The 114,413-nt window shown below is 72.4% G+C and carries 98 protein-coding genes, 3 tRNA genes and 1 riboswitch; of the genes, 62 read left to right on the top strand and 39 right to left on the bottom strand.

The features are described from left to right. The first annotated feature begins 304 nt into the window (after positions 1-304). Positions 305-1,120, top strand: a complete 816-nt coding sequence (locus ACIPAE_RS28455) for a hypothetical protein (RefSeq protein ID WP_402448955.1) — start codon at positions 305-307, stop codon at positions 1,118-1,120. A gap of 305 nt (positions 1,121-1,425) precedes the next feature. Here the strand turns inward: ACIPAE_RS28455 and ACIPAE_RS28450 are convergent, their stop codons facing one another. Continuing rightward, entirely contained in the window at positions 1,426-2,910 is a 1,485-nt protein-coding gene (locus tag ACIPAE_RS28450; protein WP_402448953.1) for an LCP family protein, read from the bottom strand. Positions 2,911-3,179: 269 nt separating this feature from the next. Then, positions 3,180-3,386, bottom strand: coding sequence for a hypothetical protein (locus ACIPAE_RS28445; RefSeq protein ID WP_329367808.1), 207 nt, complete (start codon positions 3,384-3,386; stop codon positions 3,180-3,182). A gap of 502 nt (positions 3,387-3,888) precedes the next feature. On the opposite strand from ACIPAE_RS28445, the gene ACIPAE_RS28440 reads away from it, so the two are divergent. The 13 genes from ACIPAE_RS28440 (at position 3,889) to ACIPAE_RS28380 (ending at position 19,066) form a co-directional block, all read left to right on the top strand. Continuing rightward, positions 3,889-5,691, top strand: a complete 1,803-nt coding sequence (locus ACIPAE_RS28440) for an LCP family protein (RefSeq protein ID WP_402448950.1) — start codon at positions 3,889-3,891, stop codon at positions 5,689-5,691. Between the two features lie 116 nt (positions 5,692-5,807). Next, positions 5,808-6,383, top strand: coding sequence for a TerD family protein (locus ACIPAE_RS28435; RefSeq protein ID WP_402448949.1), 576 nt, complete (start codon positions 5,808-5,810; stop codon positions 6,381-6,383). Between the two features lie 93 nt (positions 6,384-6,476). Then, positions 6,477-7,130 (top strand): transglycosylase SLT domain-containing protein, encoded by a 654-nt coding sequence (locus tag ACIPAE_RS28430; RefSeq protein WP_402448947.1) that lies wholly within the window; start codon positions 6,477-6,479, stop codon positions 7,128-7,130. A gap of 495 nt (positions 7,131-7,625) precedes the next feature. Continuing rightward, entirely contained in the window at positions 7,626-8,756 is a 1,131-nt protein-coding gene (locus tag ACIPAE_RS28425; protein WP_329367815.1) for an ATP-binding protein, read from the top strand. Beyond that, positions 8,753-9,154 carry a roadblock/LC7 domain-containing protein gene (locus ACIPAE_RS28420; RefSeq protein WP_329367817.1) on the top strand — a complete coding sequence of 134 codons (402 nt, stop codon included), beginning with the start codon at positions 8,753-8,755 and terminating at the stop codon, positions 9,152-9,154. Before ACIPAE_RS28425 ends, ACIPAE_RS28420 begins: the two co-directional genes overlap by 4 nt. Then, positions 9,151-9,522 (top strand): DUF742 domain-containing protein, encoded by a 372-nt coding sequence (locus tag ACIPAE_RS28415; RefSeq protein ID WP_328465623.1) that lies wholly within the window; start codon positions 9,151-9,153, stop codon positions 9,520-9,522. Before ACIPAE_RS28420 ends, ACIPAE_RS28415 begins: the two co-directional genes overlap by 4 nt. Further along, positions 9,497-10,099 carry an ATP/GTP-binding protein gene (locus ACIPAE_RS28410; RefSeq protein WP_328465621.1) on the top strand — a complete coding sequence of 201 codons (603 nt, stop codon included), beginning with the start codon at positions 9,497-9,499 and terminating at the stop codon, positions 10,097-10,099. Before ACIPAE_RS28415 ends, ACIPAE_RS28410 begins: the two co-directional genes overlap by 26 nt. Then, positions 10,096-11,439: a cytochrome P450 gene (locus ACIPAE_RS28405; RefSeq protein WP_329367820.1), complete on the top strand. Its 1,344-nt coding sequence runs from the start codon at positions 10,096-10,098 to the stop codon at positions 11,437-11,439. The genes ACIPAE_RS28410 and ACIPAE_RS28405 overlap by 4 nt, the downstream gene beginning before the upstream one ends. A gap of 358 nt (positions 11,440-11,797) precedes the next feature. After that, positions 11,798-12,940, top strand: a complete 1,143-nt coding sequence (locus ACIPAE_RS28400; RefSeq protein WP_402448943.1) for a tryptophan dimethylallyltransferase family protein — start codon at positions 11,798-11,800, stop codon at positions 12,938-12,940. Positions 12,941-13,055: 115 nt separating this feature from the next. Continuing rightward, positions 13,056-14,405, top strand: coding sequence for a tryptophanase (locus ACIPAE_RS28395; RefSeq protein ID WP_328465615.1), 1,350 nt, complete (start codon positions 13,056-13,058; stop codon positions 14,403-14,405). A 278-nt stretch (positions 14,406-14,683) separates the two neighbouring features. Beyond that, positions 14,684-17,056, top strand: a complete 2,373-nt coding sequence (locus ACIPAE_RS28390; RefSeq protein ID WP_402448939.1) for an MMPL family transporter — start codon at positions 14,684-14,686, stop codon at positions 17,054-17,056. Between the two features lie 130 nt (positions 17,057-17,186). After that, positions 17,187-18,386, top strand: coding sequence for a sensor histidine kinase (locus tag ACIPAE_RS28385; protein ID WP_402448936.1), 1,200 nt, complete (start codon positions 17,187-17,189; stop codon positions 18,384-18,386). Further along, positions 18,383-19,066 carry a response regulator transcription factor gene (locus ACIPAE_RS28380; RefSeq protein WP_329367830.1) on the top strand — a complete coding sequence of 228 codons (684 nt, stop codon included), beginning with the start codon at positions 18,383-18,385 and terminating at the stop codon, positions 19,064-19,066. Before ACIPAE_RS28385 ends, ACIPAE_RS28380 begins: the two co-directional genes overlap by 4 nt. A gap of 70 nt (positions 19,067-19,136) precedes the next feature. Here ACIPAE_RS28380 and ACIPAE_RS28375 read toward each other — a convergent pair whose 3' ends face one another. The 3 genes from ACIPAE_RS28375 to ACIPAE_RS28365 form a co-directional block, all read right to left on the bottom strand. After that, positions 19,137-19,979, bottom strand: coding sequence for an alpha/beta fold hydrolase (locus tag ACIPAE_RS28375; RefSeq protein ID WP_402448933.1), 843 nt, complete (start codon positions 19,977-19,979; stop codon positions 19,137-19,139). Between the two features lie 101 nt (positions 19,980-20,080). Next, complete coding sequence (locus ACIPAE_RS28370; RefSeq protein ID WP_402448930.1) at positions 20,081-20,779, bottom strand: alpha/beta fold hydrolase; 699 nt, start codon at positions 20,777-20,779, stop codon at positions 20,081-20,083. Positions 20,780-21,017: 238 nt separating this feature from the next. Further along, positions 21,018-23,303, bottom strand: a complete 2,286-nt coding sequence (locus ACIPAE_RS28365; RefSeq protein WP_402448928.1) for a helix-turn-helix domain-containing protein — start codon at positions 23,301-23,303, stop codon at positions 21,018-21,020. Positions 23,304-23,611: 308 nt separating this feature from the next. On the opposite strand from ACIPAE_RS28365, the gene ACIPAE_RS28360 reads away from it, so the two are divergent. Both ACIPAE_RS28360 and ACIPAE_RS28355 read left to right on the top strand, forming a co-directional pair. After that, positions 23,612-26,389, top strand: coding sequence for an AAA family ATPase (locus ACIPAE_RS28360; RefSeq protein ID WP_402448926.1), 2,778 nt, complete (start codon positions 23,612-23,614; stop codon positions 26,387-26,389). A 101-nt stretch (positions 26,390-26,490) separates the two neighbouring features. Further along, positions 26,491-27,114, top strand: a complete 624-nt coding sequence (locus ACIPAE_RS28355) for a histidine phosphatase family protein (protein WP_329367839.1) — start codon at positions 26,491-26,493, stop codon at positions 27,112-27,114. Between the two features lie 81 nt (positions 27,115-27,195). On the opposite strand, the gene ACIPAE_RS28350 is transcribed toward ACIPAE_RS28355, so the two are convergent. Beyond that, on the bottom strand, positions 27,196-27,864 hold the full coding sequence (locus ACIPAE_RS28350) for a GntR family transcriptional regulator (protein ID WP_402448924.1): 669 nt from the start codon (positions 27,862-27,864) through the stop codon (positions 27,196-27,198). Between the two features lie 166 nt (positions 27,865-28,030). After that, complete coding sequence (locus ACIPAE_RS28345) at positions 28,031-28,810, bottom strand: SDR family oxidoreductase (protein WP_329367842.1); 780 nt, start codon at positions 28,808-28,810, stop codon at positions 28,031-28,033. Between the two features lie 130 nt (positions 28,811-28,940). On the opposite strand from ACIPAE_RS28345, the gene ACIPAE_RS28340 reads away from it, so the two are divergent. The 6 genes from ACIPAE_RS28340 (at position 28,941) to ACIPAE_RS28315 (ending at position 36,878) form a co-directional block, all read left to right on the top strand. After that, the gene (locus tag ACIPAE_RS28340) at positions 28,941-29,603 is read left to right on the top strand and encodes a bifunctional 4-hydroxy-2-oxoglutarate aldolase/2-dehydro-3-deoxy-phosphogluconate aldolase (protein WP_402448922.1); all 663 of its coding nucleotides are present in this window, start codon (positions 28,941-28,943) and stop codon (positions 29,601-29,603) included. After that, positions 29,600-30,547 carry a sugar kinase gene (locus ACIPAE_RS28335; RefSeq protein WP_402448920.1) on the top strand — a complete coding sequence of 316 codons (948 nt, stop codon included), beginning with the start codon at positions 29,600-29,602 and terminating at the stop codon, positions 30,545-30,547. Before ACIPAE_RS28340 ends, ACIPAE_RS28335 begins: the two co-directional genes overlap by 4 nt. A gap of 149 nt (positions 30,548-30,696) precedes the next feature. Next, positions 30,697-32,028, top strand: coding sequence for an MFS transporter (locus tag ACIPAE_RS28330; protein ID WP_402448918.1), 1,332 nt, complete (start codon positions 30,697-30,699; stop codon positions 32,026-32,028). Positions 32,029-32,077: 49 nt separating this feature from the next. Further along, on the top strand, positions 32,078-33,253 hold the full coding sequence (locus ACIPAE_RS28325; RefSeq protein ID WP_366413627.1) for a mandelate racemase/muconate lactonizing enzyme family protein: 1,176 nt from the start codon (positions 32,078-32,080) through the stop codon (positions 33,251-33,253). Between the two features lie 227 nt (positions 33,254-33,480). After that, positions 33,481-34,947 (top strand): hypothetical protein, encoded by a 1,467-nt coding sequence (locus tag ACIPAE_RS28320; RefSeq protein ID WP_402448916.1) that lies wholly within the window; start codon positions 33,481-33,483, stop codon positions 34,945-34,947. A gap of 311 nt (positions 34,948-35,258) precedes the next feature. Further along, entirely contained in the window at positions 35,259-36,878 is a 1,620-nt protein-coding gene (locus ACIPAE_RS28315; protein ID WP_402448915.1) for a hypothetical protein, read from the top strand. A gap of 285 nt (positions 36,879-37,163) precedes the next feature. On the opposite strand, the gene ACIPAE_RS28310 is transcribed toward ACIPAE_RS28315, so the two are convergent. Next, positions 37,164-37,239 (bottom strand) — tRNA-Glu (locus ACIPAE_RS28310). 167 nt (positions 37,240-37,406) lie between these two features. On the opposite strand from ACIPAE_RS28310, the gene ACIPAE_RS28305 reads away from it, so the two are divergent. The 5 genes from ACIPAE_RS28305 (at position 37,407) to ACIPAE_RS28285 (ending at position 41,460) form a co-directional block, all read left to right on the top strand. Then, positions 37,407-37,757 carry a metallopeptidase family protein gene (locus ACIPAE_RS28305; RefSeq protein WP_328465595.1) on the top strand — a complete coding sequence of 117 codons (351 nt, stop codon included), beginning with the start codon at positions 37,407-37,409 and terminating at the stop codon, positions 37,755-37,757. A gap of 200 nt (positions 37,758-37,957) precedes the next feature. Beyond that, the gene (locus ACIPAE_RS28300; RefSeq protein ID WP_366412296.1) at positions 37,958-38,596 is read left to right on the top strand and encodes a hypothetical protein; all 639 of its coding nucleotides are present in this window, start codon (positions 37,958-37,960) and stop codon (positions 38,594-38,596) included. A gap of 181 nt (positions 38,597-38,777) precedes the next feature. Further along, positions 38,778-41,030 (top strand): DEAD/DEAH box helicase, encoded by a 2,253-nt coding sequence (locus ACIPAE_RS28295; RefSeq protein ID WP_402448911.1) that lies wholly within the window; start codon positions 38,778-38,780, stop codon positions 41,028-41,030. 127 nt (positions 41,031-41,157) lie between these two features. Beyond that, positions 41,158-41,322, top strand: a complete 165-nt coding sequence (locus tag ACIPAE_RS28290; protein ID WP_402448909.1) for a hypothetical protein — start codon at positions 41,158-41,160, stop codon at positions 41,320-41,322. 65 nt (positions 41,323-41,387) lie between these two features. Beyond that, positions 41,388-41,460 (top strand) — tRNA-Lys (locus ACIPAE_RS28285). A 453-nt stretch (positions 41,461-41,913) separates the two neighbouring features. Here ACIPAE_RS28285 and ACIPAE_RS28280 read toward each other — a convergent pair. Both ACIPAE_RS28280 and ACIPAE_RS28275 read right to left on the bottom strand, forming a co-directional pair. Next, positions 41,914-42,306 carry a hypothetical protein gene (locus ACIPAE_RS28280; protein ID WP_402448907.1) on the bottom strand — a complete coding sequence of 131 codons (393 nt, stop codon included), beginning with the start codon at positions 42,304-42,306 and terminating at the stop codon, positions 41,914-41,916. 100 nt (positions 42,307-42,406) lie between these two features. Next, the gene (locus ACIPAE_RS28275; RefSeq protein ID WP_402448905.1) at positions 42,407-42,703 is read right to left on the bottom strand and encodes a hypothetical protein; all 297 of its coding nucleotides are present in this window, start codon (positions 42,701-42,703) and stop codon (positions 42,407-42,409) included. 222 nt (positions 42,704-42,925) lie between these two features. On the opposite strand from ACIPAE_RS28275, the gene ACIPAE_RS28270 reads away from it, so the two are divergent. The 3 genes from ACIPAE_RS28270 to ACIPAE_RS28260 are packed head-to-tail and all read left to right on the top strand — an operon-like array spanning position 42,926 to position 44,560. Continuing rightward, positions 42,926-43,189: a hypothetical protein gene (locus tag ACIPAE_RS28270; RefSeq protein WP_329367865.1), complete on the top strand. Its 264-nt coding sequence runs from the start codon at positions 42,926-42,928 to the stop codon at positions 43,187-43,189. Beyond that, complete coding sequence (locus tag ACIPAE_RS28265; protein ID WP_402448902.1) at positions 43,158-43,688, top strand: DUF6879 family protein; 531 nt, start codon at positions 43,158-43,160, stop codon at positions 43,686-43,688. Before ACIPAE_RS28270 ends, ACIPAE_RS28265 begins: the two co-directional genes overlap by 32 nt. Positions 43,689-43,702: 14 nt before the next feature. Continuing rightward, complete coding sequence (locus tag ACIPAE_RS28260; protein WP_402448901.1) at positions 43,703-44,560, top strand: helix-turn-helix domain-containing protein; 858 nt, start codon at positions 43,703-43,705, stop codon at positions 44,558-44,560. A 488-nt stretch (positions 44,561-45,048) separates the two neighbouring features. On the opposite strand, the gene ACIPAE_RS28255 is transcribed toward ACIPAE_RS28260, so the two are convergent. Then, positions 45,049-45,543 (bottom strand): DUF6907 domain-containing protein, encoded by a 495-nt coding sequence (locus tag ACIPAE_RS28255; protein WP_402448898.1) that lies wholly within the window; start codon positions 45,541-45,543, stop codon positions 45,049-45,051. A gap of 42 nt (positions 45,544-45,585) precedes the next feature. Continuing rightward, positions 45,586-46,263, bottom strand: a complete 678-nt coding sequence (locus ACIPAE_RS28250; protein WP_402448895.1) for a hypothetical protein — start codon at positions 46,261-46,263, stop codon at positions 45,586-45,588. A gap of 174 nt (positions 46,264-46,437) precedes the next feature. Here ACIPAE_RS28250 and ACIPAE_RS28245 point away from each other — a divergent pair, with 174 nt between their 5' ends. The 3 genes from ACIPAE_RS28245 to ACIPAE_RS28235 all read left to right on the top strand — a co-directional run bounded on the left by ACIPAE_RS28245 (position 46,438) and on the right by ACIPAE_RS28235 (position 48,868). Continuing rightward, on the top strand, positions 46,438-47,733 hold the full coding sequence (locus ACIPAE_RS28245) for an XRE family transcriptional regulator (protein ID WP_402448894.1): 1,296 nt from the start codon (positions 46,438-46,440) through the stop codon (positions 47,731-47,733). Next, positions 47,730-48,233: an NUDIX domain-containing protein gene (locus ACIPAE_RS28240; protein WP_402448892.1), complete on the top strand. Its 504-nt coding sequence runs from the start codon at positions 47,730-47,732 to the stop codon at positions 48,231-48,233. The genes ACIPAE_RS28245 and ACIPAE_RS28240 overlap by 4 nt, the downstream gene beginning before the upstream one ends. Before the next feature lie 143 nt (positions 48,234-48,376). After that, positions 48,377-48,868 carry a hypothetical protein gene (locus ACIPAE_RS28235; protein WP_402448889.1) on the top strand — a complete coding sequence of 164 codons (492 nt, stop codon included), beginning with the start codon at positions 48,377-48,379 and terminating at the stop codon, positions 48,866-48,868. Between the two features lie 19 nt (positions 48,869-48,887). Here the strand turns inward: ACIPAE_RS28235 and cutA are convergent, their stop codons facing one another. The 3 genes from cutA to ACIPAE_RS28220 all read right to left on the bottom strand — a co-directional run bounded on the left by cutA (position 48,888) and on the right by ACIPAE_RS28220 (position 50,473). After that, entirely contained in the window at positions 48,888-49,220 is a 333-nt protein-coding gene (cutA, locus tag ACIPAE_RS28230) for a divalent-cation tolerance protein CutA (protein ID WP_402448887.1), read from the bottom strand. A gap of 272 nt (positions 49,221-49,492) precedes the next feature. After that, positions 49,493-50,077: a hypothetical protein gene (locus ACIPAE_RS28225; protein WP_402448886.1), complete on the bottom strand. Its 585-nt coding sequence runs from the start codon at positions 50,075-50,077 to the stop codon at positions 49,493-49,495. Between the two features lie 48 nt (positions 50,078-50,125). After that, positions 50,126-50,473: a hypothetical protein gene (locus ACIPAE_RS28220; protein WP_402448884.1), complete on the bottom strand. Its 348-nt coding sequence runs from the start codon at positions 50,471-50,473 to the stop codon at positions 50,126-50,128. 347 nt (positions 50,474-50,820) lie between these two features. On the opposite strand from ACIPAE_RS28220, the gene ACIPAE_RS28215 reads away from it, so the two are divergent. The 3 genes from ACIPAE_RS28215 to ACIPAE_RS28205 all read left to right on the top strand — a co-directional run bounded on the left by ACIPAE_RS28215 (position 50,821) and on the right by ACIPAE_RS28205 (position 53,409). Continuing rightward, the gene (locus ACIPAE_RS28215) at positions 50,821-51,375 is read left to right on the top strand and encodes a hypothetical protein (RefSeq protein WP_402448881.1); all 555 of its coding nucleotides are present in this window, start codon (positions 50,821-50,823) and stop codon (positions 51,373-51,375) included. 116 nt (positions 51,376-51,491) lie between these two features. Then, positions 51,492-52,826 carry a VWA domain-containing protein gene (locus ACIPAE_RS28210; protein ID WP_402448878.1) on the top strand — a complete coding sequence of 445 codons (1,335 nt, stop codon included), beginning with the start codon at positions 51,492-51,494 and terminating at the stop codon, positions 52,824-52,826. 25 nt (positions 52,827-52,851) lie between these two features. Beyond that, positions 52,852-53,409, top strand: coding sequence for an NUDIX hydrolase (locus tag ACIPAE_RS28205; RefSeq protein WP_402448876.1), 558 nt, complete (start codon positions 52,852-52,854; stop codon positions 53,407-53,409). 218 nt (positions 53,410-53,627) lie between these two features. Here ACIPAE_RS28205 and ACIPAE_RS28200 read toward each other — a convergent pair whose 3' ends face one another. Further along, entirely contained in the window at positions 53,628-53,825 is a 198-nt protein-coding gene (locus ACIPAE_RS28200; protein ID WP_329367883.1) for an antitoxin, read from the bottom strand. A 478-nt stretch (positions 53,826-54,303) separates the two neighbouring features. Here ACIPAE_RS28200 and ACIPAE_RS28195 point away from each other — a divergent pair, with 478 nt between their 5' ends. Continuing rightward, positions 54,304-55,974 (top strand): CehA/McbA family metallohydrolase, encoded by a 1,671-nt coding sequence (locus ACIPAE_RS28195; protein ID WP_402448872.1) that lies wholly within the window; start codon positions 54,304-54,306, stop codon positions 55,972-55,974. A 162-nt stretch (positions 55,975-56,136) separates the two neighbouring features. Here the strand turns inward: ACIPAE_RS28195 and ACIPAE_RS28190 are convergent, their stop codons facing one another. Continuing rightward, a complete protein-coding gene (locus ACIPAE_RS28190; RefSeq protein ID WP_402448869.1) occupies positions 56,137-56,952 on the bottom strand; it encodes a hypothetical protein in 816 nt (271 codons plus the stop codon). Positions 56,953-57,064: 112 nt separating this feature from the next. Next, positions 57,065-57,577: a SigE family RNA polymerase sigma factor gene (locus ACIPAE_RS28185; protein ID WP_329367889.1), complete on the bottom strand. Its 513-nt coding sequence runs from the start codon at positions 57,575-57,577 to the stop codon at positions 57,065-57,067. Between the two features lie 296 nt (positions 57,578-57,873). On the opposite strand from ACIPAE_RS28185, the gene ACIPAE_RS28180 reads away from it, so the two are divergent. The 3 genes from ACIPAE_RS28180 (at position 57,874) to ACIPAE_RS28170 (ending at position 61,846) form a co-directional block, all read left to right on the top strand. Then, a complete protein-coding gene (locus ACIPAE_RS28180) occupies positions 57,874-58,989 on the top strand; it encodes a Rieske 2Fe-2S domain-containing protein (RefSeq protein WP_402448867.1) in 1,116 nt (371 codons plus the stop codon). A gap of 94 nt (positions 58,990-59,083) precedes the next feature. Beyond that, a complete protein-coding gene (locus ACIPAE_RS28175) occupies positions 59,084-59,995 on the top strand; it encodes a MurR/RpiR family transcriptional regulator (RefSeq protein WP_328465557.1) in 912 nt (303 codons plus the stop codon). A 408-nt stretch (positions 59,996-60,403) separates the two neighbouring features. Continuing rightward, positions 60,404-61,846: a hypothetical protein gene (locus ACIPAE_RS28170; RefSeq protein ID WP_402448863.1), complete on the top strand. Its 1,443-nt coding sequence runs from the start codon at positions 60,404-60,406 to the stop codon at positions 61,844-61,846. A 76-nt stretch (positions 61,847-61,922) separates the two neighbouring features. Here ACIPAE_RS28170 and ACIPAE_RS28165 read toward each other — a convergent pair whose 3' ends face one another. The 4 genes from ACIPAE_RS28165 to ACIPAE_RS28150 all read right to left on the bottom strand — a co-directional run bounded on the left by ACIPAE_RS28165 (position 61,923) and on the right by ACIPAE_RS28150 (position 67,297). Then, the gene (locus ACIPAE_RS28165) at positions 61,923-64,256 is read right to left on the bottom strand and encodes a hypothetical protein (RefSeq protein ID WP_402448860.1); all 2,334 of its coding nucleotides are present in this window, start codon (positions 64,254-64,256) and stop codon (positions 61,923-61,925) included. Between the two features lie 299 nt (positions 64,257-64,555). Further along, on the bottom strand, positions 64,556-65,353 hold the full coding sequence (locus ACIPAE_RS28160; protein WP_366412314.1) for an SAM-dependent methyltransferase: 798 nt from the start codon (positions 65,351-65,353) through the stop codon (positions 64,556-64,558). Between the two features lie 299 nt (positions 65,354-65,652). Then, positions 65,653-66,549, bottom strand: coding sequence for a YhjD/YihY/BrkB family envelope integrity protein (locus ACIPAE_RS28155; RefSeq protein WP_328465549.1), 897 nt, complete (start codon positions 66,547-66,549; stop codon positions 65,653-65,655). 328 nt (positions 66,550-66,877) lie between these two features. Then, positions 66,878-67,297, bottom strand: a complete 420-nt coding sequence (locus ACIPAE_RS28150) for a hypothetical protein (protein WP_329367901.1) — start codon at positions 67,295-67,297, stop codon at positions 66,878-66,880. A 239-nt stretch (positions 67,298-67,536) separates the two neighbouring features. Between ACIPAE_RS28150 and ACIPAE_RS28145 the strand changes: the two genes are divergently transcribed. The 6 genes from ACIPAE_RS28145 (at position 67,537) to ACIPAE_RS28120 (ending at position 74,734) form a co-directional block, all read left to right on the top strand. Continuing rightward, a complete protein-coding gene (locus ACIPAE_RS28145) occupies positions 67,537-68,271 on the top strand; it encodes an ArsR/SmtB family transcription factor (protein WP_402448857.1) in 735 nt (244 codons plus the stop codon). Next, positions 68,255-69,208 carry an MBL fold metallo-hydrolase gene (locus ACIPAE_RS28140; RefSeq protein WP_402448854.1) on the top strand — a complete coding sequence of 318 codons (954 nt, stop codon included), beginning with the start codon at positions 68,255-68,257 and terminating at the stop codon, positions 69,206-69,208. The genes ACIPAE_RS28145 and ACIPAE_RS28140 overlap by 17 nt, the downstream gene beginning before the upstream one ends. 131 nt (positions 69,209-69,339) lie before the next feature. After that, positions 69,340-69,876, top strand: coding sequence for a hypothetical protein (locus ACIPAE_RS28135; protein ID WP_402448853.1), 537 nt, complete (start codon positions 69,340-69,342; stop codon positions 69,874-69,876). Positions 69,877-70,235: 359 nt separating this feature from the next. Beyond that, positions 70,236-71,705 carry an FAD-linked oxidase C-terminal domain-containing protein gene (locus ACIPAE_RS28130; protein WP_402448850.1) on the top strand — a complete coding sequence of 490 codons (1,470 nt, stop codon included), beginning with the start codon at positions 70,236-70,238 and terminating at the stop codon, positions 71,703-71,705. 1 nt (position 71,706) lies between these two features. After that, complete coding sequence (locus tag ACIPAE_RS28125) at positions 71,707-72,936, top strand: FAD-binding oxidoreductase (RefSeq protein WP_402448849.1); 1,230 nt, start codon at positions 71,707-71,709, stop codon at positions 72,934-72,936. 382 nt (positions 72,937-73,318) lie between these two features. After that, positions 73,319-74,734, top strand: a complete 1,416-nt coding sequence (locus ACIPAE_RS28120; RefSeq protein WP_402448847.1) for a (Fe-S)-binding protein — start codon at positions 73,319-73,321, stop codon at positions 74,732-74,734. 7 nt (positions 74,735-74,741) lie between these two features. On the opposite strand, the gene ACIPAE_RS28115 is transcribed toward ACIPAE_RS28120, so the two are convergent. Further along, positions 74,742-75,368, bottom strand: a complete 627-nt coding sequence (locus ACIPAE_RS28115; protein WP_402448845.1) for an N-acetylmuramoyl-L-alanine amidase — start codon at positions 75,366-75,368, stop codon at positions 74,742-74,744. A gap of 394 nt (positions 75,369-75,762) precedes the next feature. After that, positions 75,763-75,900: riboswitch (cyclic di-AMP (ydaO/yuaA leader) on the top strand. 12 nt (positions 75,901-75,912) lie between these two features. Between ACIPAE_RS28115 and ACIPAE_RS28110 the strand changes: the two genes are divergently transcribed. Continuing rightward, entirely contained in the window at positions 75,913-77,031 is a 1,119-nt protein-coding gene (locus ACIPAE_RS28110; RefSeq protein WP_402448843.1) for a M23 family metallopeptidase, read from the top strand. A gap of 187 nt (positions 77,032-77,218) precedes the next feature. Here ACIPAE_RS28110 and ACIPAE_RS28105 read toward each other — a convergent pair whose 3' ends face one another. From ACIPAE_RS28105 to ACIPAE_RS28080, 6 genes are all read right to left on the bottom strand, one after another. After that, positions 77,219-78,211, bottom strand: coding sequence for an MBL fold metallo-hydrolase (locus tag ACIPAE_RS28105; protein ID WP_329367915.1), 993 nt, complete (start codon positions 78,209-78,211; stop codon positions 77,219-77,221). Positions 78,212-78,352: 141 nt separating this feature from the next. Next, complete coding sequence (locus ACIPAE_RS28100; protein ID WP_329367917.1) at positions 78,353-79,276, bottom strand: helix-turn-helix transcriptional regulator; 924 nt, start codon at positions 79,274-79,276, stop codon at positions 78,353-78,355. Between the two features lie 91 nt (positions 79,277-79,367). Beyond that, positions 79,368-80,255: a hypothetical protein gene (locus ACIPAE_RS28095; RefSeq protein WP_329367919.1), complete on the bottom strand. Its 888-nt coding sequence runs from the start codon at positions 80,253-80,255 to the stop codon at positions 79,368-79,370. 355 nt (positions 80,256-80,610) lie between these two features. Beyond that, a complete protein-coding gene (locus ACIPAE_RS28090) occupies positions 80,611-82,113 on the bottom strand; it encodes a PrsW family intramembrane metalloprotease (RefSeq protein ID WP_402448840.1) in 1,503 nt (500 codons plus the stop codon). A gap of 65 nt (positions 82,114-82,178) precedes the next feature. Continuing rightward, the gene (trmB, locus tag ACIPAE_RS28085; RefSeq protein ID WP_329374198.1) at positions 82,179-82,901 is read right to left on the bottom strand and encodes a tRNA (guanosine(46)-N7)-methyltransferase TrmB; all 723 of its coding nucleotides are present in this window, start codon (positions 82,899-82,901) and stop codon (positions 82,179-82,181) included. A 275-nt stretch (positions 82,902-83,176) separates the two neighbouring features. Further along, entirely contained in the window at positions 83,177-84,592 is a 1,416-nt protein-coding gene (locus ACIPAE_RS28080; RefSeq protein ID WP_328465521.1) for an MFS transporter, read from the bottom strand. Between the two features lie 866 nt (positions 84,593-85,458). On the opposite strand from ACIPAE_RS28080, the gene ACIPAE_RS28075 reads away from it, so the two are divergent. The 5 genes from ACIPAE_RS28075 (at position 85,459) to ACIPAE_RS28055 (ending at position 93,102) form a co-directional block, all read left to right on the top strand. Then, the gene (locus ACIPAE_RS28075; protein ID WP_402448838.1) at positions 85,459-87,774 is read left to right on the top strand and encodes an asparagine synthase-related protein; all 2,316 of its coding nucleotides are present in this window, start codon (positions 85,459-85,461) and stop codon (positions 87,772-87,774) included. A 428-nt stretch (positions 87,775-88,202) separates the two neighbouring features. Beyond that, positions 88,203-89,432, top strand: coding sequence for a DNA polymerase III subunit delta' (locus tag ACIPAE_RS28070; protein WP_402448836.1), 1,230 nt, complete (start codon positions 88,203-88,205; stop codon positions 89,430-89,432). A 455-nt stretch (positions 89,433-89,887) separates the two neighbouring features. After that, positions 89,888-91,210 (top strand): hypothetical protein, encoded by a 1,323-nt coding sequence (locus ACIPAE_RS28065; RefSeq protein WP_402448834.1) that lies wholly within the window; start codon positions 89,888-89,890, stop codon positions 91,208-91,210. 107 nt (positions 91,211-91,317) lie between these two features. Further along, a complete protein-coding gene (locus ACIPAE_RS28060; RefSeq protein ID WP_402448831.1) occupies positions 91,318-92,916 on the top strand; it encodes an alpha/beta hydrolase in 1,599 nt (532 codons plus the stop codon). Between the two features lie 109 nt (positions 92,917-93,025). Further along, positions 93,026-93,102 (top strand) — tRNA-Thr (locus ACIPAE_RS28055). 475 nt (positions 93,103-93,577) lie between these two features. On the opposite strand, the gene ACIPAE_RS28050 is transcribed toward ACIPAE_RS28055, so the two are convergent. Then, positions 93,578-95,479, bottom strand: coding sequence for an FAD-binding monooxygenase (locus ACIPAE_RS28050; RefSeq protein WP_402448829.1), 1,902 nt, complete (start codon positions 95,477-95,479; stop codon positions 93,578-93,580). 141 nt (positions 95,480-95,620) lie between these two features. On the opposite strand from ACIPAE_RS28050, the gene ACIPAE_RS28045 reads away from it, so the two are divergent. Beyond that, complete coding sequence (locus ACIPAE_RS28045; RefSeq protein ID WP_402448826.1) at positions 95,621-96,340, top strand: IclR family transcriptional regulator; 720 nt, start codon at positions 95,621-95,623, stop codon at positions 96,338-96,340. Between the two features lie 45 nt (positions 96,341-96,385). On the opposite strand, the gene ACIPAE_RS28040 is transcribed toward ACIPAE_RS28045, so the two are convergent. Genes ACIPAE_RS28040 through ACIPAE_RS28010 form a run of 7 tightly spaced genes read right to left on the bottom strand, consistent with a single transcriptional unit; the run spans position 96,386 to position 102,857 of the window. Continuing rightward, a complete protein-coding gene (locus ACIPAE_RS28040; RefSeq protein WP_402448824.1) occupies positions 96,386-97,579 on the bottom strand; it encodes a DUF3500 domain-containing protein in 1,194 nt (397 codons plus the stop codon). A 35-nt stretch (positions 97,580-97,614) separates the two neighbouring features. Then, a complete protein-coding gene (locus ACIPAE_RS28035) occupies positions 97,615-99,084 on the bottom strand; it encodes an NAD-dependent succinate-semialdehyde dehydrogenase (RefSeq protein ID WP_402448822.1) in 1,470 nt (489 codons plus the stop codon). Beyond that, the gene (locus ACIPAE_RS28030) at positions 99,074-99,481 is read right to left on the bottom strand and encodes a RidA family protein (protein ID WP_402448820.1); all 408 of its coding nucleotides are present in this window, start codon (positions 99,479-99,481) and stop codon (positions 99,074-99,076) included. The genes ACIPAE_RS28035 and ACIPAE_RS28030 overlap by 11 nt, the downstream gene beginning before the upstream one ends. A 9-nt stretch (positions 99,482-99,490) precedes the next feature. Further along, on the bottom strand, positions 99,491-100,342 hold the full coding sequence (locus ACIPAE_RS28025; RefSeq protein WP_402448817.1) for a fumarylacetoacetate hydrolase family protein: 852 nt from the start codon (positions 100,340-100,342) through the stop codon (positions 99,491-99,493). Beyond that, positions 100,339-100,818, bottom strand: a complete 480-nt coding sequence (locus ACIPAE_RS28020; protein ID WP_402448815.1) for a nuclear transport factor 2 family protein — start codon at positions 100,816-100,818, stop codon at positions 100,339-100,341. The genes ACIPAE_RS28025 and ACIPAE_RS28020 overlap by 4 nt, the downstream gene beginning before the upstream one ends. Continuing rightward, positions 100,815-102,104, bottom strand: coding sequence for an FAD-dependent monooxygenase (locus ACIPAE_RS28015; protein ID WP_402448813.1), 1,290 nt, complete (start codon positions 102,102-102,104; stop codon positions 100,815-100,817). The genes ACIPAE_RS28020 and ACIPAE_RS28015 overlap by 4 nt, the downstream gene beginning before the upstream one ends. A gap of 15 nt (positions 102,105-102,119) precedes the next feature. Next, positions 102,120-102,857 (bottom strand): dienelactone hydrolase family protein, encoded by a 738-nt coding sequence (locus tag ACIPAE_RS28010; protein ID WP_402448811.1) that lies wholly within the window; start codon positions 102,855-102,857, stop codon positions 102,120-102,122. 270 nt (positions 102,858-103,127) lie between these two features. Here ACIPAE_RS28010 and ACIPAE_RS28005 point away from each other — a divergent pair, with 270 nt between their 5' ends. From ACIPAE_RS28005 to ACIPAE_RS27985, 5 genes are all read left to right on the top strand, one after another. Then, positions 103,128-104,162: an ABC transporter permease gene (locus ACIPAE_RS28005; RefSeq protein ID WP_402448809.1), complete on the top strand. Its 1,035-nt coding sequence runs from the start codon at positions 103,128-103,130 to the stop codon at positions 104,160-104,162. A 75-nt stretch (positions 104,163-104,237) separates the two neighbouring features. Further along, positions 104,238-105,431: a sugar ABC transporter substrate-binding protein gene (locus ACIPAE_RS28000; protein ID WP_402448808.1), complete on the top strand. Its 1,194-nt coding sequence runs from the start codon at positions 104,238-104,240 to the stop codon at positions 105,429-105,431. After that, positions 105,428-107,029: an ATP-binding cassette domain-containing protein gene (locus ACIPAE_RS27995; RefSeq protein WP_402448806.1), complete on the top strand. Its 1,602-nt coding sequence runs from the start codon at positions 105,428-105,430 to the stop codon at positions 107,027-107,029. The genes ACIPAE_RS28000 and ACIPAE_RS27995 overlap by 4 nt, the downstream gene beginning before the upstream one ends. A gap of 63 nt (positions 107,030-107,092) precedes the next feature. Next, complete coding sequence (locus ACIPAE_RS27990) at positions 107,093-108,142, top strand: amidohydrolase family protein (protein ID WP_402448803.1); 1,050 nt, start codon at positions 107,093-107,095, stop codon at positions 108,140-108,142. A gap of 29 nt (positions 108,143-108,171) precedes the next feature. After that, positions 108,172-109,500 carry a DUF3500 domain-containing protein gene (locus tag ACIPAE_RS27985; RefSeq protein WP_402448801.1) on the top strand — a complete coding sequence of 443 codons (1,329 nt, stop codon included), beginning with the start codon at positions 108,172-108,174 and terminating at the stop codon, positions 109,498-109,500. On the opposite strand, the gene ACIPAE_RS27980 is transcribed toward ACIPAE_RS27985, so the two are convergent. Next, positions 109,501-110,166 (bottom strand): GntR family transcriptional regulator, encoded by a 666-nt coding sequence (locus ACIPAE_RS27980; RefSeq protein ID WP_402448799.1) that lies wholly within the window; start codon positions 110,164-110,166, stop codon positions 109,501-109,503. 125 nt (positions 110,167-110,291) lie between these two features. On the opposite strand from ACIPAE_RS27980, the gene ACIPAE_RS27975 reads away from it, so the two are divergent. From ACIPAE_RS27975 to ACIPAE_RS27960, 4 genes are read left to right on the top strand one after another with little or no spacing between them, the layout of a single operon-like run. Beyond that, positions 110,292-110,999 carry a hypothetical protein gene (locus ACIPAE_RS27975; RefSeq protein WP_402448798.1) on the top strand — a complete coding sequence of 236 codons (708 nt, stop codon included), beginning with the start codon at positions 110,292-110,294 and terminating at the stop codon, positions 110,997-110,999. Further along, positions 110,996-111,718, top strand: coding sequence for a GntR family transcriptional regulator (locus ACIPAE_RS27970; RefSeq protein ID WP_402448796.1), 723 nt, complete (start codon positions 110,996-110,998; stop codon positions 111,716-111,718). Before ACIPAE_RS27975 ends, ACIPAE_RS27970 begins: the two co-directional genes overlap by 4 nt. Beyond that, a complete protein-coding gene (hpaH, locus tag ACIPAE_RS27965; RefSeq protein ID WP_402448794.1) occupies positions 111,715-112,503 on the top strand; it encodes a 2-oxo-hept-4-ene-1,7-dioate hydratase in 789 nt (262 codons plus the stop codon). Before ACIPAE_RS27970 ends, hpaH begins: the two co-directional genes overlap by 4 nt. Beyond that, complete coding sequence (locus ACIPAE_RS27960) at positions 112,488-113,285, top strand: HpcH/HpaI aldolase/citrate lyase family protein (RefSeq protein ID WP_402448792.1); 798 nt, start codon at positions 112,488-112,490, stop codon at positions 113,283-113,285. The genes hpaH and ACIPAE_RS27960 overlap by 16 nt, the downstream gene beginning before the upstream one ends. A 114-nt stretch (positions 113,286-113,399) precedes the next feature. Here ACIPAE_RS27960 and ACIPAE_RS27955 read toward each other — a convergent pair whose 3' ends face one another. Continuing rightward, complete coding sequence (locus tag ACIPAE_RS27955) at positions 113,400-113,567, bottom strand: zinc-binding dehydrogenase (RefSeq protein WP_402448791.1); 168 nt, start codon at positions 113,565-113,567, stop codon at positions 113,400-113,402. Between the last annotated feature and the right edge of the window lie 846 nt (positions 113,568-114,413).

Raw genomic sequence — 114,413 nt, 5'->3', positions numbered from 1 at the left:
CAGGCACCAGGGTACGCACCCGCGATTGCCGCGCCTCCCGCGCGAACGGGCGGCGGGCAGGTCCCCGGCCGCTCCCGGGTTCGCGGCGCGGTACGGGTCCCCAAGTCCGCTCGCGTGCAGGGGCCTCGGGCTTGGCTCCCGGGTACGGCTCCGGGGCCGGTCGTGGGGCCGGCCCTTGAGCGACTCCCGGGACGACATCATTGCACCATTACGCAATAACGCAAGCCGACTGACTATGCTGATGGGGGCAGGGCCGGACCGGGCGGCGGGCCGGCTCGTGGTGCGGGGCAACGGGAGGCGGACGATGCGCGGCGACGAGCGGTGGGCGGGCCCGCACCGGGCCGACTTCACACGGGTACTCGACCAGGCGCTGCGCGGCGAGGAGATCCTCGGGGCGGTGCGCGGCCGGCGGCCCGGCGGCCCCACCGTCGAGCAGCTGCGGGCCCGCGCCCTGAACGCGATGGCCGCGATCACCGCGACGGCGGCCCCCGAGTACGCCCAATACGCCGCGCTGCGCGACGCCTTCCCCTCGCTGCCGGCCGGGCAGGCCGGGGAAGACGGGGAGGACGGGCAGGACAGGGAGGACGGTCACGACTCCCCGTCCGGCGCCGGCCGCGCAGCCCGCGGGCCCGGCCTGTTCGCGCCCTTCGCCGTCCTGGTGCCGATGCTCAGCGGCACCGCCGCCGTGCTCTTCCTGGTGCTGGGATACGGACTGCGGGCCGCCGGCGACGTCGGCGGCGCGGGCACGCCGCTGATCGACATCGGGTACGCGGTCGCGGGTGTGTTCGGTGTCGCGCTGGTGGTCGGCGGGGTGGGCCTGATGCTCACCGCCCGGCGGGACGCCGCCGAGGCCCGCGCCGCCCAGCGGGTGGCCCGGGCCCGCGCGGCCTGGCGGCAGGCGCTGCTGGTGCGCGGCGTCCTCCCCTATCTACGGCAGCAACTCGCCCACGGCGCAACGGCGGCGCCCTTCCGCACCGCGGCACCCGGACCGCCGGGCGAAGGTGGGGGCCAGGGCAACCTCGACGGCTCCGGCCTGGTCGTGAGGCGGCCGCGGCTGGGTTTCGGCAGCCCCGGCTTCACCAGCCCGGGCGGCAACGGCCCCGCCGGCGGCCCCGCTTGAGCGTCGATGGGCGTGGGGGCGGTCCTGTTTGAGCGGCAACGGGCCTGCGGGCGGCCCTGCTTGAGTGTCGATGGGCGTGGGGGCGGTCCCGCTTGAGCGGCAACGGGCCTGCGGGCGCGCCTGCTTGAGCGGCAACGGGCCCGCCTGCGGTCCTGCTTGAGTGTCGACGGGCGCGCCAGCGGTCCTGCTTGAGCGGCAACGGGCCCGCCAACGGTCCTGCTTGACGTCGACGGGCCTGCGGGCGCGCCTGCTTGAGCCGCAACGGCCCTGCGGCGGCCCCGCTTGAGCGTTGCCCCGGTTCCGGCTCACCCTCCGGACGAGGGGCCGCCGTAGGAGAGGTCGTCGCAGGGGCTGTCGCTCGCCGAGCGGGGCGGGCTGGTGTCCTCCGGCGGGGCCGCGGAGGCGGAGTGGCCGGCGTAGTCCGGGCCGAGGATCAGCCGGACGCCGTAGCCGGTCGCGACGGGCAGGAGCCGCGACCCGGGGAACAGCCGGGCGACGGCGGCCGCTTGGGCCTGGTCGCCCTCGCCGTATTCGACGACGGTGGTGGTCGGCGCCTGGCCGGGGGCGTTGCCGGTGCGGGTGACGGTGAAACCGGCGGTGGTCAGGGCCGCGGCCGCCTGCGCGGCGAGGCCGGAGACGGTGGTGCCGTTGTCCACCGCGACGCTGATGCCGGCGCCGGGTGCGCCCGTCGGGGCCGGGGTGGCGGAGGGGTGCGGCGCGGGCGCGGTGGTGGCCGCCGGCAGCGGGCGGTTGGCGCGCAGGTCGGCCCAGAGCCGGTCGACCGCCGGGTGGACGAGGGCGACGCGCGGGCCGTCGTAGCGCCAGGGGGCGGTGACGAACTGGACGTTGTGCAGGTCGATGTCCTTCAGTGACAGCGCGAACTTCAGCAGGTTCGGCACGGAGCCGAGTCCGGAATCGACGGTGAGCGAGCGGACGGCGGCGTTCGCCAGCGGCAACAGCACGGTCGGGTCGAAGCCCTTGGCCTTGACCTTCTTGAAGAGGCTTGCCAGGAAAGCCTGTTGGCGCTTCATCCGGCCGATGTCGGAGCCGTCGCCGATGCCGTGCCGGATACGTACGTAGTCCAGCGCCCGCTGTCCGGACACGGTCTGTAGGCCCTGGTGGAAGAGCAGCGCGCCGCGCGTGGCCCGGCCCGGGCTGAGGTCCTTCTGGTAGACGTCCTGCGGCAGGCAGACCTGGACGCCGCCGACCGCGGCGGTCATGGCGGCGAACCCGGCGAAGTCCACCACCACGGTGTGGTCGACGCGCAGGCCGGTCAGGTGCTCGACGGTGTTCTGCGTGCACGCCGGATTGCCGTCCGCGGTCAGCCCGGTGGCGAAGGCGCCGTTGAACATGGTGCTCTTCTGCGGCGCCGACCACGTGCCGTCCGGCAGGAGGCAGGGCGGGATGTCGACCAGGGTGTCGCGCGGGATCGAGACGCCGACCGCGTGCCGCCGGTCGGCGTAGACGTGCAGCAGGAGGGTGGTGTCGGAGCGCCCCACCGTGCCTTTCCCGCCGCCGAGTCGACGGTTCGTCCCGGCGCGCGAGTCCGAGCCGATGAGCAGGATGTTCTGGCCGTCGCCGGAGGCGGGCCGCTCGCCGCTGATGCCGTCCGCGGTGAACGTGTGCGGGTCGGCACTCGCGTGCAGGGCGATCCAGCCGCACCCGGAGACCAGCAGCACCAGCGCGGAGACCACGCTCGCCACGACCGTGCCCCGGCGGCTCCGCCGGCGCCGGGCCGCGGCCGCAAGTTCCTCGCGACGTCCAGGACTTCCGCTGTGACGACCCGGCATATGCTCCCTCTTCGACGCCGAATGATCCGGATTCTCCGGTTTTCCCGTTTCCCGATTGCGCAACCTAGCAATCTTTGTCGGGCCGGAAGGGCGTCTGCGCGTGCTGTCACCCGGTGGTGTCAACTCGCTTCGGGGCCGGTACGTATCGGGGGAGATCCGGGTCGGACGGCCGTGCGGGTCGTACGGCTCGCACGGGCGTGCGGCTCGGGCGTCCAGCCGCTGCCCGCCCGCTGACCCGCCGCCGCCCGCCCGCCACCTGCCCGCCCGCCTCAGGGGCTCGCGCCGTCCCAGCCGTAACGCAGGGGCAGCGGGCCGGCCTTGCGGCGGTAGACCGACACCGCCGCCACGCTCACCTCCGGCGCGCCCTCCTCCACCGGGCAGTCCACGGTGACTTGGAGCACCTTGGGGCGCCCGGTCACCCGTATCCGCGTGCCGTCCGCCGGTCCCCCCTCCAGCTCGGCCGTCTCCCAGGTCACCGGCACCCTCCCGCTTCGCCTCGCCGCCTGCCGCATGGCGAACACTTTAGAGCTTGCGTAAGCCGGGAACCATGGCGACCATGAACACCCTCTACGGGGCGGGGGGTGTCGGTGCCGCGTACGGGGTCGGCTGCGGGCCCCGGGCACCCGGTGTGGCGCGGATCACCTGTGTCACTCACGTCACTGGCACCACTCGCGTCACCGCATCGCCCGCGTCATCCGAGCGCCGCCGCATCGCCCAGCCCTCCGACGGGAGCCGTACTTCGAGAGCGGGCGCAGCTCGCCCCGTTCGCCGTCCACTGCGGGCCGGCTGGCCCGGGCGGCCTCGCCTGCCCGGTGCTCGGGTGACCCGGGCCGGCCGGCCCGAACTCATCGGGTCCGCACAGGGGCATGACCTATCCTTGCCGCATTGCGCAAGCGTGAAAACGGAGTGGAGTCACCGCTTCACTGGTCGTAACCGGCCGCGGGCCTCGCGAGGACTGCTCGGACAAGGGAGTGGGAGATGAGTGATCCCTGGGACAGGCCGGCCGGCGGCCCGCCGGAGGGCCGGGTGCCGTACGACCGCGCACCGCAACCGCCGGGGCCGCGCGGCGGCTCCCACGATGCCGGACCCGGCGACCGGGGCTCCCGCGCCCGTGGCGGCGACCCGGACCCCGGGGACTCCGGCGGCGGGATATCCGGCGGGCGGTCCGCGGCCCGGGCGGCGGCGCACGGCCGGGGCGGGTCGCGGCGGCGCGGCGGCAGCCGGGCGAAGCGCCGCAGCGGAGGGCGGCGGTTCCTGCGGATCGCGGCGATCACCGTGTCGTTGCTGGTGGTGGTCACCGCCGGCGCCGGCTGGTGGTTCTACCAGCACCTGAACGGCAACATCACCAGCGTCTCGCTCACCAACGGCGTCGGGAAGGACAGCGCCGGCAAGGAGAAGGCGGACGCCTTCGGCCGGACCCCGATCAACATCCTGGTGATGGGCAGTGACGGCCGTACCTCGACCGAGGACTGCAAGCTGGGCGGCGGCTGCGCCAAGACCGGCGTGCAGAGCGGGGGCAACGCGGACGTGGAGATGGTGCTGCACATATCCGCCGACCGCTCCAACGCCACCGTGATGAGCATCCCGCGCGACACCGAGGTCGACGTGCCGGCCTGCACCGACCCGAAGACGGGTGCGAAGACCGCCGGTTACCACGGCATGATCAACAGCGCGCTGGCGTACGGGCAGGCGTGCCAGGTGGCCACCGTCCACCAGCTGACGAACATCCCCATCGACCACTTCATCCAGGTCGACTTCTCCGGCGTGGTCAGCATGTCCGACGCGGTCGGCGGCGTGCCGGTCTGCGTCAGCGGCGACGTGTACGACACGTACTCCCACCTGAAGCTCTCCAAGGGCACCCACACCCTCAAGGGCGTGGGCGCGCTGGAGTTCCTGCGCTCGCGGCACGGCTTCGGGGACGGCAGCGACCTCGGGCGCACCTACGCCCAGCACGCCTTCCTCAGCTCGCTGATCCGCAAGTTCAAGAGCGCGGGCACCCTGACCAACCCCGAGGCCGTCTACAAGCTGGCGAACGCCGCCACCAAGGCGCTCACCGTGGACACCGGGCTGGGCAGCGTCAAGAAGCTCATCGGGCTGGCCGACGACGTGAACAAGGTGCCGTCCAAGCGGATCACCTTCACCACCATGCAGACCGCGCCCGACCCGAGCGACTCCAACCGGGTCGTGGTGGGCGCCGGCGCGCAGACGCTCTTCTCCACCATCGCGGGCGACCAGGCGCTGACCACCGCCGGCGGTGGCAAGTCCGCGGCGGCCAAGGCGACCGCGAGCCCGTCGGCCACCGCGGTGCCCGCCTCGCAGGTCACGGTCAGCGTGCGGAACGGCACCACCGTCGGCGGGCGGGCCGGCGACATCGCCGGCGCGCTGGTCAAAAAGGGCTTCAACCCGGCCACCAGCAGCGGCAACGCCGACGCCACGGCCACCACGACCCTGACCTACGGCCCCGGGCAGAAGGGCCAGGCGCAGACCGCGGCCAAGGCGCTCGGGCTGCCGTCGTCGCACCTGAAGCAGGGCACGGCGGCCGGCGTCACGCTGGTGATCGGCTCCGACTGGTCCAGCGGCACCAGCTTCCCCGGCGGTAGCGGCACGGCCTCCGCCGGCGACACGAAGACCGCGCTGGCCAACGCGCACCCCGAGACCGCGGACAAGTCGTCGTCCTGCGCCGAGGTCAGCACGTACAAGACGGTCGAGATCAACGGCGTCCCGATGACACCGGGGCAGGCGTACGCGGCCTCTCCGGGGAAGAAGGACTCCGACGACTGACGGGCCGGGCCGAAAAGCTTGAGCTCTTACGCAAGCCGGGAACCGTGGCACGCCGTGCGGCGTCGGTTCCGGCAAGCAGCCGAACACGGAACGACGAGGACAACCGGAGGTAGTTCGTGGGCGTGACTTTGTCCAAGGGCGGCAACGTCTCACTGAGCAAGGAGGCGCCGGGGCTGACCGCGGTCACCGTCGGGCTGGGCTGGGACGTGCGCACCACCACCGGTGCCGACTACGACCTGGACGCCTCGGCCCTGCTGTGCGACACGGCCGGGAAGGTGCTGTCGGACCAGCACTTCGTCTTCTTCAACAACCTCGCCAGCCCGGACCACTCGGTCGAGCACAGCGGGGACAACCTCACCGGCGGCGGCGACGGCGACGACGAGCAGATCAAGGTCAACCTCGCGGGCGTCGCGCCCCAGGTGGACAAGATCGTCTTCCCCGTCTCCATCTACGAGGCCGAGGGGCGCGGCCAGAGCTTCGGCCAGGTCCGCAACGCCTTCATCCGGATCGTCAACCAGGCCGACGGCCGCGAACTGGCGCGCTACGACCTGACCGAGGACGCCTCCACCGAGACCGCCATGGTCTTCGGCGAGCTGTACCGGCACGGCGCGGAGTGGAAGTTCCGCGCCATCGGCCAGGGGTACGCCTCCGGCCTGGCCGGCATCGCGAGTGACTTCGGCGTCAACGTCTGAGCCGACGGGCCCGGCCGGCCTCGGCCGCCGGGCCCGCCCCGGCCCGCCCGGGTTACCCTCGCAGCGGGTGACCCGACCGATGAGGAGGCGAGCGTGGCCGGCGGACGCAGCATCTGGCCGTGGCTCGCCGTCGCGGGCCTGGTCGCCGCCTTCCTGGCGGTCGGCCACGGGCACGGCGACCACGACGCCGACGCGCGGAGCACCGCCCCGCACAGCACGGCGGCGCCCACGACATCGGCCCCGACCCGGTCCGCGACACCGGACCCGAACGACCCGGCGCAGTTCGCCGGGCCCGTCGTCACGTACGCCCGGCAAGCCGGTGTGCACGCCCAGTTGCTGATGGCGATCCTCTACAACGAGTCGTACAAGCCGCACGACCCCGCCTTCGAGCGCGCCTGGCAGAAGTCGAAGCCCGACGCCGCGTTCGGCATCGCCAACATGCACCGTGCCGCGTTCGACGACACCAAGCGCGGCCGGCCGTTCGCGAACCGCAGCTGGGAGGAGCTCCCGGACCACCCGGACCTGGCGATCCAGGCGGCCGCCTGGTATCTGCACGACCTCCAGGCCCAACTCCCCGCGCACCGCACCGGCGCGTACACCACCGACCAGTTGCTCGCGCTCGGCTACAACACCGGCACCGGCAACATGCGGCTGTTCGCGGAGGGCACCAGCCCCGGCTCGCAGGCCCGTTCCTATCTCGACACCCTCCGCGGCAACTGGGCCAAGGCGGCGCAGGCTCTCAAGTAGCCTCCCCGAAAAGGCGGTCGGCCTTCGCACAACGTTCACAAACGCGCTGGTGCGGGGCGGGACGGCCGCCCGTACCCCGAACCAGTCGGCACGCATCCGGGCAAAGTACCGAGCCCGGACGGGCGTTCGCCGGGGAATTGCGCGGGCATTGTACTGACGTCGCGTCAGGATTTCACGTGCCAGCGGCACTTGCGCGCCCCGTGGCTGATCATGGTGGTACGATCGGCCCGCTTGCCAGGCTAGCCAATGAGCGTGCAGGACAGACGGCGATCGGGTCGAGAGGGTCCACCACACCGAGGAGCACCATGCCGCAGTCGGGCATACGGGCGCTCTTAGTTGTGCCGACCCGTCTGCGCTGCCGCCGGCAAGGCGCGTGCGACGCCCCGGGTCGCGCGGGTGCCTTAGCGGCACCCTCGCACATCAGTACCTCCCGGACGCAGAGACGCAGCCCCCCTTAAGTCCCTGGTGGTCGTCTAGTCGCTTGAAGAGAGTCTCATGACGCATTACATACAGGACCCGGCGCTCTGGGCTCTGATCGCCGGCGCGCCGTTCGCCGCAACCGTCATACTCCGCGGGCGGAAAGCGCGGGCCAGACTGCGGACCGAGAACGCCGAGTTGGAGAGCCGCTACGCGGAACTCGAGGGCGGCTACTCCGAGTCGGTGCAGGAAGCCCGGGTCCGCGCGGAGGACGCCACCAAGAGCGCGCTCAAGTCGGCCATGCGGACCCTCCAGGGCCTGGCCAACGAGCAGCAGGTGGCCATCTCCAAGGCCCAGGACAAGTTCGGCGAACACCACGTCCTCCAGGACCTCCTGGAGATCGACCACATGAACTCGCAGTTCGGCCGGCGTGCGCAGTCCATCGCCGTGCTCTGCGACGGGTGGCTGGGCCGGCAGCGGGTCGCCGCGTCGGTCTACGACGTGGTGCGCAGCGCGAAGGGCCGTATCCGGCACTACACGCGGGTCGAGATCCGTTCGCAGACCAACTTCGCCCTGATCGGCCGCGCCGTCGAGCCCGTGGCGCTGGCCCTCGCCGAGCTGCTGGACAACGCGACCAGCTACTCGGCCCCCGACACCCCGATCGACATCACCACCCGCACTGTGCCCAAGGGTGTCTGCATCATCATCGACGATGCCGGTGTCGGTATGAACGAGGAGGAGAAGGCGCGCGCCGACGAGCTGCTGTCCGGCCAGGGCCCGGCGGGCGTCGCCGGACTGGGCAACCCGCCGCAGTTCGGTTTCGCGGTCATCGGCGTGCTCGCCCAGCGGTACGGCTTCAACGTGTCCGTCGACTCCTCCTCCCCCTACGGCGGCGTACGCGCGGTGGTGCTTCTTCCCGAGGAGCTTCTGACCAACATGCCCGAGCCGAAAGAGCCGCCGGCCTCCCGTACCCCCGCTCCCAACGGGGTGGCCGCCGGGGCTGCCGCGCCGGCGGAGCGGCCGTCCAGCTCGACCCCCGGCGGTCTGCCCCGACGGAGCCGGAAGGGATCGATCTCCATCGTGCCGAGTGCGGACGCCCCCGCGCCCCCCACCCGGACGAACGAGGAAGCCGCTTCGATCATGGGCGCCTTCCAGCTCGGCACACAGTCCGGGCGCTCCGCACAAAGGGAAGGGCATGAACCGCAGTGAACAACGACCTGTCATGGATGCTTGAGAGTGCCCTGGAGGTCCCCGGGGCGCGCCACGCGATCCTGATCTCCGCCGACGGGCTGCTGATGGCCCGCTCGCAGCAGGTCAGGAAGGACGAGGCCGACACCGTCGCCGCGGCCATGAGCGGCATCCAGTCGCTGAGCCGCACGATGGGCAGCTTCTGCGGCGGCCCGGACATGGTCTGGCGCCAGACCCTGGTGGAGTTCGACGGCGGCTGGGTCTTCCTCATCTCCGCCGGTGCGGGCGCCTATCTGGCCGTCTCGTCCGCTCCGGACGTCGACATGGCGGCCATCACCTTCCGGATGCAGCAACTCGTCGGCCAACTCGGCAAGGTCCTGACCGCGCCGCCTCGCGAAAACACGAGTACCCAGGTATGAACGAATCGGATGAGCCCGTAGCGCAGTCCACGGATTTAGTGCGACCGTACGTCATCACGAACGGTCGCGGCCTGCCGGCCGACGACCAGTTCAACCTCATCACCCTGGTCACCGCGTCCGATCAGCCGCGTCCGGTCCATCTCGACCCGGAGAAGCACAGTGTCCTGGACCTGTGTTCGGGCGGCATGCTCTCGGTGGCCGAGATAGCCGGGCACATGAAGCTTCCGATCGGCATCATCAAGGTGCTGCTCTCCGACCTGTCGTCGGAGGGCTACCTGGTGGTCCGGCCCCCGGTGCCTCGTGCCCAACTCGCCGACGTATCGCTCCTTCAGGAGGTGCTGAATGGGCTCCAGGCCCGATTCGGCTGATGGCGTCTATCTCGACGGAGCGGTGAAGACCGCGGCCAAGATCCTGGTCGTGGGGCACTTCGCGGTCGGAAAGACGACGTTCATCGGCACCATGTCCGAGATCCCGCCGCTGCGCACCGAGGAGCGGATGACCCAGGCCGGCGCCTTGGTCGACGACCTCAAGGGAGTGCGGGGGAAGACCACCACCACGGTGGCCATGGACTTCGGCCGCATCACGCTGAGCGAGCAACTCGTGCTGTACCTCTTCGGAACGCCCGGGCAGGAACGCTTCGTCCAGGTGTGGGAGGACATGACCCGAGGCGCGCTCGGCGCGTTGATCCTGGTCGACCCGGAGCGGCTCAAGGAGTCCTTCCCCGTCATCGACCTCGTCGAACAATACGGGCTTCCCTACGCGATTTCCGTCAATCACTTCGACGACACGCCGGTCCGCTCCGACGACGAGTTGCGCGACGCCCTCGACCTGCTGCCCGAAACCCCCATCGTCACTTGCGATGCCCGCGACCAGAAATCGTCCGCCGACGCTTTGATCGCCCTGGTCCGGTATCTCCAGACGCGTACCGCTAGGAGCACCACGTGAGTACCGACTCAGGCTTCCCCTCCCCTCCGCCCGGCTGCCCCGCACACGGCCGAGTGCCCCTGCACGGCCCCGAGTTCCAGGCGGACCCCGACTCGTACTACGCCTGGATGCGCAACTTCGGCCCCACCGCGCCGGTGGAGCTGGCGCCCGGGGTGAACGCCACGCTCGTCACGGACTACTCGGCGGCGCTGCAACTGCTCCAGGACCCCGACACCTTCCGGAAGGACTCGCGCCGCTGGCGCGCCTTCAACGAGGGCAAGGTCAACCCGAACAGCCCGGTGGTGCCGCTGCTCGCCTACCGGCCGAACTGCATGTTCACCGACGGCGCGGACCACCTGCGGCTGCGCCAGGCCGTCACGGACACCATGGCCCGGGTGGACAGCCACCTGCTGAAGCGGAACGTGGACCGGGTCTCCCGGTACCTGATCGAGCAGTTCAGCACCCGCGGCTCGGTCGACCTGCTCAACGACTACGCCAAGCTGCTGCCGCTCTTCGTCTTCAGCGAGCTGTTCGGCTGCCCCGCGGACATCGGCGACCGGGTCATCTTCGGCATCAACGGCATCTTCGACGGCATCAACGCCGAGAAGGCCAACGAGGTGCTCGGCCAGTCCGTCGCCGAGCTGGTCGCGCTGCGGCGGGCACAGCCGGGTGATGACGTGACGTCATGGCTCATGCAGCACCCGGCGAAGCTCACTGACGAGGAGATGGTCCACCAGCTGATCCTGCTGCTGGGCTCCGGTGCAGAGCCGTTGCGCAACCTCATCGGCAACGGACTGTGCCTCATCCTCTCCGACGACCGGTTCTCCGACGGCGGGCTGCTGGTCGAGGACGCCATCGACGAAGTGCTGTGGAACAACCCGCCGATGTCCAACTACGCGCCCCACTACCCGGTGGCCGACATCGAGTTCGCCGGGCGCCGGATCGACGCGGGCGAGCTGGTGCTGGTCAGCTTCGCGGCGGCCAACACCGACCCGGCGCTGTCCGGCTCGCGCCAACTGCTCAGCAAGCGCGCCCACCTGGCGTGGAGCACCGGCCCGCACGGCTGCCCGGCGAAGGACCCGGCCCAGCTGATCACGATCGCGGCCATCGAGAACCTGCTCAACCAGCTCCCGGACATCGAGCTGGCGGTGCCGGTGGACAGCCTGACCTGGCGGCCGGGGCCGTTCAACCGCGCGCTGGCCGCGCTGCCCGCCCGGTTCGCGCCGATACGGGTGGACAAAGGCCCGCAGACCGGGGCGCAGGGGAAGCCTGCGGCGACGGCCGGACAACAGGGCCCATCGCAGGGCAAGGCGCAAAAGGGAGGCTTGTGGAGTTCGTTCCTGGCCTGGTGGAAGGTGTGATCCAGCCGCGGAAGTGGCCAAAAAGCATGCGTGATTCAGGTCACGACGCGCATATGCCTGCAACTCACATGATCGTTCGACGGGACGGGTAGTCACCTGGGCGAAAATCGTTGGCCAGGACTAAAGGAGTTGTCACCGTGCCTGCTGCCGCCGATCCGCCCGTACCGCTACGACCGGCTGTTTTACCCCTACCCCGACCGTCGGATGTTCACTCCGGATCATCGAACATTTGTTCTCATCCCGAGTACCTGTGCGTGCCGGGGGATGCGCCGCCCGCCGAACCCGCCCTCCGGGGCGGGTCTCTTTTCGCCCACCACGGGCGTGTTCCGGCATATGCCATCGCGAGGGGAGGGCTCCGATGACCGGCGGCCGTTCCCCGATCCGCGACTTCGCCGGCTCCGGCCTCTCCCGGCTGGAGCCGGCCCAGCTCGGCGGTCTCGTCACCGGGCAGCTCGCCCGGCTGTGCGAGGTGGTGCGGCTGGACCGTGCGGACACGGAGACCTATGTCGAGGTCCTCGCCGACAGCCTCGGCCCGGCGGCCGAACGGTCGTTGGCGCTGCCCCCGCCCTCGCCTACCTTGCTCTCCGACGACCACACGCCGGTCGAGTACTCGCTGGCCTTCCTGCCCGGCTCCACGCCGGCCCTGCGGGTGCTGCTCGAACCCGGCTGCGGCAGCGGGGACCTGGCGGCGAACGGGCGTACCGGGCTGCGGGTGATCCGCGAGATGGCGGACCGCTGGAACTTCTCCACCGACCAACTCGACCGGCTGGAGGACCTGTTCTTCCCGGCCGCACCCGCCGGGGCGTTCGCCCTGTGGTGCGCGCTGGAACTGCGGCCCGGCGGCGTCCCCGCGGTGAAGGTCTACCTCAGCCCGGCCGCCAACGGCCGGGACCGGCGCGCGGAGACCGTACGGGAGGCGCTCGCCCGGCTCGGCCACCGGCAGGCGTTCGACGCGCTGCCGCCGGCCGACGACTTCCCCTTCGTCGCGCTCGACCTCGGCGCGTGGCAGGCGCCGCGGGTGAAGGTCTACTGCACCCACGAGAGCCTCGCCGCCGAGCAGGCCGGCGCGTACTCCCGCCTCGCGCCCGACGAGGGCCGGGACCAGACGACGGGCTTCTTCCACACGATCGCCGGCACCGGCGACGACGGCGCGGGCGGCGCCGCCGACGGTGCCCGGGGGCCGCTCACCCGGCGCGCCCTGACCTGCCACTCCTTCACCGAGACGGCGACCGGCCTGCCCAGCGGCTTCACGCTGCACATGCCCGTGCGGACGTACGTCGAGCACGACGGACAGGCGCGCGAGCGGGCGGTGGCGGTGCTGCGCCGCTACGGCATGGACGGCGCCGCACTCGACCGCGCGCTGGCCGCGGTGACCTCCCGCCCGCTGAGCGACGGGGTCGGGCTCGTCGCCTACGTGGCGCTGGTCCACCAGCGCGGCCAGGCCCCGCGGGTCACCGTCTACGTCTCCTCGGAGGCGTACGAGGTGCAACCGCCCCGTTGAACCGCTCCCCACCCGTGCCGGTCACGGGATCGGGCGCTGACACACCCGCAACACCACTTCGCACGACAGAAAGACAGGAGCAGCGGTCTGCATGGAGCCGTACCGGATCAAGGTAGTGGAACCCATCCCCGTCACGACGCGGCAGCAGCGTGAGGAAGCGCTGAAGCGCGTGCACTACAACCTGTTCGACCTGCGGGCGGAGGAGGTGACCATCGACCTGCTGACCGACTCCGGCACCGGCGCGCTGTCGGCCGCGCAGCAGGCCGCCGGCATGGCGGGCGATGAGTCCTACTCGGGCTCGCGCTCCTTCTACCGGTTCCACGACACCATCACCGAGCTGACCGGCTACTCCCACATCCTGCCGGTCCACCAGGGCCGGGCAGCCGAACGCGTGCTGTTCACCACGCTGTTGGAGCCCGGCAAGCTGGCGCTGTCCAACACGCACTTCGACACCACCCGGGCCAACGTCGAGCTGGCCGGCGCCGAGGCGCGCGACCTGCCGTGTCCCGAGGCGCGGAACCTGGACAGCACCCACCCGTTCAAGGGCAACATCGACCTGGACGAGCTGCGCCGCACGCTCGCCGGGCCGGAGGGCTCCCGGGTCGCGATGGTGGTCGTCACCATCACCAACAACGGGGGCGGCGGGCAGCCTGTCTCCATGGAGAACCTCAAGCAGACGTCCGCGCTGTGCCGCGCGCACGGCGTGCCCTTCTTCCTGGACGCCGCCCGGTTCGCCGAGAACGCCTGGCTGGTCACCCGGCACGAGCCCGGCTACGCCGACCGCACCCCCCGGCAGGTCTCCGAGGAGGCGTTCCGGCTGGCGGACGGCTGCGTGATGAGCGCGAAGAAGGACGGCATCGTCCACATCGGCGGGTTCATCGGGCTCAACGACCCGGACCTCGCCCAGCGGTGCGAGCTGCTGCTGATCGCCACCGAGGGCTTCGCGACCTACGGCGGCTTGGCGGGGCGCGACCTGGACATGATCGCCCAGGGGCTCACCGAGGTGACCGAGCCGTCCTACCTCGCCGAGCGGGCCGACATCGCCTCGCACCTCGCCCACCGGGTGCGCTCGGCGGGCGTCGACATCCTCGAACCGCCCGGCCTGCACGCGCTCTACCTCAACGCGGGGCGGCTGTTCCCGCACATACCCGCCCACAACTACCCGGGCCACGCGCTGTCCGTCCAGCTCTACCTCGAAGGGGGCATCCGCTCGGCCGAGTTGGGCTCCCTCTACCTCGGTGAGGAGGACGAGGACGGCAACCCGGTGAAGAGCGCGCCCTACGAGCTGGTCCGGCTCGCCCTGCCGCGCCGCGTCTACACCCGCAGCCACTACGACCACGTCGGCGAGACCCTGGCGAAGATCACCAAGAACGCCGACAGCGTCTACGGGTTCCGGATCGTGGACCAGTCCCCGATCCTGCGCCACTTCCGCGCGACCCTCGCCCCGGTCCCGGTGACCGGCTGACCTGGTTCGACGCAGCACCGTTCGCGGCCCGGGCCTGGGTGATGGCCCGGGCCGCGGGCATGCGCGGGGAGCGCCGACGCGCGCGGGGGAGCGGGGCGGCCGACCGGCCGGGGCCGGTGCGAGGGAGAGGCGTCGGGTAGTCCTCAGGGAGGAGGGGCGCGCACCTTGTCGTGCGTTCTCACCAGGCGGAAGTGACGGCAGCCGCACGACGCGCCGGCGGGGTCCCGAAGGACAGCCTTGGCAGTGCCCGAGACCATGACCCCGGAGAGGCATTCGCTGTGGCTACCCTCCTTTACCGACTGGGCCGTACCGCCTTCCGGCGGCGCCGGCTCGTCGCCCTGCTGTGGGCGGTGGTCCTCGTCGCGGTCGGCGTCGGGGCCGCCAAGGCGCCGGCCGCCGGTGACAGCGGCACCACCTTCATGCCCGGCATCGAGGCGCAGAAGGCGTTCGACCTGATCGGGCAGCGGTTCCCGGGTGCCGACGCCGACGGCGCCACCGCCCGGATCGTCTTCATCGCGCCCGGCGGCGAGAAGGTCACCGCCGCCGACCACCGCGCCGCGATCGACACGCTGGTCTCCGAGGCCGCCGGTGAACCCCAGGTGGACAGCGCCGTCAGCCCGTTCAAGGCCCACGCGGTGAGCAAGGACGCGTCCACCGCCTACGCGACGGTCACCTACAAGGTCAAGGCCGACGACGTCAGCGACGCGAGCAAGGACGCCCTGGAGGGCGCCGTCTCGCAGGCCCGCGACAGCGGCCTCACGGTCGAGGTGGGCGGCACCGCGCTGGCCACCCAGCCCGCGGCCGGCGGCTCCGCGGAGGTGATCGGCATCGCCCTGGCCGCCGTGGTGCTGCTGGTCACCTTCGGGTCGCTCGCGGCCGCCGGGCTGCCGCTGCTCACCGCCGTCATCGGCGTCGGGATCAGCATGTGCGCCATCCTCGCGCTCGGCAGCACCTTCGGGCTCGACCTGACCACGGGCACGCTGGCGTCCATGCTCGGGCTCGCGGTCGGGATCGACTACGCGCTGTTCGTCATCTCCCGCTACCGGGAGGAGCGGGCGCGCGGCCGCGACCCGCAGGAGGCGGCGGGCCGCGCGGTCGGCACCGCCGGCTCCGCGGTGGTCTTCGCCGGGCTCACGGTCGTGATCGCGCTGGCCGGGCTGTCGGTGATCGGCGTGCCGATGCTGACGAAGATGGGGTTGTGCGCGGCCGGGGCGGTCGTCACCGCCGTGCTCATCGCGCTGACCCTGGTCCCCGCGCTGCTCGGCATGTGGCCGAACGCGGTGCTGGCCCGCAGGACCCGCAAGGCGGGCGGGGCACGGAAGGCGGGCCGAACACGCAAGGCGGCCCGGGGCCGTGAGGCGGGCGAGGTGGGCCGGGCGCGCGGGACCGCCACAGGCGGAGCCACCGCCCAGGACCAGGCCGGAGACCGTGACAACGGCGGCACCCGGTGGGCCAGGTTCGTGCAGCGCCGCCCGCTGGCGGTGCTGCTGGTGGGCGTGGCCTGCCTGGGAGCGCTGGCGCTGCCCGCCACCCACCTGGACATGGGCATGCCCGGCGACGAGGCCAAGCCCACCTCCACCACCGAGCGGCGGGCCTACGACGCGCTCGCGCACGGCTTCGGCGCCGGGTTCAACGGTCCGCTGACGGTCGTGGTCGACGCCAAGGGCGCGCACGACCCGCGGTCGGCCGTCCAGGACGTCACCGCGACGATCGAGCGGACCGCCGGCGTGGTGTCCGTCTCGCCCGCGCGGTTCAACGCGGCCGGCGACACCGCGCTGTTCTCGGCCGTGCCCGCCACCGGCCCGAGCGACCAGGCCACCAAGGACATCGTGCGGACGATCCGCGCGGAGCGGCCCGCCCTGGCGGCGGACACCGGGGCGACCTACGAGGTCACCGGCACCACCGCGATGAACATCGACGTCGCCGGCGCCCTCCAGGACGCCCTCGTGCCCTACCTCGGCGTCATCGTCCTGCTCTCGCTCGCCCTGCTCCTGCTGGTCTTCCGCTCCCTGCTGGTGCCGCTGAAGGCGGCCCTCGGGTTCCTGCTGTCGGTGCTGGCCTCGCTCGGCACCGTGGTCGCGGTCTTCCAGTGGGGCTGGGGCGCGCGGCTGCTCGGCGTCGAGCAGACCGGCCCGATCATGAGCCTGATGCCGATCTTCCTGGTGGGCATCGTCTTCGGCCTCGCCATGGACTACGAGGTCTTCCTCGTCGCCCGCATGCGGGAGGCGTACGTCCACGGGGAGCGGCCCGCGCAGGCGGTCGTGAGCGGGTTCCGGCACAGCGCCAGGGTGGTGACCGCGGCGGCGGTGATCATGATCGCGGTCTTCTCGGGGTTCGTCGGGTCCGACGAGTCCATGATCAAGACCATCGGCTTCGGGCTGGCCGTCGCGGTGCTGCTGGACGCGTTCGTGGTCCGCATGGCGCTGGTCCCGGCCGTGCTGGCGCTGCTCGGCGCCAAGGCGTGGTGGCTGCCGCGATGGCTCGACCGGGCGCTGCCACGGATCGACGTCGAGGGCACCGGGCTCACCGCGAAGTCCGGGGCGTCCGGGGCGTCCGCGAAGTCCGGGGCGTCCGGGGACCCAGGGGCGTCCGGGCCCGCGGCGGAGGCGGGGGAGAGCGGGGCGCTGCCGCAGGAGCCGGCCCGTACCTGAGCGGCGGACCCGGGCCGCGCCCGTCGCGGGGCGGGCCGCGGCGCGCCACACGCGGGCCGCCGGTCCACCGCGCGGCGCGGCCCGCTTCTGCGACGCTGTCCTGATCGGCCCTACCCCGGAGAACGACGCGATGAGCACAAGCTGGCAGCGGTGGTCGGCGCGCCACCCGCGCGCGGTGGAGACCACCCTGCTGGCGCTGCTGCTCGCCGCGACCGGCTCGGGGGTCCTGATCACCCGCTCGGTCACGGACCACTCGCCCACCCTGTGGCCCGGCCTCGTGCTGTCCGTCCTGTCCTGCGCGGCGCTGCTCCGGCGGCGCAGCCACCCGCTGCCCGTCCTCGCGGTGACCGCGGTGTGCACCATGGTCGAGGGCGCCCTGGGCTACCTGCTGACCCCCTTGCTCATGGGCCCCCTCCTGGTCGCGCAGTACTTCACGAACCTGCTCGCCCCCCGCAGGACCGCCTGGAACAGCGCACTGGCCTGCACCGTGGGCATCGTCGTCACCGGGCTCCTCAGCACGTTCCGGCACGCGCTGCTGCTGGCCGTCCTCAACCCGGCCACGTGGGTGCTGATGGTCGCCGCCCTCGGCAGCTACGTACGGGTGCGGCGCGAGTACGCCGCCTCCCGGGCCGAGCACGCCGCGCAGGAACGGGAGGAGGAGGCCCGCCGGCGGGTCGTCCAGGAGCGGATGCGTATCGCGCGCGAACTCCACGACGTGGTCACCCACCACCTCGCGCTCGCCCACGCCCAGGCGGGCACCGCCGCGCACCTGGCCGCGACCAGGCCGGAGCAGGCGTTCGAGATCATCGCGCGGCTGCCGGGGACGACCGCCGCCGCGCTGCGCGAACTCAAGGCCACGGTGGGGCTGTTGCGCCAGGACACCGACCCCGACGACGAGATCGCGCCCGCTCCCGGCCTCGGGCGGCTGCCCGACCTGGTCACGAGCTACGCGGCGGCCGGCCTCGACGTCGCCGTCACCGTGGCGGGCGAGCGGCGGGACCTCGCCCCCGGGCTCGACCTCGCCGCGTACCGCGTCATCCAGGAGGCGCTCACCAACGTCGCCAAGCACGCGGCCACGCACACCGCCCGGGTCCGGCTGGCGTACACGCCCGACCGGTTGACCCTCACCGTCACCAACTCCACCGCGCCCGGCACCCGTCCGCCGGCCGGCCCCGCCACCGCGCACCAGGGGTTCGGGCTGCTCGGCATGCGCGAACGCGCCCTCGCCGCCGGCGGCACCCTGCGGGCCGGCCCGCGCCCTGAGGGCGGCTTCGAAGTCGTCTGCACGCTCCCGCTGAACGGCCCCGACGAAAGCGACATCGGCCCATGACCATCAACGTCCTGCTCGCCGACGACCAGGCCCTGCTCGTGGCCACCTTCCGCATCCTCATCGACTCGGAACCGGACCTGACCGTCGTCGGGGCGGCCGCGGACGGCCGGGAGGCCGTCGACCTCGCGCTGGTCCACCGGCCCGACGTGGTCCTCATGGACATCCGGATGCCGGGCACCGACGGGCTCGCCGCCACCGCGGAGATCTGCGCCCGCCCCGAACTCGCGGACACCCGGGTGCTGATCCTCACCACCTTCGAGAACGACGAGAACGTGGCCAGGGCGCTGCGGGCCGGCGCCAGCGGCTTCCTCGGCAAGGACGTCGGCCCGGAGCTGCTGCTCGCCGGCATCCGTACCGTGGCGGCCGGCGACTCGCTGCTCTCCCCGACGGCCACCCGCTCCCTCATCGACCGCTTCCTGGCGACCCCGGACCACCAGCCGCTCGCCCCGCCCGAGCGCCTGGCCACCCTCACCGAACGGGAGCGCGAGGTGATGACCCTGGCCGCGTACGGCAGGTCCAACGCCGACATCGCCGCGCACCTGGTGGTCAGCCCGCTGACCGTACGCAGCCATATCCAGCGCGCCATGACCAAGCTCGACGCCCGCGACCGGGCCCAACTCGTGGTCATCGCCTACCAGAACGGCCTCGTCCCACCGTCGTCCGGCACTCCGAACCCCTGACGGGTGTCCCGACGCACGCCCCGGCCCGACGGGTGCGGGCCGGGGCGTGCGGGCTGGGGGGCACGGTCGGTCAGCGGACCGCCTTCGCGGCGGTGTCGATGAGCCGGGCGGTGGTGCCCGGGTGGCTGATCATGGCCACGTGGGACGCCCCCGGCACCTCGACGACGTCGCGGGCGGCGGCGCGCCGGTAGAAGTAGCGCTCCAGGGCGGGCGGGATGGCCTTGTCACTGCCGGCCACCAGGCCCCAGGACGGGATGGTGTGCCAGGCGGCAGCGGTGGTGACGTCGGTGAAGGAGGAGGCGTCGAAGGGGCGTTGGGTGGCCTGCATCAGCCGCGTGGTGTGCACGGGGAGGTCCGCGGCGAAGGCGGCGCGGAACCCGTCGGGCACCAGGTACAGGTCGGTGCCGGTGGTGCCGTCGGGCTTGGGGTAGGGCACGGGGGTGGTCGCGGCCTGGATGATGCTGCCGGGGTATTTGTCGATCAGCACGCCGAGTTGCTCGCCGATGTCGGGGACGAACGCCGCGACGTACACCAGGGCCTTGACGTTGGGGATGCCGGCGGCGGCGTTGGAGATGACGGCGCCGCCGTAGGAGTGCCCGGCCAGCACGACCGGGCCCTGGATCGACCGCAGGACGCCGGCGAGATAGGGGGCGTCGGTGGGCAGGCCGCGCAGCGGGTTGGCGGGCGCGACGGTCGTGTAGCCCTCCTGCTGGAGGCGCTCGATGACGCCGTTCCAGCAGGACGCGTCGGCGAATCCGCCGTGCACCAGCACGATGGTCGGTCGGGGACCGCTCGCGGAACGTCCCGCGGCGGTGGCGGAGGCGGTGGAGCTGAACGGTCCCATCAGCGCCGCGGCGCCGGCTGCCGCGGCGCCGGTGGCGAGCACGCGGCGGCGGGTGAGGTCAGGGCCCATGACGGACTCCTTCGAGGTGAACAGGCACGGTGGATCGGGTGGGGGCGCCGGGCTCGCCCGGACGGGGGCCGGGGGGGAGCTACGCGGCGCGAACAAGGCGTTCAGGAAGGGCTGTCGGTGCCTTCGGCGGCCTGGGCGATGACCGCGGCCACGACGGCGGGCCGGGAGACGTAGACGGCGTGGCTGCCGGGCGTCTCGGTGACGGTGGAGTTGGCGCGCTCGGACATGGCGCGCTGGGCGGGCGGCGGGATCATGCGGTCGTCGGTGGCGACCAGGTACCAGGACGGCTTGGTCCGCCAGGCCGGTGCCGAGATCACCCCTTCGAGTGCCTCCACGCCCCACGGGACCTGGGAGTCGGCCATGAACTCCGCCACCTTCTCGGGCACGTCGGCGGCGAAGGAGGCCGCGAACTTGTCCTGGTCCAGGAAGAGGAACCCGTCCCGGGGCGGCAGGATCGGCGGGACCGGCGCCCCGGGCGGCGGGTCGGCGATCAGGGAGTTGACCGACTCGCCCTTGTCGGGCGCGAACGCGGTGACGTAGACGAGCGCGGCGACCTGGGGGTGCGAGCCGGCCTCGGTGATGACGGCGCCGCCGTAGGAGTGGCCGACGAGGACGGCGGGGCCGTCGAGCCCGTCGAGGACCTGGTGGGTGGCGGCGACGTCGCCGGCCAGCGACAGCGTGGGGTTCTGCACGACGGACACCCGGTAGCCGTCGGCGGTCAGGTGGTCGTAGACCCCCTGCCAGCCCGATCCGTCCACGAATCCGCCGTGTACGAGGACGATGTTCTTGATGGTTGCCATGGTCGCTCCTGACCTGGTGGGACCCGATGGGGTCTGACGGGACCGGTGTCGAGGCCGTCCCGGTGCGCTCAAGTCAAGTCGCGGGGCGGCCACCGGACCACGCAGAACAGCACGCAGAAGTACGGGCGGACGCCGGGCGGGGGCAGGTCGGGGCGCGCGGGCGGCGCCGAAGCCCAGGCGGGTCGGGCGGTCACCGGGTCAGGCGGTCACCAGGCCAGGCGGTCACCGGGTCGGGCGGTCAGACGGCCGCCGTGCCCAGCAGCCGGCAGCGCCTGCTCGCCTCGGCGTCGCCGGCCTCCTCGAACACCCGCGCCGCCCGCGCGTACCGGTCGCGGCTCTCGGCGGCCCGGCCCTCCGCAGCCAGCAGGGCGGCCAGCGTCTCCAGGCCCTCCGCCAGCCAGAAGCCCGACAACCGCAGCGCGTCCAGCAGGGCGATCCCCTCGGTGAGGGTGGCGATCGCCTCCGCGCTCCGGCCGAGTTCCCCCAGGCACTGGCCGACGCGGATCAGCGCGAGCGGCCGGCACTGCGTCATCACGGTGGGGGTCATCCGCGACTCCTCGTCGGCCATCACGGCGAGGCCGGTACGGAACGTCTCCAGCGCTTCGGCGTGGCGCCCCTCGGCCCTGAGGGACCCGCCGATGGACGCCAGGCTCTGCACGTACGCGTCGATGTCGCCCATGCTCCTGAACGTCTCCGCCGCCCCTTCCGCCGACGCGATGGCCTCGTCGGGCCGGCCGAGCATGCGCAGCGCCGCGGCGGAGTACTGGTGCGACCAGGCGATCTGCGCGGCGGCGCCGCCCGCGGTGGCCAGCTCCAGCGCCTCGGCCGCGTACCGCATGACGGCGTGCGGGTCGCTGGGCGGGACCCAGTGCACCCAGGCCAGGTAGTTCAGCTGGGTCGCCTGCTGGGCCGGGTCGCCGAGGGCGGCGGCGGCCTCGGACCCCAGGGTGAAGACCTCGCGCCAGTGCGGGCCGTGCGCCCACCGGTCGGAGAACCAGTGCATGGACTCGGCGCAGTCCAGGACGAGCGCGTGCCGGCCGTCGCCCGCCGCGATCCGCAGGGCGCCCAGCCAGTTGTCGACGTTCATCCGCAACCACCGGTCGGCGTCCTCCACGGAGGCCAGGACGGGCAGTTCGGGGTCGGGCCGCTCGGGCCGGCCGTAGCCGGGCTCGAACCAGCGGCCCGCCATGGTAGCCGTCCGCAGCAGCCACGGCACCACCAGCTCCGCCCGCGCGGCGCGGTCGGCCGCGGTCCCCTCCTCCCGGAGCCGCTCGCGGGCGAAGAGGCGGACCAGGTCGTGGAAGCGGTAGCGGCCGGCGGTGCTGTCCTGCAGCAGGCCGAGGTCGACGAGGTCGTCGAGCGCGTCCCAGACCTCCTTGACCGGCATCGCGCCCGCGACGGCCGCCAGGGCGGCGTCGAAGTCCGGGCCGGGCACGTCGGCCAACCGCCGGAACAGGCTCCGTGCCTGGTCGGCCAGTTGCTCGTAGGACATCCCGAACGCGTTGGCGATCCTGAGGTCACCGGCCGTGAACTGGTCGAGCCGTCGCTCCTCGTCCGCCAGCCGCGCGGCGAGTTCCCCGGCGTCCCAACCCGGCCGGCTGGCCAGCCGGTTGCCGATGATCCGCAGGGCGAGCGGCAGGCCGCCGCACAGCTCCGAGAGCCTGGTGAGGTCCGCCTCGTCGTCGGTGGCGGCGCGCTCGCCCAGAATCCCGGTCAGCAGGCGGGTGGCCTCCGGTACGGGCATCGGCCCGAGGACCAGCCGGCGTACGCCCTCCAGCCCGGCCAGCAGCCGCCGGGTGGTGATCAGCGCCCGGCTCGTGCCCCCCGCCGGGAGCAGCGGGCGGACCTGCTCCTCCGAGGCGGCGTTGTCGAGGACGACCAGGACCCGCCGCTCCCGCAGGATCGACCGGTACAAGGAGGCCCGGCTCTCCGCGCCGTCCGGGATCTGCGGATCGGCGACCCCCAACGCTTGCAGTACGGACCGCAGCGCCTCGTCGGCGGGCACCGGGTGCGAGGACATGCCGAGCAGATCGAGGAAGAGCACCCCGTCGGGGAAGCTCGCCCGCACGGTGTGCGCGGCCCGCACGGCGAAGGTGGTCTTCCCCAGGCCGGCGGAGCCGGTGATGAGACCGATCACCCCGACGCCGGGCGCGCTCTCGGCGTAGACCAGCTCACCGATCCACACCAGTTCGGCGGAGCGGCCGGTGAAGTCCGCGATCACGCGCGGCAGTTCGCACATGCCGCTCGGACGCGTCCAGTGATCCCGCAGCCGGCCCTCGCGCGCCAACCCGAGCAGTTCCGCGCGCGCGTCGTCCCCGAGGACGAGCGCGTCGGCCAGGGCGGTGACGGTCCGCTGCTGGGGTCCGCGGCTGCGGCCGCGCTCCATGTCCGACAGGGTCCGGGCGCTGACGCCGGACGCCTCCGCCAGCTGTTCGAGCGTCAGCCGGGCCTCGCGCCGGTGGCGGCGCAGCACCTCGCCGAAACCCGGGTGTCCGGTGATGGCGGCCACCTCCTCCGGGCGCATCGGACGGACGACGTCATGTGGGTACATTAAGGGCCGGGTGGAGCGTGCCGATTCCGTCAAGTGACGTAGTCCGGCGGTCGTGGTCGCGGTGCCAAAGGCAGCGGTCGGCCCCTCGCGGCCACCGGGTCGCGGTCGTCCGGTCGCGGCGGGTGAGCGCGCGGTCCGACGGGAGAGCGGGGCTGGTCGCGGGGCCGTACCGCCTGCGCGAAACGGTTCTGCCGGGGTTAGCATCTGGGACACCTCGTGCGACATAGGACGTGCGCCCCGCGGGAGTTGCCACCCGCCCAGCGGCGCGGTAGGGGGCTGTGGTGATCGACCGGTCCGGCGACGGAAGCGACGACCTCCTGGTCGGCCGGGAGGCCGACACGGATCGGCTGGACGCGTTCCTGGCCGAACTCCCGCGCCAAGGCGGGTCGCTGACGCTGGTGGGAGAGCCGGGAGTCGGGAAGACGGCACTCCTGGCCGCCGCCGTACGGCGGGCCGAGTCCGCGGGGATGCGGGTACTGCACGCGGTCGGCGTGCAGTACCGGGTGCAGGCCGGTTACGGGGCCGTGCGGCAACTGCTCATGTCGATACCCGAGATCAGCGCGAGAGCGGTGGACGTCCCCGCGCTGGCCGGCGCACTCGGCGTCGAGCAGGACACGGCGCCGGGGCAGGACGGGATCGCCGAGGCCGTGGTGGCGCTGGCCGCTGATCTCTCGCGTGCGGCACCGGTGTTGCTGGTGCTGGACGACGCGCAGTGGCTGGACCGGGCGAGCGCGGTCGTCCTGGGGCAGGTGGCCCGCCGGCTGCCCGGCACCGGCGCGGGACTGGTGTGCGCGGTCCGGCTCGGGGAGGAGGGCTTCTTCGACCACAGCGGCCTTCCTCTGCACGAGTTGGGCCCGCTCACCGAGGCCGCCTCCGACGAACTGCTCCGCCGCCGCTTCCCGGCGCTCGCCTCCCGGGTCCGACGGCGGCTGACCGCCGAGGCCGAAGGGAATCCGCTGGCGCTGCTGGAACTCCCCGCCGCGCTGACCGAGTCCCAGCGGCGGGCGTCCCAGGCCCTGCCGCAGCGCATCCCGCTGCCCCAGCGGCTCCAGTCCACCTTCGCCTCGCGCATCACCCCGCTGCCGCCGGCCACCCGGCACCTGCTGCTCGTCGCGGCGTTGGAAGGCAGCGGCAACCTGATGATCGTGCGGCGCGCGGTGGCCGGGCGGTGCAGCCTGAAGCACCTGGCGCCGGCCGAGCGGATGCAACTCGTACGCGTCGACGACGCGAGCGGGCGGCTGGCCTTCCGGCACTCGCTCATCCGCTCCGCGGTCGTGGACCTGTCCACCAGCGACCAGCGGCGCAGCGTGCACCGCGCACTGGCCCAGGCATGGATCGCGGTCCCCGAGCAGCGCGCCTGGCATCTCGCGCAGGCGGCCGTCGATCCCGACGAACAGGTCGCCGCGCTGCTGGAGGAGGCCGCCGACACCAGCGTCCGCCGCGGTGACGGGCCCAACGCGGTGGCCGCGCTGGTCCGTTCCGCGGAACTGAGCCCGGAAGGCGCCGGGTACGCCCGGCGGTTGGCGAAGGCCGCGTACGTCGGCGCGAACCTCACCGGCGACGTACGCGACGTACCGCGCCTGCTGGAGGACGCGCGGCACGCCGCCCCCGACGCGGACTCCCTGGCCGTCGCGGTGGCCGCCGCGCTGTACCTGCTCAACAGCTACGGGGACATCGACACGGCCCATCGCCTGCTGTCCGGCGCGATCGCCCTTCAGCCCGAGCCCTACGACCTGGCGGACGCCACCTTCCAGGAAGCCCTGTCCACGCTGCTGATGGTGTGCGTCCACAGCGGCCGGCGCGAGCTGTGGTCGGACTACGACGCGGCCGTGGCGAGGTGCGGCTCGGTCCCGGACACCCTGCGGTTGCTGCGGGCCACCTTCGCCGACCCGGCCCGGGCCCGCCCGGCCGACTGGGACCGGCTCGACACGGCCATCCGGGCGCTTCCCGGTACGTCGGACCCGGTACGGATCGTGCGGATCGCCACGGCCGCGGCCTACGGCGACCGGCTCGGGGCGATGGAGGAGCCGTTGCGGCTCACCGCCCGCGGCGGGCTGACCGGGGAGAACATCTTCCCGGCCATCCAGGCGTCGTTCCTGTGGAGCAGCCACGCCTGGTTCACCGGCCAGTGGCCCGAGTTGCGGCAGGTGACCGAGCGGGGTCTGCGCTGGTGCGAGGAACTCGACTATCCGCTGCGTTCCTGGACCGGCACGTTCGTGCTGGGCTGCGTGCACGCGGCCTGCGGCGACCACCCGGCGGCCCACCGGCTCGCCGACCAGATGGACCAGTGGGCGCGGTCCCGCCGAGGCCACGCCGTCGCCTGCTACGCCGCCCACGTCCGGACGCTGGCCGCCCTGTCGCAGGGCGCCTTCGACGAGGCGTACCGGCACGCCCGCACGATCACGCCCACCGGGACCTTCGCGCCCTTCGCCGGGCACGCGCTGTGGGCGATCCTGGACCAGGTGGAGGCCGCCGTGCGCACGGGGCGGCGCGAGCAGGCCGCCGACCACGTCACGGCGGCCCGGGACGCCGGCCTCGCCGCGGTCTCACCCCGTCTGGCCGCGGTGCTGCTCGCCTCGGCCGCGCTCGCGGCGAAGAGCGACGAGGAGGCGGTACGGGGGCTGGGCGCCGCGCTGGCCGTCGACGGGGCGGAGCGCTGGCCCTTCGACCACGCCCGTATCCAGCTGTACCTGGGCGAGCGGCTGCGCCGCGGCAAGGCCCCGGCCCGGGCCCGCCGGCACCTGGCCGGCGCCGCGGAGACCTTCGGGCGGCTCGGCGCCCACCCGTGGACGCAGCGCGCCAACACCGAACTGCGGGCCTGCGGCATCCCGGTGCTCGCCCGCACCGCGCCCCGCGGGCCGGCCCTGACCCCGCAGCAGTCGCAGATCGCCCGCCTGGCGGCCACCGGCCTGACCAACAAGCAGATCGGGCAGCGCCTCCTGCTGTCCCCCCGGACCGTCTCGACCCACCTCCACCAGCTCTTCCCGAAGTTGGGCGTCACCTCCCGGGCCGCCCTGCGCGATGCCCTGGAGCAGCTCGACCAACCGGAGGGCCGGTAGAAACCCGCCGCCCGGCCCCGCCCCGCCCGCGTGGAACCGGGCCCGTGCGCAGGGGCGTCCTCCCTGGGGTCCGCAAGATCGACTCCGTGGAGGACCCGCCTATGTCCGGAACGGCCGCCCGCTACCTCTATCTCGCCCGGCACGGCGAGGCTTCGGCGGATGAGAGCGAACTGACCGACGCGGGGCGCCGGCAGGCCGCTCTCCTGGGGCAGCGGCTGCGCGGGGTCCCGCTGGCGGCGATCCACCACGGGCCGCTCGCCCGCGCCGAGCAGACCGCCCGCCTGGTCGGGGAGCAGCTCGACGGCGTTCCACTGCGCCGCTCCGACACGGCCGGCGACTACATGCCCTACCTGCCGGCGCGCGAGGAGCTGCCGCCGCAGGCGGCCGACGACTGGGTCGCGTTCCTGGGCCAGTTCACGGCCGAGGAACGCGAGCAGGGCCCCGGGCTCGCCGCCGCGGCCCTCGCGGACTTCACCGGACCCGTCGCCGGCGACGAGCCGCGCCACGAGCTGGTCGTCACCCACAACTTCCTCGTCGGCTGGCTGCTCCGCGCGGCCCTCGACGCGCCGAAGTGGCGGTGGCTGGGCATCAACCACGCCAACGCGGCCCTGACGGTCATCCGCTACGCACCCGACCGCCCCCCGGCGGTGCTGCTCTTCAACGACACCGGCCACCTCCCCGTCGAGCTGCGCTGGACCGGCTTCCCCCCGGAGCTGCACGTCTGAGGCACGTCCCGGGCGGCAACGGCTGACGCGCGGGCGGCGGGCGGCCGAGTCCCGTGCGAGGGGCGGTCGCCGCGCCGCGGATCAGCCGTTGTCGGAGATCTCGTGGCCGGCCTGGGAGGCGGTGTGGTGCTGGGCGGCGGCCGCCGCCGCTTCCGGGTCGCCCTGGCGCAGCGCCGCGATGATGGCTTCGTGCTCCTGGAGGACCGCCCGCCAGTTCTGCGCGTCGCGCGGCATGGTGATGCGGTAGCGGCGGATGGTCATCAGCAACTGCTCGGTGAGTTCCGCCAGGATGCGGTAGCCGCTGGCCTCGGACAGCAACCGGTGGAAGTCGGAGTTGAGTTCGGGGAGGCGCTCCGTCGCCCCCTGGTCGAGCTCCGCGCGCATCGTGGCCTGGACCTGCGCCAGGCCGGCCAGCAGCTTGTCGTCCACCCGCTCCGCCGCGAGCCGGGTGACCAGGGTCTCGATCGCCTCGCGGGCGAGGAAGACGCCGCGCATCTCGGTCTTGTCGATCTCGGCGACGGTGACGCCCGCGTGCAGTTGGGAGCTGAGCAGGCCGTCGGACTCCAGGCGTTTGACGGCTTCGCGGATGGGGATCTTGCTGACGCCCAGGTTCCGGGCGAGCTCGTCCATGTTGATGCGCTCGCCGGACCGCAGATCCCCGGTGACGATGGCCTGGCGCAGAGTGTCGTAGACCAGGTCCGCCTTGCTCTTCACCGTGGGCAGCCTCGTGGCCCAGCTGTTCTCTGCCATACGTTCATCGTATGCGATATCCGCCGCTCGTCCCCGCGCGGGCGGCCGGCTTCCGGGTGTCGTGAGGCCGGCCGCCGTGACGTCGACCGTTGTGAGGCCGACCGCCGTGACGTCGACCGTTGTCACGTCGACCGCCGGAGGCCCGACCGTCACGGCTCCGCGCGGGTCAGCGCGGCTCGCCGTGCAGCGGGGGAAGCCCCATCCGTTCCCGGTGCCCGTCCCGCAGCAGGCTCGCCGGGCTGACCGCGGACGCGCCACCGTCCAGCACCAGTTCACCGCCCGTCAGCAGCGCCGCGTCGGGCGAGGCGGCGAAGGCCACCGCGGACGCGACCTGCTCGGGCGAGGCCAGCAGGCGCATGGGGTTGCTCTCGCGCAGCCTGCTCAGGTCCTCCGCGCCGCCGAGCCGCGACTCGGTGGCCGGGGTGCGGACCCAGCCGGGGGAGACCGTGACGAAGGAGATCCCGTGATGGCCGTAGTCCACGGCGAGTTGCCGGGTGAGCGCGGCGAGCGCGCCCTTGGCCGCGGCGTACGCGGGCAGGCCGGGGGCGGCGGTGCGGTGCAGCACCGAGCCGACGGTCACCACCGCGCCTGAGCCCGCCTCGATCATGGCCGGCAGCACCTCGCGGACGCACAGGAAGACCGAGGTGAGGTTGGCGGTCAGCACCGCGTTCCACTCCTGCTCGGTGGTGAGGTGCAGCGGGCGGCCCTCGGTCACGCCCGCGCAGGCGACGAGGACGTCCGGCCCGCCGCGTTCCCCGGCCGCCTCGCGCACGGCGGCGGCGACCTCGTCGGCCCGCGTCACGTCCGCGCGGTGGTAGGAGACGCCGGGCAGCCGCGGATCGGCGAGATCGACTCCCGCCACCCGCAGGCCGTCCGCGGCGAATCGGGCGGCGACGGCGCGGCCGATGCCGCCCGCCGCCCCGGTGACCAGGACTGTTCGTGTCATCGCGGGCTACCTCGCGCAGCTGGGGTGGGGCGGCCCGAGCCCATGCGGGGCCGGGAGCGGACCGGGGGAGCGGCTGGAAGGAAAGGTATACGATCTACTAAATAACCGCAACGGTTCTCCGGAGGCTCCCATGACGCCCGACGATCTCCTCTCCGCGCTACGCGCCCAACGGCTGCTTGCCATCGTCAGGGGCGCCGACCCGTCGGCGGCGCTCGACACGGTGCTCACCCTCGTCCGGTCCGGCATCGGCCTCGTCGAGGTCTCGCTGACCGGCGCCGGCGCCCTGGACGTCATCGAACGGGCCCGCGCGGCGCTCGGCCCGGACGCGCTGCTCGGCGCCGGGACGGTGCTGACGGCGGGCGACGCCCGCCGGGCCGCCGAAGCGGGCGCCGGATTCGCGGTGACCCCGGGCGCGACCGAAGCCGTGGCCGCCTGCCGGGAGTCGGGCCTGCCGGTGCTGGCGGGCGCGCTGACCCCGACCGAGGTGGCGGCGGTCGTCGCCGGCGGGGCGGCTGCGGTCAAGCTCTTCCCGGCCGGCCTCGGCGGCGTGCCGCACCTGCGCGCGCTGCGCGCCCCCTTCCCCGAGGTGCCCTTCGTGCCGGTGGGCGGCATCGACGCCGACGCGGCCCGCGGCTACCTCGCCGCCGGGGCGGTGGCCGTCGGCGTGGGCGGGCCGCTGGTCGGCGACGCCGCGGACGGCGCCGGCGCGGACGGCGCCGGCGGCCTCGCACAGCGCGAACTGGCCGAGCGCGCCGCGCGGTTCCGCGCCCTGGCCGTCCGGGAGTCGCGGTGATCGACGTACTGACCTTCGGGGAGACGATGGCCGCGCTGCGGGCCCGGGGGCCACTGCTCCTGGGCGGCTCGCTGGACCTGTCGGTGGCCGGCGCGGAGTCCAACGTCGCCATCGGCCTGGCGCGGCTCGGGCACCGGGTCCGCTGGGCGGGCCTCACCGGCGCGGACGAGTTCGGGCGCCTGGTGACCCGCACGCTCAGGGCGGAAGGCGTGGACGTCTCCTGCGCCGGCGGCACCGACGCGGGACCGACCGGCCTCGTGGTGTTCGAGCCGAGGCTCGCCGACCTGACGCGGGTGACCTACTACCGTTCCGGTTCGGCCGGCTCCCGGATCACCGCCGCCCACCTGGCGCCCGCGCTCGCCGCCGGGGCGCGGATCGTCCACGTCACCGGAATCACCGCCGCGCTGGGCGAGCAGCCCCGGCGGGCGGTCGAGTCGGCGGTGCGGGCCGCCGCCGCGGCGGGATCGCTGGTCTGCCTGGACGTCAACCACCGCGCCCGGCTGTGGTCCCGCGCCCAGGCGGGCCGGACGCTGCGGCCACTGGTGCGCGACGTCGATGTGCTCGTGGCGTCCGACGACGAACTCGCCCTCGCCGCACCCGAGTCGGCCGGCACGGAACGGGCCCGGGTGGACGCGCTGCTGGCGGCCGGCGTCCGCGAGGTCGTGGTCAAGCGCGGAGCGGCCGGGGCGGAGGTCTTCACGGCGGACGGCTCCACGTCACTTCCGGCCGAGCGCGTGCCCGTACGGGACACGGTCGGTGCGGGCGACGCCTTCGTGGCGGGCTACCTGTCGGCGCTGCTCGACGGCGAGCCCCCGGAGGACCGGCTGCGCCGCGCGGTGTGCACCGGCGCGTTCGCCGTCGCCTCGTACGGCGACTGGGAAGGGCTGCCCGCCCGGCACGAACTGCCGCTCCTGCGGGCCGAACCGGGCAGCGCGCTGCGGTGACCCCGTACCGCCCGACGGTCACGGAGGGTGTCCGGTGCGGCGCGGCACGAAGTGTTTCGGGAATGTTCCCCCGGCCTCTGGTTCTTATTTCGTATATCTCATACGGTTGCCTCGTCCCCGTCCCCCTTCCCAGGTGGTGAACGCGTCCCATGACCAGTGCGACGACGACCGAAGACGGCAACGTGACCACGGCCCAGCACCGCACCGACCGGCGCACGATGCTCGCCAGCACCGTGGGCACGGTCATGGAGTGGTACGACTTCAACCTCTACGGCCTGGCCTCGGCCCTGGTGTTCGGCCCGCTCTTCTTCGGCTCCTCCTCCGTCGGCGGCACGCTCGCCTCCTTCGCCACCTTCGGCGTCGGCTTCGCCGCCCGGCCCATCGGCGGCGTGATCTTCGGTCACCTGGGCGACCGCATCGGCCGCAAGCACGTCCTGCTGATCACGATGCTCGGCATGGGCGTGGCGACCACCCTGGTCGGCGTCCTGCCGACCCACGCGGTGGCGGGCGTCTGGGCCCCGGTCCTGCTGGTGTTCCTGCGGGTGTGCCAGGGCATCGCGGTGGGCGGCGAGTTCGCCGGCGCCACCCTGCTCACCGTCGAGAACGCGCCGCCGGGCAGAAGAGGGCTCTTCGGCGCCATCCCGGCGATGGGCACGGGCGCCGGATTCGTGCTCGCCAGCGGTGTGTTCGCCCTCGCGTCCCAATTGCCCGACGGTTCGTTCGACAGCTGGGGCTGGCGGGTGCCGTTCCTGCTCAGCGCGGTCCTGGTGGTCTTCGGCCTGGTCGTCCGGCGGGGCATCGACGAGACGCCGGTCTTCGCCGAGTTGGAGGACCGCGGCGAGACCGTACGCTTCCCGCTGCTGCTCACCCTGCGCAAGCAGCCCGGCGCGGTGCTGCGGACGATGGGCATCACCGTCTCGGGCTTCGTCTGGGGCTACCTCATCCAGGCGTTCGCCCTGTCGTACGCGACCGGCACGCTGCACCTGTCGAAGACCACCATGCTGTGGGCCATCGCCCTCGCCTCCGCCCTGGAGATCGGCTCGATCCCCTTCTGGGGCTGGCTCTCCGACCTCATCGGGCGACGCCTGATGATCGCCGTCGGCCTGGTCTGCACGGTCGGCTACGCCTTCCCCTTCTTCGCGCTGCTGCACACCAGGAGCACCCCGCTGATCTTCCTCGCCATGGTGCTGGCCATCCCGATCTGCAAGGACATGGTGTTCGGCCCGCAGGCCGCGCTGGTGGCGGAGCAGTTCGACGCGCGCGTGCGCTACAGCGGCGTCAGCGCCGGCCGGGAGATCGGTGGCGCGCTGTTCGGCGGCACGGCACCCTTCATCGGCACCGCCCTGGTCGCCGCGGGCGGTTCGATCACGCCCGTCGCGCTGTACGTCATCGCCGGCTGCGTGGTGACGGCCGTCGCCGTCTTCTCCGGCCGCGAGCCCTCCCAGGAGCAGACCGGGACCCTCGGCGCCATCAACGCATGACTCCGGCCGCGCACCACCCGAGCAGGCCACCGACCACGTGGAGAACCCCGTGAGCAACGCCCCCCTTCGTATCGCCAAAGTCGAGACCCTGGCCCTGTCGGCCAGCTTCGACGACCTCTACGACTCGCCCGACGACGTCCCCGGCTGGCTGCGCTACCCGGCCTCCAGCCACCTGGTGCTGCCCCGGCGCGGCCAGTACGCCACCCTGGTCAAGGTGCACGCCGAGGACGGCAGCGTCGGGATCGGCGAGTGCTACGGCCTGCCCTCCCCGGAGGTCACCGCCACCGTCGTCTCCACCGTGCTGGCCCCGCTGCTGGTCGGCCAGGACGCCCTGGCCACGACCGCGGTGTGGGAACGGCTCTTCCAGGGGCAGGCGGCCGGCGGCCACAACCGCGGCTTCTACCTCGAAGCCATCGCCGGAGTCGACCTGGCCCTGTGGGACCTGCGCGGCAAGCTCGCCGGCCTGCCCGTCCACCGGCTGCTCGGCGGCCCGATCCGGGAGCGGGTCGAGTGCTACGCGAGCCCCGTCGCGCTGCACGCCGACCCGCAGGACTCGGCGCGCCAGGCGCTCGGCTTCGTCGAGGCGGGGTTCCGGGCGCTGAAGGTCAAGATCGGCCGGGGCGTCCGGGTCGACCGCGCCCACCTGCGGGCGGTCCGTGCCGCGGTCGGCGAGGACATCGGCATCCTCACCGACGCCAACTGCGCGTACGACCTCGACGAGGCCACCCGCGTGGGCGCGGTCCTGCGCGATCTGGACATCTCCTGGTACGAGGAGCCGCTCCAGGTCGACGACCTGGCCAACCTCGCCGAGCTGCGGCGCAGGACCGGGCTGACCCTCGTCAACGGGGAGACCCACTTCACCCGGTTCGACCTGCGCGACTCCCTGCTGCACCGCGCCATCGACGTCTTCATGCCGAACGTCGCCCGCAGCGGCGGCATCACCGAGGCCACCCGGCTCGCGGCCCTCGCCTCCGCCTTCCACGTCGACATCGCCCCGCACGGCGTCGGCTCGGGCGTCAGCCTGTGCGCCGCGCTCCAGCTGTGCGCCGCCACCCCCAACCTGCGCACCTACGAGTACAACCGGCTCCCCAACCCCATCCGCGAGCAGATCCTGCGCAACCCGCCGGAGTTCCGCGACGGGGCCCTCACCGTCCCGACCGGCCCGGGCCTGGGCTTCGAACTCGACGACGCCGCCGTCGACCGCTACACCGTCGCCCGCTTCTGACCCTGCCGTTCCCCGCCCGTTCCAGGCCCGCCTGTTTCCGGCCTGCCCGCTTCCGCCGAACCGCCCCCCACCCCCACCCACGAGCCGCACCTTCTCCCCGGAGGAGTCACCGTGACCACGCAACCCCCGCCCCCCAGCAGCTCATCGCCCAACAGACGCACCCCGCTCGGACTTCCGGCCGTCACCGTGGCGCCGAACACCATCGAGTTCTGGATCGAGGACGTCGCATGAGCCGTACGGAGCGCCCCCTCATCAGCCGCCGCTCGCTGCTCGGCGGCGCCGCGGCCGCCGGTACCGCCGCCGTGCTCGGCCCGCTCGGCGGATGGTCGGCGGCGGCCGCCACCAGCGGGTCGTACACCATCCGCTACGACCAGCCCCGCAAGCAGACCATCCTCGGCCTCGGGTTCGAGATCCAGTCGGACTCGATCGGCTCCGGCAACGACGGGCTGCCGGCGACCGTCAGCGGGGTCCCGTACGACCTGACGGACAGCGAGCGCACCCGCTTCTACCAGCAGATGCTCAAGGTGCGCGACGACCGGGGATTCCGCTACTGCCGGCTCGCGTTGGGCCTGTACTACCGGGGGACGGACGCCACCGGCAGGTACCTGCAAGGACGTTACCCCGGGCAGACCGCGCTGCTGGCGGACATGATCGGTCAGGCCGGCATCGAGGGCATCTCCGCCGAGTACTGGTCGCCCCCGCCCGGCTGGAAGAGCAACGGCTCCTACATCGGCGGCACGCTCGCCTCCTTCGCGGCGGCGGACCTCGACGCGCTCGGCGACGCGATGGTCCACGACCTGGACTACCTCACCTCGCTGGGCGTACCGGTGTCGATGTGGGGCCTGCAGAACGAGCCGGTGTACTCCACGGCGTACTCCTCCTGCGTCTACACCGCCGCCGAGTACCACCAGACCTTCGCCGCGGTCGCCCCGAAGATCCGCGCCAAGTACCCGCGGGTGATGATCCACGCGAACAGCCTCGACGGCTGGAGCGGCTCCTTCGGGCAGGCGATCAAGGCCGATCCGGCCGCGCTGTCCTGCGTGGACGCGTGGACCTATCACCGGATCGGCTCGGACAGCAACGAGCAGATCACCGGCGACTACACCTCCGGCGCCGCGGGGAAGCTCGTCTTCAACAACGAGTTCGAGTACCTGGACAACTCCACGTCGGACGTGCGGACCCTCAACACCGCCCAGTCGATCATGAACTGGATGGTGTTCCAGGACGCGCCCACCTGGTTCTGGCTGCACGCGCTGAAGCCGACCACCAACGCCGAGGCCCCGGGCTACTCGCTCGGCTACTGGCGGCCGCCGGGCGACACCGACTTCAGCCACTTCCCGGACATCCCCGTCGGGCACTGGGACTTCAACCCGCAGAACTGGAACGCGGTCGCCGGCTTCGTCCGCTACCTGCCGTGGGACTCGGTGCGCTACGGCGTCGACGAGTCCGCGGTGCTGGAGGACCAGCGGATCATGGCCTGGAGGACCGCCCAGGGCAAGGAGGTCTTCGCCGTCACGAACCGCTCCACGACGGACTCCTTCAGCTACACCGTCGACACGCAGACCGCGTCCACCTTCCAGGGGCACCGCTTCGGGCCCGCGACCCACAATCAGACGCTCGCGACCCTCGGCGGCCCGACCCTCGCCCTGACGGTGCCGCCGCTGTCCGTGGAGTTCTGGGTCCGCACCCCCTGACCCCTGACCCCTGACCCCTGACCCCTGACCCGGACACGTCCGGGGCCGGCCGGCTCGCGGGCCGGTCCCGGACGAAGGCCCGTACGGCGCCGGAGGCGATCAGCCCGGAGCGGACCGGGTTCTGGAGGAGTTCATCCCAGGCGGCGGACGGGCTCCTCTACGCCGTGCGCCGCTCCCGCCGTGCGATCTCCGGGCCACTGCACCAGGCCCTCCCCTCTTCGCCCGGCTGCGGGGGCAACCATCGGAGGTGCTGGGCGGTCGGACGGGGTGTCCTGGAGCTGTACTCCGAGAATCCTGGGGGAGACCGCACGATGTCCTCACGCATATGGCGCCGATGGGCGGCCACTCTGGCCGCGATGGCGGTCACCTTGTTCGGAGGGGCGCTGACCACCGGCTCGGCCCACGCGGACGACGGGTCCGCACCGACCCTGTCCGCCAGGACGCCGGTCGGGCTCGCGGTGCCCGACGACGGCGAAGGCCAGGTCAGCTGGGGGCTGGACTCGAAGGGCAGCACCCTTCACGACGTGCGTGTCACCGTCGACATCACCGGCATCAGCTCGTTCGCCACCACCACGGACGACTACTGCGTCAACGGCCTGTGCACCTTCCCCGGCGGTGACGTCGGCCCGCACGGCACCGGCGGCATCGTCGACATCAGTGCCAAGCCGGACGCCAAGCTCGGCGCCAGCGGCACCGCCGTCATCAACGCCACCGCGTCCGGCGTGACGATCGCGCCCTTCACCGTCAAGGTCAGCGTCGGCTCGGTCGACCTGGCCGTCAACAGCCTCCCGCAGATCGACCACGTCAAGCCCGGCACCACCCTGACCAAGCCGCTCACCGTGGCCAACATCGGCTCGCTGACCGCCGCGACCACGGACTACCGGTTCGCGATCTCCCCGGGCCTGTCCTTCGCGACGCACTTCCCGAACTGCGACTACGCCGACGCCGCCGGGAAGTGGGAGGCGACGGTCGCGACATGCCACTTCTCCACGCCGATCGAACCCGGCAAGAAGTACCGGCTGTCCACGCCGCTGAAGCTCGACGTGAAGAAGTCCGCGCTCTACGAGATCTTCACCTACGTGCCGACGGTCACCTCCAGCAGCGTGCCGACGACGCCGAAGAGCACCAGCGCCGGCGACCTGACCCTCGTACCGGACGGCAACGCGCAGCCGGGCGACCCTGATCAGCAGGGACGGCAAGGGCGGCAGAGCATCTACGCGGCCAACACCGCCGACATCGCCCTCACCGGTGACACCGCCACGGCCAAGCCCGGCGACACGGCCACGCTGACCGCCACGGCCACCAACCTGGGGCCGGCCTCCGTCAACCGGTACACGTACGACGACCAGCTCACGGTGATGGTCGACATCCCCAAGGGCACCACCGCCACGCAGGTGCCGGCCGGGTGCGTCCCGTGGGACAACGGCACGCGCGATCCCGCGCTCGGCGCTCCGCAGTACACGTGCGACCTCGACGGCATCTTCGACAGCGGGCACACGCAGAAGCTGACCTTCAAGGTGAAGGTGGACGCCGACGCCCCGGCCACGACCAGCGGCACCGTGGTCGCGCAGCTCGCCGACCTGGGCACGCCGCCGTACGACACCCACCTGGACAACAACAAGGCGGCCTTCACCGTGAAGGTGCCGGGAGGCGCCTCCACCGGCACCGGCACCGGCACCGGCTCCACCGGCGGCTCCGGCAGCACCGGTGGCGGCAACCAGAACTCCACCCAGACCGGCACGACTTCCGGGACCTCCGGCGGCTCCGGCAGCACGGGCGGCGACGCCCCGGCCGCCACCGGCTCGCTCGCCCACACCGGCAGCGACGGCACGATGACCATCGCGCTCACCTCCGCCGCGGCCCTGGCCCTCGGCGGCGCGGTCTTCGCCCTCGCCCGCAGCCGCAGGACCCGCGTCCGCGCCCGCGCCTGACCGCACTCACCCCACCACCGCGGCCCGCGGGGCGTTCACTCCGGGAACGCCCCGCGGGCCGCGGCATGCGCGGTCCCGGGGTGGGCGGATCTGAGGGCGGCCATTCCGAGGTCGTGCAGTCCGAGGGCGCGCGGATCTGCTCGATGCGCCGCCTGGTCCGAGGCGCGGCGGTGCCGTCGTGGAAGCGGTGGAAGCGGTGGAAGCCGTGGGAAGAACCGAGGCGGCCAGGTGCGGCTCATGCCCTCCGGCACGCGGCGGCCCAGCAGGCGAACGCGCGGAATTCTGTGGTACCCCCAACGGGATTCGAACCCGTGCTACCGCCTTGAAAGGGCGGCGTCCTGGGCCACTAGACGATGAGGGCTGGGGCCTGCCGTGGTGGCCTCGCGGCGCACTTCGGGGACCCCGGAAGCATAGGGGATGGGTCGGGGGAACGGCAAAACGGTTGGGCGGGGTGGCGCGGTGCGGATGGTGCCGGCGCGGGGGCGGGTTGCGGGGGATGGGCGGGGGCGGGGCGGGAAGAATGGGGGCGTGCTGGAGATGAGCCGGGAGCAGTTCGAGGAACTGGTCGGCGAGGCGCTGGACCGGGTCCCCGCCGAGCTGACCCGTTTGATGGACAACGTGGCGGTCTTCGTCGAGGACGAACCGGAGCCGGGCAGCCCGGAGTTGCTGGGGCTGTACGAGGGGACCCCGCTGACCGAGCGCGGCGAGTGGTACGCGGGGGTGCTGCCGGACCGGATCACGGTCTACCGCGGCCCGACCCTGCGGATGTGCGCCACCCGGGAGGAGGTGGTGGCCGAGACGGAGGTCACCGTCGTGCACGAGATCGCCCACCACTTCGGGATCGACGACGAACGGCTGCACGCGCTGGGCTACGGCTGACCGTACGTACGGGTGCGGGCGGGCCCCGGCCCGGCCCGGGCGTGTCCTGGCGGCCCGGGCGGGCGCGGGCGTGTCCTGGCGGGCCGCGTCCGCGTTGGTCAGGGCGACACCCCCGGGCGCGCGCGGCGGAGCGAGAAGCTGCCGGCGCAGCCGCATGACGTGCGCGCGCCCCGGCTCCGACCCCCACCCGAGGTGCCGACGTGCTGCCAGTTCCCGCCGCCCCCACAGCCCCCGCCCCACCGGCCGGGCCGGCCGAGCCCGCCTCCGATCCCGTACGCCCCCCGCGCCCGCCCCGTGCGGCGGTCCGCGCCGGCGTGCGCGCCGCCGCCCTGGTGACGCTCGTGGCCGCGGGCGTGGCCGCCTGCGTCAGCACGGGCGGCGAGTCGCCCGACTCGAAGGCGTCCACCCGGGCCCCGGCCGGCGCGGCGGGGGGCGCGGACGCCCGGTCCGGCGGCGGACCGTACGCGCCGCAGCGGGGCGGGGCGTACGCCGGGAAGTCGCCGCACTCCGGGCGGGACGGCGCGGCCTCGCCCGGCAGCAGCGCGACCCCGTCGGGCGGCGCGACGCGGGTGACCGGCGTCACGCCCGGTACCGGAAAGCCGCGGCCGACCGCCCAGGGCTCGCCGACCGCCGTACCGACCAGCGCCGCGCCCTCGGGCCGCCCGTCGGACCCCGCCCCGCCGAGCACCCCCGCGGCGCCCACCGGACCCGCCGACCCGACGGCGGGCGCGGGCGACGCCGCGGGTGCCGGCGGGGTCGGCGGGGCGGGTGATTCCGCCGGTGCCGACGCGGGCGCGGACGCCGTGAAACACCGCCCCGTACGTGCTTTCAACAGGTGATTCGCGAAAGTGACGCCTGATGCGTATGCTGGTAGATCGTTTGATCCCACCTGCCTGGCGCCTGATTGATACGCGCCCCGTGGCGCGTTCCTTTTCTCCTGTGGCTGACCGCATCGAGGCGGTTGTAAGCAACCTGCGGAGCTGGCGCGTGCCGTAAGTCTCCGAGAGGTTTAGCTTCAGCATGTCCAATGACAGTGCCGACCGTTCCACCCTGCCCGAGAACGCGGCTGACGCCGCCGTCACGGCAAGCACCACCGCGACCGTGACCACGGCCGTGACCGTCGCCGACGAGCCGGCCGAGATCGCGGAGTCCGCGGCGCCCGTGCGGTCCGCCGACGCCGTGCGGTCCACTGACGCCGTGGCGCCCGCCGAGGCCGACGACGCCGACGAGCTCAGCGACGCCGCCGAGGCCGAAGAGCCCGCCGAGCCCACCGTCACCTTCGCCGACCTCGGCCTCCCCGAGGCCATCGTCCGCAAGCTCACCCAGAACCAGGTCGTCAGCCCCTTCCCGATCCAGGCCGCGACCATCCCGGATGCCCTGGCCGGCCAGGACATCCTCGGCCGCGGCCAGACCGGCTCCGGCAAGACCCTCGCCTTCGGCCTGCCGCTGCTCACGCTGCTCTCCGGCGGCCGCACCGAGCGCAAGCACCCCCGCGGTGTGATCCTCACCCCGACCCGCGAGCTGGCGATGCAGGTCGCCGACGCCCTCCAGCCGTACGGCGACGTGCTCGGCCTGAAGATGAAGGTCGTCTGCGGCGGAACCTCCATGCAGAACCAGATCTACGCCCTCGAACGCGGTGTGGACGTGCTGGTCGCCACCCCCGGCCGGCTGCGCGACCTGATCAACCGGGGCGCCGCCTCGCTCGACCAGGTGCAGATCGCCGTCCTCGACGAGGCCGACCAGATGGCCGACATGGGCTTCCTGCCCGAGGTCACCGAGATCCTGGACCTGGTCCCGGCCGGCGGCCAGCGGCTGCTGTTCTCCGCCACTCTGGAGAACGAGATCGACACCCTCGTCCGCCGCTACCTGGTCGACCCGGTCACCCACGAAGTGGACGCCGCCCAGGGCGCGGTGACCACCATGAGCCACCACGTGCTCGTCGTGAAGCCGAAGGACAAGGCGCCGGTCACCGCGGCGATCGCCGCCCGCAAGGGCCGCACCATCATCTTCGTCCGCACCCAGATGGGCGCCGACCGCGTCGCCGAGCAGCTGATCGAGGCCGGCGTGCGCGCCGACGCGCTGCACGGCGGCATGACCCAGGGCGCGCGGACCCGCACCCTGGAGGACTTCAAGGGCGGGCACGTCAACGTGCTGGTCGCCACCGACGTCGCCGCCCGCGGCATCCACGTCGACGGCATCGACCTGGTGCTCAACGTCGACCCGGCCGGCGACCACAAGGACTACCTGCACCGCTCGGGCCGTACCGCCCGCGCCGGCCAGTCCGGCACGGTCGTCTCGCTGGCCCTGCCGCACCAGCGCAAGCAGATCTTCCGGCTGATGGAGGACGCGGGCGTCGACGCCTCGCGCCATGTCATCGGCGGCGCGGGCGTGTTCGACGACGACGTGGCCCGGATCACCGGCGCGCGCTCGCTCACCGACGTGCAGGCCGACGCGGTGCAGAACGCGGCCTCCCAGGCCGAGCGCGAAGTCGCCGAGCTGACCAAGCAGTTGGAGCGGGTGCAGCGCCGGGCGAACGAGCTGCGCGAGGAGGCGGACCGGCTCACCGCGCGTTCCGCCCGCGAGCGCGGCGAGGACCCGGAGGAGGCGGTGGCCGCGAAGGCCGCCGAACTCGCCGCGGAAGCCGCCGCCGCAGCCGCCGCGGCGGCCGTGCCCGAGCCGCGCGAGGAGCGGTCGTCGTACCAACGGCGCGACGACCGGGGGAACTTCGAGCGCCGCGACGACCGGCGGGACGACCGCCGCGACTCGCGTCCCTCGTACCGGAACGACCGCGACCGCCGGGACGACCGCGGCGGCGACCGTCGTGACGCGCGCCCCGCGTACAACCGCGACGACCGGCGGGACGACCGCCGCGACTCCCGTCCGTCCTCCTCGTCCTCGTCCTCGTCGTCCTACGGTGACCGGAACCGTCGCGACTCCCGTCCGTCGTACGGCGACCGGGACCGTCGTGACGCCCGCCCGGCGTACAACCGCGACGACCGCCGCGACTCCCGTCCGTCCTACGGCGACCGGGACCGCCGCGACGCCCGTCCCGCGTACAACCGCGACGACCGGCGCCCGTCCTACGAGCGGCGCGACGACCGGCCGTTCAACCGCGACCGCCGCGACTCCCGCCCGTCGTACGGCGACCGGGACCGCCGTCCGTCCTTCGGCGGCAGCGGCGAGCGCGACAGCCGCCCGTCGTCGTCGTACAGCCGCGACAACGCGCCGACGTCGTACGGTGACCGCAAGCCGCGGTGGAAGCGGAACGGCTGACCGCCGCTTCCGGTAATCCAGTTGGTCCGGGCCCGGGCCCCGCGTGCGAACGCGGGGGCCGGGCCCGCCCGCGTTCATCAACCCGGCGATCCAGCCTTCGCCGAGCGCGTTCGCCTCTGTCCTGTCCATGGCTCTGGTCTCCCTCCTGACCAGCACCGTCCTGCTGCACTTCCACGGCGCCCTGCTCGGGGTCCACTTCGGTCGGATCGACACCGTCTTCACCGTCGCGGCCCTGCTCGTGACCGCCGCTGGCCCCTTCTCCCTCCTCACCTTCCACCCGCCCCCGGACTGACCCCCACCGACCCCCCGCGAATCCCTGCACCCCTCCCACCCCCCACCCCGTTATGCTGTCGGTGCGGGCCGCTAGCTCAATTGGCAGAGCAGTGGACTTTTAATCCATTGGTTGTGGGTTCGAGTCCCACGCGGCCTACCGCTGGACCCCAGGTCAGACCACATGTCGCCTGGGGTCCTCGGTGTTTCGGGGGGCTGGAAGGCGAGGTCACGCCGCAAGGGGTGGGGGCTGGTCCGGACCCCCGACGGTCAACCTTTGCTCAGGCGGCAACGGTTGCCGAGGACGGCAAGACCCGCGCCCGGCCGCATTGGGGGGCCTGCCGGGCGCTGGTGGTCAGGGCTCCTGCTGCTGGCCGGAGATGTTCCTGATCCCCGCTGCGGCCGCCTCGCGGCGCCGGCGGCCTGTGCGAGTTGGGCGATATCGGCCATGTCGTTGTCGTCCGGCTCCGGCGCGGGGGTGGCTGGCATGCCCGTCTCCACGGGTGTGGCTGGTGGTGGGTGGCCCCGGCGCGGCAGGGGTCGGCGTGTGCGCCGGGGCCGGTGGTCGCCCGTTTGACATCGGGCGGCCGTGCCGCGGGACCAACCGCGGCAGCTATCGGGGCGGGACAGTCATGACGGAGCGGGGCGGGCTGTGGCTGGTGCTGCTCGTCTGCCAGGTGTGGGAGCCGCGGTGTCGGGCGTACAGGGTGCAGCCGTCCATCCGGTCCGGGCTCGTTTCGGGGCAGTCGGCGAGGACTCGGAGGTGCGGGCTGCCGTCCCGTCCCCACACGGCCCACACGGCGTGCGTCGGGTCGATCTCGGCGACGAGTCCGTAGTGCGTGCCGGTCTCGTGCGGGAGGCAGCACTGCACGGCCCTGTCGACGGCGCTGGAGTCTGCGGTCATCCGCATGGCGGCGGCCAGCGTGCTCAGCGGCAGCAGCAGCGTCGTCGAGCGGCACACGACCGGCGGGCGGGCGTGGTGGAATCCCGCGGGGGCGGTCGACATCGTCAGGACTCGGTCGGGTTGCCGGTGGGCGGGGGCGTGGGCTTGGGGTCGGTGGTGCAGCCGCCCTTACGGCAGCCGGGAACGCCACAGGACATGGTGATCACTCCTCGGTGGGTGGGGCGGCCGGTGCCGCCTCGATCTCGGTGCGCAGCGCGATCGTGAGGTCCAGTGAGGCGCCGGCGCGGTGGTACAGGGTGCTGACGAGCACGTGCAGGCGCCGCCTGCCCTCGCCACCGATCCGCCCTTCGAGGGCCTGGCGGATCTCGGCGAGCGTGACGTCGAGCGGACGCGCGGCCAGTTCGGCGCACGCCGCTTCCAGTGACCGCACCCGCGGGATACGCAGCTCCCCATCGAGCAGACGTCCGACGGCGGACCGCCGAACCGTGGACTGCCGCATGCTGCGCCCCTTGCTGGCGTGGCCACACCCCGGACCGTGGCGCGGCGCGGGGCATTCTGCTGCCGACGGTAGGAGCGTCCTGTGCGTACATGAAAGCGATGTGCAGAAATGTGCGAGGGTCCCCTCGACTTGGCGACCTTTGCTGCAATGCCCTCTTGACCCACACCCTGCAAGGGGTGACCGTGGTGCGCACAACTGCACGCCACTCAGCAGGAGGTCGCCATGTCGTTAGAATTCTTCGGGATCGATCCCGACACCGGGGCCAAGTCGAGCCCCACCGTGTGGGTTGACCAACAGAAGCGCGAATTCGTCTTCCAGGGCTGGAAGCCTGACGAGGACACGCTCGCCGAGGCGGCCGCCTTCGAGGTGCCGGGCCATGCCGTCGGCATCCCGGACCATGAGGCCGTCGTCCGTGTCCCCGCCAGGATGGTGCAGATGATCAGGGAGGCGTGCGATGCCCTCGACGGGCACCCCGACGTTCGATGAACTGATCGAGACCTGCACTCGCTCAGCGGTACACCTGGAGATGCGCGACGCCTACGGAGTCGCCGATGAGGCCGACGACTTCGCCCACTGGCAAGCGACCGGCGAACGGGACACGGACCCGGGATCGCCCTACTGGGGTCCATGGGTGGAATGGGTCAAACAGGCCGTCAGCCGAGGCGTGACCATGCGCCGAGCCCGCATCGTCAGCGAGCCCGTCTCCGACTACATCCGGTACGAGCACGCCGGCACCCTCGTCAACCTCGGCGCCGGCGAGCAGGTACGGTGGCTGCCGCGTCGGCAGGCGTCGGATGTCGCCCTGCCCGGCAACGACTTCTGGCTGTTCGACAATGAGTGGGTCCACTGGAACCACTTCAACGGTGACGGTGACTGGACGGGAGAGGAAATCACCAACCACCCGGCCACCGCCAAACTCTGCGCCGACGCCTTCGAGACAATCTGGGAACGAGCCGTCCCGCACAACCAGTACAACATCAAGTAACCCCCAGGTCGCCAATGCCCGAATCCCCGTCCTCGTCCGCCCAAGCAGCGCGCGAGGCCGTGGCCCGGCGCCTTCGCACCATGCGCAAGAGCGCCGGGCTCACGGTGACTGAACTCGCCGACCGGTGCGGCTGGCACCACGCCAAAACCAGCAGGATCGAAAACGGCCACACCGCCCCCAACGCCACCGACATACGGCGCTGGGCGGCAGCCTGCGGTCAGCCCCAAGACGCAGACGATCTCATCGCCCAGTCCCTCAACGCCGAGTCGATGTATCGGGAGTGGCGTGAACAGATTCGGGCCGGGCTGCGCCAGCTTCAGGAAAGCGTCATCGACCTGTACCAGCAGACCGAGCTGTTCCGGGTCTACTCCACAACCATGGTGCCCGGCCTGCTTCAGACCGAGGGATACGCGGCCGCCCTCCTGTCGGCCATCGCTGACTTCCGGCAAATCCCCGTCAACGACGGGCCCGAGGCGGCGACAGCTCGCGTCGAACGGTCCCGGATCATTCATCAGGCAGGGCACCGGTTCGTCATTCTGATCGAGGAAGCGGCTCTCCGGTATCAGCTCGGCGACGGTGACGCCATGGCCGCCCAGCTCGGCCACCTGCTTGCCGCAGGCGCCCTACCCGCCGTCTCCCTCGGCGTCATCCCCGCCGCGACGCCGGATCGCCGCATGTGGCCACAGGAGACCTTCCACGTCTACGACGACCGGATGGTGTCGGTCGAACTGCTGTCGGCCGAGGTGACAGTTACGCAGCCCAGCGAAGTGGCGCAGTACGTTGCCGCGTTCGAGCGACTGCGGACCATGGCGGTGTACGGGGCGGAGGCCCGCGCGTTGATCGTACGAGCCATCGACGCCCTGACGTGTTGAGGCCCCCGTCGCGCTGTTGACGGGGCCGGTCCATCGCACCGCCCAAGTGGAGGGACTCCCACCGTAGGCGAGGCCACCGACAGCGGCAGATCTCGAGAATGCGCGTCACCCGGACGACAATGCTCGAGTCCTGAACGCACGAAGGCCCCCGCCCGGCGCGAAGCCGGGACATCGGCGGCGGTGGGCATGCTTTCCTCCTCCGGACTGGTCGGGGTGCTGGTCTTGTCGGCCCACGCTTTGAGCGCGGCCGTCGAGGCGAAGGCGGCGTTGTTGCGGTCCAGGCCGCCCGCGTTTGAGTACTGGGGCATCACCCAGGCGTGCTCCACCCGCGGAAGGACGACGAGGGGGCAGTTGCGGGCGTCGGCGATCTCGGCGATGTGTGCGGCCAGGGCGCGTTGGGTCAGTCCAGCCTTCTCCCGCGCCCAGGTGGCGGCCTCGGGTTCGTGGTGGGGCCGGCGGGGCCGGGTGCGTCGCCTGGGCACCGCGCGTCAGCGTTCCGAAGGGTGGGGTCCAGCGGCAGCGCGAGGGAGCGTGCCGTGGAGTTGCCAGTCGCGGCGGGCCTGGATGAGGGCGGGTCGTACGTGGTGGTCGAGGAGGTCCGCGTGGGCTCGGAAGGTCGTGGCGAGTTCGGTGATGTCGTCGGGGCCCAGGGCTTCGAGGCGGTAGTCGTCGACGAGGTGGAAGTTGAAGATGGGGATGCGCAGGTCGGGCTCGGTCGCGTAAGGGTCACAGTCGATGCTGCCGAAGAAGACGGGGACCGCGTCGTCACGGCCTTGGTCGTCCGGTGTCAGCAGGGTGAGCTTGAGGGTCTGGCCGTGGATCTCCTGATGGTGGTTGATGTCGCTGAGGGCGATGCCGAGGCGGTCGACGGGGAGTTGGTGCTCGCTGGGGTCGTCGGTGGCCCAGGGCGGGAGGTGGCCGCTGATGCTGAAGCCGGTGTCCGTGGTGATGGTCCAGGTACGGGGCTGATCCGTGGCGGGCATGCAGGCTCCTCGGGCGGGGTGTCGGGTCGGGTGGAACAGCCGTCAGGCATGCGGGTCGTTGAGGTCGATCGGGGTGAAGTCGGCCAGGTGCGTGATCAGTTGGTGGGCGCGGACCCATGGCAGGCGTGCGTCGTTGAAGGCGATGGGGCCGGAGTCCGCGAGCTTGGGGCCGGTGCGGGTGGGGACGTAGCGGACGCCGTTGACCCCGCTGGGGGAGAACGTCCGGACGCGGACGGCGGTGTGGTTCTCGCGCAGGTGGGGGCAGGCGCGAGTGGAGCGTTGGGCGCAGGGGCGGCAGACCGGCGGGTGGGCGGTGTCCTCCTCGCCGGGGAGGAGTTCCTCGGCGCGGGCGTCGATGAGCCAGAGCACGCCGTCGGGGGTGCGGTCGGCCGGCCCTCCGCAGATCTGGCAGCGCAGTCCGGCCATCGCGAGGCGTTGCCGCAGGCTGTGGACCGCCCCGAACCGCGGTTCCCCACGCCCGGGTTGGGACGGCGTGCGCGCCCACAGCACGCCACGCTGGTCCCGATCGTACGCCCGCTCGTCGGCGTACCGGATGCCCCGCCCGTCCCGCCGCGCCACGACGGGCATCGGCCCGTCCCGCTCCCCGCTCCACAGGGTCACGTACGGCACCGAGAGGCCGGGCGGGCGCCGCGACGACTCGTCCTGCCGGTCGGCGGCGCTGCTCTCCACCTGGGATACGGTCTTTGTCCGTGTGTGCATGGTGTGGTCGCCTTTTCCTTTTGGGCGGTGCTGACGAACCGTGCCGGGCACGGGCGCCGTTGCATCCGGAGAAGCAACGGAGCACGCTCAGTAGATGACTGCGTGCCGCATCCAGGAGACTCCAGCGGGTGACTCCGCTACGGAGTCAGGGGAGGGCACAGAACACCGCGTCGAATGGCTGAAGTGACGGAGGAGGCAACCGTGGGCCGTGCACCGGATGATCTCCGCGATGTCGTCGCCGGCCTGCTCGCCGACCGTCGGCTCCTTGCGGCCTGTGCTGAGCGCGACATGGGGACGTTGTTCCGGCTGCTCAACCACCGAGGCATCAGCACCAGACGCATCGCCGGCGCTGTGGACATCGGGCAGGGCCGACTCTACGAGTACATGAACGGTAAGAGCAGGGTGGAGAAGCTCGTCGTCTTCGAGCAGATCGCCGATGCCTTCCACATCCCTGGGCACCTACTGGGTCTGGCAAGGCGTCCGTGGGAGCCTGCCGCACCTGTGGCACCTTCGGCTCCCGGACCGGCGGCATCCGTACCCGACGAAGACGACATGGCGGCCATGGATGCCTTCCGCAACGCGGATCGGCAGGCGGGCGGTGGGCGTCTTTACCAGGCAGTTGTCCGGCACCTGACCGAGACCATCGGTCCTCGTCTGGTCGATGTCGACAGTGGTCCGCAGACCTTGGCGGTGGCCGCCGCCCTCACCGAGATGGCAGGCTGGATGGCCCACGACTCCGGGCACGACGAACTGGCCGGTCGCCACTTCAACCGCGCGCTTCCCCTCGCCCGCGCGGCGGGCGACACCCCACTCGCTGCCGGAATCGCGGCCAGCAACAGCCACCTCGCCTTGCAAACCGGCGATCCCTCCGCAGCCGTGCACTGGGCCCGTACGGGGCTGGACACGGTGGCGCGGGGCGCTGCGGTCCCGGCGCTGGCCGCGCGCCTGCACGCCATGTCCGCGCGAGCTCTGGCGGCTGCCGGTCAGCCCACTGCGGCTCTGCGCGCGCTCGACCGGGCTGAGCAACTCCTCGACGGCAAGGCCGAGTCCGACCTTGCCTGGCTGAGCCCCTTCGACGCAGCGGCTCTCGCCACCGAGTCCGCCCTCGTCCTGAGGGACCTCGAACGCTACGACCATGCCCAGGCCAGTGCCGAGCACGCGATCCGCCTTCGCGAGACGGGCCGTGCACGGTCCGTGGCTTTCAACCGCATCACCCTGGCCACCGTCCATGTGCGACGGCGCGACCTGGAATCCGCCATCGCGGTTGGGCACGAGTTGCTTGCCGCGGACCCCAACCTCGGCTCCGTCCGCGTGGTCCGCCAACTTGACGGCCTGCGCGGGTTACTTGAACCCCATCGGGCCCACCCGCCGGTCCGCGCTTTCCTCGCGCGCTTCGACGACTCCCGACGCGCCAGAGTGCTCCTGCTCGCCGACGTCATCTTCCCGCCCCGCGGAGGCATCACCCCATGAGGCCCACCCCAGCCGACCCCGAAGCCTGGAATGCCTACCTCGCCGAGGGCAACGCCACCCAGGCCCGCAAGCGTGTCTCCGCCGACGTCCTGCTGCGTGACGAGGACGGCCGGGTGCTCCTGGTCAAACCGACCTACAAGCCGGGGTGGGACCTGCCGGGAGGCATGGCCGAGGCCAACGAATCGCCGGACGACGCCGCCCGCCGCGAACTCAAGGAGGAACTCGGCCTGGACGTCGACCTTCACGGCCTCCTCGTCGTCGACTGGGTTCCCCCGCACGGCCCTTGGGACGACCTGCTCGCCTTCATCTTCGACGGCGGCACCCTCACCTCCGAACAGGCCGCTCGACTTTCTCCTCGCGACGGAGAACTCTCCGACACGGTATTTCTCGCGCCGACGAAAGCGGTTCGGCAAGTCGGCGACCGCCTGGGCAGAAGGATCGAGACAGCGCTGGCATCCCTTCCCCATCCTCCGGCGGACCTTCTCCACGACGGTACCTAGTACAACTCCGGCCACCCGAACGGACCTTCGGGCTTCCCACCCATGGTCGGCGGTGCGTCTCCTGGTCTGCTGCGCGGCCCCGCGAGAGGCATCGGGGACAACCGGCCGACCCACACAACCAAGCTCCTCAGGAGGAATTCGCGTTGACCGTGTTCGCCGTCACCGGCCACATGGACCTGACGGACACGTCGGTGCTGTTGGTCCGAACTGCCCTCCACGACCTGTTCGCCGAGCATGACGGCTCCGCACTCGTCGGTGTCTCGTGCCTGGCAGCGGGTTCCGACACCCTCTTCGCGGAAGAAGTCCTCGCCGCCGGCGGTGAGTTGGTCGCGGTTGTTCCGTCCCGGGACTACCGGGAGGCAAAGGTGAAGCCCGGCCATGCTCCCGCGTTCGACCGGCTGGTGCAGGCCGCTGCCGAAGTGGTCGTCGCGCCCTTCGCCACGGCCGGGCGGGAAGCGTACGAAGCGGCGAACCGTGTTCTCCTGGAACGCGCGGACCGCTTGGTCGCCGTATGGAACGGCCGGCCGCCGGGCGGCAAGGGCGGCGGCACCGCCGACGTGGTCCTGCAAGCGCGGGCGGAAGGCGTCCCGGTGGACGTCGTGTGGCCGCCGGGAGCCGAGCGCGCAGGGGTGTAGGCCCCTGTACGGTCGGTGCCTACGGGTTCCGGCTCGGCGCGGTGCTGTCCTCCACCCATCGCAGGTACGGGGGCGAACCCGCGGTGATCGGTATGGCGACGACTTCCGGCTTGTCCCAGGGATGGTGTTCCACCAGGTGTTCTTCGAGGGCGGGATACCGCTCGGAGGACGTCTTGAGCAGTAGTTGCCACTCCTCCCCGCTCCCGAACTCCCCGAGGTGCCAGAACACCGACGTCACCGGCCCGACCACCTGCGCCCCCGCGGCGAGCCGAGCCCGTACGACGGACTCCGCCAACTTAACTGCCTGCTCCCGCGTCTCGGTGGCGGTGGACACCTGCACGAAGTCGGTCATCGGGACGTGCCCACTTCGCCACGGCCATCAGCCGATTCGTGCTTTCCCAAGAATTCTGACGCCATCAAACGAGTCATATACCTTCGTTCGTCTACGCCATCACCAGGATGCGCTCAAACTGCGCAAGCAGGCGTGGAATTCTGACTACGAAACCGTCGATGCTGAGTGGCCGGTTTCTGATTCGCCACTGTGGCCGATATGTTCAACCGGAATTCATAGTCCAAGCGCAGTGTGCTGACCATCCGCACGGAATCGCTGCATCCCGTTCCTGGCTATCGTGCCACGGCATGGCATATAACTTCTATGGAACGGCTTCCCTGCTTCACCGCCGCTTTTGGGCCCATGGGTATGTCCCTATGGGAAGCTGGGTTTTCCGCGTCCAGGGTTGACTTCACGCTTGCACGTGAACTGCTCATCAGGCGGCCCAGCTTGCGCAGGTTGAACTTGGCGCGCATATCGAGTGGGCCGAGCGACTCGCGTGCGCTGGTCACGGCGATTTCCATCGGCTGCCCAGTCAGGTGGAGGTATGCTCTCAGACGCCCCACTGCTGATCGGATCAGCATTTCGCGCTCATCGGCGTCGCTCTCGCGAGAAGCCGCCTCGAGATTTCCCAAGGCATACAGGTTCAGCTCGAGGCCTTCCAAGAGTAAATCGTAGAGGGCCTTCATTTTCTCGCGCTTGAGACGTGAGATCTCGGCCACGTCGAAATCTTGTGCCAAGTCATACCCTGGCCCACTGTGGGTTAGGGCATCTAGGAACCGGCTGATGGTCGAGCGCGACCCGTCCAGTGCTCCTTCGGGTGAGGGTTGATAGCCTGGGCCGTTGTGGGTTAAGGCGTCTAAGAAGCTCGTTTTCATGGTGCCCTCCACCTTCCTCGAATGTTGAACGACCTACTCGCGGACGCGTCACGCTGGGTCTGCTTCGTGGGGAGCGTGAGGCGCTGCTGCGGTCATCTGTTCGGGCATGGCGAGCCCGGGCGCAGTCCTCTGCCACTTATCGAGGATCGCCGGGGCCCCAGCGCCGACCACGATGGCTCCGAAGACGCCCAGTTGATCAGTTGCCGCTAGTCCCCAGGCAACGCCGGCGCCTAATAAGATCCTTATGACTTCGATGGTCAAGTACATCGGCTTGGTCGGCCCGTTCTTCACCGTCCAGGGCCATTGACTTCGCGTCTGTAAGTGCTGGTAAAGCGTGACGAGGGTCACCATTGCCCCACCGACGGCCCCTAAGCCGAGCATCTGCTCATGCAGCATCGATCCCCCAACTATCCCCACCCGAAAGCTCGCCGAATACATGCTAGCGGCAAGCTGCAATGACTGTCATACGCATCGTGTATGATCCGCCCGCGCTTCGGCGTCAACAGAGAGCGAGCGTCCCCATCGCGGGGGAGATGCTTCATGCGTGAGAGATGCGTGAGCGGATGTGCCGGCACCCGACGCCCTTCGCGGGAACGAGTGGCAGTCTGTCGTCGTCTGACCCGCGGGTTCCGGACGGTGGCCCGCCGTTCTCCACCGCCCGGCACCTTGGCGCGGCCCACCGTGTCCGGGTGGGGCGCTGCTGCCGCGGGTTTGTCCGACGGGGAGCATGGCAGGGGGAGAGCGTGAGCCGACCGCTACTGTTCCTCGACGTTGACGGGCCCCTCAACCCTTATGCGGCCCAGGCGGAGAGGCGTCCCGCCGGGTACACCACCCTCAGGGTGCCCCGAGAGGACCTGGCCGCCGTGGCACGCCTGGGACTCCCGGCTTCTCGGAAGCCCCTCAGGGTGTGGCTCAACCCGGAGCACGGGAGCGCCTTGCTCCGGCTCGGCTACGAGATGTGCTGGGCCACCACGTGGATGGGCGATGCCAACCGGTGGATCGCCCCGGTGCTCGGTCTCCCCGAACTCCCCTTCGTGGACTTCGGTGACGCCTTGCTCCGGGAGCGTCCCGACGGAGTCCACTGGAAGACGGCTGCCGTGGTGGACTACGCCGAGGGCCGTCCTTTCGCGTGGGTGGACGACGAGCAGAGCGAGTTGGACCAGGCGTACGTGACGGCTCACCACCACGCGCCCGGCCTCCTCCACCACGTCAACCCCCGGATCGGCCTGCGCGAGGACGACTTCCGAACGCTCGACGACTTCGCCCGTACGCTGGGTCCGCCACGAGCCACCGGCTGAACCCACTGCGGGACGGGTCGGTTCGAGGGTTGGCGCTCGGTGGGGTGATGGCGTCGATACGGTGTGTGTCCGCGGGGCGTGGGCGTGACGCGTGCATGAGGGGATGTTCGACGCGTATGGAAGCAGAATCTCTGAGCAAGGGCGGGAACGCGGCGCTGGAGACGCAGGCCGTGGCGTTACAGGTGGCGACGCGGGAGACGCCCGTGGACGTTTCGGCGTTGCTGCTCGGGCCGAACGGCAAGGTGCGGAGCGACGACGACCTGGTTTTCTACCACCACCCGGCGCAGAGCGGGGTAAGCCTCGCGGGCGAGACCGTCACCGTCGACCTGCCGCGAATCCCCGCGGATGTCGCGACCGTGGTGGTGGTCGCGAGCGTGGACCCGTCGTCGCCGGGGACGGTGTTCACCGCCGCGCCGGTCCTCACCGCCGAGCAGGGGGACGGCACCCGACTGACGTTCGCTCCACCGGACTTCGCGGCAGGGGAGACCGTCGTCGTACTCGCCGAGCTCTATCGGCGGTCAGGGGGCTGGAAGTTGCGGGCCGTGGGTCAGGGGTACGCCACCGGATTGGCCGGTCTGGCCACGGACTACGGCATTGATGTGGACCCCGAACCGCAAGTGGCCGTACCGCGGTCACCCGACCCGAGAGCGTCTTCTGCGGCCACGTCGAGCGGCGCTTCGTCGAACGGCGGTTCGCCGAACGGCGGTTCGTCGAAGGGCGGTTCGCCGGAGGGCGGTTCGCCGGAGGGCGGTTCGCTGAGCGGAGATTCGCCGGGCGCGGGTTCGGCGAACCTGCCGAACGTCGAGACGCGGGCCCCGGCTCTGCTGCCCACCACACGCCAGGCACGTGAGGCGCTGGCCCGCTCCGGAGCAGCCGACAGACGTGCGGCGGTCTATCTCATCCTTGATCACGACTGGGCCATGGCGGAACTGTACGAGTCGTTCGCGGTCCAGGCGTTCGCCGAGCGGGTCCTTGCCCTGGCGGTCAACCTCGACGACGACGGCACGGTGCCGGTGATCTTCTCCAGCGGGAACGAACCGTTCATGGCGGAGATCCGGCTCGACAACTACCGGGGCCGGATCGGGCAGTTGCACACGCAGGTCGACTGGGGCTGGGGCAACGTCGGCGCAGCCATGCGTGCTGCGGTCAACCACTACCAGGAGTCCGGCGCCACGGACCCCGCGTTCGTCATCGTCCAGGTCGGCGACGATCCCTGGGACAAGTCGGAGTTCCGCGCCCTGCTCCAAAACACCGCGGGCTTGGGCGTGTTCTGGCTGTTCGTGGGCTTCGGGCGCGGAAAGCTGGCGTTCTACAAGAATCTCCACGCCTCGACGTCCGCCGGGTTCACCAACGTTTCCTTCTACGAGGCCGGCAGGAACCCCGGAGCCGTACCGGGTGAGAAGTTCTACGCCGACCTGGTGGAAGCGTTCGGCACGTGGATCAGCCGGTAGGAGCCGTCACCGAAGGAGGAGCCGCATGACCATCACGGCACGGCACGTGCGCGACACGCTCACCGTCTACCTGGAGAAGCACCCTGAGGACGAAGAGGCCCTCGCGGGGCTGAACGACGTCCTGGAGGCGGCCGGGGACGGGATCACCTCGCGTAAGGAGTTCCGCGGTCACGTCACCGCCGGCGCCGTCCTGCTCCGCCCCGACGGCCGGGTCCTCACCATCGAGCACCGCGCACTCCACCGCTGGCTCCTGCCCGGCGGCCACCTGGAGCCCGAGGACGACACGCTGATGCTGGCGGCACTCCGAGAGCTCACGGAGGAGACCGGAATCGGCGCGGACGACGTGACCGCCCAGTCGCCGGTGCCACTCCACATCGACGCCCACCCGATCCCCGCCAACCCCTCGAAGGGCGAACCGGACCACCGGCACTTCGACTTCCGCTTCCTGTTCACCACGACCGTCGATGACGTCGTGCTCCAGGAGGAAGAGGTGACGGGAGCGTCCTGGCAGTCCGCCGGCACGCTCCCCGGCGACATCCTGCGCGCCCGCGTCACGGCCGCCGCATCCGCCGCGTCCGCGTGACTCCAGGGCCCCGCCCGCTCGCGCGGCCGGGGCTCGACTCGGTGTCCAGGGCGCGGCCGGTACGGGCGCCGGGTGACGGGGAGCCCGGACGTGTCCGAGGTGGCTGCTCGGACACGTCCGGAGCGGTGTCCGCTCAGCCGGAGGGCGGGAGGACCACGCGACGCCCGCAGCTTCCGCAGTTGCCGCCGGTGTCGCCCGCCCGGACCCGGACTACCGGACTACTGGTGCGGCGGGTTGTCGTCCTTCCTGTCGGTCCCTCCCAGCTGATCGTTGAGCTTGTCCTGGGCGGTGTCGACCTGGCTCTGGTACTTGCCCTGGGTCTTGTCGTCGACGAAGTCCCCGGCCTTGTCGATGCCCTGGCCGGCCTGGTCCTCGTGGCCCTTCAGCATCTGCTTGAGCTTGTCCAGCATGGACATGGGCGACTCTCTCCGTTGGTTCCGTTGGTTCCGTTGATTCGGTCGGTTCGGTTGGTTCCGTCGGCATCGGGATCTCCGATGGCCGTGCATCGCTCCGCCACCCGGTCGGACGGCGGAGCCAGTCCAGCCAACGCCCTGATCCGGCAGGGCCCCCTCGATTGGGCAGGGCGTGGGCGGGGCGTGGGCGGGCGCGGACAGGGCGCGGGCAGGGCGCGGCAGCCGGTGGCAGCAGCCGGGAGCGTCGCTCGGCCGTACGAGCGTCGCCCTTCACCCGCCGCCGGGACGGAGGGAGGCCGATGGGGAGCGGACCTGCGGGAACACCGACATCACCGGCTCGTCCGACGCTCACCTTCCACGGGCTCTTGACGGTCAGGCCATGCCCAGTCCACCCACCGTTCCCCGGCGGCGAAAAGAGTCGCGGTGGGTCCCTCCGCCGAGGGCTTCCACGTAGCAGCCATCGAATTCGTGAGGACAACCCATGTGCCTTGACGGGCATTGCGAGCACAACGTCGACCCCCTCGTCCCCGGGACCGCGGATGGCGCGGGCGCCGCGGATGCCGATGCCTCGGCCGCTCGGCTCGGACGGCGCCGCGTGCTGGCCGCCGGGATCGCCGGCGCCGCCGCCATCACCCTGGCCCCGGTCTCGTTCGCGCAGGCGGCCGACGCCGACGCCGCGGCGGGCACCTCGGCCGGCGGTACGCCCCCGGCCGGCAGCCAGGAGACCCGCGTCGTCACCGGTTTCCTGGAGACCGGCGTCGCCGACTTCGTCTACCTCCCGGTGGAGATCCCCCGCGGAGTCCAGCGGATCGACGTGTCGTACGCGTACGACAAGCCGACCGTCCCCTCGGGCGTGCCGGCCAACTCCTGCGACATCGGCATCTTCGACGAGCGCGGGATCGAGCTCGGCGGGCGCGGCTTCCGCGGCTGGTCCGGCGGGTTCCGCACGGAGTTCACGATCAGCAACAGCGACGCCACACCCGGGTACCTGCCCGGTCCGGTCGGCCGCGGCACCTGGAACATCGTGCTCGGCCCCTACCAGGTGGCGCCGCAGGGCCTGAACTACAAGGTCCGGATCACCCTCACCTACGGTGCCCCGGGCCCCGCCTTCAAGACGAACTACCCGCCGCAGCGCGCCAAGGGCCGCGGCCGGGACTGGTACCGCGGCGACTGCCACCTGCACACCGTCTACTCCGACGGCAAGCACCTGCCGGTGGACGTCTCCGACGGCGCCCGGGCCGCGGGCCTGGACTTCATCGTCTCCACCGACCACAACACCTCGTCCTCGCACGCGGTGTGGGGGGAGTACGCCGGCCCCGACCTGCTGATCATGACCGGCGAGGAGGTCACCACCCGCAACGGGCACTGGCTGGCCCTCGGCCTGCCGGCCGGCGACTGGATCGACTGGCGCTACCGCTCCCGCGACGACGCGTTCGCCCGCTTCTCCCGCCAGGTGCACCGCGCCGGCGGACTGGTGGTGCCCGCGCACATGTACTGCGCGTACATCGCCAGCCAGTGGAAGTTCGGCTTCGACGACGCCGACGCCACCGAGGTGTGGACCGGCCCGTGGACGTACGACGACGAGCACGCGGTCAGCACGTGGGACCAGAAGCTGGGCGAGGCGGTGCGCACCGGCACCCGCTGGCTGCCCGCGATGGGCAACAGCGACGCGCACAGCGACCCCAACGTGATCGGCCTGCCGCACAACGTGGTCCACGCCGACGACCTGGCCACCGACTCGGTGCTGGCCGGCATCCGCGCGGGTCACAGCTGGATCGCGGAGTCCTCCGCCGTCAAGCTGACCTTCACCGCGAGCGGCAACGGCAAGCAGGCGGGCATCGGGGAGAAGCTGAGCGTTCCCGCCGACGCGCCCGTGGACGTCCGGCTGGACGTCGAGGGGGTGCCGGGCGGCACGGTCCGGTTCGTCACCGACGAGGGGCAGATGCACCAGGAGTCGCTGAACGCCGCGGGCACCGGCACGGTGGTGTGGCGGACGACCGCCTCACTCGCCGCGTACGTCCGCGCCGAGGTCCGCCACCCGATGGCCGACGGCACCCCGGGCCAGGGCAACACCATGGGCGACGCGCTCCTGTTCGGCCCGATGGCAGCGCTGACCAACCCCGTCTTCCTGGTGGCGAAGGGCCGCCACTGAGCGGCCGCGGCCGCACTCCCGCCGGCCTCGGGACGCGTCGTACGCCGCCGGCGGACACCGGTGGGAGGGCCCGCCGCCTGTCTGGGCGGCGGGCCCTCGCGCACCGGGCCGCTCGGCGGCGGCGCACCGGGCCGTTCGATGGCGGCGCGGCCGGGCCGTGGGCTACTTCGTCCCGGGCGGAACGGCAGCGATCACCTTGGCCCAGACGGGGGCGGTGGCGATCGCGGCGAGCCGGCTCGTGCTCAGCGGCGGTGTGGGCCGGCTGACGGGAGCGTCCTTCTCGGCCGGGGCGTTCCACTCGGTGACCGAGACCAGCGCGCCGTCCTTGCGATGGAACTCGGCCATCCACTCCCTGGTGTCGGCCCGGTGGTCGGGGTACTCGTAGCCCTTCCACACGGTGAGCGTGCCGCCGGGGACCGTGGTCTGGCGGCAGTAGTCGTGCGCGGCTCGGGCCGCCCCGCAGTCCGCGGGCGCGCCACTCCGCGCCTGGACGACGACGCTGATCTCGGCGGGGCCGTGGCCGTCGTCGAAGACCACCTGTGCGTATGGCGCGGTGTCGTCGGTGCCGCGGCCGTCCCGGCCGGAGATCTTGCCGTGCGGCAGCAGTGAGACCAGGAGGTTCTCCACTTGCCGCGCGGTGAACGACTGCGGGGCCCGCGTGGCCGCGGTCAGCTGCGCGTCGCTGGGGAACCTCGGGGCGGCGACCCCGGTCCCGTTCGCCGCGGCGTGGCCGGTGCCGTTGCCGGAGGTGGCCGCGAGCAGGCCGCCGCCTCCGGCGAGGGCCAGCACGGCCACGCCCGCGGTGACCGCGGCGGTGCGGCGGCGGCGCAGCGAGCGGCCGCGGGCGTGGCCGGCCGCCGTCAGGGCGTGGCGGTCGGCGGGCGCCAGGCCGTCGGCGATGTGGTGGAGGGCGTCCGCGAAGGCCGCGGCCTCAGCGGAGTCGGGAGTGTCGGGGGTGTCGTCGGCAGGAACGGGCATGGCGGATCACGGTCTCCTTCGGAGAGGTCGGGAACTGGCGGGTCGTGCGGTCAGGTGGGTCAGGTGGGTGAGGTGGCTCCGCCGCGCGAAGGGGAGCCGCCGGCGGAGTGGTTCAGCCGGTGGTGAGGTCGGCGTGACTGTCGCCGAGGTGGCGGCGGAGCTGGGCGAGCGCGCGGGTGGAGCGCGTCCGCACCGCGCCGGCGCTCGCCTGCAGAACCGTGGCGGTCTCCTCGACGCTGCGGTCCTCCCAGTAGCGCAGGATGAGCACGGCCCGGTCCTTGGGCCCCAGCGCGGCCAGCGCCGCCAGCAGGACCACCCGGAGCGCGGCGTCGCCCCCGGCGTCCACGGAGACGCGATCGGGCAGCTCCGCGGCCGGACGTTCCCGGTTGCTCCGCCGCCGCTGGTGGCTGAGGAACAAGCGCACCAACGTGGTCTGGGCGTAACCGGCCGGATTGTCGACCTCGCTCATCCGGTTCCACGCGACGTACAGGCGCCCCAACGTCTCCTGGACCAGATCCTCGGCGAGGTGCGTGTCGCCGCCGGTGAGCAGGCACGCGGATCGGAACAGGTGACCTGTCCGGGCCGCGGCGAACTCCTGATAGGCCCGTATCGCTGCAGCGCGCATTCCGATTGGCTCCTCCCGTCGGCCACACTTCAATGACGCGATGGGGGCGCGGGTACGTTACAAAGCGTTTCCCGCAGCACCTGACGGAGGGCGCCGGCAGCCGGGCAGAGGGGCCGAGCGGAGGGGCCGAGCGGGCGGCCGCACCGGCGGAGGGGGAGGGCGGCGCGGGTCCGGCCGTACGGAGGTCGAGGGACCTGCGGCGTTCGTCGAGCGGTCGTCGCGGACGGCAGATTTGACCAACTCAATACCCGACGCTGGGCGGAACGGGACCGGAGCCGCCGGGTACGTTCGATCATATGACGCTGCCGAAGGCGAAGCCCCCGTTGCGCAAATACCGCGATGTGGCCCCTGAGGGCGACGTCCCCACCACGCGGACCACCGGCATCGACCCGGACTTCTGGTACCCCCTGGCCCGGTCCCGGGACCTGAAGCCGGGCAAGACGCTGGCGGTGAAGTTCGCGGGGACGGAACTCGTGCTGGTGCGGCCGCAGAAGGGCGCGCCGTACGCCCTGGAGGACCGCTGCGCCCATCGCCAGGTGCCGTTGAGCATGGGCGTGGTGAAGGACGAGCAGTTGCAGTGCGGTTACCACTGCTGGGCGTACGACCGGACCGGCGCGTGCGTGAGCATCCCGTACCTGGACCGGAAGCGGACGCTGCCCAACGGCGTGCGCGCCTACGCCTGCCGGGAGGAGCACGGCTTCGTGTTCGTCTTCCCCGGCAACCAGGAGCTGGCCGAGGTCACCCCGGTGCCGGAGCTGCCGTACCACGGCGACCGCCGTTACAAGACACGGGTGTTGGACCGGGACATCGCCTGCCACTACTCGTTCATGCACGAGAACCTGATGGACATGAACCACCAGTTCCTGCACCGCAGCCTGATGGGCCGGATTCGGGCGAAGCTGCTGGACGTGCGCGAGGGCGAGGACTGGCTGGAGGCGGACTACTCCTTCTCCCGCACCTCGGGCAAGCAGTCGCTGGGCGAGCGGCTGATCATCGGCAGCGGCAACGACGACAAGTACGCCGACCTGATGACGATACGCACCGGCTACCCGTACCAGACGCTGCGCTACTGGACCGACGGCAAGCGCGAGGAGCCCCCGGCGCTCGACCTGTGGAACGCGTATGTGCCCACCGACCGGGCCCAGCACCACAACCACACCTTCGGCCTGATCATGGTGCAGAAGCCGCCGATCCCCGGCGTGATCCACCTGCTGTGGCCGGTCATCACGCTGTTCACGGAGGGCATCTTCGGCCAGGACCGGGTCATCGTCGAGGCCGAGCAGCGCGCCTACGAGACCCAGGGCGCCGACCTCAACAACGAGGTCTTCCCGATCATCCAGTCGCTGAAGGCCCTGCTCGCCCGCCGTGGCGTGCCGATCCCGCCGGAGGACCTGCGAGCGGATTCTGAATGATCCAATCCGCGCGGGCGATGTGATTTGAATGGCGTAATCGCATGACATCATGGGCTTCCGAACGGCCGGCAGGCGTGAGCGATCGGGGAGCCGTATGGATGCCAAGGGCTTCGGCCACGGGGGCGCACGCGCGGACGTCACGGCGCTGATCCGGGCCGAGTTGCCGCACCTGACGGGCTCGTTGCGGAAGGTGGCGGAGCTGGTGCTCGCCGATCCCGCCTCCGTGATCGGCTGCTCGGCGGCCGAGTTGGGGCGGCGCACCGGCACCTCCCAGCCGACGGTGACGCGGTTCTGCCGTGCGGTGGGCCTGGATTCCTACCAGCACCTGCTGATCGAGCTGGCCCGGGAGGGCGCCCGCGGCGACGAGTCCACCTGGGGCACGTCGGAGATCGGGCCGGACATCTCCCCGGACGACGACCTGCGGCGGGTGGTCACCGTCGTCGGCCAGGCCGATCTCGGCGCGGTGCAGCGCACGTTGGACACCATCGACCTCGCGGCGGTGGAGCGCGCGGCCCAGGCGATCGCGCGGGCCCGGCGGATCGACGTGTACGGCGTCGGCGGCAGCGGCGCGGTGGCGGTGGAGACCGAACTGCGGCTGTTCGGGATCGGATGCGCGGTGCGCGGGTGGAACGAGGTGCACGCCGCCAAGACGTCGGCGGCCCTGCTCACCCCGGCCGACGTCGCGATCGGCATCTCCCACTCCGGGTCCACCCGGGAGACCATCGAGCCGTTCGAACTCGCCCGGGAGCGCGGCGCCACCACGGTGGCGATCACCGCCGACCCCAGGTCGCCGCTGGCGCGGGCGGCGGAGGTCCGGCTGATCTCCACGACCGCGGAGACCTCCTTCCGCGCCGGCAGCATCGGAGCCCGGCACTCGGTGCTGGTGCTGATCGACTGCCTGTACGTGCGGGTGGCGCAGCTGTCGTACGGCCGGGCGAGCGCGTCCATGGCGCTCACCGGGCACATCGCGGGCCAGCACGTGGTGAAGGGGCGGCGCGGGCGCTGAACTTCGCGGCGGGCGCCGAACGCTGCCGTGGGGCGCCGAACTCCGCTGTGGGCGCCGAACGCTGCCGTGGGCGCCGAACGCTGCCGTGGGCGCCGAACCCGGCCGTGGGGTGCCGAACGTTGCCGTGGGTGTCGAACTCCGGGCCGGGCGCTGAACCCCGCGCCGTGTGGAACTCTGCATGGTTCATTCATCAAGTGCGCGCACAATGGTTGATTGAACCATCATGGTCTGCCAGCATGTGTGCGTCCCGATACGGTCGCCGGCGGCCGTCGAACCGATGCGGGCGGGTCCGGGACTGTTCCCGGGCGCCCCGCCGGAGCCCCCACCCGCCGAACTCCGCACGCCGGCGCACCGATCGGACCTGAAGCCCCCCTCCTCGTTCACGCGTTCCAACGATCGGAGTAGGCCATGCCAGAGCAGAACCCCTCCATCTCCGGCACTTCGCAGCCGATGCACCGCCGAACGCTGCTGCAGGCCGCGGGCCTTGGCGCCGGCGTGCTCGCCGCGAGCGGGATGGCCGCCGGCCGGGCGGCGGCCGACCCGTCGGCGGGCAACTCGTCGGCGGGCAACTCGGCTTACGCCACGGCGAGTTCGGACGCTACCGAACAGGCCGCCGCGAGCAGCGCCGATCTTCCGCTCACCGGCGGGCCGGACTTCCCGATCGGGCTGTTCTGGCCGCCGCACCCGTACGAGACCACGCTCGACCGCTACCAGGAGATCAGCGACGCCGGGTTCACCTTCCTGATCACCGGCAACTACCAGTTCGACCCGCAAAGCGGGGGCTACGCCCTGCAGATGGCCGACCAGGTCGGCCTGAAGGTGCTGATAGCCGGCGACCCGCGGGTCCAGGCGATCGCGCAGTACATGGCGGTCACCGACGACCGGAGCGTGCCGTCCTCCCTCACCACCGCCGACGCGACTTCATGGGTCCAGTCCGCACTGGGCAGTTACGCGAGCCACCCCTCGCTCGCGGGGTTCAACGTCTTCGACGAGCCCGCCCAGTCCAGGTTCCCCACGGTCGGGGCGCTCACCGGCATCGTGCGCAAGGTCGCGCCGGGCCTGCTGCCGTACTCCAACCTGGTGCCGGGCAACGGCCCGGGCTACGCGGCCTTCGTGCAGGCGTACATCGACACGGTCCAGCCGCCGCTGATCTCGTTCGACCGCTACCCGATCCTCGCCGACGGCATCGACCTCAACTACTTCGACAACTGGGCGATCTACCGCGAGGCGTCCCTGAAGTCCGGTCTTCCGGCCTGGACCTACATCCAGTCGGTGGGCTTCAACAACCACCGGGTGCCCACCGCCTCGCAGCTGTCCTGGCAGACCAACATCAGCCTGGCGTACGGCTGCAAGGGCATCCAGTACTTCACCTACTGGACCCCCGACCCGGCCCGCGGCGAGGGCTTCACCAAGGCGCTGATCACCCCCGACGGCAAGCAGACCCCGCTGTACGGCGCGGCCCGGAAGCTGAACCGCAACTGGCTCCAGCCGGTCGGCCGCCAACTCAAGCCGCTCGTCTCGGAGTCGGTCCAGCACGCCAACGACACCCCGCTGCCGCCCAGCGCGGTGGCCTTCGCCCCGGGCGACCACCTGACGTCGGCGACCGGGGACGCCGCCGTCATCGGGCTGTTCAGGAACCCGCAGGACGACGGCACCCGCTACCTGCTGGTCACCAACCGCAACCCCGACGCCGCCGCCTCGGTGCGCCTCGGCATCAACCGGACGAACGTCGGGGGCGTGGCGGACTTCGTGCCGGCCACCGGCCGGTACAGCGGCGCGGCCCGCCGGGCCACGCTGCACGTTCAGTTGAAGGCGGGGGCGGCCGCGCTCTACCGCTTGTCGCCGGCCTGAGCCGGCAGAGCCGAGGGCACGACGGCCCGCCCGCACACGGTGTGCGGGCGGGCCGTCGGTTCAGCGGGCCGTCGGCTCAACGGCAGACGACCGCGAAGGAGTTGTTGCCGGAGCTGGCCGCGGGACTGGTGGAGACGGTGATGCCGACGTACGGGCGGTCGGGGTCCTTGGCGACGTCCGAGAGCTTGACGGTGTAGGCGAATCCCGATGCGCCCTTGGGGAATTGCGCGGTCTGCGGAGAGACCAGATCGACCGCTCCCCGCGGTGTGCCCGTGGCGCTGCGCCACCAGGTGGCCCGCACGGTGCCCGCGCTGCCGTCGTAGCGGACGCGGATCGTGGCGTTCGCCGTGTCCGTACGACCACCGGCGTCGCACTGGACACCCGTGATGGCCACGGAGGCGACGTGCGGGGCGTGCGGCTTCGGCGGAGGGGTCGCGTGGGTGGCCGGCGGGTGGCTCGGCGCGGTGGGCGTGGTGGCCGCGGTCGTCGGCGGGGTGGACGGGGCGGCGGGCGCCGAAGTGGGCGTCGAGGGAGGGTTGCTGGCCGTGGGCGAGGCGGTGGTGGCGTCCGCCGAGGGCGAGGTGGTGGTGGGCGGCGGCGTCGTGGCGGAGGAACGCGAGACCGTGGCGGTCGGCGTCGTGTCCGCGGCGGCGGCGTCGTGCTTGCCGCCGATCACCACGGCGGTGGCGGTGATGGCACCCGCGACGATCACCGCGGCCACCGCGATGAGGAGCGCCTTGGTGCGGCGGCCGAGGCGGCGGTCGTCGCCGTCGTCGGTGCCGCGGTCGGGGGCCTCGGTACGGCCGATGCCCAGGCCGCCGATGCCCGCGCCGGTGGCGGTGCCTGCGGTGCCTGCGGTGCCGGCGGCGTCGGGGTGCGCCGGGCCCCCGGTCGGGATCGGCGCGGGGGCGGGGAGCGGTAGGGGCACGGCTCCCTGCGCCGGCTCCGCCGCCTCCACGGCTTCCACCTGGGACGTCAACGCGCCCACCAGCGAGGCGAGTTCCTGCCTGCCCCGCTCCTCCCACGCCTCGCCGTAGGCCGCCACGGCGACCGCTTCGAGTTCGACCGCGAAGTCGATGGCGCTCTGCGGGCGTTCGGCCGGGTCGGTGACCAACCCCCTTGCGAGCAGGGGCCGTACGGGCGCGGCCGGGACGTCGGCTTGGGGGTCGGCGCCGGACGCGTGCAGGGGCTCGCCGGTGAGGCATGCGCGGCAGGCGGCCGTTGCCGTGTGGAGGTCGGCCGCGACGTCGACGGGCGCGACGTCAACGGGCGCGCCGGGCGTACCGGGCGCCGCGCTGGGCGTGCCGCCGAGGTCGACGAGGGACGGGGTGCCCGCGGCGGTGACGAGCAGGTGCGCGGGGTCGCAGGCGGCGCCGCCCGCGATTCCCGCCTCGTGGGCGGCGGACAGCCCGAGCAGCGTGCCCTTGAGGACGGCCAGCGCCGCCTCGGGGGTGGTCGCGCCGTTCTCCCTCAGGAGGGCGGCCAGGACGGCGCCCTCGACCGGCTCGCGGACGATCGCGGCGTGCGGGCCGTCCTCGACGTACGCGTACAGCCGCGCGACGTAAGGCGATTCGAGCGTGCCGAGCCGCTCGGCCTCGGCGCGCAGAGTGGCGCGGAAGGACTGGTCCTCGGCGAGAGCCGGTGCCAGGTAGGTGATCGCGACCGGGACGCCGTCGGCCTCGCGGGTGGCCCGCACCACCTCGCTGGAAGGGCCGGCGCCGGGCACCGACTCGTGGGCGTAGCCCGGCACTTGCCAGGGGGCTGCCGTGGGGGCGTCCACGACGGGGGCGTCCACGGGGACGGGCGGCTGCGCGGGTGGCTGCGCGGTGGTGGCCGCCTCGGGGGCGGCGACGGGAGCATCGGGCGCCGCGTCGGACTTCGGGGCGGGTGTGGACCGCGGCGAGGCGGTGGCCTTCGCGCCCTTGGTCGCGCCCGCCGCTGCCGTCTTCTTCGCCGGGGCCGACTTCTTTGCCCGCGCCGCGGGTTGGGCCGGTGGCGTCGCCCGGGCGGGCGCCGACTTGCGTCCCCGCGCGGCGGGTTGGGCCGGTGCCGCCTTCGTACCCGATGCATCCGCGTCGGTGGGAGCCGTCCGCGACTCCGCCTCGGCCGGTGCGGTGTCGCCGTCCGCCACTTCGCCTGCGGGGTCGGCCGGTTCGGGAGATGCGGTGCCGTCGGAAGGCGCGCTCGGCGCCGCCGGTGCGCCCTTCGCGGCAGCCGGTTCGGCCGGGGGCTTCCCGGGGGCCTTCCTCGCCGCCGGCTTCGGGGCGGCCTTCCGGGCGGGACGGCGTGCCCCGGCGGGCTTCTGCGGTCCGGGGCCTGCCCCGGCCGGCTGCTGCGGTCCGGCCGGTTCGCCGGCCCCGCCGGGTATGCCCGTACCCGCGTCCGCGCCCGTGTCCTCGTGGTCGTCCACCTGAAACCGCCCCTCGCGCTGCCCCTTGTGGAGGAGTTGCCGCTCGCAACCCCTCGACGCCCTGATCCGTCATCGGATTCCGCCGGCAGCCGGGCCGATCTGCCGGGGCTCACGGCACCCGTGCGGGCGCATCTCCCGCGAGAGAGGCCGGCGTCGGGAAACCGGGCAGGACCCGGGAAGCGCCCGGGGACCGGTGAGGAGGGGCCGTGAGGCTCAAGAGGGTACTGCCCCCGGCGACATGCCGGTGACCGGGTAGGCCGCGTGACCCGTGCGGAGGGAGGAAGGAGAGGAGCGTGGGGTCAGCTGTTCTTGTGGGCCACGCCGCCGTAGATGCCGATCTCGCCGGCGCTGCGCGGCGGCTTGGAGTCCGGCCGCCAGAACGGGACTTGCACCAGGCCCGGCTCGACCAGCTCGAAGCCCTCGAAGAGGTGCTCGACCTCGGCGCGGGTGCGGAGGTTCATGCTCGCGGTGGCGGTTCGGTAGGCGTCCTGCGCGTCGCTACGGTCGTTGAAGTCGCTGGTGGCGTGGGACAGCACCAGATAGCTGCCGGCCGGGAGCGCGTCGCGCAGGGTGGCGACGACCTGCGCGGGCTGCTCGGCGTCGGTGAGGAAGTGCAGTATCGCGACGAGGAGCAGGGCGACCGGCTGGTCGAAGTCGATGACCCGGTGGACGTCGGGGTGGTCCAGGATCGCCCGCGGGTCGCGCAGGTCCGCGAGCACGATGCTGGTCGTGCCGGCGCCGCTCATCAGCGTGCTGGCATGGGTGTTCACGATCGGGTCGTTGTCCACGTACGCGATGCGCACGTCGGGGGCGACCTCCTGGGCGACCTCGTGGACGTTCGGCGAGGTGGGCAGCCCGGTGCCGATGTCGAGGATCTGCCGGACGCCGGCGCCGACCACGTGCCGGACGGCGCGCTGGAGGAACAGGCGGTTGGACTGGACGCCGATCCGCGCCTCGGGCGCCACGTCGATGAGCTGGTCGCCGGCCTCGCGGTCCACCTCGTAGTTGTCCTTGCCGCCCAGCAGGTAGTCGTAGATCCGCGCGGGATGCGGCCTGCTGGTGTCGATCTCCTCGGCACGGAAGCCGTTCTGCGTCACGCTGCGCTCCTCTCTCCGTGACGGGCCCGTCCGCCTCGCCCCCGAACGCCCGACGGGTGACAGCGTCTCACGTCAACAGGCCCGCCTACGAACGGAGTTCCGCATCCTGGCCTGCGTGATCACGCCGTACGGGGCCGGTGGCGGCGCAGCGTCGGCGGTCCGGCGCGGAGCGTAGGGGAGGGTAGGGGACGACACGGGACCGGGACCGTACGGGACGGGTCCGGCACCGTGGGCAACGGCCGCAGGCCATGGGCACCTTGGGCGCGAGCGCGGCCGACCGGGCGGCGCCGCGGGCGCGTTCAGTCGATGGCGCCGCCCGCGCCGTCGGAGCGCCAGGGCAGCGCGGGGATGGTCGCCTCGGGCACTTCGAACCAGCCCTCGGGCTGCGGCGGACGCGGTATCTCGCCGCCCCGGCGCAGGGTGCGGCCGTCGCGGACGTGGCGGCCGACGAGCGCGCCGCCGAAGACCACGAAGCCGACGCCGACCAGCCAGGTCACCACGGTCAGCACGCTGCCCACCGGGCCGTAGGTGACCGCGTTGGAGACGACGAGCGGGGCGAAGAACAGGTGCGAGAAGATCCGCAGGCCGGCGAGGCCGAGCATGGTGAGCACCGCGCCGGGCAGCGCGGTGCGCACCCGGACGGAGCCGTAGAGCAGGAAGTTCTGGCCCCAGGCGAAGAAGAGCACGCCGAGCACGAAGGTGAGGACGGCGCGCGCGACGCTCGGCATCAGGCCGCTGCCCAGGACCGCCGCGCTCTGCGACTCGCAGAACAGGTAGGCGGTGAGCACCGCGAGCCACACCGCGCGGCGCCAGTCGCGGTGCCACGGTCCGGACGGCAGGTCCCAGATCTTGCGGTAGCCGGTCTCGACGCTCGCCACGAACGACAGCCCGAAGTACGCCGCCGAGGCCAGGCTCCACGCGCCGGTCGCGCTCAGGATGTGGTTGGGCGCCGCGAACATGCTGCGCATGCTCTGCGCGCCATGCGCGTTGAGGCCCATGCCGTCGATGACCCACTGCGCGAAGCCGGGCCGGTTCTCCCAGGGAGTGGCGGCGGCGACCACGACGAGCAGCGGCATCAGCGTGACGAAGCCGAGCGCGGCGAAGCCCATCGAACGGTGCATCAGCTCGATGTGCGCCGCCTGCTTCGACAAGCGTCCGAGCGCGGACCGCTTCCAGGCGTCCGTCAGTCCTGCCATGGCGTCACCTTCCCGCAGCGTTAAGGCTTGTGGATACCTGGCGAAGTGCCTCACGCGCAACTCGGCTCCCGCGACGCACGGTTCACGGCGACCCGTTCCCGCGCGGGCCTCGTGGCGTGGCGGGCGAAGCGCGTACGTCGGTGCGTTACGGGTGGCGGTGGCGGTGGCGGTGGCGGTGGTACGGCAACGGGCGCGGGAGCTCGCGCGGGACGGCGCGGGCGGGGATGCGGTCAGGGGTGCGGGCGTGGCCGGTTGCCGCTTGCCGGTGGTCGTTGGTCGGTTGCCGTTCGGCGGTCGGGGTCGGCGGTTGCTGGGTTGGCGCGGGCGGTCAGCTCTTGCAGACGGTCAGTTTGAGTGCCGCGTCGATCGCCGCGCCCTGCGCGTCGGTCAGCGGGTGGCCGGGGCTGCCGAACCGCTCGGCGGCCAGGTGGTCGGCGGTCTGCGGGTCGCCGTTGATCTCGGTGCACTGGGTGCGGCCCTGGTCGATCACCTGGTTGGGGTCGGCCGCCAGCGACGGGTCGATCGCCTTCAGAGCGGCCAGGTACGTCTGCCGGTTCACACCGCTCGGCGCCGGGGGGCGGGGCACGGCCGCGCCGGTGCTCGGGCCGGCCGAACCCGTCGTGGTCGGCGCCGCGGTGGTGGCCTTGTCGGACGCGTTCTTGTCGTCGCTGCTGGACGAGCACGCGGTCGCGCAGAACGTGGCGAGTGCGGCGGCGGCCACGGCCGCGGCGGCGATTCGGGTACGCATGCCGTCACCTTGCCGCACCTGGGGGCGCGTGCCCGTCGCTGTGACCGTGCTGTGACAGCTTCTCCGCACCTCCTCCCACCGGTGTGGGTCGGCTTGGGGCTGCTGGGCCGGATCGGTCCGGCTTGGTCCGGCGCGGTCCGGGGCGGTCCGGGGCGGTCGGGCGGGTCCGGCTTGGGCCGATCGGAGGAGATGCCAAAGAAAGCGTTGACAGTGGCGAATGTCAAAGTACCCTTTGGGGTATGAAGCTCAATGATCCCAAGGCGATGCGGGCGCTGGCGCATCCGCTGCGGCTGGATCTGCTGGAAGTGCTGTCGATGGTGGAGTCGGCGACGGCGGCCTGGTGCGGGCGGGCGCTGGGCGTGCCGCAGGCCAACTGCTCGTTCCACCTGCGTCAGCTCGGCAAGTACGGCTTCGTGGAGGAGGCGGAGCCGGGGGAGGACCGGCGGGAGCGGAGGTGGCGGCTGGTCGAGGGGAGCAGGGAGATGCGGGTCGATGTGGCCGGAGCGGACACGGCCGCGGCGGAGGCGATCGGACGACGGTTGGAACGGACGGTGGTGGAGCGGGAGATGGCGGCGATCCTCGGGTACGCGGAGCGCCGGAGCGAGGAGAGCCCGCAGTGGCGGGGGAAGGCCGGCGTGGTGAGTGCGCTCGCGGTCGTCTCCGCGGACGACATGCCGGAGATAGAGCGGAAGTGGCAGGAGCTGCTGCGGCCCTACCTCGCGCGGGCGGAGGCGCGCGGGGAGCCGGGGGTCGAGGTCGGCGACGCGGCGGCGGGCGGGGCGTCGTCGGAGCGACGGCTCGTGCGGTACTTCATGGCCGCGACTCCGGTCGGGGCCTTGGACGGGATGACGGGTGATCCGGTCGAGGGCCTGCCCGAGGGGGCGTCCGAGGGCCGGGGCGGGGATTCGGCCGCCGCTTCCGCGGCGGCGCGGGCGTACATGACGGGAGGGGACAGCGATGGCCACGACAGGTGACACCGACATCGACTTCGAGACCGCCGCACCGGTGGCCGGCTCGTTCGACGTGGACTGGATACATGGGGTGCGCACCCGATGGCAGCGGGAACCGCGTATCCAGGTGCACCGGTACGACGAGCACACGCTGGTGCTGCGGCAGAGCAAGGCGGTGAACTACGAGGCACCCTTCGTCTTCCTCCTCTTCGGCAACGAGCGGGCGCTGCTGCTGGACTCCGGCGCCACCGCGGACCCGGAGCTGTTCCCGCTGCGCGCGACCGTGGACGGGCTGATCGACGAGTGGCTGGCCGCGCACCCGCGCGAGGGGTACGAACTGGTGGTGGCGCACACCCATGCGCACGGCGACCATGTGGCCGGGGACTCCCAGTTCGCCGGCCGCCCGGCGACCAGGGTGGTGCCGAAGGAGACGGACGCGGTACGGGACTTCTTCGGCTTCGCAGAGAGCTGGCCCACCGGGCAGGTCGGCTTCGACCTGGGCGGCCGCGTGCTCGACGTGCTGGGCACGCCCGGCCACCACGAGTCGTCCGTCACCTTCCACGACCGCTGGACCGGCATCCTGTTCACCGGTGACACGGTTCTCCCGGGCCGGCTCTATGTCGCCGACTTCCCGGCCTTCCTCGCGACGGTGCGGCGGATGGTGGAGTTCGCCCAGGCGCGTCGGATCAGCCATGTGGTGGGCTGCCACGTCGAGATGAAGCGCCGACCCGGCCGCGACTACCCGCTCGGCGCCACCTTCCAGCCGGATGAGCGGGCCCTCGCGATGACCGTCGGGCAACTCGTCGCGGTGCGCGACGCGGCCGTCTCCGTCGCCGACCGGCCCGGCGTGCACCGGTTCGACGACTTCGTGATCTACCACGAGCCCGGCAAGCGCGAGACCCGCAGGCTGCTCGCCCGCGCTCGGCTCCGCAAGGCGCTGGCCGCACCGCTGCGCGGCTGATCGACGGTTGGACCAGCGGGAGCTGCCGTGCCCGTTATCAGGTCTTGACGGACCGGATGCCTTCCCGGGGCTCCCGGAAACCGGAACGGCGGCGTTACGGTGTGCCCCTCGCGTCCCGATCTGGGGGAAACATGCGCATCCGCACCACCTTCCGCACCACCGGTACCAGCGCTGCCGTGGCGGTGATCGCCGCCTGCGTGCTGCTCACGGGGTGCTCGTCGGGTGGTAGCGGGGGAAGCGCGGCGGCGACGTCGCAGCAGCCGGTCGCGGTCGGGCTGACGTCGGCGGAGCAGGTCGCGTCGACGCTGGAGCAGAGCGTGTCCACTATGACGACGACGGTCGTGTACACGGCGGCGACCGACCCGGACCACCTGCTCGGCAAGACGCACGGCTACCTGTCCAAGGTGGCGTTCTCCGACTCTCGGGTCCAGCCCGCCGACGTCGAGGGCACCAAGTCCGACGCGATCGTGCGCGGCGGCAGCGTCGAGACGTTCGCGACCTCCGCGCAGGCGCACGCCCGCGCCAAGGCGATCGAGACCGGCGCACAGGGCTCCGCGAGCGCCGGCGAGTACCACTACTACGTCGGCACCTCGCTGGTCCGCGTCTCCCAAGTGCTCACCCCCGCCCAGGCGCAGGACTACGAGCTGGCGGCCCAGAGCCTTAGCTGACCCCTGCCGCAGCCGCTTTCACGGAGGCGCCGCGGGGACGCCGCCAGGGGCAGGGCGCGGCCGGGGGGAGCGCTGCCGTGGTCACGGACGCGGGCCCCCTCGGGTGCGGCCGGCCCTCGCATCGTACGAACGGCCCGTTCCGCCGCGGTCGCCCCCGCGCAGCGCGGCCGGTCGCGCCCGCCGGACAGGCGCCGCCGCTCGGGTGTGAGCGGTGGGTCCGCGGGCGCGGTGGTCTTGACATGCCGACGACGGCACGCGCATCGTTTCCACCATTCGATAGGAACCTACCGACTGGTGGAATCCGTGTCGTCAACTCGCTGGACCGTCCACGCCGCCCTCCCGCACCCGGCGGGCGCATCGTGAGCGCCGCGCGGGCGAGCGGGCTCGCCGGCCGGCTCCGGGCCGCCGTCGGCGCCGCGAAGGTGCTGACCGACCCCGCCCAACTGCGCACCTACGAATGCGACGGGCTGGCCACCGTACGGGTCCGTCCCTCGGTCGTGGTGCTCGCCGAGCGGCGCGAGGACGTCGTCGCGGCGGTACGGCTGTGCGCCGAGGCGGGCGTGCCGTTCGTCGCACGCGGCTCGGGCACCGGGCTGTCCGGGGGCGCGGTGCCGGTGGCAGACGGCGTCCTCATCGTGCTCTCCCGGCTGCGGGCCGTACGCTCCGTCGACCCCGACAGCGCCCGGGTGGTGGTCGAACCCGGCGTGATCAACCTGTGGGTGACCCGCGAGGCCGCGCCGTACGGCCAGGCGTACGCGCCCGATCCGTCCTCCCAGCAGGTCTGCTCGATCGGCGGCAACGTCGCGGAGAACGCCGGCGGCGCGCACTGCCTGAAGTACGGCTTCACCGTCAACCACGTCATGGGCGCCGAAGTGGTGCTGCCCGACGGGGAGGTGGTGCACCTCGGCGGCACCGCCCCCGAGCACCCCGGCTTCGATCTGCTGGGCGCCTTCGTCGGCAGCGAGGGCACCCTCGGTATCGCGACCGAGGTCACCGTCCGCACCATCCAGGCGCCGGAGTCGGTCCAGACCATGCTGGTCGGCTTCCACAGCGTCGCGGACGCGGCCGGCACCGTCAGCGACATCATCGCCGGGGGCATCCTGCCGGCGGCCGTGGAGATGATGGACGCCCTCGCGATCGAGGCCGCCGAGGCGGCGGTGCGCTGCGGATATCCGCGCGGCGCGGTCGCCGTCCTCGTCATCGAACTCGACGGCCCCCGGGTGGAGGTGGACGAGCAGTTCCGCCAGGTCGAACGGATCGCCACCGCCCGGCACGCCTTCGAGACCCGCATCGCCCGGGACGCGGAGGAACGCGCGCTGATGTGGAAGGGCCGCAAGTCCGCGTTCGCCGCGGTCGGCCGGATCAGTCCCGCGTACTACGTGCAGGACGGCGTGATCCCACGCACCAAGCTCCCCGAGGTCCTCGACGAGGTGGGGAGGTTGGCGGACGCGGCGGGCATCCGCGTGGCGAACGTCTTCCACGCCGGCGACGGAAACCTGCACCCGCTGATCCTCTTCGACGACAAGGTCGAGGGCGCCGCACACGCCGCCGAGCAGCTGGGGTTCGCCATCCTCGACCTGTGCGTGGCCTCCGGCGGGTCGATCACCGGCGAGCACGGTGTCGGGGTGGAGAAGAAGTCCAAGATGACCGCGCAGTTCAGCGCGGACGACCTCGACACCATGCACCGGCTGCGCTGCGCCTTCGACCCGGCCGGGCTGGCCAACCCCGGCAAGCAGTTCCCCACCCCGCGGCTGTGCGGGGAACGGCCGGGGGTACGGACGGCGTCCGAGGACGAGGGCCGTGACGCGGCACTGGGCGAGGTGTTCTGAGGTGAGCGGGGCCAATTCCGCTGCGGGTGAGCGGAGTTCGGGTGAGCCGGGGTCGTGGGACCCGGGTTCCGCCGCGCCTGCCCCGACCCAGCCCGGCGCGGCCCGGCCTGCCTCGGCCCAGCCCGGCTCGGTCGGTGAGCTGGCCGACCTGCTGCGGTCCACCACTGGCACCCTCGTCCCCGTCGGCGCCGGCACCAAGGTTGGCTGGGCCGCGCCCGCCACCTCCTGCGACCTGCTGCTGCGCACCACCGCGCTGGACCGGATCACCGAGTACGCCCCCGGGGACCTGGTGGTCGTCGCGGAGGCGGGCGTACCACTGGCCGCCTTGCAACGCCAACTCGCCGCGCACGGGCAGACGCTGGCCCTCGACCCGCCGGAGGAGGGCGCGACGCTGGGCGGCGTCGTGGCCGCCAACGCCTCCGGGCCGCGCCGGCTGCGCTACGGCACCGTGCGCGACCTGCTGATCGGCGTCACCGTGGTGCTCGCCGACGGAACCGTCGCCCGCTCCGGCGGAAAAGTGGTCAAGAACGTCGCCGGCTACGACCTCGGCAAGCTCCACACCGGTGCCCACGGCGGCCTCGGCGTCATCGCCTCCACCACCTGGCGGCTGCACCCGCTGCCGCCGGCCGCCGCGACGGTCACCGCCCGGGTGGACGGCAGCGCGCGGGCCGGCCGGCTCGCCGCCCTCGTCGCCCGCTCCACCCTCACCCCGACCGCCCTCGAACTGCGCTGGCGGCGCGGCACGTCGGCCACCACCGGCGAACTCGTGGCCCTCTTCGAGAGCATCCCGGCCTCGGTCCACGACCAGGCGACCCGGTGCGCGGAACTGCTGGCCGGCGAAGCCGGCGGCCTGGCCGTGGAGGTCGGCGACGCCCCGCCCGCGTGGTTCGGCACACGGCCGGCCGGACCGCTGGTGCTGCGGCTGGCGTTCGCGCCCGCCGCCCTCCCGCACGTGCTCGACGCGCTGCCACCGGGCGCGTCCGGCACGGCTTCGGCCGCGGTGGGCGTGGCGTACGGGGCTGTGCCCGCCGCAACCGACCTCGCCGCCTTGCGCGCCGCCCTCGCCCCCTACGACGGCTCGGCCGTGGTGCTCGCCGCCGACCCCGCCCTCCGCCCGGCGCTCGACCACTGGGGCCCGCCCGGCGACGCCTTCACCCTGATGACCCGCGTCAAGGACCGCTTCGACCCCGCCCGGCGCCTGTCCCCGGGGCGCCTTCTGGGAGGACTCTGATGACCCCCGCCTCGCGCTCCACCCTCCCGCATCACCCCCAACCGCCCGCGATGCGGCCGACTTCTCCCTGCCCACCACCCGGCGCACGAGACGTCACGGACCGGGTGACGGCGGGGCCCGCCGCAGCAGAGCCGGTGCCGGCAGAGCCGGTGAACTCGCCGTGGAACGCGGCGGGGCCGTTGCCGGGAGGACCGCGATGACCGCCACCCCGCCGCCCGGGAACCCGGACCCCGCGCGGCCCGGTCCGCCGCAGCCGGACGCGCCCCAACCTGAAGCGCCGCGGCCCGCCTCCCCGCCACCCGCCTCCCCGCCACCCGTCCCCCCGGCACCGCTCGGAGCCACCGTCGCGGCCAGCGCTGACGCGGCGACGGTCGGCCTCGGCATGCCCGGATTCGGGCTGCCCGGGGGTGCGTTCGACGGGTGCGACCCGCCGGACGCCGCACTCGCCGGCGACTGCGTGCACTGCGGCTTCTGCCTGCCGACCTGCCCCACCTACGTGCTGTGGGGCGAGGAGATGGACAGCCCGCGCGGCCGGATCGACCTCATCAAGGGCGGCCTGGAGGGCAACCTGCTCGACGCGACCGCCGTGCGCCACCTCGACCAGTGCCTGGGCTGCATGGCGTGCATGACCGCGTGCCCGTCGGGGGTGCAGTACGACAAGCTGATCGAGGCCACCCGGGGCCAACTGGAGCGCCGTACGACCCGCCCGCGCCGGGAGCGGCTGATCCGCGCACTGGTCTACGGCCTCTTCCCCTACCCCCGCCGGCTGCGCGCCCTGCGCGGCCCCCTGCGCGCCTACCAGTCCTCGGGGCTGCGCGGCCTGCTCGCCCGGGTCGGGCTGCTGCGCCGACTCCCATCGGTGCTGCGGGCGATGGAGGCGCTGGCACCGAGACTGGGACCGGCGCCCGCGCTGTCCGAGCGGACTCCGGCGACCGGCACCCGCCGACGTACGGTCGGCCTGCTCACCGGCTGCGTCCAGGGCACCTTCTTCCCCGACGTGAACGCCGCCACCGTCAGGGTGCTGACCGCTGAGGGCTGCGAGGTGGTGGCGCCGCGCCGGCAGGGCTGCTGCGGGGCGCTGTCCGCACACGCCGGGCGGCTCCCGGAGGCGGTGCGGTTCGCCCGGCACGTCATCGAGACCTTCGAGGCAGCGGACGTGGACGCCGTGGTGGTCAACGCGGCCGGCTGCGGCTCCCAGCTCAAGGAGTACGGCCACCTGCTGCGCGACGAGGGCGGCGACTGGCCGGCGCGGGCCGAGGCGCTGGCGGCCAGGGTCCGCGACATCACCGAACTCCTCGACGAGATCGGCCCGCTCGCCCCGCGCCACCCGCTGCCGCTCACCGTCGCCTACCAGGACGCCTGCCACCTCGCGCACGCCCAGTCCGTCCGCGACCAGCCGCGCCGGCTGCTGCGCGGGGTGCCCGGCGTGCAGCTGCGCGAGCTGCCCGAGCCGGAGATCTGCTGCGGCAGCGCGGGGACGTACAACCTCCTGCACCCCGAACCGGCCCGGGAACTGGGCGAACGCAAGGCACGCGCGGTGCTGTCCACCGGCGCCCGGCTGATGGTCACCGCCAACCCGGGCTGCTGGATGCAGGTGGCCGGCACCCTCGCGGGGATGGGCGAGCGGATGCCGGTCGCCCACACCGTGCAGGTGCTGGACGCGGCGATCCGCGGCATCCCCGCCGAACGCCTCCTCGCCGACGCCCTCGACGGACCCGGCACTCCGCTGCCCGCGCCGCGCCGGCCCCGGCCGAGGGCCGAGGCAGAGGCCGAGGCCGAGGCGGAAGCAGAGGGCTGAGTGGCGGTCAGCCGCCGTTGACCAGGCGGATGTAGCGCACCCAGTCCCAGTTCGGGCCCGGGTCGGTGTGGTCGGTGCCCGGCACCTCGACATGGCCGATGATGTGCTGACGGTCCTTCGGGATGCCGTACTTGTCGCAGATCTCGGCGGTGAGGGCGGCGGAGGAGTGGTACATCGCGTCGGTGAACCAGGACGCGTCGTCGACCCAGCCCTCGTGCTCGATGCCGATGCTGCGGGTGTTGTAGTCCCAGTTGCCGGCGTGCCAGGCCACGTCATGCTCGCGGACGCACTGGTCGATGGCGCCGTCGGCCGAGCGCACCACGTAGTGCGCCGTGGCGGCGTGGGCGGGGTCCTGGAAGAGGGTGATGGTGTCGGCGAAGGTCTCCTGGGTGACGTGGATGACGACCATGTCGATCGCGTAGGTGGAAGGGCGGTTGGACGCCGTGTAGTTGGCGGTGCTGGCCGGAGCCCAGGTGGCGCCGGGGTAGTCGACGGCGGCGGCCGCCGCGGCACGGCCGCTGCCGGTCCACAGCTCGCCGGCGAACGCGGCGCCCGCGGCGGCGCCCAGCGCGAGGCCGCCGCGCAGCAAGGACCGTCGGGTGTGGGGGAGTCGGGGGCTGCTGGGGCGTTCCATGGCGGGCTCCCTGAGAGGTCGCGGTGTGGTCGGGTCCATGACAAGAACATCGGGCTCGCCCATCGTGGGGCCCGGGTCCTTGGCCTGCCAAGCGGTTCGCGCAATGGCAGAGGTCCACGCCATTGGCGGACCTGCCGCACGGCCCCGCGCAGCCGCCTGCGCGCCGAGTTCGCCCACTCACGCAAAGTAATCACACTGGTCCCCGTTCGGATAACGACTGATGCACGCTCACATCACCGCCCGGCCACATCGCCTGACCGATTTGCCTACTCTGCCTATACCCTGCGCATTTTGTTCCCATGCCCAACTCTCCGATTCGGCTTGGAAAACGCCTCCGGCTCTATTAACGTTCGATAACGCAGCGCGGTCGTCACCGCCGCCGCCAGGACGGCGGACCGTGCGCTTGCCGAATCCCGTCCGCGGGAACCGGGGACCCGTGAAAATGGGGTGAATCGGGCAGCAGTCAGGCCCGTAGGAGACCTTCTTCCTCCGAACCCGTCAGCTAACCCGGTAGGCGAGAGGGAAGGAAAGGAGAGCGCCCGTCGTGGCGTCCGACCAGCTTGCCTACGCCCCCGCCCGGCCTGACGGCGACATCGCCGGCCAGGAGCGGGAAGACTTCCGACTTCCGCGTCAGCGGGCCAACGCCCTTGCCGCCACCGGCACTTCCGGCGTCCCGGCTCCCGCGTTCGCCGCGTTCGCCGGTGCCGGAGCGGCGGGCCTGGCCCCCGCGCCGGCCGTCGAGCCCGCCGGGCGCCCCGCGCCGTACCCCCTGCCGGACGCCGGCCCCGGTGGCGCCGCCCTCGCCGGCCTGCCGACGTACGACCCGACGGCGCTGACCGTGCCCGCGGCCCCGGCGCCTTCGTCGGCCCCGGCGCCGGCGTCCGCGCCGGCCCCCGCTCCGGCCGAGCCGATCGCCCCCGCTCCCGCGCAGGCCGAGGCAACGACCCTGCTGCCGCAGCCCGTTGCCGAACCCGAGATCGCCGACACCACCGAGACCGGCCGGACCGGCGAGGCCGGGACCGCCCCCGCCGACCCCGGTGAGGCGCTGTGCGCCCGCATCCTCGGCCAGGTCGCCGCCCAGCGCGAGGCCACCGCCCGCGCCGAGCGCGAGGCGGTCGAGAAGGCCGCGGCCGAGCAGGCCGCCCGCGAGGCCGCCGAGCGCAAGGTGCGCGAGCAGGTCGCCGCGGCAAAGGCCGCGGCCGAGGAGAAGGCCCGCGAGGAAGCCGCCGCGGCGGCCCGCGCCGAGGCCGAGCGCCTCGCCCGGCTGGCCGCCTCCTACATCAAGCCGGTCGCCTGCGCCGCGCTCGGCGCGGGTTTCGGCGAGACCGACCCCTGGGCCAACCTGCACAACGGGCAGGACTTCACCGCGCCGACCGGCACCCCCGTGCACGCCGTGCACGGCGGCACCGTCACCTCCGCGGGCTGGGCCGGCAGCGACGGCTACCGGGTCGTCCTCACCCTCGACGACGGCACCGAGTTGAGGTACTGCCACCTGTCGACCATGGTCGTCACCGACGGCCGGGTCACCACCGGCGACACGATCGGCCGGGTCGGCGCGACCGGCAACGTGCCCGCGCCGCACCTCCACTTGGAGGTCCGCCCCGACGGCGGCGCCCCCGTGGACCCGCTGCCCTGGCTGCGCGCGCACGACGTCACCGTCTAGCGAGCCGCCCGCGTCGAGCGGGCGAGCGGAGCCCGGCGGCCCCGCGTTCCTTCCGTATGACCGGCCCCACCGCCCCGGCGGCCCTGGCGACCACCCCCCCGGCGCCGGGGCCGTCGGTTTTGGCGGCGCGGCCCGGGCCCGGCCCGGAGCGTTCCCCGCGCCCCTGACCGGGGCGCGGGGAAGTCCGTCACAGGGCAGGCGACTTGGCGGTCCGAGGAGCCGGTGCCGCGTGCCGGGCGGCGAGGTCGACCAGGGAGATCATGTCGACCGGGGACGTGTCGGCGTCCAGGACGCGGTACTCGAGCGCGGTGAGGATGGCGAGCCGCTCGGTGAGCCCCCAGCGGGGGTTGGTCTCGGCGGCGATCAGCTCGGCGGCGGCCTGGGCGAGGGGATGGCCGGCCGCGTGGGAGGCGTGGATACGGTCGCGGACCCGGAGCAGGTACTCCGCGTTGGCGGCCACGTCCGCGGGCGTCATGACGGGACCGTGCCCGGGCACGATGATGCGCGGTTCGCACGCCAGCACCCGCTGGACCGCCCGGTGGATCTCGTCGAGCGGCCCGGCCCAGTGCACCGGGTGGTCCTCGCAGAAGATGACGTCGCCGGAGCAGACCACGCCCTCGCCGGGCAGGTTGACGATCAGGTCGCCGGCCGTGTGCGCGGGGCCGACCTCGATCAACTCGACCGCCACACCGCCTACTTCGAGGTCGAGCCGGCCGTTGAAGGTGCGGGTCGGCGGCACGGCCTCGCTCACCCCGAAGTCGCCGTAGCGGCTGAAGTGCCGGTGGAGGTACGCGCCGAGCGGCGTGTCCGGGTCGCTCTCCGCCACCAGGCGCGCGAGTTGGGCCGGACTCGGCTCCTTGCACAGGTGCTCGCTGTTGGCGTCGGTGCTGACCACCTCCGCACCGGCCGCCGTGAACACCCCGTTGCCGTACGAATGGTCGCCGTTGCCATGGGTGTTGACGACCGTGGTGATGGCGACGCCCGGCGGGAGTACCTCGGCGGTGAGGTTCAGGAGGTGCCGAGTCAGGTCCGTGGTGTAGGGGGTGTCGACCAGGAGCGCGCTGTCCTGGTCGGTGATCAGGATGCAGTTGGCCAGGCCCCAGGTGTCGTGGCCGTCGGGCAGCCATGCGTGGACCGCGGGCGTCAACGCCCTCAGGCTGCGCGGTGGTTCGATGCTCATGTCGTCCCAGTCTGCTGATGTCGTGGCGGAAGGCAATCGCGGGGATGGTCGTCGCCGGGTAGGGAGCCGCGCCCGGGCGCAGGCTCAACCTACGGAACCAGGCTCAACCTACGGAACCAGGCTCAACCTACGGAACCAGGCTCAACCTACGTAAGCGGGACCAGGATCGGAACCAGGACCTGCGGAGCGGCCTGGACCGGAGTCAGGACCCGTGTCGAGGTCCACCGGACCCGTCGTCGCGGGAGCGTGCATCGGCTCCTGCGGCCCCGGCCGCTCGCCCCGGTCGAAGAGTACGAACATCAGCCGTCCGCCTGGCACGCCGAACGGTCCGGCCGCGCACATCGTCGCCCAGCCCGGGCCGAGTTCGGGGTGCAGCAGCGGCCGCGCCCCCTCCGCACGCGGCTGGAGGTACTCCGTGGTCGGGGCGTCGTAGCACGGTCCCACCACCGGGTCGCGCCGGATGTCGGCGATCAGCCGTTGGAGCGTCTTGTCGTTGGGGCGGGCGGTGGCCGCCGCTCGTAACTGCGGCACGAGCAGCGGCAGCCAGCTGTTCGCCCAGTCGGCGAGGGTGACCCGGGCCGCCGGGGCGAGCAGCATCCACCGCATCACGTTGCCCGGCACGCCGTGCGGCGTGAACAGCCGGGCGAACGCGGAGTTGTACGCGACCAGGTCCCATGCCGCGTCGCTGACGTACGCGATGTCCCGGCTGCCGGCCAGCACCCGCCGCCACGGCCGGGGGACGGAACGGCCGACCTGCGGATCGAGCGGGAAGGCGGGCGGGGTGCCGGTGGCGTACAACACCAGCGACTCCCACTCCTGTTCGGTCAGGCACAGTATCCGGGCGATCGGTTCGAGGATCTCGGTGTCGATGACCGCGAGCCGGCCGCGCTCGACATAGCCGTACTTGTGCTCGGGCCAGCCGAGCAGCCGCGTCATGTGCTCGTGGGTCAGGCCCTCGACCTTGCGGCCGCGCGGTTCGGCGCGGGGCGCCAGCCCGAGCGCGGCCGGGTCCTGACGGGCGCGGGCACGGGCGAGCAGGTTCCGCATGGCCTGACGGTCGTTCAACGACACTTCCCTCTCGAAGAGTTCGGTCCGACCGCCGCGGCGCTCGGGCCGTCCCGGTCGGCCCGCGCTCCGGCCGGGCGGCAGGCGGCCGTCATCCGTGTCCGGGCGACAGCTCGGACGGATCGAGCGCACGGGCCAGCTTGTACCCGACCTCGAAACGGCTGCCGGCGCCCAGGCGTTCCATCAGCGCGGCCATCACATCCTCCACCGCCTGCCGCTCGATGCGGAGTTTGCGGGCGATCCGGTCGTCGCCGTAGCCGCTCGTCATCAGCCGGATCACCGCCCGCTCCAACTCGCCGAGCGCGGCATGCCGCAACCCGGCGCCGGCGAGCGGCAGCGGAGTGGCGCGCTGCCAGTACGACTCGTGGATCGCGGTGAAGGAGCGGACCAGGGCCGAGCCGCGGACGCGGAGCAGTGAAGGGCCGGGCGGTTCGGACCCGTTGGGTCCGTCGGGAGCGTGGGGCGCGTCGGGGGAGCGGGAAGCGCCGGGCGCGCCGTCCAGGTCGTCCGGCCCCGCCTGGCCGTACCCGGCGCGCGGCGCGGGCCGTTCGCTCGCCGGCAGGCAGACGGTGTGCCGGTCGAAGATCAGCATGTCGTGCGCGACATGGTCGATCACCCGGACGATGACGCCCGCGTCGGACAACTCCTGGAGGAAACGGGCGCGTACGGGCTCGCCGAGCACCGCGCGCGGGTACACCGCCCGGACCCGGACACCGCGCCGGGCGAGCGCCGCGTCGGCCTCCAACCGCCATTCCAGCTCGGCCCGGTCCAGCGGCGGCGGGTCCTGGTGGAGCGTGTCCGCGGATCGCCGCACCGCGGCCGCCAGTTCGCGCAGCACCAACTCCCCGGCGTGCGGCCCGCTGAACTGGTCCACCGTGACCTGCACCCGCTCCGGCAGCCCACCGGCCCCCTGATCCGTACCTGTGCCCGCACCCGTACCTGTACCCGTGCCCGTACCTGCTCCGGTTCCCGTTCCCATGCCCATCCCTGCGCCCCCCGCCGTGTAGCCGACATACGGGGCCGCGTGCGGCTCTTGCGTCGCCACGCCCGCCGGTTGTTCGGACTTCATCGCCAGACCGACCTCCCTGGCTCGCCGCGCGCCGCGATCGGCGTCCCCCGACGCGTAGGAGCCCCCCTGGATCGAGAAACGACCCATCCGGCACAGAGTGTTACAGCAGCATCACTGGATTTCCAGGCCGAATCCGTCCAGGAAATCAATCACCTGAAAGGGTGCATCGGGGGTGAAGTGGGAGGTACGGTGCGCAACGTCATGCGACCGGCGCACCGGCCGGTCCCCTGCGCGCCCGCAGAGCCCTCAAGTACGGCCGGAGGGCCTAGAGATGCTTCGGTACGTGCCGCGCCGGCTGCGTCGGGTCGTACGGCCGCGGAGGGCCGTACGGCGGCGGTGAGTCGTACGGCGGCGGTGAGTCGTACCGGGGCGGTGAGTCGTACGGCGGGGCCGAACCGTACGCCTGCGGCGGCCCGTACGGCTGCGGAGGCTGCGGCGGCCACGTCGGGTACTGCGCGGGCGGGCCCCACTGCCCCGCGCGGGGCGGCGGAATACGCGGCGGCCACTGCGGGGTCACCGGCTGGTCCAGCGCCACCGCGTGGGCCAGGGCCGGCTGTGCCAGCGCCCTGCGGTGCCACAGGTGGGAGAGGAGTTCGGCCTCGCGTGCGGTGAAGTCGGGCTCGGGGGCGCCGCGTTCGGCGGCCGCGCGCAGGAACGCGAGGTGGGTGGCGAACGCGATGTAGTCGCGGACCGCCCGGGCGGCCTGCTCGCCCACCAGCCGCTTCGCCTCGCGCTTGGCCTCCGCGCGTATCCGCATGGTGCCCAGCGCGTTCGGCTCGCCCACCGCCAGCCAGCCCGCGGCGGCGTACGGCGGCAGGTGCCGGCGGATCGTCCGCAACTCGTTGGACCGCGACCAGAACGCCAGCCACAGCACCAGCCCGAACACCGGCACCATCACCGACACATACGTCGTCAGGAAGCCGATCGGGGACAGCTCGGAACTGCCGTTCCACGAGCCGTGCAGCACCATCGCCATCAGCCAGCCGCAGACCGGCGGCACCCATCGCCACCGCCAGCGCATCCCCGGCCGCATCGTGGCCGCCAGCGCGAAGCCGATCCCGGTCATCGACGTGAACAGCGGGTGCGCGAACGGCGTCATCAGCACCCGGACGATGAACGTGGCGACGGTGGTGCCGATCCCGTCGCCGCCCAGCGCCTTGTCCTGGTCGAAGGCGGTGCCGAGGTAGAGGATGTTCTCGGTGAAGGCGAAGCCGGTCGCGGTCAGTCCGGCGAGCACGATGCCGTCGAGCAGCGACTCGATGTGGCGGCGCCGGAAGAGGAAGAGCAGCAGCAGCGCGCTGCCCTTGGCGGTCTCCTCGACCAGCGGCGCGACGAACGTGGCCCCCCACTGGTCGGACTGCGTCTGGGTCGCGGAGAACGCCGTGGCGAGCAGCTTCGCGCCGTACTCGTTGGCGAAGATCGCCACCAGCGTGGCCGCGCACGCGCCCCAGGAGAAGGCGAAGACGATGTTCTGCCAGGGGCTGGGCGCCACGTGGTCGAACCACAGGTACGCCCAGACGATCAGCGGCACCGGCAGCAGCGCCAGGGCCATGCCCACCAGGAACGGTTCGGTGCCGATGTGGTGCCGCAGCACCGCCAGGATGACCACTCCGCACACCGCGAGCGCGGTGAACAGCGCACCCGTCCGCACCGCCCGGCTCTCCCAGAAGGCGCGCCGCGGCCCGTAGTGCACCGTGGTGGGCTCCCGTGCCGCGTCGTCCCCGGTGGGGGAGTCAGGCGCGGAAGGGTACGAAAACGTCGTCACCATGACGACAGTACGGGGGCGGGACGGCGCCGCGCGAGAGTACGGGACAACCCGGCCCCCGCACGGGCTCAGGTACGGACGAACAGCAGGTCGTGCACCACGTGGCCCTTCGCCAGCCCGGTCCGTTCGAACTTCGTCATCGGCCGGAACTCCGGGCGCGGCGCGAACCCGTCGCCGTGCCGGTTCGCCAGACCCGGTGCGGCGGTCAGCACCTCCAGCATCTGGTCGGCGTACGGCTCCCAGTCGGTGGCGCAGTGCACCACCGCGCCGGGCCGCAGCAGCGGGGTGACCAGGGCCAGGAACTCCGGCTGGATCAGTCGCCGTTTGTGGTGCTTGGCCTTCGGCCACGGGTCGGGGAAGTAGACCCGCAGCCCGTCCAGCGAGGCGGGCGGCAGCATGTCGCGCAGCAGCACGATCGCGTCGCCGTTGGCCACCCGTATGTTCGTCAGCCCGCCGCGGTCGGCGAGGGCGAGCAGGTTGCCCTGGCCGGGGGTGTGCACGTCGACCGCGAGGATGCCGGTCGCGGGATCGGCGGCGGCCATCGCGGCGGTCGCGTCGCCCATGCCGAAGCCGATCTCGACGACGACCGGGAGGCGGGCGCCGCCGGCGGCGGGGAACAGCCCGGCCGGGTCCAGCGGGGAGCCGTCCAGCTCCACGCCCCAGCGCGCCCAGTGCCGGTCGATCGCCGCCGCCTGCGCCTTGGTGAGCCGACCGCGCCGCGCGTGGAAGCTGCGGATGCGGTGCTCGCCGCGCGACCCGGCCGGATCGGGCGCGGGCCCGGACGGGAACATCACGGCGGGGGCGGGGGCGGGTGCGGGGGTGGAGGACGGCGTCGACACAATGCCGTCGATTCTACGGGGGCCGCGCGGGGCGGCGGGGCGACGCGGGGCGGGCGGGACGCGGGAGTAACGCAGGTCACGCGGGTGGAGCGGGTGACGCGGGTCACCGTGCGGTGCGGGCACCCGTACCGCCGGCACCGAATCCGGCACCGGCACCCGGCTCTCGTACCGGCGCGCCCGTACCCGTGTCGGCACCGCCGCTCCGCCGCTGAGCGCCGCCCTGCCTCCTACGCAGGGGCCGCCAGCAGGGGGCGGGCGCGCTCGCGCAGATCGAGCACCTGGGGGTCGTCGTTGTACGGCTCCAAGCGGTGCAGGAGGTCGCGGACGTACTCCGTGGTGCGGGCGGAGGAGATCCGGCCCGCCACCTCGACCGCCTTGACGCCGGCGGCGCAGCACGCGTCGAGGTTGCCCGACTCCAGCTCCGCGACCGCGGAGACCACCAGCCGCAGGCCGTGCGAGCGGACGAACTCCTCGGTGGGCTGGGCCAGGGCCTGCTCGGTGAACCGCTGGACCTGGCGCGGCAGGCGCAGATCGCGGTAGCACTCGGCGGCGTCGGCGGCGAGCCGGTCGTAGGAGTAGAAGCCGAGCCAGCTCGGGTCGGCGTCGCCGGCGCGGGCGCGCTCCAGCAGCGCCTCGGCCGCGGACAGGGCGGCGCCGCACGCGGCGGCCTCGCCTGCCTTGGCGTGCGCGCGGGCCTCCACGAGGTGGAAGAAGCTCATGGTGCGGGCGGTGGCCAGGCCGCGGTTGCGCTCCAGGGCGGCCTGGGCGAGGTCGACGCCCTCGTCGGAGAAGTTGCGGTAGGTGGCCTGGAGTGACATCGACGCCAGGACGTAGCCGCCGAGCGGGACGTCGGCGGCGGCGCGGGCCAGCCGCAGCGCCTGGATGTAGTAGCGCTGCGCGGCCTCCTGTTGGCCGGTGTCGAAGGCCATCCAGCCTGCCAGCCGGGTGAGTTCGGCGGTGGCGCCGAACAGCGCGCGGCCGACGTCGTCGCTGTAGGAGCCGAGCAGCAGGGGCGCGGCCTCGACCCGCAGGCACTCCGGCACCATGCCCGAACGCCAGTCGCCCCCGCCGTACTTGGAGTCCCAGCGGCGCGCGTCGTCGGCGGCCTCGCGGAGTTTGGTGACGTCGGTGTGGCCGACGTGGGCCATGCCCGGGGCGGGGGCGTCGCGGGCCACGGTGGCGTCGGCCGGGGTGATCAGCCAGCGGGAGGCGGGAGTGACGTAAGCGCTCACTGCGAAAGAACCGGCCAAGCTCTGCCAGATGCCGCTGCCGCCGGGGCCGCGGCGCCCGGCGAGATCCAGTCGCCACAGATCGGTGGCCGATTTCACCGCCTCGCCGACGTCGCGCGGGAAGGCGAGGCCGACCTCGGGCGCGGGGTCGGCGTCGGCCAGACCTATCTCGTGCAACGGCACGGGCCGGCCGAGCTTGCTGCCGATGGCGGCGGCTATCAGATGCGGCGCCGCGCCCTGCGGCACCATGCCCTTGGTGACCCAGCGGGCCACCGATGTCTTGTCATAACGCAGCGTCAGACCGCGTTGCGCGCCGAGGTCGTTGACCCGGCGGGCGAGTCCGGCGTTGCTGATGCCCGCCATGGCGAGAAGGGTGCCGAGCTTCTCGTTCGGCCCGCGGTGTTCTCTGTTCACTGCGGTTCACCTCGTGATGCCGCTGGGGGCAGGCCGGCCCGGCCTGGTGATGTCATGGGGTACGGGGTTCACCCTCCCCTGGAGCCCGATTCGGCCACCGCGGAAGCCGCGGTGCGGCCGGTACGGTGCGTGTGCCGGGCACCCGAGCCGCGCGTACGTGTGCGAACCGGGTACACCCAGCGTAGTTCGCCGCATCCCGACCGTTAAGAGGCTCGTGCCGGATGGCCGGAAACGGACGGGTGCCCTCGGGCGCCCGGCGTGCGATGCGCGCACGATCCGGCGTGTGCTCCCGGTATATGTGGCCGTGCGCCCGGCCGTGCGCTCTGTGCCGTGCTGTGCCGTTGGGCTTGCATGGTGCCATGGGTCGGCCCGTGGACCCCGGCAGGCGGCTATGCCGGGGTGGAGCGGGCCACGGGGTTCCGCTGCCACAATCCCCGCGGGTGGCGGACCGGCCCGGGCGGCGTCCGAACGCCTCCCGGGCCGTTGACCCCGTGGCCGATTCTGTAAAGGTGATTCCCGGGCGGGTGGCCGCTCCGGGACACGTTCCGTGACCGTCACCGATCACCGCAGGCGACCTGCCCGGCGCTGTCGAGGCATATCAACTGCGGCATGTGCCGCGGACTTTGGCGCGAACCAGACGTTTCGCCGCCGGCCCGCCGCCGGTTGACGCGCGGGTCGGTTCGGGCGGGTTTCGCCCCCCGGCCGAGCGTGCGACCCGGCCTGCCTTGGTGCACCCATGCGCCTCCTTGCGCGTCTCCACGTGGCAGCATGGTCTTTCGGACGTCAGACGTGGCGGCCCGGCGGGGCGAGCAGCGGGAGCAGCGGAGCCGAGCCGTGCCGGCTGTCCACAGCCTGTGGAGGCGGCGATGCGGTGGTTGGTGGGGTGGAGCAGTGCCACTGCGGGTCCGTTGCCCGGCGCGCGGTCCCGCGCACTCCAGCCCGTCGGCGCGCAACTCCTGTGGGGTGACCCCGATCCGCTGTGGGCGGTGGGGGATTGGCGCCCCGACGAGGTGCGGGTCGTGCACGCCGACGCCAACGCCCGTGCCAGGGCCAATGGTTCGGCGGGATACGGCGCCGGCGCCGCGTACGGCGGCGGCTACGGGGACGCGAACGGCCACGGCGGCGCCGACTCCTACGGCGGCGCGGGCGCGTACGGCGCGGCCTCGTACGGGAGTTCGCAGGGCGTGGCCCGGCTGGCCGTGCTCGGGCGGTGCGGGGCCACCGACGCGCAGTTGCGGCTCGGCCTGGTCGCGGCCCGCGGCGGCGCGCTGCGGCATGTCACCGCGTGGCCCGGCAGCTACACCGCGGTGCTCCAACTCGGCCGCCGGATTACGGTGCTGGGCGATCTGGCCGGCGCGCTGCCGGTCTTCCACACCCGCTGGCGGCACGGCACCGCGTACGCCACCGCGGCACTCCCGCTCGCCGACCTGATCGAGGCGGGGCTCGACGTCACCCACCTCGCGGCCACCCTCGCCTGCCCGGACGCGCCCGAGGCCCTGCTCGACGGCACGCCGTACCTGGGGGTGCGCCGGGTGCCGCCGGGCCACGCGCTGATCCTTCGCGACGGCGCACCCGAGATCACCGGTTACGAGCCCACCGCGTCGCTGGCCGTCGGCCACCAACCGGCCAGCACCGCAGACGGGTTGGCCGCCGTGGAGGGCGTACGCGACGCGCTCCTCGACGCGGTACGGGTCCGGCTGGCGCAGCCGCGCTTCGTGCCCGACGGCGCGTTGGACGGGGCCGGGCCGGCGCCCGGGATCGGCGCGGACCTTTCCGGTGGCATCGCGTCCTCCACGCTGGCGCTGCTCGCGGCCGGCCTGCCCGGCATGCCCGGCACGCTGCCCGGCGCGCCCGGGTCGCTCGCCGGGGAGCGGCTGCTCGCGGTCACCTTCAACGACCTCGTCGGCGGGCTCGGCGGCGCGGACGGCGCGCACGGCTCGGCGGCTGAACTCTCCGAACTCGAACGGGCCCGGGAGATGGCCGCCGACCCCCGGCTGCGGCACATCGTGGTGCCCGGCGGCCCCGAGGCGCTGCCCTACGCCGACCTCGTCTCCGGCTGGTCCGAGGGCTCCGGCGGGCTCGGCGCGCTCACCGACGAGCCCGGGCCCGCGCTGGTCAGCGCCGAACGCCACCGGCGACGGCTGGCTGCGGGCGGCGCCGACCACCTGATCGGCTACGGCGCCCGGCAGGTGCTCGACGCCCATCCGGCGCGGCTGGCCGACCTGTTGATGGACCGGCGCCGCCGCCACCTGCTGCGACCGGTGGCCGCGCTCACCCGGGCGGACGGCGGCGGCACCCTCACCGGGTCGCTCACCTCCGTGACCGTGCCGCTCACCGTCTACCGCGCCGCGCGCCGGCTGGCACGTACGCCGTACCGGCAGGGCGTCGAGGACGTCGCGTCCGCGCTGCTGCGGCGGGACTTCGGGCTCGGCGGACCGGACGGTCCCGGCGGCGGCGCGCTCACCGCGTCGCTGGCCGCGATGGTGTGGGTGCGCTCCGGCCCGGCGGCGCGCTGGCTGACCGGGGAAGCGCTGGCCGAAGTATCGGTTCGCCTTCAGGACGCGGCACACCGGCCCTGGCCGCTGGAACGGCCCGGCGAACGGCGCGCCCGCGCCGCCCTGGCCCGGCACGCCGCGGACTACCGGGTGCTGGAGCAGGCCGCGACCGTACCGAGCCAGCGGCTGCACGCGCCGTTCCTCGACAACCAGGTGGTGCGCGCCTGCCAGGCCCTGCCGAGCGCGTTGCGGGTCCGGCCGGGGGCGCGCGCGGAGGTGCTGCGGGTGGCGCTGTCCGGCGCCGGAGTGCACGGGCTGCCGCCGGGCTGGGGCAGCGGGTCGCCGGCGGCCGCGGGGTCGTCCGCCGCCCGGATCGGGCTGCGCAGCGCGCTCGACCCGCTGCTGGACCTCTTCGAGGCGCCGCTGCTCGCGGACGCGGGGCTGGTCGACGCGCGGGTGCTGCGCGGGGCGTTCCGCGCGGCGGCCTCGGCGGCAGCGGGCTCCGGCGGGGCTTCGGGCGGCGCCGCGGGCAGCGGTGAGGTGCTCGCGCTGGAAGGGCTCGGCGAGATCGTGGCCACCGAGCTGTGGCTGCGCCGGCTGCTCGGGCGCCGCGGCTCGTGCTGGACGGGGACGGACGCGCCAGAACAGCGCGCGCTGGCCGGGGGAGTGCAGCGGCTCACCCTGTGAGGAGGGCGCCGGGGGCGGTGCGTCGCGGTGGGCGGTCGCCTGGGGCGCGGGGGCGAGCGGGGTGCCCGGGCGGGCGTGAACGGGACGGCGGGTGTCGGGGGCGGTGCGTGGCGGTGGGCGGTCGCCTGGGGCGCGGCGGCGAGCGGGGTGCCCGGGCGGGCGTGAACGGGACGACCGGTGTCGGGGACGGGACGACCGGGACGTAGCCCTGGCGGAAGCCCGGCGAGGGCCCGGCGAGGGCCCGGCGAGGGCCGGCTGAAGCCCGGCGAGGTGGCCCGAGTGTCCTGGGTGTCCCGCAGAATGGGGGAGCGGGTGCGCCGGGTACGGCAGCGGCTCGCGGCAGAGGTACCGCGGTGGTACCCGGAAGACCAGGACACGAGCAGACGCCGGCCGGGCGGATGCCGGACGTGAGGCGAGGTGCGGGCGCGATGGCCGTGTGGGACGACGTGGTGGGGCAGCCGGCCGTGGTGGCCGAACTGGCCTCGGCCGCCCAGGCCGCGGGCGCGCTCGTGACGCCTGACCACGGCGCCGAACAACCGCCCGGCGCCCCCGCGGCCAACGCCTCCCGGATGACGCACGCCTGGCTCTTCACCGGCCCGCCCGGGTCGGGCCGCGCCACCGCGGCGAAGGCGTTCGCGGCGGCGCTCCAGTGCGTCAGCCCGGACCGGAAGCTGGGCGCGCCCCCCGGCTGCGGCTTCTGCGACGGCTGCCACACCGCCTTGATCGGCACCCACGCCGACGTGGAGACCGTCCGCACCGACCTGCTCAGCATCGGCGTCAAGGACACCCGCGACCTGGTCCGCCGCGCCTCGCTCTCCCCGGCCGGCGGCCGCTGGCAGGTGATCGTCCTGGAGGACGCCGACCGGCTCACCGAGGGCGCCGCCAACGTGCTGCTCAAGGCGATCGAGGAGCCCGCCCCCCGTACGGTGTGGCTGCTGTGCGCGCCGTCCGTGGAGGACGCGCTGCCCACGATCCGCTCCCGCTGCCGGCTGCTGACGCTGCGCACCCCCTCCCCGGAGGCGGTCGCCGACGTCCTCACCCGCAGGGACGGCATCGACCCCGACCTGGCCGCCCGCGTCGCCCGCTCCACCCAGGGCCACATCGACCGGGCCCGCCGGCTGGCCACCGACGAGTCCGCCCGCGCCCGCCGCGCGAACGTCCTGCGCCTGCCGCTGCGCGTCGCCGACATCGGCGGCTGCCTGCGCGCCGCACAGGAACTCGTGGACGCCGCCGGCGAGGACGCCAAGGCCGTCGCGGAAGAGGTCGACGCCAAGGAGACCGAGGAACTGCGCGCCGCCCTGGGCGCCGCGTCCGGCACCGGCGGGCGGATGCCGCGCGGCACCGCCGGAGTGATGAAGGACCTCGCCGACCGCCAGAAGCGCCGTGCCACCCGCACCCAGCGCGACACCCTCGACCTCGCGCTGACCGACCTCGCCGGCTTCTACCGCGACGTCCTCAACCTCCAACTCGGCGGCTCCCCCGACCGCGTCGCCAACATCGACCTCCTCGACGGCATCGAGCAGATCGCCGCCTCCTCCCGGCCCGAGCACAGCCTGCGCCGCATTGACGCGGTGCTCGCCTGCCGCGAGGCCCTCGACCGCAACGTGGCGCCGTTGCTCGCCGTCGAGGCCATGACCCTCGCTCTCCGCGCCGGCTGACCCGCGCACCCGTTCGCGCCCGGGTACGGCGTCGGGTGCGGGTGTGGCGACGGCGGTGGGCGCCGTGCGAGTCGTGCGTGCCGTGGAGGTCGCCCGGACGCCGCCGCCACGCATGCCCGGGGTCCCACGGGGCACGGCTCGGCGGTGCCCGGACGTCACGGGTCCCGCCTGCCACGCCCCTGCCCGTACGGCGAGCCCGAACCCGAGCCCGAACCCTGAGCCCGAGCCGGCGCCTGGGGCACCCGGGCACCATCAGTCCCGCTCCCGCCCCTGCTCCCGTACGAGCCCGGACCCCACCCGTCGCACCCCGCCCCCTGTGCTGCCTTCGGGTGATCACGAGGCCCGGGCGCACCCGGGTCCCGCCCGGCGGGCGCCCGCGGATGCAAGGTGCAGGCAGCGTCCCCGCCGCTCGCCGTGTCCCCGCGGGGCCGCAGCCGTCCCGAAGGGGCTCCGCCGTGGCCGACGCCGTACTCGTCCTCCTCCTGCTGGCTGCCCTCGGCGCGACCGCGCTGCTGGCGGTACGGGCCCTGCGGCACTGGTACGGCGAGCGCGCCGGGCGGGTGTACGAACTGCCCGTCGACCATCGCGGCACCCTGCTGCGCGCGGGCGCCTCGGGCGTGGCCGCGCTGTTCGCCGCGACCGTCGCCGTGCCGCTCGTGCACGATGCCGCGGCCGGCCCGGTCCGTACCCGCGCCGTGGCCGCGCGCGAGCCCGACGTCATGCCGTCGCCGCCCGCCCGCACTCCCGAGCCCGCACCGCCGCCGCCGGAACTGCGCGTCCTCGGCCACCCTGCGGGCGGCACTCTGCAGGAACTGCGCGACGGCACCCGCGTATGGCTGCCGCGCCACTACACGACCCCGTCCGCGTCCGGCGTCGCCTATCCCGTCGTCATCGTCCGCACCTCCTCCGCCGGCTCCTCCGCCGCTTCTGGCCTGTATTCCGCGTTCGCCGGACAGGCGAACCGCGGCCGCGCCAACTCCTTCCTGCTCGTCGCTCCGCCCCGGTGCGCCGCCGACTCCGCGGCCGTGCTCACCGAGGTGGCCGCCCGCTACCGGACCCTGACCGCCCGCACCGCGCACGGTGTGATCGGGATCGGCTCGCAGGCACCCTGCGCCGTCCGCGAGGCGCTGTCCCACCCGGACCGCTACGCGGCCGCCGTCGGCATCTCCGGCGACTACCCGGCCATGACCCGCCCGACCGGCCGCTATCCCTCCCTCCTGCTCGCCTCTACCACCGCGCAGGCCGGCCAACGGGCCTCCGCGGTACGGCTGCGGACCTCGCTCCGGCCGACCGGCGACCAGGTCAGGCTGCTCGACGGGGTGCCCCGTGCGAAGGACCTGCCGGCCCAGGTCGCCGCGTATCTCACCGAGAAGCTGGACGGCCCGGCCCGCACCCCGACGGCGAGCCTCACCCCGACGCCCGGGTCGCCGTTCGCACCGACCGTCACCGCCACGCCGACCGGTACGTCAACCGCCACGCCGACCGGCACCGCGCACACCAAGCCCCCGCGCGCACCCCACTCCGCGTCCGCACCCACCTCCAGGGCACCCGCCGCCCACACACCGGCACCCGCGCGCAAACCCGCCACCGCACCCGTATCCACATCCGCACCCGTATCCACATCCGCACCCGTATCCACATCCGCGCCGGTCACCGCACCCAGACCCGCGCCCGCACCCACCTCCGCGGCCCGGCGAACCCCGCCGACACCACCGCGAACCCCTTCACCCCGCGCCCACACCTCCACGATGCCCAGCCACCCCCACGTCACACCCTGAAACCACCCGTAAAACCCGGAATCACTCAAAAGGCGACAGGGTTGGCGAACCTCGACGGCTTCCGCCGGATACGCTCGCCTCACCCAACGGGAGGACCTGAGCCGCTGATGCCCGCCGCCACGCACCCCACGCGCCTGCTCCGCATCCCCGCCACCGTGATCGCGGTGACCGGACTGCTGCTGACCGCATGCTCGGGAGGGAGCGGCCACAAGGCGGCCGCGGCCTCCTCGCCGGCGCCCTCCGCGTCGTCGTCGGTGGCCGGCTCGTCCGCGCCCTCCGCGTCGAGTACCTCCTCCGCGGACCTGTCGTCGTACTACAAGCAGAAGATCAGCTGGCACAGTTGCGGCGTGCCCGGGTTCGACTGCGGCACTCTGAAGGTCCCGCTGGACTACGCCCACCCCGTGGCGGCCGACGACCTCAAGCTCGCCGTCGCCCGGAAGAAGGCCACCGGCAAGGGCAAGAAGCTCGGCTCCCTCCTGGTCAACCCCGGCGGCCCCGGCGGCTCCGCGATCGACTACCTCCAGTACGCGGCCCTCGGCTACCCCTCCGCCGTCACCTCGCGGTACGACATGGTCGGGGTCGACCCGCGCGGCGTCGCCCGCAGCGAACCCGTGGAGTGCCTGAGCGACAAGCAGATGGACGCCTTCACCGCCGTCGACACCACCCCCGACGACCGCGCCGAGATCAACGCCCTCACCACCGCCGACCGCGGCTTCGACTCGGCCTGCAACCGCCGCTCCGGCAAGCTGCTCGGCCACGTCTCCACCGTCGACTCCGCCCGCGACATGGACGTCCTGCGCGCCGTCCTCGGCGACCCGAAGCTCAACTACGTCGGCAAGTCGTACGGCACCTTCCTCGGCGCCACCTACGCCGGGCTGTTCCCCAAGAACGTGGGCCACGTCGTGCTCGACGGAGCGATGGACCCCTCCATCAGCGCGCTGGAAAGCAGCCGTACCCAGGCCGGCGGCTTCGAGGTCGCCTTCGACGCCTTCGCCAAGGACTGCGTCGCCCGCGCCGGCTGCGCGCTCGGCACCACCTCCGTCGCCGACGCCGGCAAGCGCCTCACCGCCCTCTTCAAGTCCCTCGACGCCCACCCCTTGAAGACCAGCGACGCGGCCCGCCCGCTCACCGAGGCCCTGGGCACCACCGGTGTGATCTCCGCGATGTACGACCAGTCCGCCTGGCCGAGCCTGCGCAGCGCCCTCGCCGACGCGACCAAGGGCCAGGGCGAGGCCCTCCTCCAGCTCTCCGACAGCTACTACGAGCGCGACGACTCCGGCAAGTACAGCAACCTCATGTACGCCAACGCCGCGGTCAACTGCCTCGACCTGCCCCCGGCGTTCAAGTCCCCCGCCGACGTCGAGAAGGCCCTGCCCTCCTTCCGCAAGGCGTCGCCCCTCTTCGGCACCACCCTCGCCTGGTCCTCCCTCGGCTGCGCCTACTGGCCGGTCCCCGCGACCGGGCGCCCCGCGAAGATCGCCGCGGACGGGGCCGGCCCGATCCTCGTCGTCGGCACCACCCGCGACCCCGCCACCCCCTACGCCTGGGCCCAGTCGCTGGCCGCCCAGCTCAGCTCCGGCCACCTCCTCACCTACAACGGCGACGGCCACACCGCCTACGCCCGCGGGTCCTCCTGCATCGACTCCGCCGTCAACGCCTACCTGCTGGCGGGCACCGTCCCCCCCGCCCACAAGAAGTGCTCCTGACCAGCCCCTCCCCATGATCCCCCCACGGTCCCGAGCACCCTCCTCAACCCTGTAGACTTTCCCCCGCTGCTGCTGACACCCTTGTGCCCAGCAGCACACCCCGCAGCAAGCCGCCTTAGCTCAGTTGGCCAGAGCAACGCACTCGTAATGCGTAGGTCTCGGGTTCGAATCCCGAAGGCGGCTCCACGAAACCCCAGGTCACATAGCCCGTGACCTGGGATTTTGCTTTTCTCCCGGGGTTGGTCGGTTCGTCAGTTCAGCCGGACCCGCCCGCAGAAGCCAAGGGGAGCGCAAGGGGAGCGCATGTGGACAGGCGAAGGGCAACGGGCCGTTCCCGGGGAGCGGGCGGCGCGGGCGGCGGAAGCTCGGCGGGGACCTGCTGGCGCGGTGGTCCCGTGACAGCCGCAGAAGCTTGCGGCCGGTCGTCGGATGAACCCGGGGCGCGGACGGCCTTCGTGCGGAGCGTTGCCTCGCGCCTGCCGACTTGTGGCATCCCCACAACAGGCAACCCGCTGCGGCGTTGCCCGACTCTACGATTCCGCGCATTCGGAGTGCCGGTACAGGGGAGTTGGAACGCCGGTACTGACCTGTGAGGTTGGGGACCCTCCAGCCCTCGGTGACCTTGCTGTTCTTCGCCAAGGTGGAACGTCGTGAGCCGGTGTCAGGCGCGGCTGTGCGCCGTCGCCGGCAGCATGGACTGCGCGAAGAACGCCGTGAGTTCCCCGGTCGCCGACAGCGGCAGCACGTGCGCGACGTACTGGTCGGGGCGCACGACGACGACGGCGCCTTGGCCGCGGTCGATACCGCGCAGGTCGAATATGTCGTGCTCCGGGTCGACGGCGTAGACCTTCTCGTAGTCGATGAGGTCGAACGGCCCGGTCCGCGGGAGGAACAGCTCCGGCACGCCGGTAAGGTCGACGAGGTCGTGCGTCTGCTGGAAGATCACCTTGACGTCGAAAACACTTGCCAGCTCGCTGCCCTCCGGCGTGAAGCGCACCACGGGGGAGTCGGGCGACGTCGCCATCCACTCCGCCCAGGCCTTCACCGCCGTGCCGGCGCCGGTCTCCGCGGGCGTGAAGGCGTACACGCGCCAGCGGCCGTCGGCCCGGTGGTGGTGGCCGAGGTGCATCGGGTTCGCGTCGGCGACACGCACGACGGGTGCCGACTTGAAGCGCTTGCCGATCGGGAACCCGGTGGCGAGGGCCTGGTGGGTCGCCTCGCCGGTCAGTATCGAGGGCTGGTACTGCGTCACGAAGCCTGCGGGGAACTCCGCGGTCGCCATGTAGAAGGCGCCGAGTTCGGCGGGGTCGAGTTCGTCCGGCGTCTTCGTCATCATCTCCGCCCACTCCTTGTCGAAGTCGATGAGGTGCCGGGCGATCTCCTGGCGCTCGCCCGAGTAGGTGTCGAGCAGCGATTCAGGGCTGCGGCCTTCGAGCACCTGGCCGAGTTTCCAGGCGAGGTTGAACCCGTCCTGCATCGACACGTTCATGCCCTGTCCGGCCTTCGCGCTGTGTGTGTGGCACGCGTCGCCGGCGATGAACACACGCGGTGAACGCCTCCCGGTGAGTTCCGCGGGGACGTCGTCGAACTTGTCAGTGAGGCGGTGTGCGACCTCGTACACGCTGGACCAGGAGACCTTGCGCACGTCGAGCGTGTACGGGTGCATGATCGTGTTCGCCCGGGCGATCGCCTCCTCGACGCTGGTCGAGCGGACGGCGCCGTTGTCGTCCTCGTCGACCTCGCCGAGGTCGACGTACATCCGATACAGGAATCCGCCTTCGCGCGGGATGAGCAGGACGCTGCCGTGTGCGGACTGGATGGCGCACTTGGTGCGGATGTCGGGGAAGTCGGTGACGGTCAGCGCGTCCATCACGGCCCACGCGTGCAGTGCCTCGTCTCCGACGAGTCTGCGGCCGATGGACTCGCGTACAGCGCTGCGCGCGCCGTCGCAGCCGACCACGTACTTGGCATGGACGGTCCGCTCCTTGCCGGCGTCGTCGCCGGCGGTGCGGCGCAGCGTGACGGTGACGGGGAACTCTCCCTTTTCGGCGATCTCGACCCCGACGTACTCCCACCCGTAGTCGGGGGTGATCCGTGCCGGTCCGTTGGCCGCGAACTCGGCGAAGTAGTCCAGTACGCGGGACTGGTTGACGATCATGTGCGGGAACTCGCTGATCCCGTGCGGGTCGTCGTCTGTGCGCTGGGTGCGGACGATCCTCGACGGGTCATCGGGGTCCGGGGCCCAGAAGTTCATGGCTTTGAGCTGGAACGCCTCGCTGATGATCCGCCCGGCGAAGCCGAACGCCTGGAAGGTCTCGTTGCTGCGTGCCTGGATGCCGTCGGCTTGGCCGATTTCGAGGCGCCCGGCGCGCCGCTCGACCAGCCGGGTGGCGATGCCCGGATACATGGAGAGCTGTGCCGCGACGATCATCCCAGCGGGTCCGGCGCCGACGATGAGCACGTCGAGCTCGTCAGGCAGCTCCTCCGGCCGGTCGAGGCCGGTCCCGGCGGCGGGCAGCCGCCGGGGGTCGCCGGTGACGTAGCCATGGTGGTGGAACTGCATGGGAACCCTCCAGGACATCGGTGTCTGTGATGGCCGTGCGACAGTCACGGCGACGGCGACTGTTCTTTAATAGAACGCTGTGATCTAATACTGATTGCCAGATCGTATGTGATGTTCGATAGGACGACAAGGAGTCTGCTCGTGAACGACGACTCGGCCACGGAGTCGCAGGGCCCCGCGTCGCAGACGCTCAGCCGGGGGATACGGATACTCGAGGCGCTCGCCGACGCGCGCGAGCCGCTGACTGTCGACGGGCTCGCCGGGCACCTCGGGGTGCACCGTTCGATCGCCTATCGCCTCGTACGGACGCTCGAATACCACGGTCTCGTCAATCGGGACCAGGCCGGACGAGCGTCCCTCGGCCCCCGTATGGCCGCGCTCGCGGCCGCGGTCTCCCACGACCTGCAGACCGAAGCGCTCCCCGAACTCACCGCCGTGGCAAACGAGTTCGGCATGACCTGCTTCCTCGCGGTCCAGGACGGCACCGAGTGCTTCACCTTGGTCAGCGTCGAACCTCGCCACGCCGTCGCGTCCGTCGTCCAGCGGCCGGGCGCACGCCACCCCGTCTCCGTGGGCGCTCCGGGCAAGGCGATCCTGTCCCTCCTGGCCGATGAGGACTGGCCGCCCGAGGCATCACCGAAGCTGCGCGCCGAGGTCGCCGAGGCCGCGGCGAGGGGCTACGCCACGAGCCACGACGAGGTCATTCCCAGCGTGCAGTCAGTGGCGGTACCGCTGAGCATTCGGGGCCGCCGACCTGCCGCCGTGGCGGTCGTGCACGTGGGCACCACGCATGGGAACGCCTCGGTCGGGGCCCGCCTGCAGCGGTCGGCGGCGACGATCCGGGCCGCGCTGGGCGGCTGAGACAGACCGGCAAGGGCACCGGCGTTCAGCTGTCGTCCGAGTCCGTCAGGGCCGGTGAGGTTTCATGTACACCTCGGGTGCGTACCAGGCGTCGGTGCACAACGGTGCGTCCTCGGTCGGCCGGTGGGAGACCAGCCGGCGCCGGAGGTGTTCGCCGTGGGGACCGTGCCGCCGGTAGTGGTCGAGCAGGAGGTCGTGGCCGAGGTCCTGGTTGAGGTCCCGCCATACCGTGTGCATGTGCTGACCGGCGGCGACCGCATTGTCGGCCTCGACCAGCAGGCCCGAGGCGGAGATCCGGTAGTAGTGGGCGGTGTTCTGCGCGGTGCCGCCGGCCCAGGCGAAGTGCAGGTCGCCGGGGTCCCCGGCGAGCACCTGCTCCCGGTATTGCCGGGTGATCTCCTCCGGGCCGGTCTCGATGAAGTGGAGCAGGAGCTCGCGCGCGGCGGCCAGTTGCCGGCCGTCGAGGTCGGCGCCGCTGACACCCGAGGGAGCAGCCCGGACGAAGCGCAGCCGCTCCCGGTCGTCGTCGGTGGTGGTGTAGCCCACGATCCCGAGGTCGACCGGGTCGGGCCACTCCTCGGCCCCGACCCGTGGCACCTGCCGGGTGACGAAGTCGGCCGGTGCGACGTCATGGATCACCGCGCGTTCGCGCAGGTCGCCGACGAGCGAGTCGAGGATCTCGAACGCGCGCTGCTCCGATTCGCCGAGCGGGTCGAGCACGCCGGCGGGGATCGGCATGGCACCCATCGCGAACGGCGTCACCGTCAGATGGCGCTGGGCCACGATGGTGAAGCTGAGGGAGAGGTGGTGACCGATCACCCGCCAGCCCCACGTGTCCTCGAACGCCGGGCGGCCGAAGAACGTGAACGAGTAGTTCTCCGGGTCGCGGAACTCGCCGGCGATCACGCCGAAGCCGCGTTCGACCACCTCCAGTTCACGCAGGATGTTCTCGGTCGCCATGACCGACAGCACCTGGCTGTAGCCGCGCAGGGAGAGGCCCGACCTCAGCAGGCTGTGGGCGAGCACCCGCTGGTGGTGGTCCATCTTCTTGAGCGGCACGCCCGTGCGGTCCGGCTTCGGGATGAAGTCCCAGTCGAGGCGGCGCGGGTCGGCCATGTCGGGGATGTGCGCCTGTGCCCGCAGGTCGGGGGTGAGCGCATCGAGCAGCGCCCAGGTGGTGAAGAGCATCCGCTTGATGGTCTGCGGCGCCTCGTAGGTCACCGCGGGTCCGTCGTTCATGGTTCCTCCCTCGGTCGGGGGTGTGCGCGCAGCGGTCACACGAAGGGACTGGGGGTGAGCGTGTATTTCGTCTGGAGGTACTCGTGGATGCCCTCGTCACCGCCTTCGCGGCCGAGGCCGGACTGCTTCCAGCCGCCGAAGGGCGCGGCGGCGTTCGAGACCGCACCCACGTTGAGGCCCGTCATGCCGGTGTGCAGGCGCTCGACCATCCGCTGGCCGCGGGCGAGTGACTCGGTGAAGACGTAGGAGACCAGGCCGTATTCGGTGTCGTTGGCGAGCGCGACGGCCTCGTCTTCGTCGGAGAAGGGGGTGATCGCGACCACGGGGCCGAAGATCTCCTCGCGCAGCAGGGCGGCTCCGGCCGGCACGTCGCCGAGCACGGTGGCGGGGTAGAAAGTGCCCGGCCCGTCGGGAGCCGTACCGCCGGTGTGCAGGGTGGCGCCGCGGTCGAGCGCATCGCGGACGAGCGCATGGGTCTTGGCCACGGCGCGTTGGTCGATGAGCGGTCCGATGGCGACTCCTGGCTCCGTGCCGTTGCCCATCCGCAGACCGCGGGCGCGCTCGGTGAGGCGGCGGGTGAACTCGTCGGCGACGGAGGTGTGGACGAGGAAGCGGTTGGCGGCCGTGCACGCCTGCCCGATGTTGCGGAACTTCGCGACCATCGCGCCGTCCACGGCCCTGTCGAGGTCGGCGTCCTCGAAGACGAGGAAGGGGGCGTTGCCGCCGAGCTCCATCGAGGTGCGCAGGACGCCCTGGGCGGCCCGCGCCAGCAGGAGCTTGCCGACCGGGGTCGAGCCGGTGAAGGAGAGTTTGCGAAGGCGGGGGTCGCCGATGAGCGCCTCGGACATGGGGCCGGGGTCCGCGGTGTTGACGACGTTGACGACACCCGCGGGCATCCCGGCGTCCTCCAGCAGTGTGACGAACAGTGACGTGGTCAGCGGGGTGAGCGCGGCCGGCTTGATCACGACGGTGCACCCGGCCGCCAGCGCCGGCGCGATCTTGCGCGTCGCCATCGCGAGCGGGAAGTTCCACGGCGTGACGAGGTAGCAGGGGCCGACGGGATGCTGCGTGACGATCACGCGGCCGGTGCCCTCGGGGCTGGGCCCGTACCGGCCTTGGAGATGCGCCGCGCTCTCGCTGAACCAGCGCAGGAACTCCGCACCGTACGCCACCTCCGCACGCGCCTCGGCGAGTGGCTTGCCCATCTCGGTCGTGATCAGCAGCGCGAACTCCTCGGCGCGCTCCCGCAGAAGGTCGAAGGTGCGGCGAAGCAACTCGGCCCGCGCACGTGCCGGAGTCGCGGCCCACGCCGGGAACGCCGTGTCGGCGGCCGCCAGCGCGGCAAGGCCGTCCGCGACCGAGGCACCGGCCACGGTCTTGACCAAGGTGCCGGTGGCGGGATCGCGCACCTCGACGGGCTTTCCGCCGGAGCCCGGCTGCCACTCGCCGCCGATCAGCAAGCCGTCCGGTACTGACCCGAGCAGGGCGGACACGTCAACGCTCACGTGATGGCCTTTCGTGGCTGTCGGGCAGGACGGCGAGGAGGTCGCAGTGGACAAGTGCCGTGCCGCCGAGGGTGGCGGCGACCACCTGACGTGCCGGTCGCCGCAGCGGATCGGGGAACATCGCGAGCCATTCGCGGTTGAGCGCCTCGCGGTCATCCGGATCGGCCAGGCGCACGGTGAGCTTGAGGACGTCGTCCGCAGTGCCACCGACGGCTGCCAGCAGGGCGCGGACATGCTGGAACACGTTCGCGCACTGCCGGGCCAGGTCCTCCGGCATCTCGTGCGTCGCCGGGTCGCGCCCGGTCAGGGCACCGGAGGCGACGAACGGACCGATTCGGCCGGCGGCCGGGACCGGGTTGGCGTGCCCGAAACCGGGAAGGTAGATGCTCTCGGTCATGGTCGCGCCTCAGCCCTCGGCGATGACGCGGTTTTCGAGCGCGCCGAGCCCGTCGATCTCGGCGCGGATCACGTCACCGGGCTTCAGGAAGCGCCCGGTGGGGGCGCCGATGCCGGCGGGGGTGCCGGTGGCGAGGATGTCGCCGGGCATCAGGGTGAAGACCTGGGTGAGGTAGGCGATTTGCTCGTAGACGTCGTAGATCATGTCGCTGGTCGGGAAGTCCTGGCGGACCTCCCCGTTGACCGTGAGTCGCATCGTCAGCGCGAGCGGGTCCTCGATCTCGTCGTCCGTGGTCAGCCAGGGGCCGATCGGGCCGTGCGTGTCGAAGGACTTGCCGAGGGTGAACGTGGGGGAGCGCGCGGCCAGCCAGTCGCGTACCGAGACGTCGTTGGCCACCAGGTAGCCTGCGATCACCGAGCGGGCGTCCTCGACGGGCACGTTCCTGCAGCGCCGGCCGATGACGACGCCGAGTTCGACCTCGTAGTCGAGCTGGTCGGAGATGCTCGGCTTCACGATGTTGTCGTACGGGCCGACGATGCACGAGACCTGCTTGTTGAACCACATCTGGCTGGTCGGGACCGGAATCCCGGCCTGCGCCGCCTCCTCGGCGTGCTCCCGGTAGTTCATGCCGATGCCGAGGAACTTCTGCGGGTTGTCGATCGGCGCTTCCAGGACCACGTCGGCGAGGGGGTGCCGGACGCCGTCCGCCGCGAGGATCTGGTCGCGCAGCGAGGGCAGGAGCGGAAGGAGCGCCCGCAGCGAGGTGCCGCCGACGACCTCGGATATGTCGGTGACGGTCTCGTTGTCGACGCGCCCGAGCCGGGTGGGCCCGTGGGCGGTGTGGTATCGGGCGATCCTCACCGGTCGTCCTCCTGCTCGCGTGCGGCGAGGCTCGCGGCCTCGGCCTCAGTGGGATTCCAGACGTGCTCGCCGTCCGGGGTCATCTGGAAGCTGACGAAGCGCCACTTGCCGTCCTCACAACGCCGCAGCACCTGGATGACCTGGCCCGCGACGGTGCGCTCGGAGCCGTCCGGGCTGCCCAGCCGGTTGGTCAGGCGGCCGGTGACGAGTGCGACGTCGCCGATCAGGCGGATGGTGAGGTGGCCGCGGGCCGCGCCCCGGTAGGGCGCCCGGCTCGCCACGTGCTCCAGCAGCTGCGCCTTGGTGTGGGTCAGGCCCGGGGCATGCGTGTGGATCAGCGAGTCGTCGTGGAGGTCGTCGAGCACTGCCAGGTCGATGTCGAGCAGCGCCTGCCGGCGGCGCTCCTCCACTTCGAGGATCTCCGCGCGGGTCGCCTCGTCGGCCGGTACGACCGGGCTGCCGGTGTGACGGCTCATCGGACCGCGGCGCCGTGGGCGGCGTTCCCGGTGCGGAAGCCGGTCGGCTCGCCGGCCTCGTGGCCGGTGCGCGGCTGACCGACCCGGGCGTGGTACTCGCTGAAGATGGCGTCCGCCTCGGCGAGCGGAAGGACCTCCTCGATGTCGGTGAACCGTTCGCCGCCGGTGCGGTCCTCGACCATCCGCCGGATGACCTCGTAGCCCTCGCCGCGGTGCGCCATGACGATGCCGTTGACGGCGGCGAGCCGCTCGGCCTGGAACGCCTGGAGCGCGGCCGGCACGTCCTGCGCCCCGGCCAGGTGGCGGGCGAGTGAGCTGCCGTCGACGATGGCCTGGCAGGCGCCGTTTCCACCGCGGGGGTACATCGCGTGCGCGGCGTCGCCGATGAGGACGACGCGGCCGTCGATCCAGTTGTCCAGCGGCTCGTGCCGGATGAGCGGGAAGAGGTAGACCTCGCGGGCGTTGCGCATCATCTCCTGCACGTCGAGCAGTGGCACGTCGCACTCGTCGTAGTAGTGGATGACCTCGTCGATCGTCCCGGTCTGGTTCCAGTCCTCGACCGACTCGCCGCGGGTTGCCTCCACGACCCAGTTGACCAGCGTCTTGCCGGTGCCCTCGAAGTCGTTGGCGATGGGGTAGACGATCATGCTGGAGGTCTGCGGCGCGCCGATGTGCAGGATCGTGCTGCCGTCGGCGAAGGGCTCCATGAGGGTGGTGCCGCGCCACATGGTGATGCCGGAGTACACCGGCTCGGAGTGGTCCGGGTGCATCTGCTGTCGGATGGCGGACTTGATGCCGTCGGCCGCGATGACGAGATCGGCGGTGACCTGGGAGCTGTTGCCGGCGGTGTCCTGGAGGTCGAGGGTGACCTTGCCGTCGTGGTTGGTGTAGCGGACGCAGCGCATCCCCTGGACGACGGCGTCCTCCCCGAGGCGCTCCAGGACGGTCTTGTGGAACAGCATCTGCAGGAAGCCGCGGTGGACGAACCGCTGCTCGTGCAGATAGCCCATGTGGACGCCGCACAGCTCGGCGTAGATCTCCTGGCCGTACTTGTTGTAGAAGACCGAGGTCCTGGCGTCCACGGACATGGCCCGGAATTCGTCGAGCAGCCCGAGCTCCTCGATCTCCTTGGTGCCGTACACCTTGACGTCGATCCCCACGCCGAGCGGCTTGAGCTCGGGCACGGTCTCGTAGATGCGCGGGCGGAAGCCCTGCTGGTGGAGGCGCAGGGCCGCGGCGAGGCCGGCGGGTCCCGCACCGATGATGGCGATGTCGAGCTCGGGCATGAGGGGTCCTTCGTGTCAGGCGGTGGGCTGGAGGACGGGGATCTCGCCGAGGAACCGCAGGGTCTCGGTCCAGGAGCGGGCGGCACTGCGTGCGTGGTAGGCGAAGACGTCGGAGGCGGCGGAGTGCCGGCCCTTCAAGCTGGTGAAGGCATGCGTGGTGCCGCTGTAGAGCTGGAGTTCCCAGTCGATGCCGGCGCCGGACAGCTCGGCCTGGAGGGCGCCGCGCTGCTCCGCGGTCGCCATCGGGTCGTCGGCCCCGACGCAGAGCAGGACGGGAGCAGAGGCCGCCGCTTCCCAGTCGGCGTCGAGGAGGTCGAGCCCGGGGTGTACGGCGACGACGCCGGCGACGTCGGCTCCGGTGCGCAGGTGTTCGAGCGCGGAGGAGCCGCCGAAGCAGTAGCCGAGGACGGCGAGGGGCCGGCCGGCGAGCTCGGGCTGTGCCGCGGCCGCGGTCTGCGCGGCCGTCAGCCGGCCGAGCCAGCGGGGCCGGTCTGCGACCATCGCGCCGATCAGCGGACCGATCTCCGCGTCGGACCGGGGGAGCGTCCGCTCGCCCCAGAGGTCGGCCACGAAGACCGGGTGGCCGTGCCGGGCGAGCCGGCGCGCGATGCCGACCATGTCATCGCTGACGCCGAACGCGTCGTGGACCAGCAGGACGGCCGCGGCGCGTGGTGAGCGGGGCGTGCAGACCAGACCGACCATGCGACAGCCGTCGTGCGCGTAGCCGACATCGCGGGTGACGAGGTCGCTCATACAGGTCCTTCCTCGAGGGCTCGTGGCGGGCGTCGCAGATCATATGGGGGATCGTGTACGATCTCAACCTCGATTTGACAATCTGCCTTTTGGGACTTGTGTCACAGCGACTTTCGTATACTCTTTCGTACACGATCTGCCGCGTGACCGCCGTCACAGCCCTTGCGGGCCGGGTGAACGCGTCGGCCGGAGCCCTCTCCGCCAGACCCCGGACGGCTGTCCGGGAGATCGGGAGTGACACGCAGAGCAAGACGGGAGCACCCAGTTCGCATGTCCGATACTTCGTCCATCTCAGAGGCTCAGGCGGCCGTCCGGCCCACCGAGCCCGAGCTCTCCGCGGCGGTCCCCGCCCGCAGTTCCTACGGCTGGTTCGCCGCCCGGTTCGCGGTGGTCGGCGTCTGGGCGCTGCTCATCGTGCTCTTCTGCGCGCTGCGGCCCGACACCTTCATGACCGTCGGTACGTTCAAGACGATCCTCGGCGGTTCCAACCAGACGACGCTGGTGTTTCTCACCGCAGCTCTGCTGTGCACGATCCTGGTCGGCGAGTTCGTGGACATGTCGATCGCGTCCAACTTCGGCCTCTCCGCCACGCTGGTCACCGTCCTCACCGTCAACCACGGGTGGAACGTGTGGGCGGCCGCTCTGGCCGGCCTGGTGGTCTCCACCGCCGTGGGCGCGGTCAACGGGTGGCTGGTGGTCAAGGTCAACGTGAACACCATCGTCGTCACGCTGGGCATGGGCACGCTGCTGCTGGGCATCGCGCTCTGGCTGTCCGACCTGATGCCGGTCAGCGGCCTGCCGGCGTCCTTCCAGAAGATCGCGACGCAACAGTTCCTCGGCCTGCCGGTCGCCTTCTTCTACGGCCTGCTGCTGGTGATCGTCTTCGCCTACCTGCTCCATGCGACCCCGCTGGGCCGCAACATGCGCTTCGTCGGGGAGAACCGCGAGGTCAGCCGGCTCGCCGGAGTCCGGGTCACCCGGATCCGCTGGAGTGCCTTCACCGTCGGCGGATTCATCGCCGGACTCGGCGGCGTGCTCGCCGTTGCCCAGACCGGCGGCTTCGACCCCAACTCCTCGCAGGCCTACCTGCTCCCGATCTTCGCGGCAACGTTCCTGGGCACCGCCGTCCTCCAGCCTGGCCGCTTCAACCCGCTCGGCACCCTGGTCGCCGTCTTCTTCCTGGCGACCGGCGTGCTCGGACTCCAGCTCCTCGGCGCGACGAGCTGGGTCTCCAACGTCTTCTACGGCGGCGTCCTGGTGGTCGCGGTGACCATCTCGACCGTCCTCCACCAGCGCTCACGGTGAGCTGACCCGCCACCTCGCATCTCCGCGCCACACCACCCTGACCGGCCACCCCGAAACCACGGAAAGAGTCCCGCCATGACCACCTCCCGTCTTCGCCGTATGGGACGTGTGCGCCGCTGGTCGACCGCCGGAGCCGTCGCGATGTTCGCGGCTTCGCTGGCCGCCTGCGGCAGCAACTCCGACAACACCTCGGGCTCCCAGGGCGCCGACAGCTCCGCCGCCACGGGCACGGGCTCCGACACGTCGGCGCTGGCCGGCGAGGTGGCCGCGCTCGACAAGCCGCTGGACGCCTACCCGGTCCCGACCGACCGGATCGCGAACGTGTCCTCGCTGGCCCGCAAGACGATCTACTACATCCCGATCACCTTGCAGGCGCCGCAGTTCGCGGCCACGCAGAAGGAGATCACCGCCGCGGCGAGCGCCGCCGGACTCAAGGTCCAGGTCTGCGACGGCAAGGGCACACCGACCGACGTCAACGCCTGTATCGCCCAGGCGACCTCCGCCAAGGCCGGAGCGATCGTCACCGACGCCATCCCGTACGGTCTGGCCGCCAGTTCGCTGGGGGCGGCGCAGAAGGCGAAGATCCCCGTCGTCATCAACAACCAGGTCGTCGACAGCGGGCACCCTCAGTCCGCGACGCTGGCGTACGTCGGTGAGAACGCCGGCCCCGACCAGCAGGTCGCGCTGGCCAAATGGACCATCCTCGACTCCAAGGGCAAGGCGGACGTCCTGATCAACCAGAACACCGACGGTCCGTCCCCGGCGGTCTTCGTGTCCGCGGGCAAGAAGACGTTCTCCGGCGACTGCGCGAACTGCAAGGTCACCGTCAACGAGGTCTCCTCGGCCAACTTCTCGCTGGTCCCGTCCTCGACCAGCGCGGCCCTGCTCAAGGACCCGAACGTCACCTACGTGCAGAGCCAGTTCGAGCAGTTCCTCCAGCCCACCCAGGCCGGCATCCAGTCCGCCTCCAAGACCGGCGTCAAGGTCATCACCGGCGCGGCCGAGCTGAGCAGCCTCAAGGCGCTCCGGAGCGGGCAGATCGCGGCGGCCTCCGGGCAGGCCACCAGCTACCAGGCCTGGACCGACATCGACGCCGTGCTGCGGATGATGCTCGGCTCGCAGGCCCCCGACTACAAGATTCCGGTCCGGCTGTTCACCAAGGACTCCGTCGCCGGTCTGAAGGTGACCGACGCCGCGCTCGCCTCGGGCGAGTGGTTCGGCCCGACCACCTTCACGGACGACTTCAAGAAGCTGTGGGGCGTCGCATGACCGAACCCGTCCACCCGGAGGAGCGGGAGAAGGCAGCCGTGCCGGCGGTGCCCCGGCTGTCGGTCGGCTCGCTGTCGATCACGTTCGGCTCCGCCCGCGTCCTGCGCGACGTCGCGCTGGACGTCGCCCCCGGCGAGATCCACGCGCTGATCGGGCAGAACGGCTGCGGCAAGTCCACGCTGGCCAAGATCCTCACCGGGGTCTACAACCCGGATCACGGCAGCCGGGTGAGCGTCGACGGGGCCGACGTCCAGCTGCCGATCCGGCCCGACGAGGCCCGGGCCCGCGGCGTCGCGGTCGTCCACCAGAGCCTCGGCCTGGTCAGGGACGCCACGGTGCTGGAGAACACCCGCCTCGGCCGCCTCACCGCGTCCCGGTTCCTGCGCCGGATCGACTGGCAGCGCGAACGGGAGGCGACCCGGGCCGTCTTCCGGCGGATGGGCCGCGACATCCCGCTCGACGCCCGCGTGGCGGACCTGCGCGAGGACGAGCGTGCGGTGGTCGCGATCGCACGGGCCCTCCAGGACCTGCCCGACGACGGCGGGCTGATCATCCTCGACGAGTCGACCCGCGCTCTCGGACGCGAGGCGCTGGAGCACTTCTTCGAGCTGCTCGACGGCATCGTCGCCAACGGCACGTCGGTCCTCCTCATCACCCATCGCCTCGAGGAGGTCATCGACGCCGCCGACCGCGTCACGGTGATGCGCGACGGCCAGGTCGTCGTGGCCGGCCGTCCGGTCGAGGGGATGGACAAGACGGCGCTCGCCTCGCTCATGCTCGGCCGTCAGGCCGACGACCTGGAGCACCGCAGCGCCGCCGTGGCGATCGACGGCCCGCCGGTCGTCGTGGCCGGTCTCACCGGCCTCCGGGTGCACGATGTCGGGTTCGGCATCAAGCCGGGCGAGGTGCTCGGCCTGACGGGACTCGGCGGCTCCGGCTACGACGACGTGCCGTACCTGCTGTCGGGCGCGACCCGGGCCGAAGCCGGCACGGTCACCCTCCCGAGCGGTACAGCGAAGGTGCGCCGGCTCAGCCCGACCAGGGCCGTCGCGGCCGGCGTCGCGCTCGTACCCGAGGGCCGCGAGGACGCCGGTCTGGCGATGGAGATGACCGTCACCGAGAACCTGGCCTTCCCGCAGACCTGCACCGGCAAGCGCCTGCTGGCGCCCGTCGACACCGCTTTCGAGCGGCAGCTCGCCCGGGACTGGATCGAGCGGCTCGACGTCCGGCCGAGGCTGTCGCAGACCCTGCTCAAGAACATGAGCGGCGGCAACCAGCAGAAGGTGCTGCTGGCCAAGTGGCTGGCGACCGACCCGGCCCTGCTGGTCTTGCACGAGCCGACGCAGGCGGTCGACGTGGGTGCCAGGCACATCATCGTCTCGGCCGTCCGCGAGGCCGCGCGCCAGGGCCGTTCCGTCCTCGTCGCCGGCTCGGACGAGAACGAGCTCGCGCTGCTCTGCGACCGCGTCCTGGTTTTCGCCGACGGTGCGGTGCGCGAGGAGATCACCGGCGACATCACCCCCGAACGGATCGTCGGCTCCCTCTACACCAGCGGTCCTCGGGCCCGGCTCCGGCAGCGCGCCGGGGCCGGCGGGTGACCATCAGGCAGGAGACCGGGCGGGCGGCCGGCGTACGCAACCACCAGCGAGAAGAGAGACACGATGACTGTCATCGACATCAACATCCACCACCTCCCCGAAGACCTGTTCACCAACGAGAAGATCCTGGGCGGCTTCCTGAACAGCGCGCCGCGCGGTTTCGGCGAGATCGCCCGGGTCGGCACGGCCGACGACGGCAAGAAGCAGCTGATCCTGGAGAAGCCGGCCGGCTACCAGAACCTCAACTACGTCGACGGCGACTACTCCGCCGAGGCGAAGCTCGCCGCGATGGACGACGCCGGCGTCGACTACGGCGTCATGCGCGTGCCCGTCTGGCAGGAGTGGCTCGACCTGGAGACCTGCAAGGCGGTCAACGACAACGCGGCCGACATCGTCAAGCGGTCCGGCGGCCGGCTCTTCTCCACCGCGTGCGTCCCGCCGTGGGGCGGCAAGGAGAACATCCGCGAGCTGCGGCGCTGTATCGACGAGCTCGGCGCCGTCGGTGTCCAGGTCGCGTGCCACTACGGGCAGCTCTACCTCGACGACGAGGTGTTCAAGCCCTACCTCAGCGTGCTCAACGACCTCGGCGTACCGGTGATCGTCCACCACACCCCGCTGCCGGTCGAATGGCGCTCGGTCATCGACTACACCAACCTGCGCCGCGAGTACGGCCGCATCGTGGACCAGGCCACCGCGGTGGGCCGCGAGCTGTTCAGCGGGATGTTCGACGAATTCCCCAACCTCCGCTTCGTCCACACCATGTTCGGCGGCAACTGGTTCGCGAACACCGAACTGCTCACCCCGCACGCGTCGAACAAGAAGGAGTCGCTCACCCGGCTCGACCCGACGGGCGGCGAGAAGATCAAGAGCTACCTGGAGAACAACATCTTCTTCGACATGACGCACCCGCACTCGTGGGGCAAGCACCAGGTCGAGGCCGCGCTCAAGATCAACGGCGCGGACCACTACATGTTCGGCTCCTCCTTCCCGGTCTTCCGCAGCTGGATGGGCCAGGGCGTCGAGTTCGTGAAGAACGCTCTCGACATCACCGCCGAGGAGCGCGACCTGGTCTTCGCGGGCAACGCCAAGCGCCTCTTCAACCTGCCGATCTGAGAAACCTGCCGACCGGAGAGCGACGCACCGTGGCCACACCAGCCGACCACCAGCCCGACGACGACATCGACGGCTTCTTCTCCACCGCCCGGGTCTCCCGGCGGGAGGAGGCCGTCGAACTCGGCGACGAGACGTACCGGTCCTTCCTCCTCGACCTCGATGATCCCCGGCTCGCCGATGTCCGGGGCATGACCTATGAGGAGTTCGCCCGGAACCGCTACCAGGCCCCCTTCCTGCGCGACCTGCTGGCCTACTGGGACGGTCTCTACCGCGAGCCGTACGTGGGCATTACCACCGACGGCACACCGGTCGACGGCCTCTACCGTCTCCAGGACGGACCCGGAGCCGGCGAAGCCGCCGCCCGGGCCGCGCACCGGGTGCTGGACACGCTCACCTCCGGCGAGCGCGACGCGGTCCGCCACGCCGTCGACGACCCGCACTGGCGGGCGTGGTCCAACCCGGAGTTCGTGGTCTACCGGGTCGGGCTGCGGCTGGAGGTGGCGTCCGAGGCCACGGTCGCGGCGGTGCGGGAGCTGATGGCTGCCTCGCTCAGCCCGGAGGGCTGCGCCCGGGTCACCGAGGCGATGGCGCTCAACGGCTACCTCGGTGAGCTGGTCGACCTTCCGACGGTGATGAACGACCGGTCCTACTGGTTCGCGCTCTACGGCGACCCCGACCCGGTCCGGCCCTGGGGCTGGCAGCTGTTCGGCCACCACGTGGCGGTCAACTTCGTCTCCGTGGGCGGGCGGCACGTCATCGCGCCGGTCTTCCTGGGGGCCGAGCCCGCGCTCACCGACGACGCCGGCATCGCCCGGACTCCGCTCTTCGAGACGCGCGAGCGGCTGGCCCTGGAGCTGGCCGGGTCGTTGTCGGATGACGAGCGGACGAAGGCGGTCGTCTACGCCTCGGTGCTGGACCCGGCCATGCCGGAGGGGCGTGTCCACCCCGCCGACGAGCGGCACGTGGCGGGCGCCTTCCGCGACAACCGGGTGATCCCGTACGAGGGCATTCGCGCCGGGGAGCTGGACGGGCACCAGCGCGGCCTGCTGCGGCGGATCGTCGAGGACGCCCTCCTGCTGCTGACCGACGCCCAGCGCGCGCTCGCGCTGGCCGAGTACGACGACCACCTCGGCGACACGTGGTTCTCCTGGTACGGCGCGACCGACGGCTCCCAGCCGTTCTACTTTCGCGTCCACAGCCCGGTGGTCCTCACCGAGTTCGACGACCACGCCGGTGTGTGGCTGGGCAACAGGCTGCCGGCCCGTTTCCACGTGCACACCACCCTGCGCCACCCCCATGGCAACGACTACGGCAAGGCGCTCATCGCCCAGTGGCGCCAGCGAGCGGCGGGGGAGTGATCAGCGATGGGACCGGCTCTGGAGCTCGGCGTCATGCCGGGTGACCGCCTCGACGGTGTTGAGTTCGTGCTGCTTCGCGGCGGCCTCGATGGCGTCCGGGGAGGCACCGGCCTCGATCAGCTCGACGATGCCGTCGTGCTCGGCCAGGGCGGCATGCGCCCGACCAGGGGCGTACCAGAAGGCGGACTTGCGGATCAGCTCCAGGCGGGCCCACTCGTTCTTGACCATGTCGAGCAGACGCCCGTCCTCGGCACGCGAGGCGAGCAGTTCGTGGAACTCCCGGTTGAGGCGACCGAAGCTGGCGGGGTCGAAGTCGGCCAGTGCCTCACCCATCCGGCGGTTGAGGGTCCGCGCCCGCTCCAGGTCCGCCTGGGTCAGATGCGGAGCCGAGAGGGCGGTCGCGTATCCGCCGAGGCGGGCGACCAGGCAGAGGCCGCGCTGCCACGCGTCGGTATCGAACGTCCGCACCAGGGCTCCGACGTTGGGGATGATCTCCACCCAGCCCTCGGCCTCAAGACGGCGCAGGGATTCGCGCCACGGAACCGAGCTGATCCTGTGCTCGCGCACGAGCTGGTCGATGACGAGGCGGTGGCCCGGCCCGTAAGTGCCGTCCATGATCCGCTCCTTGAGGATCTGGAATGCCTGCTCGGCCTTGCTGGGCACCACGACTATCTCCTCCGGGCGATGACCGGCTGCACACCGGCTGCTGCCGCATCCTATGGCAGCGGCCGCCCGGATTCAGGTTCGTATCACCCATGCGATTTCGTATATGACCGCGGAGGGAACAGGCAATGACCGCAGCCCCACTTGCGCCGGAGCTGAGAGAGAAGCTCCGCCGAGCGCCGGTGGCCGCCCTGTCGGCCCAGCTGCGCAGGCACGGCCTCGACAACGTGACGATCGACGGCGTCCGGCCGCTCCTGCCGGACCGCAAGGTCGTCGGCATCGCCAGGACGCTGCGTTTCCTGCCGAACCGCGAGGACCTCTTCCACAGCCACGGCCGTGGCTACAACGCGCAGAAGCGCGCCTTCGACACGGTCGGCGAGGGAGAGGTCCTGGTCATCGAAGCCCGTGGCGAGCCCGGGTCCGGCACCCTGGGCGACATCCTCGCGCTGCGTGCCCACGCCCGCGGCGCTGCGGCGATAGTCACCGACGGCGGCGTGCGCGACATCGAGGCGGTCACCGCGGTCGGCATCCCGGTCTACGCGGTCGGCGCGCACCCCGCGGTGCTCGGGCGCCGGCACATCCCCTGGGACGCCGATCTCGCCATCGCGTGCGGCGGAGCCACCGTCGTGCCCGGCGACATCGTCGTCGGAGACGCCGACGGCGTGATCGTCATACCGCCGGCCCTGGCCCAGGAGGTGGCGGACACGGCCCTGGCCCAGGAGGACGCGGACGCCTGGATCGCCGAGCAGGTCCGGGCGGGTCATCCGGTGGACGGGCTCTTCCCCATGAACGCCACCTGGCGGGAAAGGTACGACGCGGAGCGGGCGCGGCCATGAGTGCGGCCCACCGCAGCGCCGGCATCAGCAAATCCCGGCGTGCCTACGACTGGATCCGCCAGCGGATCACCACCGGCGCGTTCACGCCGGGCTACCGGCTGGTGCTGACCGCGCTCGCCGCGGACCTGGAAATGAGCGTCGTGCCCGTGCGCGAGGCGATCCGTGAGCTCAGCGCCGAGGGACTGGTGACCTTCGAGCGCAACGTGGGCGCTCGCGTGGCCATGGTCGACGATTCCTCCTACCGCCACGCGATGCAGGTGATCACCGTCGTGGAGAGCGCCGCGACCGCGCTCTCGGCCGGCCACCTGGCCGCCTCGGACCTGGAACGGGCCCGTGAGCTCAACGAGGTGATGCGCAGCGGGCTCGCCCACCTCGACTCGCGCCTGTTCGGCTCGCTCAACCAGGAGTTCCACCACACCCTCTACGCGAAGTGCCCCAACCCGCGGCTGCTCGAGGTGGTCGAGGCGGAGTGGGCCCGGCTCGGTCACCTCCGCGACTCCATCTTCAGCTTCGTCCCCGGCCGCGCTCCCGCATCGGTGTGCGAGCACGACGTCCTCCTCGACCTGATCGAGCAGGGCGCGCCGCCGGAGAAGATCGAGCACGCCGTCCGGGGGCACCGGCACGGCTCGCTGGAGGCATTCCTGACCAACCGCCACCCCGAGTCGGCCGCCACCCACGCAGCCACCGCCCACGCAGCCACCGCCCACGAAGGAGCATGATGCTGTCGCCAGAGACCGTCGCGGAGCTGGCCGCCGAGCTCGCCACCGCTCATCGCGAGCGTTCGGTGATCCCGCGGATCACCGCGCGGTATCCCGAAGCCACCGTCGAGGACTCCTATGCGATCCAGGGGGTGTGGCGGGAGCAGAGCATCGCCGCCGGCCGGCGCCTCGTCGGCCGGAAGATCGGATTGACGTCCAAGGCGATGCAGGCGGCGACCGGGATCACCGAGCCCGACTACGGCGTGATGTTCGACGACACGGTGTGGGAGAACGGCACTGCACTGCCCTTCGACGACTTCTCGAACGTGCGCATCGAGGTCGAGCTCGCCTTCCTGCTCAAGGCACCGCTGTCGGGGCCGCACTGCACGATCTTCGACGTCCTGCGCGCTACTGAGTACGTCGTTCCCGCGCTGGAGGTGCTCAACTCCCACATCGAACTGGAGGGGCGCACCATCGTCGACACGATCGCCGACAACGCCGCGTACGGCGGTCTCGTGCTCGGCGGGAACCCGACCGCGCCCGACGCCGTCGATCTGCGGTGGATCTCGGCCCTGCTCTACCGCAACGAGACCATCGAGGAGACCGGCGTGGCAGCCGGTGTGCTCAACCACCCGGCCGCGGGCGTCGCCTGGCTGGCCGACAAGCTCCGCCAGCACGACACCCGGCTGGAGGCCGGGGAGCTGATCCTCGTAGGGTCCTTCACCCGGCCGGTGTGGATCTCGCGCGGCGACAGCGTGCTGTGCGACTACGGACCGATGGGGACGATCTCATGCCGCTTCGAATGACGCCGTACCCGACCCTGCGCGACGCGCTCGCTGCGGCCGACCTGCCACTGGCCGGCATGTGGGTGTGCAGCGGCAGCCCCCTGGTCGCCGAGATCTGCGCCGGCAGCGGGCTGGACTGGCTCCTGGTCGACATGGAGCATGCCCCGAACGGGCTGGAGTCGGTGCTCGCCCAGCTCCAGGCGGTGGCGCCGTACGACGCCGTGCCGCTCGTGCGGATGCCCGGCCATCTGCCGGTGATGATCAAGCAGGTGCTCGATCTCGGCGCCCGGAACATCCTGATGCCGATGATCGACACGGCCGAACAGGCCGAGGCAGCGGTGCGGGCCGTCCGCTACCCCCCGCGGGGCGTCCGTGGGGTGGGGTCGGCGCTGGCGCGCTCGGCCCGGTGGAACCGCGTCGACGACTATCTGGTCAACGCCGACCGGTACGTGTCGCTCTTCGTGCAGATCGAGTCGGTGGCAGGTGTGGAGAACGCGGCGGCGATCGCCGCCGTCGACGGCGTCGACGGGGTGTTCGTCGGGCCCTCGGACCTGGCCGCGTCGATGGGTCTCCTCGGCCGGCAGACCCACCCCGATGTCGTCGCCGCTGTACGGCGGACCTTCGCCGACGTCATGGCTGCAGGCAAGCCGGTCGGTGTCAACGCGTTCGATCCGGCAACTGCCGACGCCTACAGGGCCGCGGGCGCGTCGTTCGTGCTCGTCGGCGCCGACGTGGCCATGCTCGCGCGGGGCTCGGAGGCGTTGGCGAAGCGCTTCGTGTCGGCCGGGGAGGGGCACGTGTAGGTCAGCTGCTCCGTCAGCGACAAGCGCGTGCGCCCGGGTAAACGGACGAGCCGCCGTCGTGCCGGCGAGTCGGCAGTGGTGTCACCGCAACGGTGAGGCGGGCGGGCAGCGGGATCAGGCCGTGGTGCGGAGGACGGGCTTGCCGCGGGTGCGGCCGGGCTCACCACGGATGTGGGCGGGGGCGGTCTGATCCAGTGGGAAGACCTCTTCGATTTCGACCGCGACCTCTCCCGCGTCGATGAGCGCGGCGATGCGCGCGAGCGCCGGGCCGTCCGGCTCCACGAGGAACGGAGTGACCCGGATCTCGCACGCCGCTGCCGCGTCGGCCAGTTCGGAGGAGACGCCGGCGGGATGGCGACGAGAAGGCCGCCGGGGCGCAGCACCTCCAGCGAGCGCAGGCTGGTCTTGTCGTGGACATCGAGGACAACATCGAGGTGGCAGGAGCCCGATACCGAGCGGGCCGCGGGGGCGGATGCCCCGGCGGGTGAGGGCATCCTGCGGAGCGTTGCGGGCCCACTGGCCGATGGCCGGTGGGAGAGACCGCTGCCACCGCTGAAGATCTGCTCTCCGACGCCCGCGAACTCGGCGTCACCCCAGGCGAGCACACGCATGTTCAAGGACTGGGTCGAGCACGGACTGCTCGCGCCGCCGGCGTTTCGCACGTCCACGCCGGTCCGAGCGTGTGCGGCTGGCGGGAGGGAAGCCGCTGAGTCTCCATGCAGTGGTTGAGGGTGACTACCTTCTCGGCCGACATGCGGAAATCTATGTCGGCCGGAGTAGACATTGGGCGGCAGTGTGGCTATGGTTTCTCATGTAGCCGAGATCGAGCAAGGCCCGGCAGAGACGAACTGCCGGGCAGTAGTACCCGCAGTCGCAGGACGGTGCGGTGGTGGAGATCCGAAGCCGGATTGCCAGATGGCGACGGGGCTGACGACCGGACCGGGTGGCCCGCAGCGATCAGGGGCCGCCGTGAGAAGTACCGCAGTTCGCATCACCAGCAGTACGCAGTACCCGCTTGGTAAGTGATCGATCCCAGAGGGAAGAACGGAGGGGCCAGGCGCCATCAGGATCGCCCGGGCGGAAATTGAGGGCCCGGGTACCGCAGGACATCGATAGTGAGGTGGTCTC

This window comes from Streptomyces sp. NPDC087270, assembly GCF_044744625.1.
GTDB lineage: Bacteria > Actinomycetota > Actinomycetes > Streptomycetales > Streptomycetaceae > Actinacidiphila.
This window is presented reverse-complemented; position numbering and strand designations above follow the sequence as displayed.

Coding starts and splice junctions, on each gene's coding strand:
- ACIPAE_RS28455 (WP_402448955.1), top strand. CDS start 305: ATGCGCGGCGACGAGCGGTGGGCGGGCCCGCACCGGGCCGACTTCACA.
- ACIPAE_RS28450 (WP_402448953.1), bottom strand. CDS start 2,910: ATGCCGGGTCGTCACAGCGGAAGTCCTGGACGTCGCGAGGAACTTGCG.
- ACIPAE_RS28440 (WP_402448950.1), top strand. CDS start 3,889: ATGAGTGATCCCTGGGACAGGCCGGCCGGCGGCCCGCCGGAGGGCCGG.
- ACIPAE_RS28425 (WP_329367815.1), top strand. CDS start 7,626: ATGACGCATTACATACAGGACCCGGCGCTCTGGGCTCTGATCGCCGGC.
- ACIPAE_RS28415 (WP_328465623.1), top strand. CDS start 9,151: ATGAACGAATCGGATGAGCCCGTAGCGCAGTCCACGGATTTAGTGCGA.
- ACIPAE_RS28410 (WP_328465621.1), top strand. CDS start 9,497: ATGGGCTCCAGGCCCGATTCGGCTGATGGCGTCTATCTCGACGGAGCG.
- ACIPAE_RS28400 (WP_402448943.1), top strand. CDS start 11,798: ATGACCGGCGGCCGTTCCCCGATCCGCGACTTCGCCGGCTCCGGCCTC.
- ACIPAE_RS28385 (WP_402448936.1), top strand. CDS start 17,187: ATGAGCACAAGCTGGCAGCGGTGGTCGGCGCGCCACCCGCGCGCGGTG.
- ACIPAE_RS28380 (WP_329367830.1), top strand. CDS start 18,383: ATGACCATCAACGTCCTGCTCGCCGACGACCAGGCCCTGCTCGTGGCC.
- ACIPAE_RS28375 (WP_402448933.1), bottom strand. CDS start 19,979: ATGGGCCCTGACCTCACCCGCCGCCGCGTGCTCGCCACCGGCGCCGCG.
- ACIPAE_RS28370 (WP_402448930.1), bottom strand. CDS start 20,779: ATGGCAACCATCAAGAACATCGTCCTCGTACACGGCGGATTCGTGGAC.
- ACIPAE_RS28365 (WP_402448928.1), bottom strand. CDS start 23,303: ATGCGCCCGGAGGAGGTGGCCGCCATCACCGGACACCCGGGTTTCGGC.
- ACIPAE_RS28355 (WP_329367839.1), top strand. CDS start 26,491: ATGTCCGGAACGGCCGCCCGCTACCTCTATCTCGCCCGGCACGGCGAG.
- ACIPAE_RS28350 (WP_402448924.1), bottom strand. CDS start 27,864: ATGGCAGAGAACAGCTGGGCCACGAGGCTGCCCACGGTGAAGAGCAAG.
- ACIPAE_RS28345 (WP_329367842.1), bottom strand. CDS start 28,810: ATGACACGAACAGTCCTGGTCACCGGGGCGGCGGGCGGCATCGGCCGC.
- ACIPAE_RS28340 (WP_402448922.1), top strand. CDS start 28,941: ATGACGCCCGACGATCTCCTCTCCGCGCTACGCGCCCAACGGCTGCTT.
- ACIPAE_RS28330 (WP_402448918.1), top strand. CDS start 30,697: ATGACCAGTGCGACGACGACCGAAGACGGCAACGTGACCACGGCCCAG.
- ACIPAE_RS28320 (WP_402448916.1), top strand. CDS start 33,481: ATGAGCCGTACGGAGCGCCCCCTCATCAGCCGCCGCTCGCTGCTCGGC.
- ACIPAE_RS28315 (WP_402448915.1), top strand. CDS start 35,259: ATGTCCTCACGCATATGGCGCCGATGGGCGGCCACTCTGGCCGCGATG.
- ACIPAE_RS28295 (WP_402448911.1), top strand. CDS start 38,778: ATGTCCAATGACAGTGCCGACCGTTCCACCCTGCCCGAGAACGCGGCT.
- ACIPAE_RS28290 (WP_402448909.1), top strand. CDS start 41,158: ATGGCTCTGGTCTCCCTCCTGACCAGCACCGTCCTGCTGCACTTCCAC.
- ACIPAE_RS28280 (WP_402448907.1), bottom strand. CDS start 42,306: ATGTCGACCGCCCCCGCGGGATTCCACCACGCCCGCCCGCCGGTCGTG.
- ACIPAE_RS28275 (WP_402448905.1), bottom strand. CDS start 42,703: ATGCGGCAGTCCACGGTTCGGCGGTCCGCCGTCGGACGTCTGCTCGAT.
- ACIPAE_RS28270 (WP_329367865.1), top strand. CDS start 42,926: ATGTCGTTAGAATTCTTCGGGATCGATCCCGACACCGGGGCCAAGTCG.
- ACIPAE_RS28265 (WP_402448902.1), top strand. CDS start 43,158: ATGCCCTCGACGGGCACCCCGACGTTCGATGAACTGATCGAGACCTGC.
- ACIPAE_RS28260 (WP_402448901.1), top strand. CDS start 43,703: ATGCCCGAATCCCCGTCCTCGTCCGCCCAAGCAGCGCGCGAGGCCGTG.
- ACIPAE_RS28255 (WP_402448898.1), bottom strand. CDS start 45,543: ATGCCCGCCACGGATCAGCCCCGTACCTGGACCATCACCACGGACACC.
- ACIPAE_RS28250 (WP_402448895.1), bottom strand. CDS start 46,263: ATGCACACACGGACAAAGACCGTATCCCAGGTGGAGAGCAGCGCCGCC.
- ACIPAE_RS28245 (WP_402448894.1), top strand. CDS start 46,438: ATGGCTGAAGTGACGGAGGAGGCAACCGTGGGCCGTGCACCGGATGAT.
- ACIPAE_RS28240 (WP_402448892.1), top strand. CDS start 47,730: ATGAGGCCCACCCCAGCCGACCCCGAAGCCTGGAATGCCTACCTCGCC.
- cutA (WP_402448887.1), bottom strand. CDS start 49,220: ATGACCGACTTCGTGCAGGTGTCCACCGCCACCGAGACGCGGGAGCAG.
- ACIPAE_RS28225 (WP_402448886.1), bottom strand. CDS start 50,077: ATGAAAACGAGCTTCTTAGACGCCTTAACCCACAACGGCCCAGGCTAT.
- ACIPAE_RS28220 (WP_402448884.1), bottom strand. CDS start 50,473: ATGCTGCATGAGCAGATGCTCGGCTTAGGGGCCGTCGGTGGGGCAATG.
- ACIPAE_RS28210 (WP_402448878.1), top strand. CDS start 51,492: ATGGAAGCAGAATCTCTGAGCAAGGGCGGGAACGCGGCGCTGGAGACG.
- ACIPAE_RS28205 (WP_402448876.1), top strand. CDS start 52,852: ATGACCATCACGGCACGGCACGTGCGCGACACGCTCACCGTCTACCTG.
- ACIPAE_RS28200 (WP_329367883.1), bottom strand. CDS start 53,825: ATGTCCATGCTGGACAAGCTCAAGCAGATGCTGAAGGGCCACGAGGAC.
- ACIPAE_RS28195 (WP_402448872.1), top strand. CDS start 54,304: ATGTGCCTTGACGGGCATTGCGAGCACAACGTCGACCCCCTCGTCCCC.
- ACIPAE_RS28190 (WP_402448869.1), bottom strand. CDS start 56,952: ATGCCCGTTCCTGCCGACGACACCCCCGACACTCCCGACTCCGCTGAG.
- ACIPAE_RS28185 (WP_329367889.1), bottom strand. CDS start 57,577: ATGCGCGCTGCAGCGATACGGGCCTATCAGGAGTTCGCCGCGGCCCGG.
- ACIPAE_RS28180 (WP_402448867.1), top strand. CDS start 57,874: ATGACGCTGCCGAAGGCGAAGCCCCCGTTGCGCAAATACCGCGATGTG.
- ACIPAE_RS28175 (WP_328465557.1), top strand. CDS start 59,084: ATGGATGCCAAGGGCTTCGGCCACGGGGGCGCACGCGCGGACGTCACG.
- ACIPAE_RS28170 (WP_402448863.1), top strand. CDS start 60,404: ATGCCAGAGCAGAACCCCTCCATCTCCGGCACTTCGCAGCCGATGCAC.
- ACIPAE_RS28155 (WP_328465549.1), bottom strand. CDS start 66,549: ATGGCAGGACTGACGGACGCCTGGAAGCGGTCCGCGCTCGGACGCTTG.
- ACIPAE_RS28150 (WP_329367901.1), bottom strand. CDS start 67,297: ATGCGTACCCGAATCGCCGCCGCGGCCGTGGCCGCCGCCGCACTCGCC.
- ACIPAE_RS28145 (WP_402448857.1), top strand. CDS start 67,537: ATGAAGCTCAATGATCCCAAGGCGATGCGGGCGCTGGCGCATCCGCTG.
- ACIPAE_RS28140 (WP_402448854.1), top strand. CDS start 68,255: ATGGCCACGACAGGTGACACCGACATCGACTTCGAGACCGCCGCACCG.
- ACIPAE_RS28135 (WP_402448853.1), top strand. CDS start 69,340: ATGCGCATCCGCACCACCTTCCGCACCACCGGTACCAGCGCTGCCGTG.
- ACIPAE_RS28120 (WP_402448847.1), top strand. CDS start 73,319: ATGCCCGGATTCGGGCTGCCCGGGGGTGCGTTCGACGGGTGCGACCCG.
- ACIPAE_RS28115 (WP_402448845.1), bottom strand. CDS start 75,368: ATGGAACGCCCCAGCAGCCCCCGACTCCCCCACACCCGACGGTCCTTG.
- ACIPAE_RS28105 (WP_329367915.1), bottom strand. CDS start 78,211: ATGAGCATCGAACCACCGCGCAGCCTGAGGGCGTTGACGCCCGCGGTC.
- ACIPAE_RS28095 (WP_329367919.1), bottom strand. CDS start 80,255: ATGGGAACGGGAACCGGAGCAGGTACGGGCACGGGTACAGGTACGGGT.
- ACIPAE_RS28090 (WP_402448840.1), bottom strand. CDS start 82,113: ATGGTGACGACGTTTTCGTACCCTTCCGCGCCTGACTCCCCCACCGGG.
- trmB (WP_329374198.1), bottom strand. CDS start 82,901: ATGTTCCCGTCCGGGCCCGCGCCCGATCCGGCCGGGTCGCGCGGCGAG.
- ACIPAE_RS28075 (WP_402448838.1), top strand. CDS start 85,459: ATGCGGTGGTTGGTGGGGTGGAGCAGTGCCACTGCGGGTCCGTTGCCC.
- ACIPAE_RS28070 (WP_402448836.1), top strand. CDS start 88,203: ATGGCCGTGTGGGACGACGTGGTGGGGCAGCCGGCCGTGGTGGCCGAA.
- ACIPAE_RS28060 (WP_402448831.1), top strand. CDS start 91,318: ATGCCCGCCGCCACGCACCCCACGCGCCTGCTCCGCATCCCCGCCACC.
- ACIPAE_RS28050 (WP_402448829.1), bottom strand. CDS start 95,479: ATGCAGTTCCACCACCATGGCTACGTCACCGGCGACCCCCGGCGGCTG.
- ACIPAE_RS28040 (WP_402448824.1), bottom strand. CDS start 97,579: ATGAACGACGGACCCGCGGTGACCTACGAGGCGCCGCAGACCATCAAG.
- ACIPAE_RS28030 (WP_402448820.1), bottom strand. CDS start 99,481: ATGACCGAGAGCATCTACCTTCCCGGTTTCGGGCACGCCAACCCGGTC.
- ACIPAE_RS28020 (WP_402448815.1), bottom strand. CDS start 100,818: ATGAGCCGTCACACCGGCAGCCCGGTCGTACCGGCCGACGAGGCGACC.
- ACIPAE_RS28015 (WP_402448813.1), bottom strand. CDS start 102,104: ATGCCCGAGCTCGACATCGCCATCATCGGTGCGGGACCCGCCGGCCTC.
- ACIPAE_RS28010 (WP_402448811.1), bottom strand. CDS start 102,857: ATGAGCGACCTCGTCACCCGCGATGTCGGCTACGCGCACGACGGCTGT.
- ACIPAE_RS28005 (WP_402448809.1), top strand. CDS start 103,128: ATGTCCGATACTTCGTCCATCTCAGAGGCTCAGGCGGCCGTCCGGCCC.
- ACIPAE_RS28000 (WP_402448808.1), top strand. CDS start 104,238: ATGACCACCTCCCGTCTTCGCCGTATGGGACGTGTGCGCCGCTGGTCG.
- ACIPAE_RS27995 (WP_402448806.1), top strand. CDS start 105,428: ATGACCGAACCCGTCCACCCGGAGGAGCGGGAGAAGGCAGCCGTGCCG.
- ACIPAE_RS27990 (WP_402448803.1), top strand. CDS start 107,093: ATGACTGTCATCGACATCAACATCCACCACCTCCCCGAAGACCTGTTC.
- ACIPAE_RS27975 (WP_402448798.1), top strand. CDS start 110,292: ATGACCGCAGCCCCACTTGCGCCGGAGCTGAGAGAGAAGCTCCGCCGA.
- ACIPAE_RS27970 (WP_402448796.1), top strand. CDS start 110,996: ATGAGTGCGGCCCACCGCAGCGCCGGCATCAGCAAATCCCGGCGTGCC.
- hpaH (WP_402448794.1), top strand. CDS start 111,715: ATGATGCTGTCGCCAGAGACCGTCGCGGAGCTGGCCGCCGAGCTCGCC.
- ACIPAE_RS27960 (WP_402448792.1), top strand. CDS start 112,488: ATGCCGCTTCGAATGACGCCGTACCCGACCCTGCGCGACGCGCTCGCT.